Source organism: Hyphomonas beringensis (genome assembly GCF_000682755.1).
In the GTDB taxonomy this organism is placed as follows: domain Bacteria; phylum Pseudomonadota; class Alphaproteobacteria; order Caulobacterales; family Hyphomonadaceae; genus Hyphomonas; species Hyphomonas beringensis.
In genome coordinates, this window is the sequence record NZ_AWFF01000025.1 from 1 (window position 1) to 111,628 (window position 111,628).

114 protein-coding genes and 2 tRNA genes (1 of these 116 cut by a window edge) are annotated in these 111,628 nt (G+C 59.5%); 70 read left to right on the forward strand and 46 right to left on the reverse strand.

The window, feature by feature from the left end; genetic code table 11:
* Positions 1-375 precede the first annotated feature (375 nt).
* Positions 376-969 (forward strand): GNAT family N-acetyltransferase, encoded by a 594-nt coding sequence (locus HY29_RS03105; RefSeq protein WP_051601080.1) that lies wholly within the window; start codon positions 376-378, stop codon positions 967-969.
* Here HY29_RS03105 and HY29_RS03110 read toward each other — a convergent pair.
* The 5 genes from HY29_RS03110 to sdhC all read right to left on the reverse strand — a co-directional run bounded on the left by HY29_RS03110 (position 966) and on the right by sdhC (position 5,086).
* Positions 966-1,595, reverse strand: a complete 630-nt coding sequence (locus tag HY29_RS03110; protein ID WP_034792021.1) for an RDD family protein — start codon at positions 1,593-1,595, stop codon at positions 966-968. The genes HY29_RS03105 and HY29_RS03110 overlap by 4 nt on opposite strands.
* A 72-nt stretch (positions 1,596-1,667) precedes the next feature.
* Positions 1,668-2,450 (reverse strand): succinate dehydrogenase iron-sulfur subunit, encoded by a 783-nt coding sequence (locus tag HY29_RS03115; RefSeq protein ID WP_034792024.1) that lies wholly within the window; start codon positions 2,448-2,450, stop codon positions 1,668-1,670.
* Positions 2,451-2,470: 20 nt separating this feature from the next.
* Positions 2,471-4,258 carry a succinate dehydrogenase flavoprotein subunit gene (gene sdhA / locus HY29_RS03120; protein WP_034792026.1) on the reverse strand — a complete coding sequence of 596 codons (1,788 nt, stop codon included), beginning with the start codon at positions 4,256-4,258 and terminating at the stop codon, positions 2,471-2,473.
* A gap of 21 nt (positions 4,259-4,279) precedes the next feature.
* Positions 4,280-4,675 (reverse strand): succinate dehydrogenase, hydrophobic membrane anchor protein, encoded by a 396-nt coding sequence (gene sdhD, locus HY29_RS03125; protein WP_034792028.1) that lies wholly within the window; start codon positions 4,673-4,675, stop codon positions 4,280-4,282.
* Positions 4,676-4,687: 12 nt separating this feature from the next.
* Positions 4,688-5,086 carry a succinate dehydrogenase, cytochrome b556 subunit gene (gene sdhC, locus HY29_RS03130; protein ID WP_034792030.1) on the reverse strand — a complete coding sequence of 133 codons (399 nt, stop codon included), beginning with the start codon at positions 5,084-5,086 and terminating at the stop codon, positions 4,688-4,690.
* A 92-nt stretch (positions 5,087-5,178) separates the two neighbouring features.
* Between sdhC and HY29_RS03135 the strand changes: the two genes are divergently transcribed.
* Positions 5,179-6,930, forward strand: coding sequence for a DUF885 domain-containing protein (locus HY29_RS03135; RefSeq protein ID WP_051601100.1), 1,752 nt, complete (start codon positions 5,179-5,181; stop codon positions 6,928-6,930).
* Here the strand turns inward: HY29_RS03135 and HY29_RS03140 are convergent, their stop codons facing one another.
* On the reverse strand, positions 6,931-7,785 hold the full coding sequence (locus HY29_RS03140) for an MBL fold metallo-hydrolase (RefSeq protein ID WP_034792031.1): 855 nt from the start codon (positions 7,783-7,785) through the stop codon (positions 6,931-6,933).
* Positions 7,786-7,867: 82 nt separating this feature from the next.
* On the opposite strand from HY29_RS03140, the gene HY29_RS03145 reads away from it, so the two are divergent.
* Genes HY29_RS03145 through HY29_RS03160 form a run of 4 tightly spaced genes read left to right on the forward strand, consistent with a single transcriptional unit; the run spans position 7,868 to position 10,155 of the window.
* On the forward strand, positions 7,868-8,188 hold the full coding sequence (locus HY29_RS03145) for an ArsR/SmtB family transcription factor (RefSeq protein WP_051601082.1): 321 nt from the start codon (positions 7,868-7,870) through the stop codon (positions 8,186-8,188).
* Positions 8,185-8,598, forward strand: coding sequence for a rhodanese-like domain-containing protein (locus HY29_RS03150; RefSeq protein WP_051601083.1), 414 nt, complete (start codon positions 8,185-8,187; stop codon positions 8,596-8,598). Before HY29_RS03145 ends, HY29_RS03150 begins: the two co-directional genes overlap by 4 nt.
* A gap of 3 nt (positions 8,599-8,601) precedes the next feature.
* The gene (locus HY29_RS03155; protein ID WP_162176667.1) at positions 8,602-9,393 is read left to right on the forward strand and encodes a sulfite exporter TauE/SafE family protein; all 792 of its coding nucleotides are present in this window, start codon (positions 8,602-8,604) and stop codon (positions 9,391-9,393) included.
* Between the two features lie 45 nt (positions 9,394-9,438).
* Positions 9,439-10,155, forward strand: a complete 717-nt coding sequence (locus HY29_RS03160; protein ID WP_034792032.1) for a glutamine amidotransferase-related protein — start codon at positions 9,439-9,441, stop codon at positions 10,153-10,155.
* On the opposite strand, the gene HY29_RS03165 is transcribed toward HY29_RS03160, so the two are convergent.
* Entirely contained in the window at positions 10,152-10,925 is a 774-nt protein-coding gene (locus HY29_RS03165; RefSeq protein WP_034792033.1) for an outer membrane beta-barrel protein, read from the reverse strand. The two genes, HY29_RS03160 and HY29_RS03165, sit on opposite strands and share 4 nt — an antisense overlap.
* A gap of 177 nt (positions 10,926-11,102) precedes the next feature.
* On the opposite strand from HY29_RS03165, the gene HY29_RS03170 reads away from it, so the two are divergent.
* On the forward strand, positions 11,103-12,617 hold the full coding sequence (locus HY29_RS03170; RefSeq protein ID WP_034792427.1) for a phosphomannomutase/phosphoglucomutase: 1,515 nt from the start codon (positions 11,103-11,105) through the stop codon (positions 12,615-12,617).
* A 57-nt stretch (positions 12,618-12,674) separates the two neighbouring features.
* Here HY29_RS03170 and HY29_RS03175 read toward each other — a convergent pair whose 3' ends face one another.
* The gene (locus tag HY29_RS03175) at positions 12,675-13,292 is read right to left on the reverse strand and encodes a glutathione S-transferase family protein (protein WP_034792035.1); all 618 of its coding nucleotides are present in this window, start codon (positions 13,290-13,292) and stop codon (positions 12,675-12,677) included.
* Between the two features lie 208 nt (positions 13,293-13,500).
* Here HY29_RS03175 and HY29_RS03180 point away from each other — a divergent pair, with 208 nt between their 5' ends.
* From HY29_RS03180 to HY29_RS03195, 4 genes are all read left to right on the forward strand, one after another.
* Positions 13,501-14,811 carry a UDP-glucose dehydrogenase family protein gene (locus HY29_RS03180; RefSeq protein ID WP_034792037.1) on the forward strand — a complete coding sequence of 437 codons (1,311 nt, stop codon included), beginning with the start codon at positions 13,501-13,503 and terminating at the stop codon, positions 14,809-14,811.
* A gap of 26 nt (positions 14,812-14,837) precedes the next feature.
* Positions 14,838-15,488, forward strand: coding sequence for a fructose-6-phosphate aldolase (gene fsa / locus HY29_RS03185; RefSeq protein WP_034792039.1), 651 nt, complete (start codon positions 14,838-14,840; stop codon positions 15,486-15,488).
* A gap of 4 nt (positions 15,489-15,492) precedes the next feature.
* Positions 15,493-16,308, forward strand: coding sequence for a bifunctional hydroxymethylpyrimidine kinase/phosphomethylpyrimidine kinase (thiD, locus tag HY29_RS03190; protein WP_034792041.1), 816 nt, complete (start codon positions 15,493-15,495; stop codon positions 16,306-16,308).
* 85 nt (positions 16,309-16,393) lie between these two features.
* Entirely contained in the window at positions 16,394-17,212 is an 819-nt protein-coding gene (locus HY29_RS03195; protein ID WP_034792043.1) for a PhzF family phenazine biosynthesis protein, read from the forward strand.
* Here the strand turns inward: HY29_RS03195 and HY29_RS03200 are convergent.
* The 9 genes from HY29_RS03200 to htpX form a co-directional block, all read right to left on the reverse strand.
* Positions 17,202-17,645: a hypothetical protein gene (locus HY29_RS03200; RefSeq protein ID WP_034792045.1), complete on the reverse strand. Its 444-nt coding sequence runs from the start codon at positions 17,643-17,645 to the stop codon at positions 17,202-17,204. The two genes, HY29_RS03195 and HY29_RS03200, sit on opposite strands and share 11 nt — an antisense overlap.
* A 214-nt stretch (positions 17,646-17,859) precedes the next feature.
* Complete coding sequence (locus tag HY29_RS03205; protein ID WP_034792050.1) at positions 17,860-18,156, reverse strand: hypothetical protein; 297 nt, start codon at positions 18,154-18,156, stop codon at positions 17,860-17,862.
* Positions 18,157-18,451: 295 nt separating this feature from the next.
* Positions 18,452-20,056, reverse strand: coding sequence for a bifunctional phosphoribosylaminoimidazolecarboxamide formyltransferase/IMP cyclohydrolase (gene purH, locus HY29_RS03210; protein WP_034792057.1), 1,605 nt, complete (start codon positions 20,054-20,056; stop codon positions 18,452-18,454).
* Positions 20,057-20,119: 63 nt separating this feature from the next.
* Positions 20,120-22,012: a polysaccharide biosynthesis protein gene (locus HY29_RS03215; protein WP_051601084.1), complete on the reverse strand. Its 1,893-nt coding sequence runs from the start codon at positions 22,010-22,012 to the stop codon at positions 20,120-20,122.
* Positions 22,009-23,736, reverse strand: a complete 1,728-nt coding sequence (locus tag HY29_RS03220) for a heparinase II/III family protein (RefSeq protein WP_051601101.1) — start codon at positions 23,734-23,736, stop codon at positions 22,009-22,011. The genes HY29_RS03215 and HY29_RS03220 overlap by 4 nt, the downstream gene beginning before the upstream one ends.
* 24 nt (positions 23,737-23,760) lie before the next feature.
* A complete protein-coding gene (gene rpe / locus HY29_RS03225; RefSeq protein WP_034792060.1) occupies positions 23,761-24,429 on the reverse strand; it encodes a ribulose-phosphate 3-epimerase in 669 nt (222 codons plus the stop codon).
* Positions 24,430-24,500: 71 nt separating this feature from the next.
* Positions 24,501-24,983 (reverse strand): outer membrane lipoprotein, encoded by a 483-nt coding sequence (locus HY29_RS03230; protein WP_051601085.1) that lies wholly within the window; start codon positions 24,981-24,983, stop codon positions 24,501-24,503.
* A 128-nt stretch (positions 24,984-25,111) separates the two neighbouring features.
* Positions 25,112-26,380: an RsmB/NOP family class I SAM-dependent RNA methyltransferase gene (locus HY29_RS03235; RefSeq protein ID WP_034792062.1), complete on the reverse strand. Its 1,269-nt coding sequence runs from the start codon at positions 26,378-26,380 to the stop codon at positions 25,112-25,114.
* A gap of 15 nt (positions 26,381-26,395) precedes the next feature.
* Positions 26,396-27,292, reverse strand: a complete 897-nt coding sequence (htpX, locus tag HY29_RS03240) for a zinc metalloprotease HtpX (protein ID WP_034792092.1) — start codon at positions 27,290-27,292, stop codon at positions 26,396-26,398.
* 521 nt (positions 27,293-27,813) lie between these two features.
* On the opposite strand from htpX, the gene HY29_RS03245 reads away from it, so the two are divergent.
* The gene (locus HY29_RS03245; RefSeq protein ID WP_034792093.1) at positions 27,814-28,020 is read left to right on the forward strand and encodes a DUF1674 domain-containing protein; all 207 of its coding nucleotides are present in this window, start codon (positions 27,814-27,816) and stop codon (positions 28,018-28,020) included.
* 178 nt (positions 28,021-28,198) lie between these two features.
* Here HY29_RS03245 and HY29_RS03250 read toward each other — a convergent pair whose 3' ends face one another.
* From HY29_RS03250 to HY29_RS03265, 4 genes are all read right to left on the reverse strand, one after another.
* Positions 28,199-28,483 (reverse strand): barstar family protein, encoded by a 285-nt coding sequence (locus tag HY29_RS03250; RefSeq protein WP_034792095.1) that lies wholly within the window; start codon positions 28,481-28,483, stop codon positions 28,199-28,201.
* Between the two features lie 115 nt (positions 28,484-28,598).
* Positions 28,599-29,783, reverse strand: a complete 1,185-nt coding sequence (locus HY29_RS03255) for an acyl-CoA dehydrogenase family protein (protein ID WP_034792097.1) — start codon at positions 29,781-29,783, stop codon at positions 28,599-28,601.
* 68 nt (positions 29,784-29,851) lie between these two features.
* A complete protein-coding gene (locus tag HY29_RS03260) occupies positions 29,852-30,850 on the reverse strand; it encodes a glycoside hydrolase family 43 protein (RefSeq protein ID WP_051601086.1) in 999 nt (332 codons plus the stop codon).
* Positions 30,851-30,987: 137 nt separating this feature from the next.
* Entirely contained in the window at positions 30,988-32,868 is a 1,881-nt protein-coding gene (locus HY29_RS03265) for a DUF885 domain-containing protein (RefSeq protein ID WP_034792099.1), read from the reverse strand.
* Positions 32,869-32,972: 104 nt separating this feature from the next.
* On the opposite strand from HY29_RS03265, the gene hemC reads away from it, so the two are divergent.
* The 5 genes from hemC (at position 32,973) to HY29_RS03290 (ending at position 37,613) form a co-directional block, all read left to right on the forward strand.
* On the forward strand, positions 32,973-33,956 hold the full coding sequence (gene hemC / locus HY29_RS03270; RefSeq protein ID WP_051601087.1) for a hydroxymethylbilane synthase: 984 nt from the start codon (positions 32,973-32,975) through the stop codon (positions 33,954-33,956).
* On the forward strand, positions 33,950-34,678 hold the full coding sequence (locus HY29_RS03275; RefSeq protein WP_081811207.1) for a uroporphyrinogen-III synthase: 729 nt from the start codon (positions 33,950-33,952) through the stop codon (positions 34,676-34,678). Before hemC ends, HY29_RS03275 begins: the two co-directional genes overlap by 7 nt.
* Positions 34,679-34,736: 58 nt before the next feature.
* Positions 34,737-36,008, forward strand: coding sequence for a COG4223 family protein (locus tag HY29_RS03280; RefSeq protein WP_034792169.1), 1,272 nt, complete (start codon positions 34,737-34,739; stop codon positions 36,006-36,008).
* Positions 36,009-36,014: 6 nt separating this feature from the next.
* Positions 36,015-37,448, forward strand: a complete 1,434-nt coding sequence (locus tag HY29_RS03285) for a heme biosynthesis protein HemY (protein WP_034792171.1) — start codon at positions 36,015-36,017, stop codon at positions 37,446-37,448.
* An 89-nt stretch (positions 37,449-37,537) separates the two neighbouring features.
* A tRNA-Thr gene (locus HY29_RS03290) sits at positions 37,538-37,613 on the forward strand.
* A gap of 80 nt (positions 37,614-37,693) precedes the next feature.
* Here HY29_RS03290 and HY29_RS03295 read toward each other — a convergent pair.
* From HY29_RS03295 to HY29_RS03305, 3 genes are all read right to left on the reverse strand, one after another.
* Positions 37,694-38,086, reverse strand: coding sequence for a tautomerase family protein (locus tag HY29_RS03295; RefSeq protein ID WP_034792173.1), 393 nt, complete (start codon positions 38,084-38,086; stop codon positions 37,694-37,696).
* A gap of 164 nt (positions 38,087-38,250) precedes the next feature.
* The gene (thpR, locus tag HY29_RS03300) at positions 38,251-38,784 is read right to left on the reverse strand and encodes an RNA 2',3'-cyclic phosphodiesterase (protein ID WP_034792175.1); all 534 of its coding nucleotides are present in this window, start codon (positions 38,782-38,784) and stop codon (positions 38,251-38,253) included.
* 86 nt (positions 38,785-38,870) lie between these two features.
* Complete coding sequence (locus HY29_RS03305; protein ID WP_034792177.1) at positions 38,871-39,203, reverse strand: DUF2853 family protein; 333 nt, start codon at positions 39,201-39,203, stop codon at positions 38,871-38,873.
* Positions 39,204-39,558: 355 nt separating this feature from the next.
* On the opposite strand from HY29_RS03305, the gene HY29_RS03310 reads away from it, so the two are divergent.
* From HY29_RS03310 to HY29_RS03355, 10 genes are all read left to right on the forward strand, one after another.
* Positions 39,559-40,335 carry a Bax inhibitor-1/YccA family protein gene (locus HY29_RS03310; protein WP_034792179.1) on the forward strand — a complete coding sequence of 259 codons (777 nt, stop codon included), beginning with the start codon at positions 39,559-39,561 and terminating at the stop codon, positions 40,333-40,335.
* A 136-nt stretch (positions 40,336-40,471) separates the two neighbouring features.
* Complete coding sequence (gene mdh / locus HY29_RS03315; protein WP_034792181.1) at positions 40,472-41,434, forward strand: malate dehydrogenase; 963 nt, start codon at positions 40,472-40,474, stop codon at positions 41,432-41,434.
* 22 nt (positions 41,435-41,456) lie between these two features.
* Positions 41,457-41,996 carry a GNAT family N-acetyltransferase gene (locus HY29_RS03320; protein ID WP_081811208.1) on the forward strand — a complete coding sequence of 180 codons (540 nt, stop codon included), beginning with the start codon at positions 41,457-41,459 and terminating at the stop codon, positions 41,994-41,996.
* A gap of 114 nt (positions 41,997-42,110) precedes the next feature.
* Positions 42,111-43,544 carry a M28 family peptidase gene (locus tag HY29_RS03325; RefSeq protein WP_155838190.1) on the forward strand — a complete coding sequence of 478 codons (1,434 nt, stop codon included), beginning with the start codon at positions 42,111-42,113 and terminating at the stop codon, positions 43,542-43,544.
* A gap of 77 nt (positions 43,545-43,621) precedes the next feature.
* Positions 43,622-44,077, forward strand: a complete 456-nt coding sequence (locus HY29_RS03330) for a hypothetical protein (protein ID WP_034792185.1) — start codon at positions 43,622-43,624, stop codon at positions 44,075-44,077.
* 34 nt (positions 44,078-44,111) lie between these two features.
* Entirely contained in the window at positions 44,112-45,329 is a 1,218-nt protein-coding gene (locus HY29_RS03335) for a murein hydrolase activator EnvC family protein (protein ID WP_034792187.1), read from the forward strand.
* A 28-nt stretch (positions 45,330-45,357) separates the two neighbouring features.
* On the forward strand, positions 45,358-46,680 hold the full coding sequence (locus HY29_RS03340) for a S41 family peptidase (protein WP_034792446.1): 1,323 nt from the start codon (positions 45,358-45,360) through the stop codon (positions 46,678-46,680).
* Positions 46,681-46,762: 82 nt separating this feature from the next.
* Positions 46,763-48,073 (forward strand): divergent polysaccharide deacetylase family protein, encoded by a 1,311-nt coding sequence (locus tag HY29_RS18225; protein ID WP_051601088.1) that lies wholly within the window; start codon positions 46,763-46,765, stop codon positions 48,071-48,073.
* 2 nt (positions 48,074-48,075) lie between these two features.
* A complete protein-coding gene (locus tag HY29_RS03350; RefSeq protein WP_051601103.1) occupies positions 48,076-48,585 on the forward strand; it encodes an RNA pyrophosphohydrolase in 510 nt (169 codons plus the stop codon).
* Positions 48,586-48,608: 23 nt separating this feature from the next.
* On the forward strand, positions 48,609-49,388 hold the full coding sequence (locus tag HY29_RS03355) for an alpha/beta hydrolase (protein WP_034792191.1): 780 nt from the start codon (positions 48,609-48,611) through the stop codon (positions 49,386-49,388).
* Positions 49,389-49,447: 59 nt separating this feature from the next.
* Here the strand turns inward: HY29_RS03355 and folE are convergent, their stop codons facing one another.
* Positions 49,448-50,065, reverse strand: a complete 618-nt coding sequence (gene folE / locus HY29_RS03360) for a GTP cyclohydrolase I FolE (RefSeq protein ID WP_034792457.1) — start codon at positions 50,063-50,065, stop codon at positions 49,448-49,450.
* A gap of 365 nt (positions 50,066-50,430) precedes the next feature.
* Between folE and cysS the strand changes: the two genes are divergently transcribed.
* The 7 genes from cysS to HY29_RS03395 all read left to right on the forward strand — a co-directional run bounded on the left by cysS (position 50,431) and on the right by HY29_RS03395 (position 57,878).
* A complete protein-coding gene (cysS, locus tag HY29_RS03365; protein WP_034792220.1) occupies positions 50,431-51,816 on the forward strand; it encodes a cysteine--tRNA ligase in 1,386 nt (461 codons plus the stop codon).
* A gap of 193 nt (positions 51,817-52,009) precedes the next feature.
* Complete coding sequence (locus HY29_RS03370) at positions 52,010-52,492, forward strand: iron-sulfur cluster assembly scaffold protein (protein WP_241765123.1); 483 nt, start codon at positions 52,010-52,012, stop codon at positions 52,490-52,492.
* Between the two features lie 24 nt (positions 52,493-52,516).
* The gene (locus tag HY29_RS03375) at positions 52,517-53,152 is read left to right on the forward strand and encodes a tetratricopeptide repeat protein (protein ID WP_034792222.1); all 636 of its coding nucleotides are present in this window, start codon (positions 52,517-52,519) and stop codon (positions 53,150-53,152) included.
* Positions 53,153-53,187: 35 nt separating this feature from the next.
* Positions 53,188-53,511 carry a membrane protein insertion efficiency factor YidD gene (gene yidD, locus HY29_RS03380; RefSeq protein WP_034792224.1) on the forward strand — a complete coding sequence of 108 codons (324 nt, stop codon included), beginning with the start codon at positions 53,188-53,190 and terminating at the stop codon, positions 53,509-53,511.
* A 295-nt stretch (positions 53,512-53,806) separates the two neighbouring features.
* Positions 53,807-55,774, forward strand: a complete 1,968-nt coding sequence (gene thrS / locus HY29_RS03385) for a threonine--tRNA ligase (protein ID WP_034792226.1) — start codon at positions 53,807-53,809, stop codon at positions 55,772-55,774.
* Positions 55,775-55,824: 50 nt separating this feature from the next.
* Positions 55,825-57,069, forward strand: coding sequence for an O-antigen ligase family protein (locus tag HY29_RS03390; protein WP_162176668.1), 1,245 nt, complete (start codon positions 55,825-55,827; stop codon positions 57,067-57,069).
* Between the two features lie 2 nt (positions 57,070-57,071).
* Positions 57,072-57,878 carry a glycosyltransferase family 2 protein gene (locus HY29_RS03395; protein ID WP_051601089.1) on the forward strand — a complete coding sequence of 269 codons (807 nt, stop codon included), beginning with the start codon at positions 57,072-57,074 and terminating at the stop codon, positions 57,876-57,878.
* Here HY29_RS03395 and HY29_RS03400 read toward each other — a convergent pair.
* Positions 57,875-58,321, reverse strand: coding sequence for a cupin domain-containing protein (locus HY29_RS03400; RefSeq protein WP_034792230.1), 447 nt, complete (start codon positions 58,319-58,321; stop codon positions 57,875-57,877). The genes HY29_RS03395 and HY29_RS03400 overlap by 4 nt on opposite strands.
* Positions 58,321-59,094, reverse strand: a complete 774-nt coding sequence (gene gloB, locus HY29_RS03405; RefSeq protein WP_034792232.1) for a hydroxyacylglutathione hydrolase — start codon at positions 59,092-59,094, stop codon at positions 58,321-58,323. Before gloB ends, HY29_RS03400 begins: the two co-directional genes overlap by 1 nt.
* A 38-nt stretch (positions 59,095-59,132) precedes the next feature.
* On the opposite strand from gloB, the gene HY29_RS03410 reads away from it, so the two are divergent.
* Positions 59,133-59,876: a class I SAM-dependent methyltransferase gene (locus HY29_RS03410; protein WP_051601090.1), complete on the forward strand. Its 744-nt coding sequence runs from the start codon at positions 59,133-59,135 to the stop codon at positions 59,874-59,876.
* 59 nt (positions 59,877-59,935) lie between these two features.
* Positions 59,936-60,280, forward strand: a complete 345-nt coding sequence (locus HY29_RS03415; protein ID WP_034792234.1) for a P-II family nitrogen regulator — start codon at positions 59,936-59,938, stop codon at positions 60,278-60,280.
* 13 nt (positions 60,281-60,293) lie between these two features.
* Here the strand turns inward: HY29_RS03415 and HY29_RS03420 are convergent, their stop codons facing one another.
* Complete coding sequence (locus HY29_RS03420) at positions 60,294-60,671, reverse strand: DUF983 domain-containing protein (RefSeq protein ID WP_034792236.1); 378 nt, start codon at positions 60,669-60,671, stop codon at positions 60,294-60,296.
* 292 nt (positions 60,672-60,963) lie between these two features.
* Between HY29_RS03420 and HY29_RS03425 the strand changes: the two genes are divergently transcribed.
* The 3 genes from HY29_RS03425 to msrB all read left to right on the forward strand — a co-directional run bounded on the left by HY29_RS03425 (position 60,964) and on the right by msrB (position 62,741).
* Positions 60,964-61,923 (forward strand): prephenate/arogenate dehydrogenase family protein, encoded by a 960-nt coding sequence (locus HY29_RS03425; protein WP_034792238.1) that lies wholly within the window; start codon positions 60,964-60,966, stop codon positions 61,921-61,923.
* Entirely contained in the window at positions 61,910-62,149 is a 240-nt protein-coding gene (locus HY29_RS03430) for a DUF2164 domain-containing protein (RefSeq protein WP_034792240.1), read from the forward strand. Before HY29_RS03425 ends, HY29_RS03430 begins: the two co-directional genes overlap by 14 nt.
* 67 nt (positions 62,150-62,216) lie before the next feature.
* Positions 62,217-62,741 carry a peptide-methionine (R)-S-oxide reductase MsrB gene (gene msrB / locus HY29_RS03435; RefSeq protein WP_155838192.1) on the forward strand — a complete coding sequence of 175 codons (525 nt, stop codon included), beginning with the start codon at positions 62,217-62,219 and terminating at the stop codon, positions 62,739-62,741.
* A 13-nt stretch (positions 62,742-62,754) separates the two neighbouring features.
* Here the strand turns inward: msrB and HY29_RS19560 are convergent, their stop codons facing one another.
* The 4 genes from HY29_RS19560 to HY29_RS18240 are packed head-to-tail and all read right to left on the reverse strand — an operon-like array spanning position 62,755 to position 67,552.
* Entirely contained in the window at positions 62,755-64,017 is a 1,263-nt protein-coding gene (locus HY29_RS19560; RefSeq protein ID WP_051601091.1) for a M23 family metallopeptidase, read from the reverse strand.
* Positions 64,017-64,667 carry a hypothetical protein gene (locus HY29_RS18235; RefSeq protein ID WP_051601092.1) on the reverse strand — a complete coding sequence of 217 codons (651 nt, stop codon included), beginning with the start codon at positions 64,665-64,667 and terminating at the stop codon, positions 64,017-64,019. Before HY29_RS18235 ends, HY29_RS19560 begins: the two co-directional genes overlap by 1 nt.
* Positions 64,668-64,672: 5 nt before the next feature.
* Positions 64,673-65,284 carry a hypothetical protein gene (locus tag HY29_RS03450; RefSeq protein ID WP_034792244.1) on the reverse strand — a complete coding sequence of 204 codons (612 nt, stop codon included), beginning with the start codon at positions 65,282-65,284 and terminating at the stop codon, positions 64,673-64,675.
* The gene (locus HY29_RS18240) at positions 65,285-67,552 is read right to left on the reverse strand and encodes a S8 family serine peptidase (RefSeq protein WP_051601093.1); all 2,268 of its coding nucleotides are present in this window, start codon (positions 67,550-67,552) and stop codon (positions 65,285-65,287) included.
* A gap of 208 nt (positions 67,553-67,760) precedes the next feature.
* Between HY29_RS18240 and HY29_RS03460 the strand changes: the two genes are divergently transcribed.
* Positions 67,761-69,044, forward strand: a complete 1,284-nt coding sequence (locus HY29_RS03460; protein ID WP_051601094.1) for an MFS transporter — start codon at positions 67,761-67,763, stop codon at positions 69,042-69,044.
* Here the strand turns inward: HY29_RS03460 and HY29_RS03465 are convergent, their stop codons facing one another.
* Positions 69,045-70,391: a lytic murein transglycosylase gene (locus HY29_RS03465; protein ID WP_051601095.1), complete on the reverse strand. Its 1,347-nt coding sequence runs from the start codon at positions 70,389-70,391 to the stop codon at positions 69,045-69,047.
* A gap of 111 nt (positions 70,392-70,502) precedes the next feature.
* Between HY29_RS03465 and ykgO the strand changes: the two genes are divergently transcribed.
* From ykgO to HY29_RS03505, 8 genes are all read left to right on the forward strand, one after another.
* The gene (gene ykgO, locus HY29_RS03470) at positions 70,503-70,628 is read left to right on the forward strand and encodes a type B 50S ribosomal protein L36 (protein ID WP_011648318.1); all 126 of its coding nucleotides are present in this window, start codon (positions 70,503-70,505) and stop codon (positions 70,626-70,628) included.
* A gap of 31 nt (positions 70,629-70,659) precedes the next feature.
* The gene (locus HY29_RS03475) at positions 70,660-71,268 is read left to right on the forward strand and encodes an HAD family hydrolase (RefSeq protein ID WP_034792264.1); all 609 of its coding nucleotides are present in this window, start codon (positions 70,660-70,662) and stop codon (positions 71,266-71,268) included.
* 48 nt (positions 71,269-71,316) lie between these two features.
* Complete coding sequence (locus tag HY29_RS03480; RefSeq protein ID WP_034792290.1) at positions 71,317-71,847, forward strand: tetratricopeptide repeat protein; 531 nt, start codon at positions 71,317-71,319, stop codon at positions 71,845-71,847.
* A gap of 5 nt (positions 71,848-71,852) precedes the next feature.
* On the forward strand, positions 71,853-72,794 hold the full coding sequence (locus tag HY29_RS03485) for an alpha/beta fold hydrolase (protein WP_034792473.1): 942 nt from the start codon (positions 71,853-71,855) through the stop codon (positions 72,792-72,794).
* Between the two features lie 54 nt (positions 72,795-72,848).
* Positions 72,849-73,109: a DUF2312 domain-containing protein gene (locus HY29_RS03490; protein ID WP_034792292.1), complete on the forward strand. Its 261-nt coding sequence runs from the start codon at positions 72,849-72,851 to the stop codon at positions 73,107-73,109.
* A 42-nt stretch (positions 73,110-73,151) separates the two neighbouring features.
* Positions 73,152-73,652 carry a hypothetical protein gene (locus tag HY29_RS19505; RefSeq protein WP_034792294.1) on the forward strand — a complete coding sequence of 167 codons (501 nt, stop codon included), beginning with the start codon at positions 73,152-73,154 and terminating at the stop codon, positions 73,650-73,652.
* Between the two features lie 64 nt (positions 73,653-73,716).
* A complete protein-coding gene (locus HY29_RS03500) occupies positions 73,717-74,565 on the forward strand; it encodes an SDR family oxidoreductase (protein ID WP_034792296.1) in 849 nt (282 codons plus the stop codon).
* Positions 74,566-74,661: 96 nt separating this feature from the next.
* Positions 74,662-75,537: an SDR family NAD(P)-dependent oxidoreductase gene (locus tag HY29_RS03505; protein WP_034792298.1), complete on the forward strand. Its 876-nt coding sequence runs from the start codon at positions 74,662-74,664 to the stop codon at positions 75,535-75,537.
* Positions 75,538-75,547: 10 nt separating this feature from the next.
* Here the strand turns inward: HY29_RS03505 and HY29_RS03510 are convergent, their stop codons facing one another.
* Positions 75,548-75,832 (reverse strand): hypothetical protein, encoded by a 285-nt coding sequence (locus HY29_RS03510; protein ID WP_034792300.1) that lies wholly within the window; start codon positions 75,830-75,832, stop codon positions 75,548-75,550.
* On the opposite strand from HY29_RS03510, the gene HY29_RS03515 reads away from it, so the two are divergent.
* Positions 75,825-76,778: a DMT family transporter gene (locus HY29_RS03515; RefSeq protein WP_155838193.1), complete on the forward strand. Its 954-nt coding sequence runs from the start codon at positions 75,825-75,827 to the stop codon at positions 76,776-76,778. The genes HY29_RS03510 and HY29_RS03515 overlap by 8 nt on opposite strands.
* Here HY29_RS03515 and HY29_RS03520 read toward each other — a convergent pair.
* Together HY29_RS03520 and HY29_RS03525 are read right to left on the reverse strand one after the other, a co-directional pair.
* On the reverse strand, positions 76,766-77,293 hold the full coding sequence (locus HY29_RS03520; RefSeq protein ID WP_034792304.1) for a disulfide bond formation protein B: 528 nt from the start codon (positions 77,291-77,293) through the stop codon (positions 76,766-76,768). The genes HY29_RS03515 and HY29_RS03520 overlap by 13 nt on opposite strands.
* A 66-nt stretch (positions 77,294-77,359) precedes the next feature.
* A complete protein-coding gene (locus HY29_RS03525; RefSeq protein ID WP_241765124.1) occupies positions 77,360-78,013 on the reverse strand; it encodes an exopolysaccharide biosynthesis protein in 654 nt (217 codons plus the stop codon).
* Positions 78,014-78,054: 41 nt separating this feature from the next.
* Between HY29_RS03525 and HY29_RS03530 the strand changes: the two genes are divergently transcribed.
* Together HY29_RS03530 and HY29_RS03535 are read left to right on the forward strand one after the other, a co-directional pair.
* A tRNA-Leu gene (locus HY29_RS03530) sits at positions 78,055-78,139 on the forward strand.
* A 648-nt stretch (positions 78,140-78,787) separates the two neighbouring features.
* Complete coding sequence (locus tag HY29_RS03535) at positions 78,788-81,742, forward strand: autotransporter outer membrane beta-barrel domain-containing protein (RefSeq protein ID WP_162176669.1); 2,955 nt, start codon at positions 78,788-78,790, stop codon at positions 81,740-81,742.
* Positions 81,743-81,852: 110 nt separating this feature from the next.
* Here the strand turns inward: HY29_RS03535 and HY29_RS03540 are convergent, their stop codons facing one another.
* The 4 genes from HY29_RS03540 to HY29_RS03555 are packed head-to-tail and all read right to left on the reverse strand — an operon-like array spanning position 81,853 to position 85,288.
* On the reverse strand, positions 81,853-82,572 hold the full coding sequence (locus HY29_RS03540) for a DUF3299 domain-containing protein (protein WP_034792318.1): 720 nt from the start codon (positions 82,570-82,572) through the stop codon (positions 81,853-81,855).
* 51 nt (positions 82,573-82,623) lie between these two features.
* Positions 82,624-83,892 (reverse strand): ABC transporter permease, encoded by a 1,269-nt coding sequence (locus HY29_RS03545; protein WP_034792320.1) that lies wholly within the window; start codon positions 83,890-83,892, stop codon positions 82,624-82,626.
* Positions 83,889-84,584: an ABC transporter ATP-binding protein gene (locus HY29_RS03550; RefSeq protein ID WP_034792322.1), complete on the reverse strand. Its 696-nt coding sequence runs from the start codon at positions 84,582-84,584 to the stop codon at positions 83,889-83,891. The genes HY29_RS03545 and HY29_RS03550 overlap by 4 nt, the downstream gene beginning before the upstream one ends.
* Entirely contained in the window at positions 84,581-85,288 is a 708-nt protein-coding gene (locus HY29_RS03555; RefSeq protein WP_034792324.1) for a ZrgA family zinc uptake protein, read from the reverse strand. The genes HY29_RS03550 and HY29_RS03555 overlap by 4 nt, the downstream gene beginning before the upstream one ends.
* Positions 85,289-85,466: 178 nt before the next feature.
* On the opposite strand from HY29_RS03555, the gene HY29_RS03560 reads away from it, so the two are divergent.
* Together HY29_RS03560 and HY29_RS03565 are read left to right on the forward strand one after the other, a co-directional pair.
* Positions 85,467-86,258, forward strand: a complete 792-nt coding sequence (locus tag HY29_RS03560; RefSeq protein ID WP_241765125.1) for a ZIP family metal transporter — start codon at positions 85,467-85,469, stop codon at positions 86,256-86,258.
* A gap of 143 nt (positions 86,259-86,401) precedes the next feature.
* Entirely contained in the window at positions 86,402-87,061 is a 660-nt protein-coding gene (locus HY29_RS03565; protein ID WP_034792326.1) for a hypothetical protein, read from the forward strand.
* 16 nt (positions 87,062-87,077) lie between these two features.
* Here HY29_RS03565 and HY29_RS03570 read toward each other — a convergent pair whose 3' ends face one another.
* The gene (locus HY29_RS03570) at positions 87,078-88,379 is read right to left on the reverse strand and encodes a polyhydroxyalkanoate depolymerase (protein WP_034792329.1); all 1,302 of its coding nucleotides are present in this window, start codon (positions 88,377-88,379) and stop codon (positions 87,078-87,080) included.
* An 86-nt stretch (positions 88,380-88,465) separates the two neighbouring features.
* Between HY29_RS03570 and HY29_RS03575 the strand changes: the two genes are divergently transcribed.
* Both HY29_RS03575 and HY29_RS03580 read left to right on the forward strand, forming a co-directional pair.
* A complete protein-coding gene (locus tag HY29_RS03575) occupies positions 88,466-88,603 on the forward strand; it encodes a hypothetical protein (RefSeq protein WP_155838194.1) in 138 nt (45 codons plus the stop codon).
* Between the two features lie 10 nt (positions 88,604-88,613).
* On the forward strand, positions 88,614-88,955 hold the full coding sequence (locus HY29_RS03580; protein ID WP_034792333.1) for a hypothetical protein: 342 nt from the start codon (positions 88,614-88,616) through the stop codon (positions 88,953-88,955).
* A 3-nt stretch (positions 88,956-88,958) separates the two neighbouring features.
* Here the strand turns inward: HY29_RS03580 and HY29_RS03585 are convergent, their stop codons facing one another.
* Both HY29_RS03585 and HY29_RS03590 read right to left on the reverse strand, forming a co-directional pair.
* Entirely contained in the window at positions 88,959-89,381 is a 423-nt protein-coding gene (locus HY29_RS03585) for a hypothetical protein (protein WP_051594913.1), read from the reverse strand.
* A gap of 69 nt (positions 89,382-89,450) precedes the next feature.
* On the reverse strand, positions 89,451-90,584 hold the full coding sequence (locus tag HY29_RS03590) for an iron-containing alcohol dehydrogenase (protein ID WP_034792487.1): 1,134 nt from the start codon (positions 90,582-90,584) through the stop codon (positions 89,451-89,453).
* A gap of 352 nt (positions 90,585-90,936) precedes the next feature.
* Here HY29_RS03590 and HY29_RS03595 point away from each other — a divergent pair, with 352 nt between their 5' ends.
* The 6 genes from HY29_RS03595 to HY29_RS03620 all read left to right on the forward strand — a co-directional run bounded on the left by HY29_RS03595 (position 90,937) and on the right by HY29_RS03620 (position 98,113).
* Complete coding sequence (locus tag HY29_RS03595; RefSeq protein ID WP_034792335.1) at positions 90,937-91,608, forward strand: OmpW/AlkL family protein; 672 nt, start codon at positions 90,937-90,939, stop codon at positions 91,606-91,608.
* 141 nt (positions 91,609-91,749) lie between these two features.
* Complete coding sequence (locus HY29_RS03600) at positions 91,750-93,585, forward strand: ABC transporter ATP-binding protein (RefSeq protein ID WP_034792337.1); 1,836 nt, start codon at positions 91,750-91,752, stop codon at positions 93,583-93,585.
* Positions 93,586-93,642: 57 nt separating this feature from the next.
* A complete protein-coding gene (gene motA, locus HY29_RS03605; protein WP_422119915.1) occupies positions 93,643-94,527 on the forward strand; it encodes a flagellar motor stator protein MotA in 885 nt (294 codons plus the stop codon).
* Positions 94,528-94,581: 54 nt separating this feature from the next.
* The gene (locus HY29_RS03610) at positions 94,582-95,592 is read left to right on the forward strand and encodes an endonuclease/exonuclease/phosphatase family protein (RefSeq protein ID WP_034792341.1); all 1,011 of its coding nucleotides are present in this window, start codon (positions 94,582-94,584) and stop codon (positions 95,590-95,592) included.
* Positions 95,593-95,629: 37 nt separating this feature from the next.
* Positions 95,630-96,154, forward strand: a complete 525-nt coding sequence (locus HY29_RS03615; protein WP_034792343.1) for a hypothetical protein — start codon at positions 95,630-95,632, stop codon at positions 96,152-96,154.
* Between the two features lie 42 nt (positions 96,155-96,196).
* Positions 96,197-98,113 carry a cation:proton antiporter gene (locus tag HY29_RS03620; RefSeq protein ID WP_051601097.1) on the forward strand — a complete coding sequence of 639 codons (1,917 nt, stop codon included), beginning with the start codon at positions 96,197-96,199 and terminating at the stop codon, positions 98,111-98,113.
* Positions 98,114-98,119: 6 nt separating this feature from the next.
* Here HY29_RS03620 and HY29_RS03625 read toward each other — a convergent pair whose 3' ends face one another.
* Entirely contained in the window at positions 98,120-98,839 is a 720-nt protein-coding gene (locus HY29_RS03625) for a M48 family metallopeptidase (protein ID WP_034792345.1), read from the reverse strand.
* Between the two features lie 68 nt (positions 98,840-98,907).
* Here HY29_RS03625 and HY29_RS03630 point away from each other — a divergent pair, with 68 nt between their 5' ends.
* The 4 genes from HY29_RS03630 (at position 98,908) to HY29_RS03645 (ending at position 104,568) form a co-directional block, all read left to right on the forward strand.
* Positions 98,908-100,527: a hypothetical protein gene (locus HY29_RS03630; RefSeq protein WP_034792370.1), complete on the forward strand. Its 1,620-nt coding sequence runs from the start codon at positions 98,908-98,910 to the stop codon at positions 100,525-100,527.
* A gap of 85 nt (positions 100,528-100,612) precedes the next feature.
* Positions 100,613-101,434: a TIGR00282 family metallophosphoesterase gene (locus HY29_RS03635; RefSeq protein WP_034792395.1), complete on the forward strand. Its 822-nt coding sequence runs from the start codon at positions 100,613-100,615 to the stop codon at positions 101,432-101,434.
* Positions 101,435-101,450: 16 nt separating this feature from the next.
* Entirely contained in the window at positions 101,451-102,008 is a 558-nt protein-coding gene (locus HY29_RS03640; RefSeq protein ID WP_034792396.1) for a biliverdin-producing heme oxygenase, read from the forward strand.
* Positions 101,992-104,568, forward strand: coding sequence for an HWE histidine kinase domain-containing protein (locus tag HY29_RS03645; RefSeq protein ID WP_034792397.1), 2,577 nt, complete (start codon positions 101,992-101,994; stop codon positions 104,566-104,568). Before HY29_RS03640 ends, HY29_RS03645 begins: the two co-directional genes overlap by 17 nt.
* A gap of 38 nt (positions 104,569-104,606) precedes the next feature.
* Here HY29_RS03645 and HY29_RS03650 read toward each other — a convergent pair whose 3' ends face one another.
* Entirely contained in the window at positions 104,607-105,668 is a 1,062-nt protein-coding gene (locus HY29_RS03650; protein ID WP_051601098.1) for a DUF6607 family protein, read from the reverse strand.
* A gap of 140 nt (positions 105,669-105,808) precedes the next feature.
* Between HY29_RS03650 and HY29_RS03655 the strand changes: the two genes are divergently transcribed.
* Positions 105,809-107,986, forward strand: coding sequence for a TonB-dependent hemoglobin/transferrin/lactoferrin family receptor (locus HY29_RS03655; protein ID WP_081811211.1), 2,178 nt, complete (start codon positions 105,809-105,811; stop codon positions 107,984-107,986).
* Positions 107,987-108,216: 230 nt separating this feature from the next.
* Here the strand turns inward: HY29_RS03655 and HY29_RS03660 are convergent, their stop codons facing one another.
* Entirely contained in the window at positions 108,217-109,458 is a 1,242-nt protein-coding gene (locus HY29_RS03660; protein ID WP_206741916.1) for a dihydrodipicolinate synthase family protein, read from the reverse strand.
* Positions 109,459-109,608: 150 nt separating this feature from the next.
* On the opposite strand from HY29_RS03660, the gene HY29_RS03665 reads away from it, so the two are divergent.
* From HY29_RS03665 to ruvB, 4 genes are all read left to right on the forward strand, one after another.
* Positions 109,609-110,223 carry a fasciclin domain-containing protein gene (locus tag HY29_RS03665; RefSeq protein WP_051601099.1) on the forward strand — a complete coding sequence of 205 codons (615 nt, stop codon included), beginning with the start codon at positions 109,609-109,611 and terminating at the stop codon, positions 110,221-110,223.
* Between the two features lie 79 nt (positions 110,224-110,302).
* A complete protein-coding gene (gene ruvC / locus HY29_RS03670; protein ID WP_034792399.1) occupies positions 110,303-110,806 on the forward strand; it encodes a crossover junction endodeoxyribonuclease RuvC in 504 nt (167 codons plus the stop codon).
* Complete coding sequence (ruvA, locus tag HY29_RS03675) at positions 110,803-111,426, forward strand: Holliday junction branch migration protein RuvA (RefSeq protein WP_199285816.1); 624 nt, start codon at positions 110,803-110,805, stop codon at positions 111,424-111,426. Before ruvC ends, ruvA begins: the two co-directional genes overlap by 4 nt.
* A protein-coding gene (gene ruvB, locus HY29_RS03680) for a Holliday junction branch migration DNA helicase RuvB (protein WP_034792401.1) crosses the window boundary here: on the forward strand, positions 111,423-111,628 show its 5' end (the start). Its footprint extends 826 nt past the window's final position; only the first 206 of its 1,032 coding nucleotides appear in the window; the start codon lies at positions 111,423-111,425; its stop codon lies beyond the right edge, outside the window. The genes ruvA and ruvB overlap by 4 nt, the downstream gene beginning before the upstream one ends.

Here is a 111,628-nt window from a genome sequence, read left to right on the forward strand (position 1 = left end):
GAGCGATACCCACCACCCGCATGCCCGGACTTGTTACACAGCACACGGAAAACTGGCCCCTCTATCCTCCCGGATAACCTCCCATGGCACTATTCCCGCCCTGACAGACCGCACCGATTTCCTCTCTCAGGCTTACGACACGATCGCCCGCGCCCGTGCTTCGAGCCCTGCGCTTGCGCTCCGGGCCTGCCTCGGGAAATCGCGGTGCGATTTCTGGTCCTCGGCAGCCCGCTGGCCCGGATTCGAATTGTCGCGTAGGTAGAATGGCCCAATCGAAATACAGTCTTGCTGTACCTCAAGGATTGCTGCGGTGCAGCATTTAGGTTTCTAAGAGGCTTAATTCGGTCGGAACAGGCAGGCAGGCGGAGCAACGCAATGCCCATCAAACCGGTAGACATCGTCCTCTCTAACGGGGTGGAACTCATTCTGCGCCCGGCTGACATCCACGATGAGGCGCGATTCGCGCATCTGGTTGGGAACATGTCGGACCAGTCTCGCTATCTGCGCTTCTTTTCAGGCGTGCGTCAGATACCGCAAACCATCATCCATATGCTGGCCGATGCGGACGGGCATCGTCACATTGCCTGGGGCGCGGCGGAAGCAGACGAGCCAGGACATCCCTTCATCGCTGCGGCGCACGTGTTCCGCGACAGGGAAGACCCCACAAAGGGGGAACTGGCGATGGGCGTGCTGGACGCGCACCATTCGCAGGGCCTGTCGCGCATGTTGATCGCTTGCCTGGCATTGTGTTGCCGGGATGAGGGGGTGATCGCGCTGGAGGCCGAAACCCTGTCCGAGAACCGCAAGGCGAACAATCTGTTCCGCGATATTGGAGGTCATGTCGTGCGGACAGGCCCTCCCACCATGCTATGGAAGTTTCATGTGGGCGAGGTGATCAGCCTTTTGCGCGCCATGGAAAGCCCCCGTGGCCTGCGCGAAGTATTCCGCGTGAACGGCGCGGAGCACTAGAGATAGGACAAGGCGGCATCGACGATGCGGAAAAAGGCATAGCCAAGAATGGCGATGGCCCAGCGCCAGGCGGCGACTGGCCCGGTCTGATATTGCAGCCCGTCATATTTGTCCCACAGCACAAAGCCATCCTCACTGAGCGCGCGAGCCTGCATGATATGAGTCAGTAAGCTGATCAGGGGCAGGCAAAGGCCCATGCCCGCCAGCATGGACATGCCGGTACGTTTCAGACTGGTCGAGAAGGGCAGACGCCCGCCAATCGCATTGCGCACCCTTATGCCCATCAGAGCCTTGCCTGGCGTATTCCGGAATTGAGAGATGCAAAACGCCTCCAGCAGCAGGAAGACTAACAGCTGAAGTACGAAATAGCCGATCACAAAGCCCCAGCCTTCGAAGTAGGCATCTTCATAGGGCCAGCCAAACAGACCGACACCGAAGCCGTAAAGCAGGCTGAGAATGTAGAAGACGGCAAAGGTGGGGATCTGGCATAGATAGAAATCCACCCATTTCCCGAGAAAGCGGGCCCAGATGCGCGGCTCTGAATCCGTATAATAGCCGGATGTTCTTGACTTCGCGCCAGGCTCTTCACCGAACACGTCAATGTCCGGCACATTTGTAGATGTCATTAAAAAAGCCCCCATCTGGCTCAACCCCAGATGGAGGCTAAATTTTTCTTCCCGCAAAGGGAAGCGAATATTTTAGGACACCCGCTCAACCATCATGTGCTTGATCTTGGCGATGGCTTTTGCCGGGTTCAGGCCTTTCGGGCAGACCTGTGCACAGTTCATGATCGTGTGGCAGCGATACAGTTTGAACGGATCTTCCAGATCGTCCAGACGCTCGCCCGTGGCTTCGTCGCGGCTGTCGATCAGCCAGCGATAGGCCTGAAGCAGCGCAGCGGGGCCGAGATACTTGTCGCCATTCCACCAATAGGATGGGCACGATGTCGTGCAGGAGGCGCAGAGGATACACTCGTAAAGGCCGTTAAGTTCTTCACGGTCTTCTTCCGATTGCTTCCATTCCTTTTCAGGCTCAGGTGTCACCGTTTTCAGGAAGGGCTGCACATAGGCGTGCTGCGCGTAGAAATTGGTGAGATCCGGGATCAGGTCTTTCACCACCGGTTGCGAGGGCAGGGGGGCGATGGTGATCACGCCGCCCGGCAGCTCGTCAAAGCCCTTGGTGCAGGCGATCGTGTTCTGGCCGTCAATGTTCATGGCGCAGGAGCCGCAAACACCTTCCCGGCAGGACCGGCGGAAGGCCAGTGTCGGGTCAACATTGTTCTTGATGTAGAGCAGGACGTCCAGGATCATCGTGCCGGCGCGGTCCATATCTACCCAATACGTATCCCAGCGGGGATTACCGCCTTCATCCGGGCTGTAGCGATAGATCTTGAACTGACGCAGATTGGTCGCGCCTTGCGGCTTCGGCCATGTCTTGCCTTTTTTCGGGGCGGACCCTTTGGGGAGAGTGAGCTGTACCATGTCGTGTTCGCCTTGATGTCCTAGTAAACCCGTGCCTTGGGCTCGATATAGCTGATCTCGTTGGACAGCGTGTAATCGTGCACAGGGCGGTAATCGAGGGAGACTTTGCCGCTGTTATCGCACCAGGCCAGCGTGTGTTTCATCCAGTTTGCGTCGTCGCGTTCGGAGAAGTCTTCCCGGGCGTGCGCGCCGCGGCTCTCTTCACGGTTGGCTGCGCCGTTCACGGTGACAGCCGCCTGCAGGATGAGGTTGTCGAATTCGAGGGCTTCGACGAGATCCGTATTCCAGACCATGCCGCGATCTTTCACATCGATGCCCGGCAGTTTCTTGAAGACTTCCTCAATGGCGTCGACGCCTTCCTTCAGAACGTCGCCGGTACGGAACACGGCGCAATTGCTCTGCATCGCCTTCTGCATTTCGAGGCGCAGCTTGGCGACCGGCTGGTCACCCGTGGCGTTGCGCATCTTGTCGAGGCGGGCGATGTGGCTGTCGGTTGCGCCTTTCGGCAGTTCCGGCTGCGTTGCACCAGCTTCGGTCGTGGCGCCGCAGCGCTGGCCGGCAGCGCGGCCGAACACGACAAGGTCGATCAGGGAGTTGGAGCCAAGGCGGTTGGCGCCGTGAACCGACACACAGGCCGCTTCGCCCACAGCCATCAGGCCGGGAACGATGGCGTCCGCATTGCCGTCTTTCTTCGTCAGCACTTCGCCGTGATAATTGGTCGGGATGCCGCCCATATTGTAGTGCACCGTCGGCAGAACCGGGATCGGCTCTTTCGTGACATCCACACCGGCGAAGATTTTCGCGGTTTCGGAAATACCCGGCAGGCGCTCGGCCAGCACTTCGGCGCCGAGGTGTTGGAGGTGCAGGTGAATGTGATCCTTTTCCGGGCCGACGCCTCGACCTTCGCGGATCTCCACCGTCATTGCGCGGGAAACCACATCGCGGGAGGCGAGGTCTTTCGCAGACGGCGCATAGCGCTCCATGAAGCGCTCGCCTTCGGAGTTGGTCAGGTATCCGCCTTCCCCGCGGGAGCCCTCGGTGATCAGGCAGCCTGAACCGTAAATGCCGGTCGGGTGGAACTGAACGAATTCCATGTCCTGCAGCGGCAGGCCGGCGCGCAGAACCATCGCGTTGCCGTCGCCTGTGCAGGTGTGGGCAGACGTACAGGAGAAGAAGGCGCGGCCATAGCCGCCGGTTGCCATAATGGTCTTCTGCGCGCGGAAGCGGTGCAGCGTGCCATCATCCAGTTTCCAGGCGGTCACACCGCGGCAGGCGCCGTCTTCATCCATGATCAGGTCAAGCGCCAGATATTCGATGAAGAATTCGGTCTCTTCCTTCACGCACTGGCCGTACAGCGTATGCAGCATGGCGTGGCCGGTCCGGTCCGCAGCGGCGCATGTGCGCTGTACAGGGCCCTCGCCGAAGTCACGCGTCATGCCGCCAAAGGCGCGCTGGTAGATCTTGCCTTCTTCCGTCCGGGAGAAGGGCATGCCCCAGTGCTCAAGCTCGTAAACAGCCTGCGGGGCTTCACGGCAGAGATATTCAATCGCATCCTGGTCGCCCAGCCAGTCAGACCCCTTTACGGTGTCGTACATGTGCCAGCGCCAGTTATCCTCGCCCATATTGCCGAGCGAGGCAGCGATGCCGCCCTGTGCAGCCACAGTGTGGGAGCGGGTCGGGAAGACCTTGGTGATACAAGCCGTTTTCAGGCCCGCCTGAGCGGCGCCAAGGGCTGCGCGGAGGCCGGAACCACCGGCGCCAACAACCACGACATCATAAGTATGGTCGGTCCAGGTATATGTGCTCATCTTGTCAAGTCTCCCGCAGGGCTAAGCGCCTGCGCCAATCCAGAGTTTCAGAACCGACAGCGCGACCGTGACGAACAGCGCGATGCACGCAAAGCTGTTCAGGATCAGCAGGGCCGAACGGGTTCCTGTCTTTTCGATATAGTCTTCAATGACGACCTGCATACCAAGGCGCATGTGAAAGATCGCCGCGCCGGCGGTCAGGATCAGCAGAATGGCATTGAGAGGCTGGCCAGCCCATGCTTGTGCGTCGTCCATGCCTGCACCCATCGCATTGATGATGGAGAACATGAACCATGGAACCAGAAAGATCAGGGCGATCGCGGACACGCGCTGGCGGATATAATGCTCGGTGCCGGATTTGGCAGAGCCGAGGCCGCGGGCATTCTTGGCTGGGGTGGTGAATTTGCCGGATGACATGTCAGCAGCCTCCTAAAGCCAGATCGTGGCAGCCATGATGGCCGCTGCGCCAACAAAGGCGAACACATAGTTGAAGAGGGACACCGCGCTGGCAGTCTTCGGCTCAAAGCCGATGTTCGGCCCATCCCACAGCAGGTGGCGAATGCCGTTCGCGAAGTGATAGAGCACAGCGACGGCCCAGAGATACATGATGATCTGGCCGTACCAGGCCGTCACCAGGCCTTCGATGGTGCTGTAGCACTCTGCGCCTGTGGCGAGGGCGACAATCCATGCCGTGATGAGAAATGTTCCGAAATAGAGCGCCACACCCGTAATACGGTGGGTGATGGACGCAGCCATGGTGAGGTGTGGACGCCAAATCTGAAGATGTGGCGACAGGGGGCGGGTATCGGCCCGTGGAGTGCCTGACATGAGGATTACCTTGCCTGCAATGAAACGCTTGGCTTTGGGTTCTAGGTTTCTCTATGGTCCTGTCAACGCTGCAACGGGTCGGGAGCGACAATATGAAACTTTTTCTCTGCGCTTTAAGTATGGCCATAATGGTGCCTATGGCCGTTGCTGACCCCCTGGATGAGCTGATTCCGGCCTATGAAGCGCATGTGAAATCCGCCAGCCCTGAAGCAGCTGCAGGGGATCTGGACCAAAGCCCGCATCAATGGAGCGATGTCAGCCCGGAGGCGATTGCCCGCCATGCCGATGAAGCCCGCGCCCTTTTGGAAAAAGTGCAAAATGCAGAGACGGATCGGGTGATTGATCAGGCGATCCTGGAAAGGCTGTTGCAGTCTGAACTGATGGACGCCGATTATGATACCGCGCGCATCCCCTTCACGGGGGATTGGGGCTTTCAGGCACAGCCGATCTTCGCCGCCATGCGTGAAACCGTCACCAATGAGCAGGAAGGCCAGGCCTGGATTGACCGGCTGAATGATACGGAACGCTATTTCGAGCAGAATATCGCCAATATGCAAAGAGGTATCCGGACGGGCTGGACCGCCAATGCGGACCCGCTGGGCACGGTAATAGAGCAGATTCGCGAGCAGATCGTGGACGATCCTGCCGAGAGCGGCCTTTATGCGCCCTTCCTGAACCTGCCGGAAGAGATGCCGGAGGCCGACAAAGCGCGCCTGCAGGCCGACGGGCTGGTCGCAGTTGCCAATGCCATCGATGCCTATCGCGGCACGCTGGATTACCTGGAAACGGAGTATGTGCCTGAAGCCCGTGAAGGCGCAGGCATTGCGGGCCTTCCGGGGGGCCGTGAGGCGTATGCCGCCGCGGTGGAGCATTATACAGCCGGGGCCGGCTATGACCCTGAAATGATCCACGCGCTGGGCCAGGCAGAGGTCAAACGCATCCGGGCGGAGATGGAAGAGATCATCGCGGAGATCGGCTATGAAGGCAGCTTTGATGAGTTCCTGACATATCTGCGCACGGACCCGCAATTCTATGCCGACACGCCGGAACAGCTGATGGCGGCGGCGGAAGACGTGTCCGCTCGCCTGCGCGCCATCCTGCCGGACTATTTCGGCCACCTGCCGGAGCTGGGGTTCAATGTGGAACCTGTGCCCGCCTCGATTGCGCCCGGCTATACGACGGGCCGTTATGTGTCCGGAGAACCTAAGGACGGCCGCAAGGGCACCTATCTGGTCAACACTTACGCGCTGGACCAGCGCCCGCTTTACGAGCTGCCCTCCCTGTCTGCGCATGAGGCCGTGCCCGGCCACCATTTGCAGATCACGCTGGCGCAGGAAATGACGGACCAGCCGGACTTCCGGAAGAATTATTATGCCACCGCCTTTGGCGAAGGCTGGGGCCTCTATTCGGAGCGGCTTGCCGGGGAGGCGGGTATCTATCGTACGCCCTATGAGCGCTTTGGGGCGCTGTCCTATGAGATGTGGCGCGCCTGTCGTCTGGTCGCCGATACAGGGCTGCACTGGTATGGCTGGAGCCGGGAAGAGGCCGAAGCCTGTTTCATCGAGAATTCTGCCCTGTCGCCGCTTAACATCAAGACCGAGGTCACGCGTTATATTGGCTGGCCGGGGCAGGCGGTTGCCTACAAGGTGGGCGAGCTGAAAATCCGTGAACTGCGCGCCTATGCCGAAGAAACGCTCGGGCCGAAATTCGACATCCGGGACTTCCACGATGTTGTGCTGGGCGAAGGGGCCGTTCCGCTGGATGTGCTGGACTGGCGCATAAAGACCTGGGTGGACAGCCAGATGGCCGCTGAAGAAACCGTTTCGGAGGCCCCGCAGGACTGATCAGCCCGCCGTCACCGGCAGCTTCAGATATATTCTGCCGTCATCCTCCTCCGGGGGCAGGGCCCCGGCGCGGATATTCACCTGAAGGGATGGCAGGATCAGGCGCGGAGCCGACAGCGTCTTGTCGCGCTTTGTCCGCATGGAGACGAAATCTTCTTCGGCCACGCCGTCATGTGCATGAATATTGCGGGCGCGCTCGTCCGCGACGCTGGTTTCCCATTCATAAGTGTCCCGGCCGTCAGGCAGATAGTCGTGGCCCACAAAGATGCGGGTCTCCGGCGGAAGGGACAGGATCTTGCGAATGGACCGGTAAAGCGTCGCTGCGTCGCCGCCCGGAAAGTCTGCGCGGGCGGTGCCATAGTCTGGCATGAACAGCGTGTCACCGACAAAGGCCGCGTCACCGATCAGATAGGTGAGGCAGGCTGGCGTATGGCCAGGCGTATGGATGACGCGCGCCTCAAGATTGCCGATCCGGAATGTATCACCGTCCTGGAACAAATGGTCGAAGACATGACCATCCGGGATCAGATCATCGGCGTTGAACATGGGTTTGAACTGGCGTTGAACATCCACTATATGCGCGCCGATGCCATACACCGCGCCGGTCTGTTTGCGGATATAGTCAGCGGCAGACAAATGGTCTGCATGGGCATGCGTGTCCAGCACCCATTGAATGGCAAGACCGGCCGCAGCCGCATCCTCCAGAACCTTGTCAGCCGAAACGCTGCAAAGCTTGCCGCTGTTCGGTTCGAAATCCAGAACAGGATCAATGATCGCAGCCTGCTTCGTCTCCGGATCAGAGACCAGATAGGTCACTGTCGAGGTGGCGGGGTCAAAATAGGCCTGGATGTCCATGTCGGGCTCCTTGTCTGTGTCTCGTTTCACATTCAAATATATTAGCACTTGCTAAATAAGCAACACCTAATATATTTAAGGCATGGAAAAGACACAGATCAGTCCGGATATCATGGCGCGGAATGCGGGCGCCGCTGCAGACATGTTGCGTGCTTTGGCGAATGAGCACCGCCTGATGGTTCTTTGCCAGCTTGCGGCGGGCGAGCGGAATGTCACGCAGCTGTGCGAGGTGTGTCCGGTTTCCCAATCGGCCTTGTCACAGCATCTGGCAAAATTGCGGGCGCAAGGCCTCGTCAAGACGCGACGGGAAGGGCAGACGATCTGGTATGCGATTGCCGATCCTGCCGCGGCCAAAATCATCCACACCCTGGCTGAAATCTTCTGTCCGGAGGCTCTGATATGAACATTCTGAAACCCCTGACCCCCAGCGATGTTTCGCGCCGTTTGGCCAAGGGAAAAATCACCTTGGTTGATGTCCGTGAGAGCAGGGAATATGCGAGCGAGCACATTGCCGGGGCCCTCTCCGTGCCGCTTTCGGATTTGCGGTCTGGGCGCAAGCAAATTCCGGATCAGCAGCCCGTCGTCTTTCACTGCAGGTCCGGCATTAGGACACAGATGCACTGCGATGATCTGGCCAAGAAGGTGACCGGCCCGGCTTATGTTCTGGAAGGTGGCCTGGTGGGCTGGAAGCAGGCAGGTCTGGCGGTGGAATATGGTCATGTGGCGGGCCTCGGGCTGCGACCTCTCATGTTCGTGGGCGGCGCAGCTATAGCGGCTTTGGGGCTGATTACCCTGGTGATGCAGGGGGGGTGAGCCATGTTCGGGCTGGATCCGGCAACGCTCGCGCTGGCGCTGGCCAGTGGCGCTTTGGTGGGATTGTTCCTGTCAGCCTTTGGTGGCGGGGGCTCAGTCCTCGCGGCGCCTTTGCTGGTCTATGTCGTCGGCGTTCAGGATCCGCATGTGGCGATTGGGACATCGGCCGCCTCTGTCGCGGCGACGGCGTTGATCAGCCTGATCGGCCATGCCCGCGCGCATAATGTGAAATGGCCATGTGCGTCTGTTTTCGCGCTGTCAGGCCTTGCCGGCTCGCTGGCCGGGTCATCGGTCGCAAAGCTGGTCAACGGGCAGGCCCTGCTGCTGGCCTTTGCCTTTGCGATGGCGGCGATTGCGCTCTCCATGTTCCGCCAGAGGGAGTTTGCGGGCAACCCGGATGTGCACCTGACGCGGGCCTTCATGATCCGTCTTGTCCCACTCGGCCTTTTGGTCGGGTTTGCGGCAGGCTTTTTCGGAATTGGCGGCGGCTTCCTGATCGTGCCGGGTCTGCTCTATGCGACCGGCATGACAATCGGTGCGGCGATGGCATCGTCGCTTGTCTCTGTGACAATCTTTGGCGCGGCGACGTCGGCCAATTATGCCCTTAGCGGCTATGTCGATCTGCGGTTGGCAGCCATTCTTGTGGCGGGCGGCTTCCTTGGCGGACTGATCGGGCATCAGCTTGCGAAATACCTTGCCAGCCGCGCTTTGCTCGCGCGGCGTGTATTTGCGGCTTTCATTCTGGTCGTGGCGGCCTATGTGGCGATACAGGCCGGGTTGGCGCTTGCCGCCTGACCTGACAGCGGCCTGGATGAGGCCGGTACGGCACTGAGAGGCGGCATGAAACTCACCATTATCGAAACGGGCCTCGTGCCTGAAGCTATCCGGCAAGACTTTGAAGACTATCCGGCCATGTTCCGCCAGCTCATCAGCGCGGCAGACCCGGACCTGCAATATGAGACTGTCTCCGTCATCAAGGGGCAGGCGTTGCCGGACGCGGCCACGCTGGACGCCGTTTTGATCACGGGCTCTCCGGCAGGCGTCTATGACAGCGATCCATGGATTGCGCCTCTGATGCAGTTCATCCGCGACGCTGCCGAGGCGGGCGTGCCGCAGGTCGGCATCTGTTTCGGGCATCAGGTGATGGCCGAGGCGCTCGGCGGCAAAGTGATCAAATCTCCGAAAGGGTGGGGCATTGGCCGCCACACCTATGAGATGAAGGCCTGTCCGGACTGGATCGGAGAGGCCTGTCCCAAAAGCATTTCCGTGCCGGTCAGCCACCAGGACCAGGTTGTGGCGTTGCCGCCCGGCGCCAGCGTGCTGGCCGCGTCAGAGTTCACGCCCTATGCGGCGATTGATTATGGCGCCGTGCCGGCGATGTCCTTCCAGTGCCATCCGGAATTCAATGCAGACTATTCTGCCGCGCTCTACACGGCACGGAAGGGGAGGCCCCTTACGGAAGATGCGGTGAAAACGGCGATCGACAGTCTTGAAGAGCCCCTGGACAATCAGCGTCTGGGTAACTGGATCGCCGCTTTCGTCAGAAATCAGACTTAGCCGAAGCGATAGCGCGCGCCGAGCGAGAAGATGTTCTGCTTGTTCTCGATCTCGAGCGTGCCGGGGAAGAGGTCATTGTCGACTTCAATGTCTTCGGTGGCCCGATAGGCATATTCGCCGAACACGTCCCAATTCGGGTTAAGGGCCCAGGTCACGCCTGCTTTGAGCTGATAGGCGAATTTGGTTTCGCCATCATCCACCACGCCGATTCCGGACGGGCTGTACTTCACCTCTACATCCGACACGCCAAGACCCGCACCGATATAGGGCTGGATCATGCCTGCCGTGTTGAAGTCGTAATAGACATTGCCGAACAGGGACGTGCTGGAAATGTCGCCGCGGCCGTCTGCCACCACGTCTGCAACCGTCACGCCCAGCGGCGTCGGGCTGCCTGCAATCGCTGCGGCGTCTACAGCATCAATGCTGCCACCGCCCAGAGAGACGCCCGTGTGGGTATCAACGTCTGCCTTTGAATAGGCGATCTCAACACCGCCTCTCAAGCCGCCCGAATAGCGCTTGCCAAGCTCAACGGCAAAGCCGGAGCCGCTATCAAATTCCGTGTTCCACCCATATGGCGTGCCGGCAGCGACATCCAGCGTGCTGCCATCCCCTAAATTGCCGGTTGTGAAGGCACCGGTGGATCCTGAATTGTCACTGTCGGCTTGATCAATGTAGTTGTACGAACCGCTTACATACCATTCCTGGGCAAGTCCTGGGAGCGCCAGACAGCTTGCTGCGCACAGAACAGCGCTAATTTTTATTATATTCATTATAAGTGTCCTTCTGTGTGAGGTGAGTATTAACCATCTGTACGAAGCTGATTTACCCTTGGATCATTAACTCTGATCCATCTTCACGGTAGGATTGGATTTAAATTGATAGCTTATCGCTATATTGACACATCCGTGCTGTAGGGACGCACATAGCTTGGAGACGCACGACTCATGATGCCTAAACCGCTCGCAAATATTGCCCCGAACACATTGGAGTTCGAGATCCTTCCATTGGTGAAGCCGACCGGCTTCCGCGAATATGATGCCCGTTGGTGGTTCAACGGAATCGGCAAGGAAAAAGCCCCCGAACTCAACCTGACCGGCGTGCAGGCGCTGGGCCTGGGCATGGCGACCCTGTTCCACGAGCTGGGTGTGGAGCCGAAAGTCGTGACCGGTCATGACTATCGCTCGATCAGTCAGCCGATCAAGAACGCGCTGATCCTGGGCCTGACGCAAGGCGGCTGCGAAGTGCTGGATGTTGGCCTCGCTTTGTCGCCCATGGTCTATTGGAGCCAGTTCGAGCTGGACGTGCCATGCTGCGCCATGGTGACGGCGAGCCATAACGAGAATGGCTGGACCGGTGTGAAGATGGGCGCGAACCGTCCGCTGACTTTCGGGCCTGACGAAATGGGCCGTCTGAAAGAGATTGTCATGGGCGGCGATTTCCAGCCCCGCGCAGGTGGCGCGCATCATCGCGTGGATGGCCTGCGTGAGAAATATATCGCGGCCGTTGTGGGCGATACAAAACTCAGCCGTCCACTGAAAGTCGTTGCCGCTTGTGGCAATGGTACGGCAGGGGCCTTCGCCCCGGACGCTCTGCGCGCGATGGGCGCGGACGTGATCGAGATGGATTGCAATCTCGACATGACCTTCCCGAAATACAATCCGAACCCGGAAGACTCTGAAATGCTTCACGCCATGGCGGCCATGGTGAAGGAGACCGGCGCTGACGTGGCTCTTGGCTTTGATGGCGATGGCGACCGTTGCGGCGTTGTGGACAATACAGGCGAGGAGATCTTTGCAGACAAGATCGGCCTGATGCTGGCGCGCGATCTGTCAAAGCTGCATCCGAACGCGACTTTCGTGGTCGATGTGAAATCCACCGGCCTCTACAAGACCGACCCTGTGCTGAAGGAAAATGGCGCGACGGTTGATTACTACAAGACGGGTCACTCCTACATCAAGCGCCGCACGACGGAGCTTGGCGCTCTGGCGGGCTTTGAAAAGTCCGGCCACTTCTTCTTCCGTGAGCCGATTGGGCTTGGCTATGATGATGGCCTGGTCGCGGCAAAGGCCGTGCTGGAAATGCTCGACCGCAATCCGGACAAGACCATGGCCGATATCAAGTCTGAACTCGGCGTGGCCTACACCTCTCTCACCATGTCTCCGCATTGTGATGACGAGACGAAATACGGTATTGTTGACAAGATGGTCGCGGAATATGAGGGCCTGAACGGCACGGAAATCCTGGGCCGGAAAGTTGTGGATGTGAACACGGTCAATGGTGCCCGCGTGACATTGGAAGATGGCAGCTGGGTTCTGATCCGCGCATCTTCTAACAAGCCGGAACTCGTCGTCGTGGTCGAATCCATGTCCAGCGAAGACGATATGCGCGACCTCTTCCACAAGGAAATCAAGCCGCGCCTCGGCAAGCACCCTGAAGTCGGCGCCTACAATCAGGAAATCTGATTACGGCCTGACGGGCTTTTGACCTGTCCCGCTGCCTGAGGGCAGTGGGTCGGGTCTTCAGGCCATATCAGCGGCGGCCGCGTCATCTATCTCTGTGGCGCGGACCCAGGCCTCACGAGGGGCCAGCCGCTCCCAATAGGCCTTCAGCACATCATGTTCGGGCAGGGTGCCGAATTGCAGACCCCAGCCGACCTGTGCGCCGACATAGACATCGGCTGCCGTAAACTTGTCGCCGCAGACATAGTCGGTAGCAGACAGCGCGCGGATCAGGGTGTGATACGCGTCGTCAAAGTCGCCATATCCGGCCATGCGCTTTTGCTCGGGCGTGACCTGAAAGCCGAGCGAACGGTTGATGATCGCACTCTCCAGCGGGCCAGCCGCAAAGAACATCCAGCGATAATAATCCGCGCGTTGATCCAGAGGCGGCGCAAGGCCAGCCTCCGGAAAGGCATCGGCCATATAGGCGCAGATGGCGGCGCATTCGGTGACCGTTTTGCCCTTGTGCACAATGGCCGGGACCTTGCCCATCGGGTTGATGGCCAGGTAGTCTGCATCTTTCATTGTGCCATCATAGGTCAAAAGCACCGTATCATATTCGGTACCCACCTCTTCCAGCATCCAGCGGATGATGCGTCCGCGCGATTGCGGGTTGGTGTAAAATGTAAGATCTGCCATGCGTCCCTCCCTTGTTCACGTTTTGATCTAGTCGCGACAAGGTCGTGCGTCAAGCCTGGATCCGCCAATCTATAAGGGGTTTTCAGGGCATTGCAGGAAGGTAATGTGTTTCTCATTCTGCCAGCACATCCTGCCTCTTGACCTGTTGGCACAAAAATCGCACCCCTCGCCGCAACCCCTGTTTTTTTGTTTGTGGTGAGGGATTTCCATGCGCGTCGCAATGATTGGTACCGGCTATGTTGGCCTGGTGAGCGGAGCCTGTTTTGCTGATTTCGGACACGTTGTGACGTGTGTCGATAAGGATGCAACAAAGATCGAGAAGCTGAAGGCTGGCATCATGCCGATCTACGAGCCCGGGCTGGACAGTCTGGTCGCGAAGAATGTCGAGGAAGAGCGCCTGTTCTTCACGACCGACGCGAAAGACGCGATCAAGGATGCCGATGCGGTGTTCATCGCCGTCGGCACGCCGTCCCGCCGCGGTGACGGGCATGCTGACCTCTCTTATGTCTATGCCGCTGCAGAAGAAATTGCCCAGCTGATGGACGGCTTTACCGTCGTCGTCACCAAGTCCACCGTACCGGTCGGGACGGGGGATGAAGTGGAAGAGATCATCCGCAAGGCCCGCCCGGATGGTGACTTTGCCGTTGTCTCAAACCCGGAATTCCTCCGCGAAGGCGCGGCGATCAAGGACTTCAAGATCCCGGACCGCGTTGTCGTCGGCACAGAAGACGAGCGCGCCCGCAATGTGATGAAGGAACTCTACCGTCCGCTGTTCCTGAATGAGACACCCATCCTGTTCACGGCGCGGCGGACTTCGGAACTGATCAAATATGCCGCCAACGCATTCCTTGCTGTGAAGATCACCTTCATCAACGAGATGGCGGATCTGTGCGAGAAGGTCGGCGCGAACGTGCAGGAAGTTTCCCGTGGCATCGGGCTGGACGGCCGGATCGGCAAGAAATTCCTGAATGCTGGCCCGGGCTATGGCGGTTCCTGCTTCCCGAAAGACACGCTCGCCCTGACCAAGACGGCAAATGACTACAATTCGCCCGTCCGCATCGTCGACACGGTGGTGGAGGTGAATGCAGCCCGCAAGAAGGCGATGGCTGGCAAGATCATCGATGCCATGGGCGGCGATGTCGCCGGCAAGAAAATCGGCGTGCTGGGCCTCGCGTTCAAGCAGAACACCGATGACATGCGTGATGCGCCGAGCCTGGACATCATCCCCGCGCTGCAGGCCGCGGGTGCCACGGTGCAGGCCTATGATCCGGAAGCCATGGACGAAGCCTCTCACCTGCTCAGCGATGTGACCTTCACAAAGAGCGCCTATGAAGCCGTTCAGGACGCAGACGCCATGGTCATCATTACCGAGTGGGACCAGTTCCGCGCGCTGGATCTGGACCGGATCAAGGGCGCCCTCAACTCTAATATTGTGGTAGACCTCCGGAACATCTATGCAGCAGACGACATGGCGGCTCGTGGGTTCCACTATTTCTCCATCGGCCGTCCCAGCGTCTGACACTAAAAGAGAACAGGACAGGACAGATGAAATTTTTCGTAGATACCGCCGACACCAAGGATATCGCTGATCTGGCTGAAAGCGGCATGATCGACGGTGTGACCACGAACCCGTCCCTCATCGCGAAAGCCGGACGCCCGTTTGCTGACGTCATTCAGGAAATCTGCGAGATCGTGCCGGGCCCGGTCAGCGCCGAAGTTGTCGCGACTGACTATGAGGGCATGATCACCGAAGGCCGTAAATTGGCGAAGATCGCTGACAACGTTGCCGTCAAGCTGCCGCTGACCTGGGACGGGCTGAAAGCCTGCCGCACGCTGTCGGGTGACGGAACGCAGGTGAATGTGACGCTTTGCTTCTCTGCAAATCAGGCGCTTCTGGCTGCCAAGGCCGGCGCGACCTTCATTTCCCCCTTCATCGGCCGTCTCGACGACATCAATATTGATGGCATGGAGCTGATCGCGGACATTCGCCAGATCTATGACAACTACCTGTTCGACACGGAAATCCTGGCCGCGTCCATCCGCTCTGCGAACCATGTGAAGCTGTCTGCTCTGGCGGGCGCAGATGTGGCGACGATGCCTCCGGGCGTGATCAAATCCCTGGCCAACCACCCGCTGACCGACAAGGGCCTGGAAACCTTCCTGGCCGACGCACAGAAGGCCGGTATCAAGGTCTGATCCCATGGCACAGCCAGAGGGTCCGCAGGGCCGCGTCCTGATTATTGCCGGGTCTGATTCCGGCGGCGGCGCAGGCATCCAGGCGGATATCAAGGCCATCACGATGCTGGGCGGTTATGCGATGACCGCCATCACAGCCATCACGGCGCAGGACACACACGGCGTTCAGGGTGTGTGGCCTGTGCCGCTGGATGGCGTGGTCAAGCAGATTGACATGACACTGAAGGATATTGGCGCAGACGCGATCAAGACCGGCATGTTGGGCAGTGCCCAGCTGGTCGAGGCGATTGCCGAGCGCCTGTCCGATCTGGCGATCCTGGTGCCGCGCGTGATTGACCCTGTCATGATCTCAACCTCGGGCCACCGCCTGGTGGACGAGAAGGCCGTCGGCGCCATCCGGGCCGAACTTGTGCCCGGCGCGCGTCTGGTAACGCCGAATGCACCAGAGGCCGAAGTGCTGACCGGCAAGGCCGTTGAGACCGTGGACGGACAACGCCGCGCCGCTGAAGCGCTGCTGGAGCTTGGCGCGAATGGCGTGCTGGTCAAGGGCGGCCATATTGGCGGCAGCATCATCCATGATGTGTTGCAGACGACGACCGGAGAATGGATCTTCGAAAGCCCGCGCATCGAGACGACATCGACCCATGGCACAGGCTGTACTTTGGCCTCGGCCATTGCCGCCTTGCTGGGGCAGGGGGCGAGCGTGCCGGAATCGGTTGAGCGCGCGCGCGAGTATCTGCTGGAGGCCATCCGTACCGCGAAGGGTTTCGGCCATGGCCACGGTCCGGTCAATCATGGCTGGATGCTGGACGAGGAATAGAGCGTCTCAACGGATATTGAGAAAACATCGTTTCTCCGGTGTCAGGTCGTGTGGCATGAAGCCAGACCGATTGGAGATTTGAGCGATGACGAAAATTCCCTTCTACCAGGTCGATGCCTTTGCCTCGAAGCCGTTCGAGGGGAACCAAGCCTGCATCATGCCGCTGGAGGAGTTTCTTCCAGACGAGACATTACAGGCGATTGCCGCAGAGAACAATGTGGCCGAGACGGCCTATATTGTGCCGACCGGTGAGGGCGTCTGGAATCTGCGCTGGTTCACGCCGGCCGTGGAAGTGCCGCTCTGCGGTCATGCGACGCTCGCCAGCGCGCACGTTCTGTTCAATGAGCTGGGCTTTGAGGGTGAGGCGATCCACTTCGATACGGTCAAGTCCGGCAGGCTGGTCGTGCGCAAGCTGAGCAGTGGCGCGCTGGAGATGGATTTCCCGTCCGCCCCGATCAAGGAAATTCCGGTAACGGATGAGGTGGCCAGAGCATTGGGCGCGCGGCCGGTTCAGGCCTGGGGCGGGATGTTCTATGCGGCCCGGTTCGAAACACCGGAAGAGGTGAAGGCGCTGACGCCAGACCTGAAGGCCCTGAAAGATCTGGGTGCGCCAGGCGAAGGCTGGGACCGCGGAAACTTCGGCTGCTTCGCGGCGGGCGGGGCAGAGGTGGATGTCACCAGCCGGTTCTTTGCGCCGGGCAGCGGAATTGATGAAGACCCGGCCACGGGCAGCTGGCACACCATGCTGGCCCGTGTGATGAGCGAGCGCTTCGAACAGAATGATCTGAAATGTTTTCAGGCCTATCCGGGGCGCGGCGCGTTCATCGATACGCGGCTGGAAGGCGACCGGGTCAAGCTGATCGGCACGTCGGTAACGGTGATCGAAGGTCAGTTCACGCTGTAACCAGCACGTGCGGCCGGCGCGGCGGTGGCCGTCCGGTGATCGGGATGCTTTTCATGCTAACCCCGTTTGCGGGGGATAGCCGCGCTGGCGGGGCTCGCGTGCGGATGCTGTATGTTCCGGAATAGATAATCCGCTCCCGGCAAGGATTGCCTGCGGATAGGGGCATGCAAAATGGCTCAGCCTCCGGCAGGGGATTGCCGGGCGCGAGGCGTTCCCATGCGCGCACTTTCGGGGGCTGATATGTGTAGGGCCTGTCGGCACCTGCGATATCACCCACATACTGAATGTAGACATTGCCGAGCTTGTCGACGACGACAAACACATTCCGCCCCGTCCGGCGGCGCCATTCGGTCAACCGCACCAGATTCCACCACAGCCACGGCCAGCAGAATGGCCAGACATGTTTGAAGAAGAGGCGGTAGTGCGGATCCATGCGCGCAAGTCTGGCGCGGGATGGATACCGGTTGGATTGGGATATGCCTTTCGTGAGATCCGGTCCAGGCCTTTTGGCCTGCTTCTGCTGATCTAATTGGCGATCAGCAGAAGCAGGTTGTCTCAGGGCAGGCATCTTACAGGGGGTATACCCACAAGTTACTCCCCCATGAGGCTTTGACTCTCAGGCCTGTTTTCACGTGGCCCGAAGGAGGTCAGCCTTCCAGTCCGCATTCTTTCTCTTCGGCCGCCTCGCGGGCGCCTTTGATGTAGGAGCGCGCATAGGGAATGTTCGCCGGGTTCATCATAGAGCGCTTGGCGCCGGCGATTTCCTGTTCCAGCTCTTCACAGCTCTGGCGCGAAAACCGTGCCTTGTTCCCGCCGCTTGCCAGAGCGCCACTTGCGGCGGAGCCGGCAATCGCTGATCCAGCGGCTCCGGCGACCGTTCCGCATGCGGAAAGGGAGGTAAACAGGCCGAGCATGGCCGTTGCGACAATCAGGTTCTTTTTCATCTTGGGCCGTCCTTTGACGATGGATGTGTCTGACCCTTATCTGCGCTCGCAATTCTTCTTTCGTGCCCCCCAGGAGGGGTGCGAAGCATTTTTCTTTCAATTTGAGCAAGATATTTGAGGTGGTAGGCGCCGCTGCGGACCGGGAGCGTGGCTTTTTCCGCTCTCCGCGTCATGATCTGCCATGGCGAAAATCGTTTTCGTTGCCGCCGCCTTCCGTATGCGCCGGACTTTGCGTGATGCCTCACCCCGAACCCCTCTCCCAAGGGGAGAGGGGGATTGGGCCGGTGTTTTTCGCTTAGTGGCGGAAGTGGCGCATGCCGGTGAAGACCATGGCGAGGCCGGCTTCGTCGGCGGCGGCGATGACTTCATCATCGCGGATCGAGCCGCCCGGCTGGATCACGGCGCTGGCGCCGGCAGATGCGGCTTGCAGCAGGCCGTCCGGGAAAGGGAAGAAGGCGTCGGACGCAGCAACGCAGCCCTTGGTCTTCGGCTCTGCCCAGCCGGCCACTTCTGCGGCGTCTTCGGCCTTGCGCGCGGCGATGCGAGCGCTATCGATGCGGCTCATCTGACCTGCACCGATGCCGACCGTTGCGCCGTCTTTCGCATAGATGATCGTGTTGGATTTGACGTGCTTGGCGACGCGCCAGGCGAACAGCATGTCTTCCAGCTCCTGCTCAGTCGGCGCTTTCTTGGTGACGACTTTCAGGTCTGCCTTCGTGATTCGACCAAAGTCCCGGTCCTGCATCAGGAAGCCGCCTGCGACGGTTTTCACGAACCGTCCGGCAGAGGCCGGATCGGGAAGGCCTTCGGTGATCAGGAGGCGGAGGTTCTTTTTCTTGGCGAAGATCGCTTCGGCCGCGGCGTCGGCGCCCGGCGCGATGACGACTTCGGTGAAGATCTGGGAGATCTCTTTTGCGGTCTCTTCGTCGAGGGCACGGTTCAGGGCAACGATGCCGCCGAAGGCAGAGGTCGAGTCGCAGGAGAGCGCCGCGCGGTAGGCTTCGATGATGCTGGCGCCTTGCGCGACACCGCAGGGATTGGCGTGCTTGATGATGGCGACGGCAGGCGTCTCTGCGCCAAGCTCACCGATCAGTTCATAGGCCGCGTCAGTATCGTTGATATTGTTGTAGGAGAGTTCCTTGCCCTGCAGCTGTTTCGCCGTGGCGACGCCGGGGCGCTGCTCCCCGGTGACATAGAAGGCAGCTTTCTGGTGCGGGTTTTCGCCATAGCGCAGGCTCTGCTGCAGCTTGCCGCCGAGGGCCGCCCAGTCCGGCGCCGTCTCGTCCAGCTGAGCAGCATACCAGCTGGAGATGGCAGCGTCGTAGGCGGCGGTGCGGGCATAGGTTTTCGCGGCCAGCTTGCGGCAGAGGGCAACCGAGACGTCGCCGTCATTCGCGTCCATCTCTTCCAGCACCTTGTCGACATCGCCGCCATCGGTACAGACGGCCACGAAGGCGCCGTTCTTGGCCGCCGCGCGCAGCATGGCCGGGCCGCCAATGTCGATATTCTCGATGCAGGTTTCGAAGTCCGCGCCGGAGGCAACGGTCGCTTCGAACGGGTAGAGATTGACGTAGATCAGATCGATCGCGCCGATGCCGTGGGTCTCGGCGTCTTTCACGTGGGAGGGATTGTCGCGCAGATAGAGCAGGCCGCCATGTACGGCCGGGTGCAGCGTCTTCACGCGGCCATCCATCATTTCCGGGAAGCCGGTGAGGTCTGCGACGTCTTTCACCTCAAGGCCGGCTTCCTTGAGGAGTTTCGATGTGCCGCCGGTGGAGACGAGCTCGACACCCTTTTCGGCCAGCTTTCGGGCCTGGTCTACAAGGCCGGTCTTGTCGGAAACGGACAGGAGGGCGCGGCGAATGCGAACGGGGGCTCCGCTCGTGGCGGCATCAGTCATGGGAAAGTCCTCTGGCGCAGGCTGGATAGCAATGCGCGGGGCGTAGCATGAAAGGGCCGTGCGTCAAGCGCTCCAGCGCCGCGCCTTTTCAGCGCGATCGGCGGCATATTCCGGCACCAGCACGCCCAGAAGGCGCAGGGCCTCGGACCGTTCACGGCGGGAGGCGGCCTCGATGATTTCCTTCAGGCGCTTTTCGAAGAGTTCCGACGGCACGGTGCAATTGTCGACGCGGTTGACGCCATCGACCGGTGTCGTGCTGACATGCTCATGCTTATAGGTCAGCACTTCATGCATTTTCTCGCCATCGCGCAGGCCGGTCGTGGTGATCTTGATGTCCACGCCAGGCACCAGGCCCTTCAGGCGGATCATGGTCTCGGCCAGCTGCAGGATCTGCATGGGCTCCCCCATATCCAGCACGAACAGGCCGGTATGGGCCGGCGTGTCCTGCAGCGTTGCGGCTTGCAGAACGAGGGAGGAGGCCTCTTCCACGGTCATGAAATAGCGCGTGACATTCGGATCGGTCAGCGTCACAGGCCCGCCCGCGGCGATCTGCTTTTCGAACAACGGCACAACAGAGCCGGAGGAGCCGAGCACATTGCCGAAACGGACAATGGAGGCGGCGATGCCGGATTCGGCAGCGATCTGGGTGATCGCCATCTCGGCCAGACGCTTGGTGGCACCCATGACATTGTCCGGGTCTACTGCCTTGTCGGTGGAGATGAAGACGAAGCGTTTGGCGCCGACAGCGGCGGCGGCCTGCACGGAATGGATCGCGCCAGCCACATTGGTGAGGATGGCTTCGCAGATATTGCGCTCCATCAGCGGCACATGTTTGAGCGCAGCGGCATGGATCACGACGTCGGGCTGTGCGCGGCTGAACGCATCGCGCACGCGATTGACGTCTCGGACATCGCCGAGGCGCGCCGTATGGCAGCCCTTTGGCAGGATGCCGGCCAGTTCCATATCGATGGAATAGAGATTGTACTCAGAGGCGTCGAATACGGTGAGGGAGGCGGGGGAGAGGCGCGCGATCTGGCGGGTCAGCTCTGAGCCGATTGTGCCGCCTCCACCGGTGACGAGGACATTGGCGTTTTCAACAAGGTTGCGGACCGGCTCAATGGACAGGTGACGTTCCGGGCGAGACAGCAGGTCTGCCGGGCGGACAGGCTCCAGTACCTGCGCCGCTTCATCCCGGTTCAGCGCCATGATCTCGGCGCCATGGTCAGATGCGGTCTCCAGAACTTTCAGCATCGTATCGCGGTTGCGGGCCGCGCCTGTAACGGCAATCCAGGGAACCTGTTTGTAGCGAACGGCGATCACTTCGATGATTCCGCCAAGCTCTTCCAGTGAGCCCATGATCGGGATCCCGCGAATCGCCCGGCCGGGCTCTGTCGCCTGTGTCTCGACCAGGCCCAGCAGGCGGACTTTGCTGCTCTGTGGCGAAGACTGGATGCGCCGGATGACGTGAAAGCAGCTTTGTGAATCCCCGACAAGTAGGACTGGCTGACCATTCTTGGCAATCGGACTGAAGATCTGGAACGGCTCGTGCGTAGACCGCGACAAGGCATACATGCGGCCGGCGAACAGGCCGATCGTCCAAAGCACCAGCGCCACCATCAGGCTGGCGAGCGGTGTTGCCAGCAGGCCGTTGAGAAGCAGCATGCCCGGCAGGTAGATAAGGGCGGACAGGCAGATGGCCTGGAAAATGCGCACGGCATCCGGCCAGCCCAGATGGCGCCAGACCTGCTTCTGGATGCCCATGATGACAAAGGACACGGCTACAGAGACGCCGAAGGAAAGCGTACTCAGGGCCAGAGAGAGCGCGGGGAAGGAGCCCCGCTGCCCTTCAGAGGACCAGACAAGCACAACAGCAGAAGACATTGCCGCCAGAGCCATCAGGATGTCGAATCCCAGGGTCAGCATCATGGCGCGACGCGCTGCATGTTTCGGGGTCATGATGCTTCTTCCTTCAGAAAGGCCCACCGGATACAATTCGGCGGCTGTTGTCCATCTCCATTAGGATCGGCATAACCAGCCATAACGATTTGCTCCGGTCTTTCAACCACACCGCGACCTAAATAAACGGTTCGTTCCAGACGTGCACCCTCATGACTCGTCTTGAAACGCCAGACGGTCCCGTCATCGCAGACCAGGCGAATCGCATCGCGCCCCATCATGGCTGTAACGGTCGGGTGTAAGTGAAAGCGTATCTCGAAGCCAATGAACATGCGGTCATCGGACGGGGGCTGGGAGATCGGACGAACCAGAGAATCCTCACCAGCAAGGCGCTTTCCGTCACCCGACATGAACAGGCGGCGGCGATGCAAAAGACCACAGGGAGACTTGTAGCCGCCATGCTGCGCATCAAGCCAGATTTCGTCCGCTTCTTCCAGGCGCTTGGCTGAAATGCCGTCCGGACCACTTGCGGCCAGCAGGCGTGATTCTTCATTCAGGGCAAAATGCGACGAATCACGTCCTGCCAGAACAAGGGTTGAATGGGCGCCGGTACGGCGAACGGCGGCCTGCCAGTCCACATTCACTTCCGCGCTGTAGGCGCAGGATGTCACCAGACGGGCCGGGCCATCGGACAGCTCAAAGCCAAGCGCGCCGGCATGGGCGAAATCCCCGAATGGCCGGGCAGGGGCCTCGCCGCAATCCAGCACAAGGCGCAGGCCGTTCTTTTCCAGCTTCTGGAAGCCGGATTTTGGCGCAAAGGTGAAACGGCGGGGCGGCGCTGGCAGCAGGGCCAGGGCCGCCTCAACGACTTCCGGTCGGCCTTCATCGCCATCATTGAACGGGTTCAGGGCACCATCGCCAGCCCGGAAGAAGGCGACCATGGCCCCGACGCGCGGGATCCATTTGTCGAAAAAGTCCGGTTCCGGATATCCGGCGCGGCGAAACAGGTCCTGCAAGGTCAACAAGTGCACCAGCACGTGCAGCGCGCGCGAGGGACTGCGGCTGACATGGCCGCCATCGGGAAGGATCTGCGCCGTGCATTCGGCGTCCAGCCGGGCCAGCGCGCTGTCCATGCTCATGGCGCGATCAATGCAGAGCGCACCGGCCACAATGGTGACAGAGCTGTTCCAGCGGGCCTTGGGGTCTGTTGCCGCGTCGACCTGATCGGAAAGGTAACGCAGCTGGCGGACGAGACATTCAAGGCGCGCCTGGCGGATTTCCTGTGTTCCGGTCTCGAACAGTTCCGGCGCGCATAGCATCCAGTTCCAGCAGCGCACGCTGGTCGGGCCAAGTCGCCAGGAGAAACCATTGAAGCCGCCATGGCCTTCAATCCAGTCATCCACGAAACGCAGGGCGCGGCCTGCGCCCAGCTCGCCTTGTGCAAAAAGATCAGGCAGCCAGGAAAAACGATGCAGCCGGTCGGCAAAATGCTTGGATGGAAGCGGGACAGACCAAGGCGGCTGGCCGGGCGCAAGGGTGAGCCGCTCCATGCCGATTCGCCAGGTATCGCGCATCAGGGCGTCTGTGCGGCGATCATCGGCCGGGACAAGGCGTTTCAGATGGTGGGAAAACCGTTCCGGAATCGGCCCGGACAGTTTCAATCTCTGCAGCACGCCAACCTTGGCGTCATCGCCGGCAACGCCCCGGAAACGGCGCCACAAGGCAGCGTCATCAGCGCCTGATCTGGTACGATCAGCCAGAATTTCGCTGTCTGCGCCTCCCACGTCCACCGTCCATTCTGTTGTAAACTATACTTTTACGCCGGGTTTAAGTGCCCGAATATTGTTAGCATATGCTGATGCGCCGCCCTTGAAAACGGCAGAGCCCGCTACAATTGCATTAACCCCGGCAGCGATGGCTTTTGGGGCAGTCTCCGCATTCAGGCCGCCATCGATCTCAAGAATGATGTTCCGCCCGGTCTGGTCGATCATCGCCCGCAATTGCTGCACTTTGCGCAGCTGGCTGTCGATAAAGGCCTGCCCGCCAAAGCCCGGGTTCACGGACATGACAAGGATGAGGTCGATATCATCCAGCACGGGTTCCACAATACTCGCCGGGGTCGCCGGGTTCAGTGCAACGCCCGGACGCATGCCAGCGGCGCGAATCGCCTGGATCGTGCGATGCAGGTGCGGACCGGCTTCAGGGTGTACCGTCAGGATGTTCGCGCCAGCCTTGGCAAAGGCCGTGATGAAAGGATCCACCGGGGCAATCATCAGGTGCACGTCGAACGGTTTGTCCGTGCAGGGCCGCAATTTTTCAATGACGGGCGGGCCGAATGTCAGATTCGGGACAAAGTGTCCGTCCATGACATCGATATGAATCATGTCGGCACCGGCCTGATCAATGGCGGCAATTTCCTCGCCCAGACGGGCGAAGTCAGCGGAGAGAATCGAGGGGGAAATAAGCACGTTTTGCATAGTGCCTCCCTATGCTGGAACAGCCGACCGCACAAGGCGACCGGCTGTCCGTTTTTAGCGTTTGCAGGGCTTTAGTAGCCTGCGGGTACCAGCTTCCATCCATCGGCACCGGCAATGATGTCCACCGGGGTGCCGGGCGCGATGTAAACATCTGCGCCCTGGATGATTTCCTTCACTTCGCCATTGGAGAAGCGAACAATGTAGGCATAGCCCTGCTTCTTGCCGACGGCTTTACCGGCTTCGTTACCGGCGAGGCCACCGAGAACCGCGCCACCAATGGCACCTGCGGTCTGGGCCTTGTCGCCGCCGCCAAGCTCGGAGCCAGCCAGGCCGCCAAGCACGGCGCCTGTTGCGGTACCGATCAGCGAGCGATCAGACTGAATGGTGATCTGGCGAACGGATGTCACTGTGCCGTGATAGACACTGGATGCCTGGCCGACGGCAGCCGGGCTTGCCGAACTGGTGCCGTAATTGTTGGCACAGCCTGCAAGGGCGAGGGTCAGCGCGGCAAAGGTGCCTGCGGCAATCTTGCTGGGGGAAAAGGTCTTGGTCATATTGAAGTGCTCCCTGCACATTTGATGCAGGTTATTTGCACGATTTTGCCTGAATAGCAGATGAATTCTTGGAGACCTTTTGATGGCGAAGCTGTTCATCCCGCAGTAACCAAAGGAAAATTTGGGCCTCAGAGGCGTTTCAGGCGCGCAATGTAGAACGCGTCGTGACCAGCATTCGGGCTCGGGAGGGTTAGAAGGTCTCCCTCTGGCGTGAGACTAGCCTCAAAGCCGGGAATTTCCGCTTCCGTGATGGTAATCCGCTCATACAGGCCGTCGGAAATCGCCTGTGCGACAATATCCGATCCTTCGGCTTTGAGAGGTGTGCACACACAATAGATGACCATGCCACCGGGCGAGACCATGTCCGCTGCTGACGCCAGCAGGCGGGCCTGCGCCGTGGGGAAGCGGTCAATCTCGGCCTCGCGTTTGATCCAGGCCCCTTCCGGGTGACGGCGCAGCGTCCCAAGAGCAGAGCAGGGCGCGTCGAGCAGAAGTTTCGAGGCCGGAGCTTGTGGACGCCACTCATCCGCATTCGCCGCAATGATGTCTGCGGTGAGGCCCGTGCGCTCCAGATTTTCGCGCAGGCGCTCAAGGCGGGGCTTGGACCGGTCGACTGCCGTGACGTTCGCGCCGGTTGCGGCAAGCTGCAGTGTCTTGCCGCCGGGCGCGGCGCAGAGGTCGATCACCGTTTCGCCGGATTGAACATCGAGCAGCCGGGCGGGCAGGGCCGCGGCGGCGTCCTGGACCCACCAATCGCCGTCTTCATACCCGGGCAGCGTTTCAATCATGGCGCTCTCAAGCCGGACGGAGCCGCTGTGTGTGATCTCGCCCCCCGTTGCCGTGGCCACGTCTTCAGCGGATGTCTTCGCGGAGAGGAAAATCGGCGGCTCTTCCAATTGGTGGGTCGCAAAGGCGCTGGCTGCGTCTGCGCCAAGATCTGCTTCGAACCGCGCGGCGAGCCAGTCTGGCCAGATGTCTGTGGCGGGCAGATCATCCAGCGGGCAGGGCATCTCTGCAGCGCGGCGAAGGACGGCGTTCAGGAACCCGCCGCCAGAGCGGGCGTCCGGCCAGTCCTTGGCAGCTTCCACCGTTTCGGACACGGCGGCATGCGCATGTGTTTCCAGACGCCAGAGCTGTACGGCCCCGACGCGCAGCAGGGCGCGGATAGCGGGGCTGGTCGCCTCCAGTGGCCGGGAGAGCAGGGGCGCCAGGGCCGCATCAATGCGGCCAAGTTCGCGCAGGGCTGCACTGGCCATGACGCGGGCAAAGCCCCGGTCAGACCCTTCCAGCATATTGAAGCTGTCCGAGCGGACCATGGCTTCATCCAGCGTGCGCCGGCTGTCCAAAGTCAGCATAAGGAGTTCGGCGGCCGCGCGCCGGGAGAGGGCTCCACTCATAAAATCAGGTACCTGTTAGCCCCACGGGCCGGCCTGATGGCGCGGCGCGTCAGCGGTTTCGGAAGATACGCCCATCTCTGCCGCCATGCGGCGCAGGGCTTCAATCCGGTTGGCGGTGGCCGGGTGGGTCGAGAACAAACCGTCCGCGCCGCGGCCGCTTAGCGGATTGGCGATATACATGTGCGCCATGGCGGGGTTGCGCTCGGCATTCACATTGATGGAGGCGCGGGCGCCGCGTTCGATCTTCTGCAGGGCAGAGGCGAGCCAGAGCGGGTTGCCGCAGATCTCGGCGCCGCGCTTGTCTGCTTCATATTCGCGCGAGCGGCTGATTGCCATCTGCACGAGGCCGGCGGCCAGTGGCGCAAAGATCATGATGGCCAGCGAGCCGATCAGCCCGGCGCGCTCACGGCCAAAGAACAGCGCAAAGTTAGCCAGCATGCCGATGGCGCCGGCAATTGTGGCGGTGACCGTCATGGTCAGCGTGTCGCGGTTTTGCACATGCGCCAGTTCGTGCGCCATGACGCCGGCGACTTCTTCACGCGACAGGCTGCCGAGCAGGCCGGTGGTTGCGGCCACGGCGGCATTGTCCGGGTTGCGGCCCGTGGCAAAGGCGTTCGGCTGCGGCGTCTCAATGACATAGACACGCGGGGCAGGTAGGCCGGCGCGTTCAGCCAGGTGCGCGACATCGTTCGCAAAGGTGCGCATCATGGGCGAGGCGTGATCCGGCGTGACCTCTTTGGCGCCCTGCATGCGCAGCACGATCTTGTCAGCATTCCACCATGAGAAGATGTTCATGCCTGCGGCAACGACAAAGGCAATCGCCATGCCCATAACGCCGCCGATCAAATAGCCGACAACCATGAACACTGCGGTCAGCGCCGCCAATAGAGTAAACGTTTTCAGTGTGCCCATTGGGCCTTAACTCCGTCTGTATATTTATAGGCCTAGCTTTCATAGGCTTATGCTTGCCGTGCTTTCTTCGTTCCGGATTTCCACAAATTAAATGGCGAGCGTTAACGAAATGCCGTTGGCAGTTTCTTGCTTACGCATTGCTTGCTTAAATGACATGCGGACTATGAGCTGATGCAAACAGAATATTATATGGGGTGGTCTGATTTTATATCCAGTGTGGCATCTTGCTAAAGACACTGTTTTGTTCAGGTCTGTGCAAGGCTTGGATATGGTATCAGTAGACACATTACATTTCAGGACACTGTGAGCGATTTCCAGCGATCAAGTTCGGATTTGAAGCGTGGCCATGCCGAAGCTGTGTTCCCTTTAAAGTTCAAAGCGGCCATAAATATTGGACAATTCATCAAGAGTTCCGGGGTTTGCTATTTGGCTGATTTCAACCTCAAGCGTTCCGGATCAATTTCTCAAGTCTGTCCCAAAGCGTTAGACATAAGCGCCCGCCACAGGGTATAGAGGAAGTCATGACCGACCTTACCCCGGAAGAGATTGAGCGCCGCAAGGCTTTGCCAGAAGCCGCGCGCCGCGCGCTGGAAGAGGCCGACGCCCGCAAAGAAAAAGAAGCCGCAGACGCTGCCGCACTGCCGGAAGACGAGCTTGGCGGCCCCCGCAACATCGAACCCACGCGCTATGGTGACTGGGAACGCAAGGGCATCGCCTACGACTTTTGAGCCCGCGCCCGTGCTTAGACTTCGCTCATCATGAGCGCTACGGAAATACGGACTCATTCTGAGCGAAGTCGAAGGATGAAGCGGGCGGCATGAATGCTCCTTCTATGTCATCTCGGAAAACCCGCAGGGTGTATCCGGGACCCCGAACGATATGGCGGGTCAGCGTTAGGCCCAGGGATTATTCGATAATTTCAAACTCGAACTTCCGTTCAGAGGAAGTTGTATCCTCAACACCCTGCTGCATCACCCAAACAAGCTTATTGAAGTCCTCCCCCAAGTTCGCGCGTGAAACTGCTGCATTTCTCCAGACTATTTTGAACGGGCGCTCAATAAAGCCATTCAGGACGTCATTCAGTGCAGCAAAGTTTCGGCCATAGAAATGAGGCATGCCTGGGGCAGCCATCAATCTGTCGTGAAAATCGCTAACCGCTTTGATCTCACGTCCATCAATTTCAAGGATCACTTCTAGACACCTCCTGAAAACGGTTGAAAGGTCTCATAGTGATCGGTTGCAACATAAGCAAGGCCGTCAACGGAAGGTGAGTTCAGCGCGCGGCCTTTGCGCATTCCTCGGGTCGTTAAATGCCCAGCACCTTCTTCGCGATGATGTTGCGCTGGATTTCATTTGTCCCGCCATAAATGGATTGCGCCCGCCCGCCGAAATAGGCCGCGACATCCGGGGCAGCATAGGGCGGGATATCTGAGGGTAATGCGCTGGCCTTGCCGAAGGCCTGGGCGTGAAAGGCTGTCATTTCCAGCATCAGCTCCGTAATCTGCTGATGCGTGGTCGTGGCCAGGATCTTTACCGTCGAGGCCGCATCGCCCGGTGATCCGCCTGCAGACAGGGCGGAGAGGATACGGAACACCGTCATCTCAAGGCCATCCACGGCCATCTCGGCCTCAGTGACTTTGCGCGCAAAGCCTGGCTCATCGATCAGTCGATGATTGCCACCATCCGGCGCGGCCCGCGCGATATCGCGAATGTGGCGCAGCATGGCGCGTTTGCCGCCGATGCGGGCATATGAGGTTCGCTCAAAGCCCAGCAGGTATTGCGAATAGGTCCAGCCCTTGCCTTCTTCGCCAATGCGGTGGCCTTCCGGCACTTCGACATCTTCAAACAGAACTTCATTCAGCACATGCTTGCCATCAATCGTAATGATGGGGCGCACCGTCACGCCGGGGGCATCCAGAGGGCAGCAGATAAAGCTGATGCCTTGTTGCTTTTTCTCTCCGCGCGAGGTGCGGGCCAGCAGAAAAATCCAGTCCGCATGCTGCGCAGCAGAGGTCCAGATCTTGTGACCGTTCAGGATATAGGTGCCGTCTTTCAGCTCCGCGCTGAACTGAAGCGAGGCGAGGTCTGAGCCCGCGCCCGGCTCTGAATAGCCCTGCGCCCAGCCGACCGACCCGTCGCGGATGCCGGGCAGCCATTTTTGCTTCTGCGCCTCGGAGGCGAAGGTGTAGATCACCGGGCCGACATAGACGACGCCCATGGGTGTGACCGTCGGTACGCCCGCACGCTCCAGCTCTTCGTCGAAGACATATTGTTCCTCGATGGACCAGCCGGGCCCGCCATATTCCGCTGGCCAGGCAGAGGCGAGCCAGCCTTTGGAGCCAAGCGCCATTTCTGATCGGCGCACTTCCTCCGTAGTCAGAGCCTCTCCCGCACGGTTTTTCGCAATGATGTCTTTCGGGAACTCGGTTTCGAAAAACTCTCTGACCCTCAGGCGAAAGGCTTCCGTTTCCGGACTGAAATCAAGATTCATGGCGTTTTCTCCCTGCCCAAAAGCCTAGGGCAGGGAGGGCCTGTGACAAGCCCTGACCTAACGTCGCTTCATTCCCGTCGGGGAATTGTCAGACCTTCCGCTGTGGGGGTGACGGGCTGGATCGTACCGTCTTCATTGAAGTAGAGATGTTCTGCGCGCACCGAGCGGCGGCCAATGGCGCCGTCTTCCTCGCCAATGCTGAGCGCCGCATTATGATAGAAGAGATACCAGTCGCCCTGGAATTCCACGATGCCGGGATGGATCGTGAAGCTGTTCTCGCCAGGGCCCATGATCTTGCCGCTATAGGTCCACGGGCCGGTGACGGTGGGGGCGGTGGAGTAATAGAGCTGTTCGTTCTCATTTTCCGCTTCATCGATCCCGGCATAGGCCATGTAGTAGAGGTCGCCGCGTTTGAAGAGCCATGGGCCTTCCTCAAAATTCGTGAGGTCCACCTTCTGAATTGGGGCTGCGAAACTGATCATGTCCGGCGCCAGGGGCGCGTAATAGAGATTGGCATTGCCCCAATAGAGCCAGAAGGTGCCGTCATCATCCTCAAAGACCGTGGGATCGATATCATCCCAGACGTGAGGGCCGTCAGTATCCGAATTGGCAACGAGCGCGTGGCCGAGCGCATCGGTGAAGGGGCCGGTCGGGCTGTCTGAAACGGCGACGCCGATGGATTTGCCGACATCTGTCTCGTCATGCTCGACGGCTGTGTAGAGCCAGAACTTGCCGTCCCGCTCGATGGGCTCGGATGCCCAGGCGTCGCGGATGGCCCATTTGAAGTCCGTCGGCTTCATGATGGCGCCGTGATCGGTCCAGTGCGCCATGTCGTCGGTCGAGTAGACGCGCCATTCGGTGATGTTGAACATCTGGTCGCCGTGCGCCTCGTCATGGCCGACATAGAGATACAGCCGCCCATCATGCACGATGGGCGCAGGGTCTGCGGTGAAGATGTTCGTGATTATGGGATTGGTTGCTTGTGTGGACGAGGCTGGCTGCGGTGCAGGTGTCCCAGCGCAGGCGGTCAGGGCCAATATGCCCAAAGTGATAGCTGTGGATTTCAATAGTCCCTCCCATTTTTTGCCAACTGTCCGGGCGGGGGGTAAGTAAGTCAAGATAGCGCTAACAAAATAGACTTGCCGCACAAAAAAGCCCTCCCCGCAGAAGGGGAGGGCCAATCTGTTCGTGTTCGAGTTCTGCCTTAAGAGGCCTTCTGTTCCTCGATCCACTGATCGACGCGGCGTTCCAGAACCTTCAACGGCAACGCGCCGCCACCCAGAACGGTGTCGTGGAAGGCGCGGATGTCGAACTTGTCGCCCAGTTCGCCTTCTGCCTTGCTGCGCAGATCCTGGATCTTCATCATGCCGATCTTGTAGCTGGTCGCCTGACCCGGCATTACGATGTAACGCTGGATTTCAGAGCGGGCCTGAGCTTCAGTGATGGCGGCATTGTCCAGGAAGTATTGAACTGCTTCTTCCTCGGTCCAGCCTTTGGAGTGGATGCCGGTATCGACCACAAGTCGGATCGCGCGCCAGATTTCCGAGCCAAGGCGGCCGAAGTCGGAGTACGGATCCGTATAGGTGTCCGGAAATTCCTGGGCCAGCCATTCGGAGTAAAGCGCCCAGCCCTCGACATAGGCCGTGAAGCCGGCCTGCGTACGGAATTGCGGCACGCCGGTCAGCTCCTGTGCGATCGAGATCTGCATGTGGTGGCCTGGAATGCCCTCATGATAGGCGATCACTTCGAGTTCGCGCTTAGGCATGGCGGTCATGTCGGAGAGGTGAGCGTAGTAGATGCCTGGGCGCGAGCCGTCCGGTGTGCCCGGATAATAGTGCTGCGCAGCGCCGTCCTGTTCGCGGAAGGGCTCAACGCGCTTCACGACCAGGTCTGCTTTCGGCAGGATGCCGAAGAATTCCGGCAGGTGCACCTTGATGTTATCGATGACGGTCGTGGCATCATCGATATAGGCCTGACGACCCTCATCCGTATTCGGATAGTAGAAGCGCTCGTCATCCTTGGAGTCGCGCAGCATTTTGAAGAAGTCCTGCAGCGAACCTTCAAAGCCGACCTGGTCCTTGATGTCTTCCATCTCGGCATGGATGCGGTCCACTTCTTCCAGGCCGAGCTCATGGATTTGCTCTGCCGTCATATCGGTCGTGGTCTGCGTGCTGAGCAGATAGTTGTAATAAGCTTGGCCATTGGGCTGAGTTTCCGCGCCGACCGGGCTGTCCGGATCGGGAGAATTCGCCATATCTTCTTCGGCAAAGGCGATGATGTTGTCATAGGCGGGCTTGAAATGGTCCAGCAGGGCGGTTTCCACATCCTCCAGCATGGCATCGCCATCTGCTTCAGAGACTTTGCCGGTCTCGACCAGCGCGGCAATCTTACCTTTCGCGTCAGCATAGATGGCGCTGTCTTCCCCCTCGGTGAAAGGAGCCCCCGTGATGACTTTCTGGGACTGATCAATCACGCCTTCATAGGCAAATTTCGGCGCGTGGACGCCGCGGCGTGCGGATTCCTTTGCAATGCCGACGGCCTGGTCCAGGGCGCGGCCCATTTCCTTGAGACGCGAGATATAGGCCTGCATGTCTTCCGCAGAATCGACGCGGTGGAAGTTGATCATGAAGGTTGGCGCAAAGCTCTGCAGCCCGTTCATCTGATCAAAGACATAGCCATTATAGATGAATTCCTGGCCGGCGACGGCCTGGTCTGTCTGATACTTCCAGATATCATAGGAAATCTGGTCGGCCGGAGAGAGGGCGTCGTAGTCGAACGTCTCTTCCATCTCTTTCGTGGCCGCAACGCGCCAATCGAGCTGTTCCTTCATGCATTCGATGGTGAAGCAGTCGATCTCGTCATACTTGTCCTTGCGGCCGAGCATGGTGAGACCCACCGGGCTGAACTGCAGGGATTCTTCATACTTCTCATCGAACCATGCGTTCAGGCGCGCACTGGTTTCAGCCATCTGCTCCGCATTTGCGGTGGCTTGCTCAGTCTCTGTAGGGGCCGGGGCCTGATTGCTCTGGCCACAGGCGGTCAGGACGAACGCGAGCGCGATCGCTGAGGCGGTGTGTTTGATCATGGGGATCTCCGGAGGATATTTCTCGAATAACGATAAGTGACGCTATCTCTTGGCGCGGCGCTCTGTCAATTGGCAAAGGCCGTTTCGAGCGCTAGGGGAGGGGGATGACTGATCCACGTATATCTTCTGACGATACCCGCCCTCAGGACCAGCACAGCTTGCGCATCGGGACACGGGGGTCGCCCCTTGCTCTGGTGCAGGCACGGCAGGTCGCGGCCGCTCTCGAAATCCATTCCGGCGGCGCGCTGCGGGGAGAGATTGTGACGTTCACGACCTCCGGAGACCAGCTGACGACAGAGCGTCTGATAAATTCTGGCGGAAAAGGGCTTTTTACCCGTGAGCTGGATGCTGCGCTCAGCCGGGGCGAAGTCGATGTCACGGTGCACAGCCTTAAGGATGTGCCCTCAGTGTTGCCAGAGGGGCAGCGCTTTGTCGCTTTTCCGGAACGCGAGGATGCGCGTGAGGGCTTCCTGTCTTCCAAATATACTTCTCTGGCAGAGCTGCCGGAAGGCGCGAAAGTCGGTACCGCATCGCTGCGGCGCGAAGCGCAGACGCTGGCGCGCCGACCGGATCTTGAGATCGTCACCTTCCGGGGCAATGTCGCGACCCGTATGCGAAAGCTGGAAGAGGGGCTGGCGGATGCAACCTATCTGGCCATGGCGGGCCTCACACGACTCGGCATGTCGCATGTGGCACATCCCATTCCGCTGGAAGAGATGCTGCCCGCTGCCGCGCAGGGTATTGTCGGCGTCGTGGCGCGCGATGATCTGCCGGAAGATGCGGCCGAAGCGTTTGACAAGATGAATTACAAGCAGAGTGAAGCGGCGGCCTATATGGAGCGTGCTTTCCTCGCAGCGCTGGATGGCAGCTGTCGCACGCCGATTGCTGCGCACACCTTTGACCGGGGCGAAGAGTGGTTCCTGTCCGGAGAAGTGCTGGCACTTGATGGAAAAGAGAAATGGTCTGCCAGCGGATCATGCCCGAAATCTGCCACGCATGAGCAGATGGCTGCGTTGGGCGCTGGGCTTGCGGCGCAGATCCGCGAGTCTGCGGGCGGCCGCCTGCCAGCTTTCGGAGAGACATGGTAGCGCCTCCCGTCATCGTGACCCGGGCTGAGCCCGGGGCGAGCGAGACCGCAGAGCGGTTGGCCCGGCTTGGCTTTAGGGCAATTTCCTCTCCCATGCTGGTGCTCAAGGAGCTGGACGATGTTGCTCCGGATCTCTCTGATGTCAGCAATCTGATCTTTACCAGCGCCAATGGCGTGCGGTTTTTCATGCAGGCCATGGGCGGCATGACGGCGCAGCTTGCCGGGTTGACCGCCTGGGGCGTCGGCCCCGCCACAAATGCTGCCATTCAGGAGGCAGGGTTCGGCCTGCATGTCGAAGGGGACGGCAATGCCGAAGACCTGGCGGCGATGATCCTGAAATCTGATCCTGATAGCGGCGGCTTCCTTCATGTAGCAAATTCGGCTGCTGCCGGTGACCTTGTCCGCCGCCTGAGGGAAGGGGGGCGCATGGCCCGGTTTCAGGCCCTGTATGAAACGGTGCCAGCGGCGCACCTGGCAGCGAAAGCGCAGCAGGCCATCCAAGCCCCCGATGATTGCATCGTGTTGATCCATTCAGCGAAGGGCGCGGCAGCGTTTCTGTCGGCTGTGGACAAAATTTCACTCGAAACCAGCATTCTGATCGCCATCTCTGAAGCTGCCGCTGCGCCTTTGTCCGATGCGGGAGCAAAGCGTCTGCTGCATGCCGAACGGCCAAATGAGGATGCCTTGATGGCTGCGCTGGACAAGGCTCGCCAAGAGCTTTGATTGGCATACAACTATGTGTCACTGTGGTAAAAATCCCGCCTGTGGGGAAAGTTGATTCATGACTGACGACATGTCGCCGGAAGAACCTGTCAGCTCCGTCGAGCCGATTGATGCCGACTTTGAGCCGGCTCCGGAAGAAGACAGCAAGGCAAGCCGCGCGCGTGGCGGTGGGCCCGGCTGGCTGGGCGCCATTGTGCTCAGCCTGTTCGCAGCAGGCCTGGGCGGTCTGATCGGCATTGCCGGTGTGCGCTATCTGCCGCCGCACTGGGACGCAGCCAATGACATGACCGGACGTCTCAATACGCTGGAGCGTCAGCAGGGTGACAACAGCGTGGAGCTGTCCAAGCTGAGCCGGGACCAGGCCCGCATGGCGACCGATCTTAAGAATGAGATGAAAGCGCTTGGCGCAGGCGGTACCCCAAGCGGACAGGTCAAAAAGCTCGAACAAGATCTCGACGTCCTGTCAGAGCGCCTGGATGAGGTCGGAGCCTCTGGCGCCGGTGAAGCGGTTCGGGCGCTGGAGAAGCGCATTGCCGCGCTGGAACAGGTCGACACGTCCGGGGCTGTCAGCCCGCAGGATCTCACACGTGCCGTCGCGGGTCTGGAAACGCGGCTCGATGAAATGGAACGGGGTCTCGAAACTCTGAAGCAGCGCCCGGAGGGGATTGATCCTGAACGGCTTGCTGCGGTTGAGGGGGATATGAATGCCCTCCGGTCAGTTCTGGAAGCGGCAAAGCTGGCAGGCAATCAGGATGTCGAAAAGCTGACCAGCCTGGTCGAGGATATGCGACGCGGCGAGCAGAATGCGCGCAGCGAGGCCGAAGCTGCCAGCGAGTCCGCCCGGATCGCCCGCGCCCTGTCTGCCATAGAGGCGGCGTCGCGCCGGGGCGGCGCATTCGAATCTGAATATCGCGCCTTGCTTGGCCTGATGCCATCTGACCCGGCCGTGCGCCAATTGGGAGAGATCGCGTCCACTGGCGCCCCCACCGTCTCTGCTCTGCAGGACAGTTTTGAACCTGCCCGTGCTGCCGCGCTCAAGGCCATTCCTGACGAGACCGGCGACCGCCTGTCCTGGCTGAACCGCGCATTCGGGGATGCGGTCAAAGTGCGCAAGCTGAACGGTGATGACAGCGACCCGGCCGCCATTTTGGACACTGCCAATACGGCCGTGGAGGCGGGTGATATCGACCAGGCCGCGATGCTGGTCGCCGGACTTAAAGGCCCCGCAGCAGACGCGATGGCTGACTGGACCGAACAGGCAAACCGTCGCATCACTTTGGAAGCCGCGCTTGAGGCCTTGCAGAGGCGCCTCATTGAAGGGGATAAGTAAGAACCCATGAACCGGATTGTCCTGTTTATCCTGATCCTGCTGCTGTTTACAGCATCGGCTGCCTTTGTCTGGTGGGCGCTGACCCTGCCGGGGGCTGTCACCGTTCCGTTTGGCGAGCGGGAGATTTCCATCCAGTCCGGGCTGGCGGCCTTCCTGATGCTGCTGTTTGGCGGGGTGATTGCCTTTGTCTGGTGGCTGATCAGTGGCCTGTTCATCTTGCCGGGCAAGATTGGCAAGTCACGCCATGCCTCACGCACTCGCAAGGCCAATTCTGCCCTGACCGAAGGTCTGCTTGCTGCTGAAGCAGGCGATTCCAATGCGGCGCTGAAGCTTGCCAAAAAAGCTGCCAAACATGCCGAGGACGAGCGGCTGAAACTGCTACTGGAAGCGCGCGCAGCAGAAGCCAATGATGACTGGGCTGGTGCAGAGCGCGCCTGGGGACAGCTGAGCCGCCTGCCAGGCGGGCAATTGGCTGGCCTGCGTGGCAGCGCCGCCGCCGCCGCCGAGCGAGGCGATCAATTGACCGCAGAGGCCCGCGCCCGGGAAGCGCTGGGCATCAAGTCCGCCGCCGACTGGCCTTTCAACAATCTGTTTGATCTGCAGGTTTCGAAAGGGGAGTGGACCAAGGCACTTGAAACGCTCTCCATTGGTGAGAAGCGCGGGCTCGTCACAGGCGACAGCCTGCGCCGCCGCCGGGCGGTTCTGCATACGGCGCGGGCCGTGGGCCTGCCACATGAGAGCAAGCTGGAAGCGCAAAAGGAATTGGCCGAGGCCCTCCGCTCCGCGCCGGCTTTCCCGCCCGCTGCCTGGCATGGCGCGCGCCAACTGATGACGGACGATAAGGCAAGGGCCGCCCAGGGCGTGCTGGAGCTTGGCTGGAAGGCCCGGCCACACCCGGCACTGGCCCAGCTCGCCCGCCGTCTTGTGCCACAGGATACGTCCGCCAACATAGCGGCGCGCCTCAAGAGCCTGATCGACATGAACCCCACCCACCGCGAGAGCCGGATTCTCTCGGCGGAGTTGTCCATGGACAAGGCGGATTGGACCGATGCCATCAAGACGCTGGCTCTTCTGGTGGAAGAGAACCCGACCGCCCGGCTCTGCCTGCTGATGGAACGCGCCCTGAAAGGCTATGGTGACAAAAAGGAAGCCGAGCGTTGGGGCCGGATGGCAGTCTCTGCCTCGCGGGAGCCCGACTGGTCTGACATAGATCCCAAAGGCATTGCGTTCGACTATTCGACACGAGACTGGAGCCGCATGGTCTATGCGTTCGGCGATGTCGGGGATCTGGTGCACCCGCGTTATGAATCTTTCGGGCGCGAACTGGAGGCCGGGCGTGTGATGGCCCTGCCGGCACCGGACGACGACAAGGTCACGCCGCCCAAGGCACCGGATGGTCCTGTGGTGCCGCCACTCGATTATGTGGCCGACGAGGATTGAGCCTGCTGCAATGCGCAGCCGCAAAGCGACAAAAGCGTCTTGCGAAACATGGTCTCTGCCGGTATTAGGCGGGGCTCTGAAATGGATATGCCGCTATAGCTCAGCTGGTAGAGCATCGCATTCGTAATGCGGGGGTCAGGTGTTCAAGTCACCTTAGCGGCACCATTTCACGCTCTCCCGGAAAAGCCGGTCTCAGCCCTGTTTGACGAACCCGCCGCAGCGGCTCCCCGCTGCGAGAGGCCCTCTTATGGCAGCTTTCCGGTTACATATTGAGCCTCGCCCTGGGCGAAGCTCCAGTCCTCTTCGCGATTGGTAAAGACCGAGATCAGGAGGTCGTTCGGATTGAGACCGCACACCTTCTCGAGGCGGTCCGAGAGAAGGCGGTAGACTTTCATCTTCTCAACATGCGTTCGGGGACTGGTGAAGAACTGGATCGAAACCACCTGGCTGCTGCGCGTGAAGCCCAAGCCGGTATCAAGAAATACCATGCGGCCTGGTTTGTGCTCATGAACGATCTGATAGCGGTCGGACTCAGGGACGCCAAAGGCGCCGACGACGCAGCTCTGGATGGTATCCAGAAGGCTCTGAATCTGCTCTTCCGAGCGGCCTTCGATCATGTCAATTCGCAGGAGTGGCATGTAAGTCTCTTTTTTTATGAATAGGTTCACGCGCTAATTTTGATCCCCCAACGATCGTCGCGTCGGCTTGGTTCCCTGTCTCTTTTCGGGGCCGTGCAGACCATGACGAGCTTGCGCTCCACTTAGTCCGGCGCGGTATGTTCCACGAGCCGTGGTCTGATCACTTATTCCAGAACATAGTCTGCCTCGGCCACGTAGCGGCTGGGGCCCTTACCGGTATGGCTTGAATAGAGGTGGAAGCCTTCCGCCCAGAAGGCGCCGCTGCGATAGGCGTGGTGGGTTTCGACCCAGCGCCGTGCGTCTTCCAGCGGTGTACCGTGCAGATAGGCGAGCGTGACATGCGGCGTGAATGGCCTACGGTCTGGCTGCAGGCCCATCCGCCGGGCAATGCGCTCGCATTGGGCGGACAGGGCACGCAATTCGTCGCTTTCGCGAACACGGGCCCAGACGGAGCTTGGCTCTCGCCGACCGAACCAGCCGACGCCCTCAAGGGATATCTCGAACGGTTTGCAGCGAATGGTCGCCAGCAGGTCATCAAGATCCCGCGCGGTTGTGTGCGTCACCTCACCGAAGAAGCGTAGCGTGATATGGAAGTTTTCCTCGGGCCGCCAACTCGCCCCGTCCAAACCGTCCTGAAGGTCTGTCAGGCCATCATGCAGTTCCTGCGGAATGGGAAGGGCGGCGAATAATCTGTACATGCTGATCGCGGGTTTGGGGGGGGGCGGAAAAGAAGAAACCCGGCACCAGGGCCGGGTTTCAGGACTTTCATGAATGCCGGGTTGGATCAACCAGCCAGCGCTTCAAGTTTGCCGAAATGTTCAGCCAGAAGGTAGTAGAAGGTGACACGGGATTTCGTGCCCCCTTCCGCGCTCATCTTGTCGCAAACAGCCTTCATGGCTGCATCGAGTTCGGATTGCGTGTGTGCGAGGCCCAGCTTTCCCCGGCACCATTTTTCCCGAATCCGGTCCAACTCACCGGAATCGGAGCAGGCCACGAGAGAGCTGTCGCGATTGCGCAGGGCGATCCCCAGATGTCCTACGATTTTCTCTGCTGCGGCCTGATTGTAACCGTTTGCATATTTTTTGATATTATCCGCATATTCTGATGCGTCTGCCATTGTCATCCCCTTCATTGTTTGGTGCGCCCACTGTTGGAAGTTCACCAGATTTCAAAAATTAACCCCGGGTAGGTCCGAGTCAATCCTAAACTCCAGCCCCGCTAACCACCTTAAGTAGTATATCGGCGGAAAATTCACCTTATTTCCTGCTTAGGCGGGGAAGTTTATTGCGCACAGGCGATCTTATCCACAGCCTGATCACGCTCAGGGTGTTCGCTTCTCACGCGATTGGTGCAGTTGGTGCGTCAAGATGAAGTCCGGTTTTTCTTGCGGATGGCGCCTGAAATGACCATATTCCAAGTCAATGTGGCAGACCAAGAAAAGCTGCCTTCAAGACAGAAAGGGTTCTGAACCTATGAACGACTTTAATCGTGCCTATTCGCAGCCTGTTGGTGCCGGCGCAATGGACACATCCGTCAATGCCGGCCTGCGGGCCTTTATGTTGGGCGTTTACCAGAAACTCGCCCTTGGCATTGCGCTGGCCGGGGCGCTCGCTTTCGTGGTGGGGACCAATATGGTGCCTGCCCTGACGCAGCTGGTGCTGGCGTCTCCCTTCTTTTATGTCGTCCAGTTCGGTCCAATCGCCCTGATCTTCATCTCGGCGTTTGCGATGCGCAATCCGTCTCCGCTGGGAACGGCTATCCTGTACTGGACGATCGTGACCCTGCTGGGCCTTAGCCTGTCGGTCTGGTTCTATATGGCCTCCGGCAGCATTGAGGGCGCAACCCGCGCAGGGGCCAGCATGAGCCCGACCTTCGTCACCATCGCCAAGGCCTTCTTCCTGACAGCGTCTGCTTTTGGGGCCCTGTCGCTCTATGGCTATACGACTAAGCGTGACCTGCGTCCGATCGGCGTGATTGCCGTGTTCGCGCTGTGGGGCATTGTGGGTGTCTCCCTGCTCAGCTTCCTGTTCCCGCCATCCGGCTTCATGGAAATTGCCATCACTGTCGGTGTCCTGGCGATCTCCGGCGTGCTGGTGGCCTATGACACGCAGAACCTGAAGCGGTCCTACTTTGCGATGGAAGGGGATGCCCGCGGTCTTGCCGTGATGACGAATTGGGGCGCCCTCAACTTCTTCATCCTGTTCTACAATATCTTCACGACACTCCTGTCGCTGCTGTCCCGAGACTAGCAGTTCACCGGATCTGAAGGACAAAGCCCCGCCCTTGTGGCGGGGCTTTACTTTTTGGCGCATTGCACAAAACCCTGCGCTCGGCTAACCCTCCGCCCAGTTTCTGGATCTCACCCAAAGCAAGGAGTTTAGACGGATGGCCCGCAAGAAAATTGCCCTGATCGGTTCCGGTATGATTGGTGGCACACTCGCCCATGTTGCAGCACGTGAAGAGCTGGGCGATGTCGTCCTGTTCGATATTGCCGAAGGCCTGCCGCAGGGCAAGGCGCTTGACCTCGCAGAGTCGACCCCGGTCTATAATTCCTCGGTCAGCCTGAAGGGCGCAAACGCCTATGAAGATATCGCAGGCGCAGATGTCTGCATCGTTACCGCAGGTGTGCCGCGCAAGCCGGGCATGAGCCGCGATGACCTTCTGGGCATCAACCTCAAAGTCATGAAAGCCGTTGGCGAAGGCATCAAGGCCCACGCCCCGAACGCATTCGTGATCTGTATCACAAACCCGCTCGACGCCATGGTCTGGGCGCTTCAGCAATTCTCCGGCCTGCCGGCGAACAAGGTGGTCGGCATGGCTGGCGTGCTGGACAGCTCCCGCTTTGCCTACTTCCTGTCCGAGAAGACCGGCGTGTCCGTTGCCGACATTCACGCCTGGACGCTGGCTGGCCATGGCGATTCCATGGTGCCGATGGTGCGTCACTCCACGGTTGGCGGCCTGCCGCTGCCGCAGCTGGTCAAGCAAGGCTGGATGACTCAGGAAGAACTGGACGCCATCGTCGACCGTACCCGCAAAGGCGGCGGGGAGATCGTGGCTCTGCTGAAAACCGGCTCTGCTTATTACGCGCCGGCGGAGTCCGCCATCGCCATGGCAAAATCCTACCTGAAAGACCAGAAGCGCGTGCTCCCTGCCGCAGCCTTCTGTCAGGGTGAATATGGCGTGGACGGCCTGTATGTAGGCGTGCCTACCCTGATCGGGGCAGAGGGTGCAGAGAAAATCGTCGAGTTCGATTTCAATGACGCCGAACAAGAGATGTTCAACACGTCTGTTGAAGCCGTTGGCGGCCTGGTCGATGCTTGTAAGGACATCGACTCCTCCCTGAAATAGGCCTGAAATAGGAGAGGCCGTTTTGGCTATCGGTCCGACACTTGAGACGGAACGTCTGATCCTCCGCCCACCCAGGGCGGAGGATTTTGACTCATGGGTGGCATTTCATGCCGATGAAGAGGTGATGAAACACCTCGGTGGCACGCAAGGCCCTGAGCTGACGTGGCGCTCCATATGTACCATGACGGGTGCATGGTCGATTGGTGGGTTTTCAATGTTCTCCGTCATTGAGAAAGCATCCGGCCAGTGGATCGGTCGGCTTGGGCCATGGTGCCCACATGGCTGGCCCGGCACGGAAGTTGGCTGGGGCCTTGTTCGCAGTGCCTGGGGCAAGGGCTATGCGACAGAAGGTGCGTCTGCGGCGATGGATTATGCCGTCGACATTCTGGGGTGGAACGAAATCATTCACACCATCCTTCCGGAAAACGAGGCCTCCATGCGCGTGGCAAAGCGTCTTGGCAGCCAGTTTATGCAGAAGATGGACACGCCCCCGCCCTTTGAAGGGATGACCTGGGATGTCTATGGGCAGAGCGCCGATGAGTGGCGTGCGCGGCGCGGCTGATTGGGCGGGTTTGTTGGCTGCCCTGGGGCTGACTGCAGAACTTCCGCCTCCGGGCCTGTTCATCCGGGGCAAGTGCTGATTATCTGCCGCCATATTGGCTGAAGGAGATACGGCATGAGACGCAACGGATTGAGACTGGGTAGTCTGGTAGCGCTGGCGGCCATGATGACGGCGCCTGCGCTCGCTGAGACAGGCAGCGCGCTGCCGCAGGATGTTTCCGAGACAGCTGAAGCCCTGATGGACGCTGCCGCGTCTGATACGGTGGGCCTCCAATTCGTTGAAGACCTGACGACCGAGATTGGCCCGCGTCTGGCCGGCTCCCCTGCAGAGGCCCGGGCTCGCACTTGGGCCGTGAATGAGCTGAAGCAGCTTGGCTTCCAGAATGTCCACGTCGAGGATTTCTCCATTCCTTACTGGACGCGCACGCATGAGATTGCGGAGGTCGTCGGCCCGAATGCCCAGCCCCTGGTGATCACGGCGCTTGGCGGCAGCAAGGCAACACCGCAAGGTGGCCTTGAGGCAGAGATCGTACGCTTTGAGTCCCTTAGCGACCTGCAAGCCGCACCTGCGGGCAGCCTGAATGGCAAGATCGCCTATATCGACGAGCTCATGTACAAGACGCAGGATGGCAGCGGTTATGGCCTGGCTGTGCGCAAACGTAGCGGCTGTGCCAAGGCCGCAGCCGAGAAGGGGGCTGTCGCCTGCCTGATCCGGTCTGTCGGCACGCAATCCCACCGCATTCCGCATACTGGGATCATGTCGCGCGACGGGGCCCTTGGTGCCTTGCCTGCCGCCGCGCTGTCTGCGCCGGACGCCGACCAGTTAAGCCGTCTATTGGAGCGCGGCGATGTTCGCGTGAAGCTGGACATTGGCGTGCAGTCTGCTGAAGCAGCGCCGTCGGGCAATGTGATCGGCGAGATCGAGGGGACGGACCTGAAGGATGAGATTGTGCTTATCGGATGCCACCTCGACAGCTGGGATCTGGGCACGGGCGCGATCGATGATGGCGCAGGCTGCGGTATCGTGGTTGGCGCGGCCAAGCTGATTGATGCGCTGCCGGCGAAACCGCGCCGTACGATCCGTGTCGTTCTGTACGGTTCTGAGGAAGTCGGCCTTTTCGGCGGCGATGCCTATGCCCGCCAGCATGGCGATGACCTGGATAAGCACGTTCTGGCCGCTGAGAGCGATTTCGGGGCAGGCCGGGTCTGGCAATTTCAGACGCGCTTTGGCGAAGGCGCCAAGCCCTATGGCGATGCGATCAAGGCCATGCTGACCAAGGTCGGTGTTGCGGAAGGCAATAATGAAGCAGGGGGTGGCCCTGATGTCGGCGTTCTGCGCCGGGCTGGTGTACCCGTCGTGACGCCCAGCCAGGATGGCCGCGACTATTTCGATTATCACCACACGCCCGATGACACGTTCGACAAGATCAATCCGGAAGAATTCCGCCAGAATATCGCGGTGTACGCAGCGTTCAGTTATATCGCAGCCGAGACGGGCTGGGATTTCCGCAAAGCTGCAGATGCTGAAAGCACGCAAGGGGCTGACTGACCCTGTCGGCGCAGGACAGGATACGTCCCGCCCTCCTGACAAGTCTGGAAGGGCTCAAGCTGGCACGCCGTGAGGCGATGTTTGCGGGCGAAGATCCTGAACGCTGGCGCTGGATTGCTGTCGGGCTGGTGACCGCGCTGAAGGCGTCGGCCATCTCGGCGCTTTCAGCCTATGAAACGGCCGCGCAGGAAGATGTGCTGGACCCTGCCAATCCGGGCAGGGTGGCGCCTTTGGCCATGTTGCTGCGCCGGACAAGGTCCGAGCAATATCTTGCGCCACCAGAGCGTCTTGATGTGCCGCTGTCACATTTGGAAGCAGCCCGGAGGCTGGCTGCCTATCGTAATGAGGTTGTCCATGGAGCGGATGCGCGCCGTCCGGCAACGCTCTGTGTCGACAGCCTTACCTCTCTCGGCATGATTGCGCATTTCCTTGTAAAGGCTCCCGCCTTTCAGGTGGCAGAGCACGGTGTGATTTGCGCCCTTGCAAGAGATGAAATTGCAGCGCTCCAGCAGCAGCTTGAGGCGCTTGGTTAATCTTGAGGTCATGACCGCTTGGCATAAGAGCGGAATGCCTTGGAAGTATCGGTCCCTTTTCGTGTCTGTTGTGGCGCTCGCCCTGACTGCGGCGGCGCCGGACACCTTTTCGCGGGAAGAGTTGGATGCGCTGGAAGCAGAGCGCCGCGCTGCCGAGCAGAAACTCGCTGCGTTACAGGCAGCCGGCGAAGAAACCCGCGTGGATCTCAAGAATATCGATTCCCAGCTGATTTCTGCCGCGATGGAATCCCAGCGCCGGGAAGAGCAGGCCTCAGAGGCGGAAAAGCAGCTCATTGATCTTGGCACGCGCCGCGTTGCTGCACAGATGAGCCTGCTGGAGGATCGCCAGGCCCTGGAAGACCTGCTGGGCGCGCTTACAGCGTCCAACAGGCGAAAGCCCCCGGCACTGATTGTATCCCCGGGCAAGGCAAATACGGCGATCCGACGGGCCATCCTGATGAGCGAGACAACGCCGCGGTTGGCTGCGCGGACGGAAACCCTGTCAGCAGAGATTGATCGGCTGAATGATCTGGAGCGACGTATCCGGGGCGAGAAAGCCAAGCTGGAAGCAGCCGAGGCTACGCTGGCGCTGAAGCAGGTCGAGATCGAGAAGCTGGCCGCCGCAAAGCGGGGGAATTTTGAGGATCTGTCCGGCGACATTGCCAGTCTCAAGGCGCGAACTGCCGAACTTGGCGCTGAGGCCCGTACCCTGCGGGAGCTGCTGGCCGCGCTGGAATCCAATGCCCCCTCCGCGCCGGGCACAAAGCCGGCGACGCGCCCGCGCCAGGTGGCGGCCTCGCCCAAGACAAAGCCCTCAGCAAAGCCGGCTGTGGCCCAGACCTCTTCCGCGCGGCCGCTCGGCAAAGCCGTGCTAGGCGCGTTGAAACCGCCCGTTGCAGGCAAATTGCTGCGATCCTTTGGTGAAAAACTTCCAACAGGCGGCAAGGCGGAATGGGTGACCTTCACAACGCGTGGAAACGCGCAGGTGACGGCGCCTGTCGGCGGGACGGTCGAGTATGCCCGACCCTTCCGGACGTATGGATCAATGTTAATTTTGCGGACGAGTGACGGCTACCATGTTATTCTTACTGGAATGAGCCGGATCTATGTCACTGAAGGCCAAAGCGTTTCTCCGGGAGAACCCGTTGGCCGAATGCCGGATCGCGCGGCTCCCGAGCCTGAATTAAATATGGAATTAAGGCTTGGCGACAAGGTGATGAATCCGGCAGACTGGTTGCCGGGCCGTAGTTAAGGCCGTGAGCATGACGGAGGATTGGAATATGCGTTCACTTCTGACGGGGGCTGCCCTCGGAATTGTTTTGGGTGGCGCAGCAGTCGGGGTGTCGGCCTTTGCCGCGCCGGACGAGAAGCCTGAAGATCCGCGTATGGTCACGTATCAGCAGCTTGATTTGTTTGCTGAAATTCTTGCTCGCGCACGTCAGGACTATGTCACCGAGATTGACGAAAAGTCCGCAATGAAGGCGGCCATCAATGGCATGCTGACCTCCCTGGACCCGCATTCCGGCTATCTCGATCCCGATGATTTCCGCTCCATGCAGGTGCAGACCAGCGGCGAATATGGCGGCCTTGGCATTGAAGTGACGATGGAAGATGGCTTTGTGAAAGTCATATCGCCAATGGATGAAACCCCTGCCAGCCGTGCCGGAATTGAGCCTGGCGACCTGATCACTGCGATTAATGGCAAGCCCATCATTGGCTTGACCCTGAATGAAGCCGTCAAGGAAATGCGCGGTGAAAAGGGCAGTGACATCAACATCACCATCCTGCGGGAAGGGGAGGACCCCTTCGATGTCACGCTGACCCGCGAGGTCATTCAACAGAAATCTGTAACCTGGAAGATGGAAGAAGACGATATCGGCTATATCCGTATCTCCACCTTTAATGACCGCACGACTCTTCTGCTGGAAGAGGCTGTTGAGGGTATTGCCAAGGCGACGGGCTCGCGTCCGCGCGGTCTGATTATCGATCTGCGCAATAATGGTGGTGGACTTCTGGATCAGGCAGTCTCTGTCTCCGACATGTTCCTGTCAGGCGGCGAAGTCGTCTCCACACAAGGGCGCCGCATCTCCGACATGGAGCGCTACAATGCGCGCTCGGGCGAAGTGTTCAAAGGCGTGCCAATGGTTGTTTTGATCAATGGCGGGTCTGCCTCGGCATCCGAGATTGTCGCTGGCGCCCTGCAGGATCGTCACCGCGCGACGCTGATCGGCACGACCAGCTTCGGCAAAGGGTCTGTCCAGACGGTCATTCCGCTGGGCGCAGATCGCGGCGCTGTCCGGCTGACGACGGCGCGCTACTACACCCCGGCTGGGCGCTCCATTCAGGCACTGGGTATCGAGCCAGATATCGAGATCACCAATGCCCGTCTGACGGAAGAGGAACTGGCCAAGATCAAGCGCTGGTCTGAAGCTGACCTTCCCCATGCGCTGGCCAATGAAGACGGCGAAAAGCGTCACGAGATGACCATGCCTGATGAGCAGCCGCCGGAAGATTGGGATGGCGAAGACTATCAGTTGAAACGGGCTATCGACATGCTCGAGGAAGGCACTGTCACGGCAAGTGCAATGAGGCGTGCGGGTTAACGGTTTCTTTGCTCCCTGTTAACCATTTGGATGCAATTCTGATCGTTCAGAATTCTTCAATTTGCCTGAATGAGGTCAATCAATGGCTTACCGGAGGGATGCCGATCCGTCTCCCTTGCGCACGGGAATCGCGCATGCAGGCCTGAGCCTGCTTGTCTTCGGGGTTCTGGCAGCAAGCCTGGGAGTAGGGATTCATTTTTCCGGAAATCCGGCAGAGGCTGGCCCGCGTCAGAATCTGGCCCTGTTCGAAACAGGCCCAGAGGAAACACCAGCTCTGAAGGCTCGCCTGAAAGGCGAAGCCCCGGCCGCTGTGACGGCTGGGACAATTGTCGTGGCAGATGCGGGTGAGAATGCCAGCGGGGATGACCCGAGCCTCGGCGTCGAATATGCTGACCTGTCCGCGCCGGCCGCAGACACAGGCTCCTCTGCGCCAGCTGCTGCCCAGTCTGATAAGGGGGGTGTGCGGATCAATGGCACAATGGTGCGCCCGGGCGAGTCCTATGGGGAAGTGTCCAAAGTGGTTTCCCTGGATACAGCACCTGTCAAAGGCATGACCGAGCGGGTGAACGGCCTGAACCTTCCCCGCATTTCAGAGAGCGGCAAAGCGCCGTCTGATGTTTATGCGCGTCCCTTCAACAATCCGGAAAACAAGCCGGTCATCGCCCTCGTCGTTGGCGGACTGGGCATCAATGCGACGCACACGCGGTCTGCGATAGAGGAGCTGCCGCCTGAGGTGACGCTCTCTTTCGCTCCGGATGCGAACAATATCCAGTACTGGATCAACAAGGCGCGCGACAGCGGTCACGAAGTTCTGATCGAGCTTCCGATGGAAGCTTATGATTATGGCCGCATGAAAATGCACCCGCAGACTTTGTTGGCAGGCGATACGGGCGCGCGTAATTTGCCGCGTATTGAACGGCTTCTGGCCAAGGGACGCGGTTATTTCGGCGTAATCAATTATCAGGGCGCCAAGTTCGCGGATGATCCAGGGGCTGTTGGCCCGATGATGAAAGTCATCCGTGACCGGGGCCTGGCCCTGGTGGAAGACGCAAGCTTTCAGGAAAGCGAGTTCGACAAGGTCGCCGCGCGCAATCAGATGAAATATGTTCGCGCCAATTCCACCATCGACGCCAAATTGACCGCCGCTGAAATTGGTGCGGAACTGATGGCGCTGGAGACCCAGTCCAAGGAACATGGCGCAGCCATGGGCGCGGGCTATGCCTTCCCGGTGACAATCCAGACCGTCAAGGAATGGGCGGAAGACCTCAACAGCCGCGGCATTGTCCTGGCGCCGGTCTCTGCGCTTACCTCTGTAATTCCTGCAGAAATGAGCGAAGGAAAGCGTCTGCAGACTGGAAGCCTGAACCAGGCTGCGGTAAACCCTGAAGGGTGACGATCAACACCCCGGACCCCGAGCTTTATCGCCCTAATGTCGGTCTCGCCCTTTTTTCGAAGGCGGGGCACGTCTTTATTGGCCGACGCATCAATGGCCGCGGGGCCTTCCAGTGGCAGATGCCGCAAGGCGGTATCGACAAGGGGGAAACTCCGCTGGTCGGTGGCTTGCGGGAGCTGGAAGAAGAAGTTGGCGTGCCTGAAAAGCTGGTCGATGTTCTCGAAGAGACGTCTGATTGGCTCTATTATGATTTTCCACCAGACCTGAAGAAGCGTATGGGCGGGCCCTATATCGGCCAGCGCCAGAAATGGTTTGCCTTCCGCTTCAAGGGCTCAGACAGTGATGTCAGGCTGGACCGTCACACACCGGAATTCGATGCCTGGCGCTGGGCCCGGCTGGAAGAAGTTCCTGCTCTGGTCGTGCCATTCAAACGTATGGTCTATTCTGAAGTGGTACAGAGATTTCAGCCATGGACCGAACCCGTCAGCGGCTACAAGGCCGCGCAGGGATAAGGTCTGGGTACGGGGGAACTGGCATGACAAAATCGCTCCTGATGATCCACGGCATTGGCTGTACCGGAGATGTCTGGGACAGAATGCGTTCCGGGATTGAAGCCGCTGGCTGGCAGTGCGAGGCGCCGACCCTGTTTCCGGACAAGCGCCTTAAAGAGTCTCCGCCAGCCGACCTACCGGAATTGGGTCTGGACGATTACATCTCCGCCATGGCCAAAGAGGCTGAGCGCATGACCGACGAAACCGGCAGTGCGCCTGCTGTCATCGGCCACTCCATGGGCGGTTTGATCGCTCAGTGCCTGGCAGAGAAGGGACTGGTCAGCCAGGCCGTGTTCCTGACGCCGGCCCAGCCCAAGGATTGCGCGGCCGTGACCCTGCCTGTGGCCTATACATTCCTGAATATCCTGCTCGGGCGCGACCGGAGCAAGGCCTACAAGGTATGGCGTTCAGGCTTTCGCTTTGGCGTGCTGAACAAGGTGCCCCGCCGCAGGCATGAAGAGATCTATGCGGAGGCAGTCTACGATTCCGGCAAGGTCTATGGTGACATCACCGACGGGATCGAGATTGATGAAGCCCGCATCAAGATTCCGACCCTCACCATTGCGGCCACAGCAGACCGCGCTACGCCGGCAAAAGCAGTGCGGAAGGTTGGCGCGAAATATGCGAAGAGTCCGGTTGCGGGAGACTTCCTGGAATACAAGGACAACGCCCATTGGATTGTGGACGAGCCCGGCACGGACAAGGTTTTAGCCGACATACTCAGCTGGCTGGAACGCAACCGACCAGCGGACACGGCAGACTAGGCACTAAAAAACCCCGGCCGTCAGGACCGGGGTTTTTTGTAAATCAGAACGCGCGCCGATTAGCCGTGGTTAGCCATACGCAGGAAGCGGTTGCGCAGATCCGCATCAGATTTGAACACGCCTGTGAACTGCGTTGTGATCGTGCTGACATCCTTGTGGTGAACGCCGCGTGTGGACATGCACTCATGGACGGCATCGATCAGAACAGCTGTGCCCATCGGCGCCAGGCTTTCGGTGATGGCATCACAGATCTGGGCGGTCATGGTCTCCTGCGTCTGCAGGCGCTTGGAGAAAATCTCCACGACACGTGCAAGTTTGGAGATGCCCACAACGGCTTCCGACGGCATATAGGCGACATAGGCCTTGCCGAGGAACGGGGCCATGTGATGCTCACAATGGCTCTCAACCTCGATATTGCGAAGCATGACGATGTCGTCATAGCCCTGCACATCTTCAAAGGTACGGGAAAGATACTTTACCGGATCTTCCTCGTAACCGGAGAACCATTCCTTGTAGGCATTCACGACACGCTTGGGCGTATCGAGCAGGCCTTCGCGGCGCGGATCGTCACCGGCCCATGCAATAAGGGTCCGTACGGCCTCTTCGGCCTCTTCAACAGACGGACGTTTAACAGGGTCAGTGCGCGGCATGTCTTTTTTGGGAGTGATGGCGTCCATGGCCATAATAGAAGTTTCCTTCGACTGAGGGACGGGGGTCGAGCCGAGGCTTGGTCTGGGAAAGCATATGCTCCCCTGCCCGGACTTAACGCCCGCCCGGAGTTGATACCCTCAGGGCGATGAGTGGAACATAATGACCGAAAAGCCCTGTTTCCAGCGATTTCTACGGTGACCCAGCGTGAATGGATCCCAATGAACTTGGCGTAATGACTGCAGAATGCTATCGGAACGCCATGTTTGATGTGCGTTTTGCCCTCTGTCCTGCCTGTTGCTGTTGCCGTTAAGGCCTCAACCCGCCATTAGGGCTGGCTATATACATGTGCAGCCAGCGATAGCGCAGATTACAAAAACCGAGCGATCATCAGATGACAATCCGCCTTTATGACACCGCCGCGCGCGAAAAGCGCGTCTTTGAGCCGCAGGATCCCAAGCGGGTCACGATGTATGTCTGCGGCCCTACGGTCTACAATTATGCCCATATCGGCAATGCACGCCCGCCGATTACCTTTGATGTGCTGCGCCGCGTCTTATCCCATGCCTATGGCAAGGATGCGGTCGTTTACGCGCGTAACATCACCGACATTGAGGACAAGATCATCAAGGCGAGCCAGGAGAGCGGCGAGCCGATCTCTGTCATCACCAAAAAGTTTGCTGACATCTATAATGCGGATGTGGCGGCCTTGAATGTGTTGGCGCCGAGTATTGAACCCTGGGCGACAGGCCATGTGGGCGAAATGATTGAGATCATCGAGAAGCTGGTCCGCAAGGGCTATGCCTATGTCGGCAAGGAAGGCGTCTGGTTCGCGGTGAAACAGATGCCGGATTACGGCAAGCTGTCCGGCCGTAAATTGGAAGACAATGAAGCCGGTGCCCGTGTTGCTGTCGATGAAGACAAGCGTGACCCGGCAGACTTTGCGCTTTGGAAATTCGCCAAGTCAGGTGAGCCGGAAGATGCGATCTGGAACAGCCCCTGGGGCAGGGGACGTCCCGGCTGGCACATCGAATGCTCGGCCATGGCGGCAAAGCATCTTGGCAAGACGATCGATATTCATGGCGGCGGCATCGACCTGCAATTCCCGCATCATGAGAACGAGATCGCGCAATCGGAATGCGCCCATGGCCAGCAGATGGCCCGCTATTGGATGCATAATGGCTTCCTCGATATGGGCGGGGAGAAGATGTCGAAATCGCTCGGCAATGTCGTGCTGGTGCATGAGTTGCTCGAAGCCTGGCCCGGCGAAGTGCTGCGCTTCGCCATGCTGAGCGGGCATTACCGCGCGCCGTTGGACTGGACAGAGGACCTTCTGAAACAGGCCAAGACAACTCTGGACCGCATCTATGGCGCCTTGCGTCGGGTATGGGACGCGGAAGGCGGCAAGGCCCGTGACAAGGGCGTGCTACGCGCCCTGCAGGATGATCTCAACACGCCGGTCGCTCTGGCGGAGCTGTCCCGTCTGGCGGGTGAGGCGAACACGGCGGCCGACCAGAAGGATGACGCCGCAATGGCCGAGGCCCGCGCGGACCTGCTGGCTGCTGGCGAACTGCTCGGCCTGTTGACGCTGACGCCGAAAGCCTGGGAGCAGGGCGGCGATGATGACGGCAATGCGCGAATCGATGCGCTGGTTCAGGCCCGGATTGATGCGCGGGCTGCAAAAAACTGGGCAGAAGCAGACCGGATTCGCGACCAGTTGGCCGCAGAAGGCATTGAAATCATGGATGGTGCAGGCGGGTCGACCTGGCGGCGTGTGTAATTGCACTGCACTTGGGCGATGACGAAAACTTCAATTGACCTTAACAGGCCGCTCCTGTGTGTTTGGGCCAAGGCCTGAGCGCCCCGATTTCAATGCATGACAAACCTTCAGCCGCTTGCTCCGCGAGCCCCGTGGAACAAGCGGCTTTTTTTGTCGCTCTCCTGCAGTCTTGCGCGCGGGCGGGCCTGACGCCATGTTTCCGGCGATGAGCGAATTGTATCACAACCGTATTCTTGAGCTTGCCGCCGGGATTCCGAATATTGGAGACCTCGCTGATGCCGAAGGCTCTGTGCTGAAGGTTTCGCGTGTGTGCGGGTCCATCGTGAAGGTAGACCTGACGCTCGATGAGGCAGGCGAAACGATTACGGCCATCGCGGTTGATCCGAAGGCCTGCGCGCTGGGGCAGGCGGCTACCTCCATCTTGGCTGAGAATGCCGTCGGCGCGACTGTGGAAGAGGTGATCGCTGCGCGGGACGCTCTGAAAGCTATGCTCAAAGACGGCGGCCCGCCGCCCGAAGGCCGCTTCTGGGAATTGCGGCATCTGGAGCCCGTGGCCGATTATCCCCCGCGCCACACCTCCACCTTGCTTGCCTTCGAAGCCGCCGTCGCCGCTATAGAGGAAGCGCTGCAGAAGCGTACATCATCTGGCCAAATCGCGCTGCCTGTAAGAGAATAATGGCAAGTCTTGGGGTTGAGATTTATGAAGTCAGTATTTTTGATGTTCGGCGCGATATTTTGGAGCGCATTTGCTTTTGCCGATTTGACTTCTGTACCGAGTACCCCCTCGCAGGAGCGGATGGACAGGTATGATAAGCAACCAATCTCGGAAACGAAACGAGATTGTAGGAATGATGACTTCGCCGCTTGTTTTTACTTGGGCTTTTATTATGCCGGCGACTTTCAGAATTACGATATCAACGCAAAGCAGGCCGCGAAATTCTTTGGCAAAGCTTGCGACGGGGGGCTCATGCTGAGCTGCCACAATCTGGGCGGCTTATACTTTACTGGCAGAATTGCACCCATAGACTATGCGAAAGCGGCCCTTGCCTATGAATCGGCTTGTTTGGGCGGAATTGCCGAAAGTTGTAATTTCGCGGGAGCGTCCCACTGGGCGCTGGACCGAGCAACTCAAGCGGAAACCGCGAAGGGCTTCTTTGATAAAGGGTGTGACTTGGGCGATGCTGAATCGTGCTATAATTTGGCTACAACAATTGCCTCCGATGCCCAATCTTCTGGGGATTTTGAACTTGCAGCTGGTCACATGGCTCGCGCTTGTGAGTTGGGGGATATAGATGCCTGTTCATTCCTTCAGAGATTGGGGCAAACACCAAAATAATGCTCGTACGCTATGACTGAATTTTGGTTGATCTGATGCCGATGCGCCGCCGCTTCGCTTATGTTCTGCTCTGGATCTATAAACACGGGCCCAGCCAGATTTTCTATGCTTTCGGGGCGCGGTGCCAGCATACGCCAACCTGTAGTGAATATGGCGCGGAATGCGTCGCGCGGCATGGCTGGTGGCCGGGCTTCTGGATGACGCTGGCACGGTTCATACGCTGCCGTCCGGGCGGCAGTCATGGGCGTGATCCAGCGCCGGAAGCGCTGCCGGATGTGCCCTTCTGGCAGCCCTGGCGATATGGCGACTGGTCCGCCCGCAAGGTGATGGCCCGAATTGATCAAACCGGAAAGTCGTGACATAAGCCCGCGCATGAACGCTTTTCGTTGTCTTCCGGGGCCGGCTGGGCTGACCACACGAACTCGCCGGGGTGCCTGAGGCGCCGTCTGGCTGCGCTTTCGCGCACCCGCTTCAAGCACCCATAAACAGCTCCAAAAACGTCCCAAAACAGCTCCGAACGGCTCCAACTGCGCCCATAATGCATATGGGGTGGGAAATCTGGTGAAGTCGCGTTAAGCAAACGCCGGAATAAGGGCCTGACCGGATCCGATATTGCCGCGCCCGAGGGCGCACCCTGCACGAAAAGATTAGACCATGATCAAAGTATCCCTGCCTGATGGCTCCGTCCGAGAATATGAAGAGGGCGCATCCCCCTTCGATGTCGCGAAATCCATTTCCAACTCTCTCGCCAAGAAGGCGCTTGCCGCCCGCGTGGATGGTGAGCTGAGAGATCTGATGCGTCCGCTGGAAGGCGATGCGAAGATTGAGATCGTCACGGCAAATGATTCTGACGGCCTTGAGCTGATCCGCCACGACGCCGCGCACGTGCTGGCGCAGGCCGTCCAGGAGCTCTACCCGGACACGCAGGTCACAATCGGCCCGGTGATCGATGACGGTTTCTATTACGACTTTGCGCGTGAGGAGCCTTTCTCTACGGAAGACTTCGAAAAGATCGAAAAGAAGATGTCGCAGATCATCGACGCCGATTACCCGATCGTGCGCGAAGTCTGGGACAAGGACGAAGCGATCGCGACGTTCAAGAAGATCGGCGAAGACTACAAGGCCCAGATCATCGACGACATCATCCCGCCGGGCGAAGCCATCACTGTTTACAAGCAAGGCGACTGGTTCGATCTGTGCCGCGGGCCGCACCTGCCATCGACGGGCAAGCTGCCGAAAGCGTTCAAGCTGATGAAGCTGGCCGGCGCATATTGGCGTGGCGACTCCAACAATGAGATGCTGCAGCGCATGTACGGCACGGCCTGGGCTAACGAGAAGGATTTGAAGGCCCATCTCCACCGCCTGGAAGAAGCCGAGAAGCGCGACCACCGAAAGCTTGGCCAGAAGCTGGACCTGTTCCACCTGCAGCCTGAAGCGCAGGGCTCTGTCTTCTGGCACCCGAAAGGCTTCATGATCTGGCGCCAGCTGGAAGCCTATATCCGCCGTGCGCAGGACGAAGACGGCTATGTCGAGGTGAAGACGCCGCAACTGCTCGACTCTGTGTTCTGGGAAAAATCCGGCCACTGGGACAAGTTCCGCGAGAACATGTTCGTGGTGCCTGACTTCATTCCGAACACAGATGAGGCCGAGGTGAAGATCCCGGCCGAGACAAGCCTGATGGCGCTGAAGCCGATGAACTGCCCGGCGCACGTCCAGATATTCAAGAACGCCCAGCGCTCCTACCGGGACCTGCCGATCCGCATGGCGGAGTTTGGTTGCTGTCACCGGAACGAAGCTCACGGCGCGCTGCATGGTCTGATGCGCGTGCGCCAGATGACGCAGGATGATGCGCACATTTTCTGCCGTGAAGACCAGATCGGCGAGGAAACGCTGCGGTTCCTGAACCTGTTTTCCCGCGTCTACAATGATTTCGGCCTGACGGAGATTTCCTACAAGCTGGCGACACGCCCGGACGTGCGCGGCGGCACGGACGAGAACTGGGACCGCGCTGAAAAGGCGCTCGCCGAGGCCCTGACAGAAGCCGGTCTTGAATTCGAGATCGCCGAAGGGGAGGGCGCTTTCTATGGCCCGAAACTGGAATTCCACCTGACGGATGCCATTGGGCGGACATGGCAGTGCGGTACGTTCCAGCTGGACTATGTTCTGCCGGAACGTCTGGACGCAGAATATACAGGCTCTGACGGCGCCAAGCACCGCCCGGTCATGCTGCACCGCGCCGTATTCGGTACGTTCGAACGCTTCATGGGCATCCTGATCGAGAACTATGCCGGATCCTTCCCGATTTGGCTGTCACCGGTTCAGGTCGTCGTGGCCGCGATTACGGACGCCGCCAATGACTATGCCGAGGAAGCCGCTGCGGCGCTCCGCAAGGCGGGCCTGCGCGTGGAAACGGATCTTCGCAATGAGAAGATCAATTACAAAGTCCGTGAGCATTCCGTGCAGAAAGTTCCGATCATTGCGGTTGTCGGTGGCCGTGAAGCGGAAGAGCGCACGCTGGCCCTGCGTCGTCTGGGCAGCAATGCGCAGCAGATGATTTCCCTGGATGATGCCTGCGCGGAGCTTGGGCAGGAAGCGCTCGCACCAGACCTGAAGCGCGACTGACACGAGATCAACAGGTGACAGAGGCCGCAGAATACCGAAAGATGCGTGACATGAGTTACGCACCTTTCCTTGCTGCGGCCTATCTGCTCTGGCCGATCATGGGACTGTTGGGGGGGCAGGGCTATGCGCCTCTGCTCGTGCTGGCGGCCATACCCGCCATCTTTGTGGCTCGGCCGGGCGCGAAGCCGGCCTGGTACCTGTTGTCCGCAATGGCATTCGTGGTTTGGGCGATCCTCAGCGAGTACTGGTCACCTGCCTCTCGCGGGATCGCTACCGGCAATCTTCTGGAAGGGGATTTTGCCGTCAGGTCTGCTGGTTTGCGAATGGCGCTGACTCTTGCCTTTGGCACCATCCTGATTGCCGGAGCGCTGAGAATAGCAAATGGCCGCGCGCAACTTTCTGCACGGCTGACCCTTGGCGCCTTTGCTCTGCAGGGATTTCTGGTGATTTTGAGCGTCATCCTGGGGGGGCAGGTTCTGCCGCTGATTTACGGGGATGACCCTCAGCGTATCGGCGAAGGGATTCAGAATATCGGACGCAATGCGAATGCGTTTGCCCTGGTTCTGCCTGTGCTGGTTGCCTATCTGATGGTCCGCCCGGCTATGGCCTGGAAAGGGCTGGCATGTCTTGTCACGCTGGTCAGTGTGGTTGCGTTTGCACGTATTGATGCCTCTGCAGCGATGATTGGGGCGGTGTTGATGTTGGCAGCATTTGCGATTGTCCGGCTGTATCCGCGCAATGGCCTGCGCGCGCTGTTTCTGGCCGTTTCGGGATATGTGGCCCTCGCACCCTTGCTGATTGGCGGCCTTATCTTCGGGCTGGCGAAGGCGGGGATATCCTTGCCGGGGTCGTTCCAGTCCCGTGCCTGGTCCTGGGAGGTGGTGATCGGCAAGATCCAGCAGGCACCGGTCTTCGGCCATGGGATTGAAGCCTCAAAGACATGGCGTGAGACCTATGCCGACCACCCGGACTGGCTGGCCCAATTGCCGGATTTCTGGGCGCAGTATCCGGTCGTGCCGGGGCACCCCCATAATATGGCGCTGCAGATATGGGGCGAGACAGGGGCTGTGGGCGCTGCCTTTGCCGCTCTGACCATTGGCCTCATCGGCTGGCGTCTGCCACCCGCCACAGAGCTGCGCGGGGACATAGGCTATGCGATTGCAGGCATGCTGGCCGTTGCAACATGCCTGTTCAGTTTTTCCTACAGCGTGTGGAATGAAGCCTTCTGGGCAAGCCTTGTGCTGGCCGTGGGCAGCATCATTCTGCTCTCCCGCCGAGAGAGGGCATCCTTGTGATCATGGTGCCGACGGTTACGGCAATTGTGGTGAGCTATCATACGGGCCCGCGCCTGCATGAGTGTCTCTATGCCCTGAAGTCTGATCCATCCGTTGCAGAAGTGATTATCGTTGATAACGGAAATCCGCCCGAGGATGAGGCTTGGCTCGACACGTTTGCCCGCAATGTGGACAAGGTTCACATCATCCGTGATGGAACGAATCCGGGGTTTGGGGCAGCCGTAAACAAGGGTGCGGCCGGCGCGCTGGGCGAATTGCTGCTGGTCATCAATCCGGATGCCGTGCTGCGTCGCGGTTCTCTGCCCATTATGTATGAAGCCATGAAGGATCGTCCGCAGCCTGTTCTGGTGGGCGGCAAGATCTTTGACATTCATGGGCAGGAAGAGCGGGGCGGCCGCCGCAAGACGCTGACCTTGATGCGTGCCATGGGGCTCGGCAAGTGGACATTGGAAAATGATCCGCCACCGGAAGAGGCCATAGAGGTTGGCGCGGTGTCGGGCGCCTTCTTCATGATGGACCGGAAAGCCTTCCGCGGCATGGGCGGTTTTGACGAAGAGTATTTCCTTCATGTTGAAGATGTCGATCTGTGTCGCCGTGTGATTCAGCAGGGTGGCTCTGTTGTTTACGAGCCCCGCGCGGGTGTGCTGCACTATGGCTCCACATCCGATGTGCCTTCCGAGACGGTGCTGGCCCACAAGGCTGACAGTCTGACGCGTTACTTCCGGAAGTTCGCTTCGGGCCCATTGGAGAAGGCACTCGTTGCCATTATTTCCCCGTTCTTTCTCCGGTTACTGAAAGCCCGTGCCTAGACGTCGGGTCGCCAATCTGGCGGGGCCATTTCAAAACCGCTGAACTCAAAGCCGGGTGCCACAATGCAGCTGACCAGCGTCCACGCGCCAAGTGTTTCCGCCGTCTGCCAGTGATATGCGGGGGCGACGCCTTGCAAAGATTGGCCCGCGCGCAAATCCGGCCCAAGGGTCATGGCGGCCGCACCCTTACCGTCAGGCATACTCAGCGTCAGCGACAAGGGGCCACCCGCCTGCCATAGCCAGATCTCATCCGCATCGACGCGGTGCCAGGCAGATAACTCGTCTGCTTGCAGCAAATAGTAGATCAGCGTTGCGGCTGCGCGCGCATCAGGCTCTGCCTGGCTGCGAAAGGTCTCGGAATAGTGGCCGCCTTCGGGATGGGGCGTCAGGTTCAGGAGACGAATGATTTCATTGGCGCCAAGATCCCCTGAAATCGCAGGCATCAGAAACTGTCCTTCCGACTACGGATTTCGGCGAAGGTGGCGACGGCATCCCCCGGATGGCCCATGGCGGACTGAAGCTCCGGATTGTCCGCGCGCAGGAAGGGATTGGTGGCGAGTTCTTTCTCCAGCCGGGTCGGCACCGTCGGCTGGCCCTTGGCGCGGCGCGCGTCAATATCCTTGATATAGGCGGCCAGGTCGGCATTGCCGGTCTCGATGGTCTCGGCGAAGCGGGCATTGGCCTGTGTGTATTCGTGCGCACAGTAGAGAGTTGTTTCCGGCGGCAGGGCTTTCAGCTTGGAGAGGCTGTTCCACATCATCTCCATCGTGCCTTCGAACACGCGACCGCAGCCAAGCGCAAAGAGGGCGTCGCCGACAAAGGCTGTGTTCTGCTCAGCGAAATGATAGGCGATGTGGCCCAGCGTGTGGCCTGGCACATCCAGCACGCGGGCGGTGGCGCGGCCGAACTCTACCGTGTCGCCCCCGGACAGGTGCACATCGATGCCGGGGATCTTCTCTGCCTCGCCCGCCGGGCCGTAGATGATGCAATCAGTCGCTTCCTTGATCTTGAGATTGCCACCCGCATGATCCGGATGCCAATGCGTATTGAGAATGTGAGTGATGTGCCAGCCCATCCGCTTTGCCTCGGCGAGGTATTTCTCGGCATCTGGCGTGTCGATGGCGGCGGTCTCACCCGAAAAGTGCTCGTGAACCAAAAAGCCGTAATTATCGTTCAGGCAGGGAAATCGGTGTATGTCGAGGGTAATGTTCGTCATCTGGGTCTCCTTGAGACCGAATTAGCATAGAGAGGGCCATGCGTCAGGATGCCGTCACCTTGCAGCGTTTTTATTCTGCTCCGCTGGGGCAGGCGGCGGCGCGCATCCTGTCCGGCAAGCTGACAGATCTGTGGGGCGATGCGAGGGGTTTGTCGCTTCTGGGCCTTGGCTATGCCGTGCCCGTGCTGGAGGCCTTCGGGACAGCGCCTGCGCGCACTGTGGCGGCAGTGCCTTATGAGCATGGTCAGGTCAGCTGGGACCCCGCCGGCAGAGGGAACGCCGCTGTTTCAGTTGGCGATGTGCGCCTGCCGTTTCCGGATGGCCTGTTTGACCGCGTCATCGTGATGCACGGTTTGGAAGAGACGGGCGATCCGCGTGCCTATCTGCGCGAGATCTGGCGCATCACCGCGCCGGAGGGGCGGATCGTGCTGGCGGCGTCGAACCGGTCCGGCCTGTGGTCACGTGCCACGCGCACGCCTTTCGGGCAGGGCAGGCCGTGGACGCGTTCGCAATTGATGAACCTCTTGTCGATCGGCCTGTTCCAGGTGACGGCTTCTGCGAGCGCGCTTTACATGCCGCCTGTGGGCAATCCTGTCGTTACGTCAGCCGCCGAAGGCTGGGAGGTAATGGGGCGATTCCTGGCACCCGGCCTCGGCGGAGTGGTGCTTGTTGAGGCAGTTAAGCGACTTTATGCCTCTCCTGGAGGCGGTGCCCCGGCGCCTGTGACTGAAAAGGTACGCATTGCGCGTCCTGTAACGACCAATGGGCGTGAAAGTCATTGACGCCCTGTACCGTCTGATTACTTTTGTAGTTCTAATTAAAGATCAAAGGATTATGCGCCATGAAACTCGTGACCGCCATTTTCAAGCCGAGCCGTCTGGACGCGGTCATTGATGCGCTGTCCGAAGCGGGCGCCACCGGCCTGACCGTTTCAGAAGTCCGCGGCTATGGCCGCCAGCTGGGCAAGACGGAAGTCTATCGCGGGGCCGAATATGAGGTCCGCCTCCTGCCGAAGGTGAAGGTTGAGGTTGCCTGTCCGGGCGCGTCCGCTGAACGCTATGCCGAGGCGATCAGCCAGGCTGCCAATACCGGCACGATTGGCGACGGCAAGATCTTCATCTACGACCTCGACACCATTATCCGTATCCGCACGGGTGAGCGCGACGAGCAAGCCGTCTCAGGCTAGGAAGCCGGTCGGCTCAGGAGTCGCCGTTTTTCTCAAAATTTGCTTCTTCCGCATCATGGTGCAGCTGAAGGTTCAGCAGCACACCCTTTGCCACAGGCAGCAGCCAGAGCGACAGGCCGATGACCGCGCCGCACAGCGCCACAAAAGCCAGGATTTTTGGCAGAAGGGGCAGCGGGCTCATTGGCAACAGGAACAGGAAGGGCGCGAGCAACAGCAAAACGCCAAAGCCGACAAAGAATGCCGGGCCATCGGCCGTATCGGCCTTGGACATGTCGCGTCCGCAAACCGGGCAGGACTCGTTCAGTTTCAGGTATGAGCTGAACAGCTTGCCTTCGCCGCAATTGCCGCACCTCTGGCGAATACCGTTCAGGATGGGGGAAGCGTTGCTCATTTTTAGTCCCTTTCTGTCCAGACTTGTGTGATTGAGACCCACGCTTCAGTGGGGCCAGGGCAATCGCATGTCCGGAATGTGCCAGTTGTGTCCTGTCATATGCTGACATGGTGGCCGTTTATCTTTCACCAAGACTATATGTTCAGTGGCCTGTGTCAGCTGCGGTAGATGGTTGCAGGTAGGTTGCAGTCGCAGAATGCTGGACGCCAGACCCCGGGATTTCGCCCGCGGGCTCTTGACCTTCGCGCCTGCTTTGCCCACCAGAGCGGGCGGTATTTACAGCAGGACCATCATGACCGAACCAGTCTTCAAACAGATCGCCATCATTGGCGCGGGCCTAATCGGCGCCTCCATTGCGCGGGCCGCCATGGAGTATGGTGTCGCAGAATCTGTCAGCCTGTATGATGCCGATGCGGATGTGCGTCGCCGGGCTGAGGCAATCGGTTTGGGGGATGTAGCTGATACGCTTGCGGCGGCTGCCCGGACGGCGGATTGTGTCTTCCTGTGTGTGCCGGTTGGGGCGCTGTCTGATGTGGCGGCGGAGACTGTGCCTGCCATGAAAGCCGGTGCAATCCTGACGGATGTCGGCTCCGTGAAGGGGCAGGCCTCCAGCGCGCTCGCAGCTGCGGATGACGGGCGTGTGCACATCATCCCCGGCCACCCGATTGCGGGGACGGAGCAGTCCGGTCCGGAAGCTGGCTTTGCCTCTCTCTTCCGCAATGCGTGGCATATTCTGACCCCGCGGGAAGGGGGCGATGAGGCCTATGCCGAGGCTGTATCCCAGCTTGAAGCCTTCTGGCGCGGCCTTGGTGCAAAGGTGGAGACGATGGATGCCGCGCGGCATGACCGGGTTCTGGCCATTACGTCCCACCTGCCGCACCTGATCGCCTTCAACATCGTTTCCACCGCATTTGACATGGAAACCGTGGAGCAGGGGGAAGTGGTGAAGTATTCCGCAGGTGGTTTTCGGGATTTCACCCGGATTGCCGCATCTGACCCCGTCATGTGGCGCGATGTGTTCCTCACCAACAAGGATGCCGTGCTGGAATGTCTGGGGCGTTTTTCGGAAGACCTGGCAGCCCTTCAGCGGGCCATCCGCTGGGGCGATGGCGACACCCTGTTCAAGGAATTCAGCCGCGCGCGTTCCATCCGCAAGGCCATCATTGATGCCGGCCAGGATTCCGGCGCCGTGAACTTCGGCCGGAACCAGGCGGCCGATGCGCCCGAAGGAGATGGAGATGAAACCGATTGAGCTGTCGGAGGAACGCCGCGAAGCGCTCAGGAGCCATCTGCAAACCCTGTTTGCGACCGAATTTGACGAAACGCTGAGCGAGTTTCGTGCTGACGAGATCGTGGCCTTAATGCTGAAGACACTCGGACCGACAGTTTACAATCAGGCGGTCGCGGATGTGCGGGCACATCTGCAGACAAAGCTGGATGACCTGGACGGGGAAGTCTGGGCTGAGGAAGATCGATAAGGCCTGCTCACGTGCTTGTGTGTAGCGTGCGAGAGAACCAACGCGCTATGTTTTGCGTATGACTGGTATGAGACATTTTCTTTCAAGACGCGCGCTTCTTCTCTCCGGCGGAGCCGCTTTGGGCCTCGCAGCCTGTTCCGGCAACACGGCCTCCAGTGCCGCCGAGACCGATAATGCGGGCAATGCAGACAAATATGCCGACAGCAAATGGCGCAAGCTGACAGAGGCCGAATGGCGCGAACGGCTCAGCGAGCCTGCCTTCAATGTATTGCGCCGGGAAGATACCGAGCGCGCCTTCACCTCTCCTCTGAACAAGGAGACGGCGAAAGGCACCTACCATTGCGCAGGTTGTGACCTGCCGCTCTTCTCATCCGACACGAAATTTGATTCCGGGACAGGCTGGCCGAGCTTCTGGGACGCGTTACCGGGCGCGCTCGGCACGCGTCCGGACCGCAAGCTGATCTATGTGCGTACGGAATATCACTGCGCCCGCTGCTTGGGGCATCAGGGGCATGTGTTCGAAGATGGCCCGGCGCCCACAGGGCTACGCTATTGCAACAATGGTGTGGCACTGACGTTTAAACCGGCCTGAGCTGAGCCGCCGATTATTCGATGATTTCCATGCCTTCCGGGATAACGAAGGCAGCACTGGCGACGCCGACGCTTGGCGCTTCAATAGCCTCGCCAGGCCCGTCCTCGCGTCGCTCATAGGCTTTAACGAGAGACAGATAGGGCGGAACGTGGACCCATTGGCCATTGCCGCCATTCTGCGTGATCTCGAAATGCAGATGGAAGGTGGTTGGTGTGCCGCCGAAATCGTTTGAGACATAGCCGATATGGTCTCCGGCTTTCACACTGTCTCCGGCTTTGACCTGCAGCTTGTTCATGTTCATGTGCATGTACTTGTAGATACGGCCCCCGGCGCGCAAATTCACGCTATAGGTGCCGACATGCGAAATGATGCCGTCTTCCACGGCAACCACTTTCTGGAAAGCCCGGTCAGCGGCTGGGGTTCTGCGTATTGTGTTGCAGCTTTCGGCAGAGCCGACACGAATGTCCTGACCCTGATGAACCTTGTTCTGCGGGCAATAGGGAGAGTTGCGATTGGCGCTTCTGACTTCGCAGAAATTGTCACGCCAAGGATAGGTATAGTTCCGCGCGTCGCACTGGTCTCCGCCAGCGACGCCGCCCCCAAAGCTGAAGACTTGTGATTGCAGATAGGCGGGCGCCTCTGCGATCGGGAAGACCATGTCCGGGGCATAGACGATCTGGTCGGGTGCGCCCTGACCAGAGCCTGGCAGGAGCGCGCCAGCTTCATAATAGCTGAAAGTAGGCTCTAACGTATCCGTATCAGACACCGGGTCCGGCTGGGTGGGTGTTTCCGTGCCGGGCTCAGCGTCGCTGGTATCTTCAGGTTCAGCGCCCGGATCTTCGCTTGCGGGAGTCTCTGATGAATCCTCAGGCGTATCATCCGTTTCAGTGTCTGGAGCCTCTGGCGTCTCTGTATCTTCGGGATCATCCGTCTCTGGTGAGGTGTCATCGACAGGGTCTGCGTCAAGATCTGATGCAGGGTCCTCTGCGGTGTCTTCCCCTGTCTCATCGGAAACAGGATCTTGCGTGTCTGTATCTTCCGATGGGGCAGCAGGCAGGTCGGTGTCATCCGGTGTTTCGGCCTGATCGCCAGAGCCATAGGGGTCTTCCACAGGCGCGGTCGGTGGCGGTGGACCGGGGGCGCCGGGGGGTATGGCCGGGCCGGGTTCGGGTGTCTCTGGTGGGGGCCCACCATCGCCTGGAAACCGGATGAAGTCACAGGCTGACAGGGCGAGCAGGGCTGCGCCCGATACGATCAACAGTCTGGCAGATATCATTAGCGCGTCCCCGCAATGACGAGTTTCCGGGTGACGTTCAAAGCCTCGTCCTCCGAAATGCAATCGGCTTCACCGACTTCGATGGATTTGCACTCGAACTCGACCAGATAGTCAGCGCCATAGCGCGAGAAGGAGACCTGCGCACCCGTCATGGTCGGTGTGTAGGTGAGGGCAGTGTCCTCGGCAGGGGCGCTATCTCCCGGAACCTCCAGCACCTCATTTGTTCCGTTCACGATGATATCGTAGTCGATACCGGGATAGGCGGCGAAATATCCGTCGGACATGGGCTGAAAGCGCACGCCGGACTCCGCGCCCTGCGGCACCACAATGCCGGTGGGCAGAAGCACCGGCACAGGTGGCGCGCTGCCCTGGGCTTCAACCTGGAAGCCGGTTGTCTCCCGGCTGCTGCTGGGCGTTGAGGCCATGTCGCGGCGGGCGGCTTCCCAGTCGATGCTTGCCGTGCTGGCAACGGCCACAGGCGCATCGTCTGCATCCGGGTCTGTGGCTGCGACATCGTCTGTGGGCGGCGTGACGGCTTCGATTTTGGCTTTCTCCTCGGCCTCGTCCGACTTGCGGGCAACCAGGAAATCACAGGCGCCTAGCGCCAGGCAGCAGACACTTGCCAAAACAAGGGTTCGGGGGGCGGTCATGAATGTCAGTCCTCTCCGGGATGGGCCACATAGTCTGGATCAGCATAGGCAACGCCCTCGATTGCCATGATCTTGTCCTTGATCTTGTTGATCGCGCCGCGGGTCGGCTCCACGCCTGGCGCCAGTCTGTAGGCCAGCTGGAGCTCACCTGAATAGCTGGCGCCCACCAGTCGGAATTCCTTGAGACCGGGCAGGCGCTCCGACAGCTCGGCATAGGCCTTTTCGGCAGTCTCGCGGTCGCGCTTGTAATTGCGGGAAATCGTGTCGATTTCCTTTTGGCCCTTGATGCGGACAATGAATGTGACCTCCGCGCCGGTGACGGATGCAGGCACAGTTACGGGGCCGGCAGGCGCAGCAGCAGGGCGCGCCACAGGGTCGTAAGCTGCGTCAGGATCAGAGTCTGGACGCACAGGCTGCTCCCGCACATCCGGGCGGCTGGTGCCCACTCCGGCCTGATCTGGTCCGGCTGTCGCCACGCTGTCCCCTGTCTCGACAGCGGGGCGTTCGCGGTCATCGCTTGCAACGACGACAAGACCAGCAGCCCCGGCCAGCATGGTGAGGCCAGCTAGCCCCAGCGGGCCCCCAACATGAAAGGGAAGAGAGCGGCGTCCTGCCATTTATTGTCCGCCGCCAGCGGTTGCACGTTCTGGCACCTTGGCCAGATTGAGCAGGCCCTGACCACAGGGGCGAAGGCACATTTCCGGGCTGCCTTCAATCGGCGTTGTGCCGGGATAGAGCGCGCAGGATCCGGCGCATTGCTGGGGCTCACGTGGATCGACAGCGGCGAGCAGGGTCGCGACCAGCTCATCGGAATCCGCGTCCGGGTCCCGCGCCTTCAGCAGGGCCAGGGCTGCAGAGACATGCGGCGCCGCCATGGAGGTGCCTTGCTCATAGGCGTAGAAGCAATTTTCGACACCTTCGCCAGTGACCGGATCATAGCAATTGGTGGAGGCCTTGGTGGACAGCACGCCATCCGGCCGACCATCGCCATTATCGTCGCGTGTCAGGTCTCCGCCAGGTGCGAGGATGTCGACCTCCGGGCCAAAGTTCGAATACGGCGCAATCTGTCCGCGCGCATCACCTGCCGCGACGCTGATCACATTGGCGCAGCCGCCAGGCGCATAGAATTGCGTGGCGACCCGGGCATTGCCCGCAGCGGAGACGACGATTACGCCGCGCTCCGTGACGGAATCGATCGCGTCCTGCAGGGAAGCCGGGCAGTACTCGAACAGGCCGATGGACAGGTTGATGATGTCCGCCGGGTTGTCATTCCAGACCTCATTGCCTTCCTCGTCCTCAGCCGGGATTAGGCCGCCAGCCCAGCGGATAGCGTCATTGATGTCAGACAGGCGTCCACCGCATTTTCCGAGGGCACGCACTGGAACAATTTTCACATTCCAGGCGCCACCCGCAACGCCTGCACCATTGTTTGTGGCGGCCGCGCCAATCGTGCCGGCAACATGGGTGCCGTGGAACGTATCTGCGGCATAGGGAACGGAGGGGTCGCACAGATCACCGGGATCGTTCGCGTCACTGTCTCGGCCATCGCCATCATTGCCCATGCGCGGGTCTGAGACCATGTCCCAGCCGGAAGCGATGTTCGGAGAGTTCTTGATGTCCGGATGGTTCATTTGCAGGCCGGTATCGACCACAGCTACCACAATATCCGGGGAGCCTTCCGTTCCCTGACGGGTCCAGAAATCCTGAAAGCCTGCGCCGCCAGTGGATTCGCCTTCGCCGGTGCCATTGTTCTGGAAGTGCCATTGCAGGGCCCATAGCGGATCATTTGGGGTGATCTCTGTTTCAGTGATCGTGCCATTCGTAACGTCCGGGCTGGCACCAGGCGTGTCCGGGCGGGGTTTGCGGGCAAACTGGTTTTCGAAAATATAGTCTTTCTCGACATATTCGAACTGGCCGGAGGCGCGCAGATCCTTGACGATACATTCTGTTGCCATGACCGGATTGGACTGAACCGTCATCATGTCCGGATCTTCGGGGCATTCAATCTTGTGATCGATAGCCAGGAAACTCTGAAATGCGCTTTTCGGGCCGCTTTGAGCATCGAAGCGCGTTGGGCTACCGCCATCATCACCAATCTGGATCACCATCTGGCCTTCACGCGACATCGCAACTTCGCCGCCCACGCCGTATTTCGAGAGCGTGTCCAGCATGACGGAATTGGCATCGCGCTGGGCGCGGATCGCGTCCTTGCTGATGACCGAACGGCGGGCGAGTTTGCGGGCGGCTTCCTTTTCCTGAACCGGAGCAGCTTCAAGGGAGCGCGGAGACAGGGAGCGTGTCTGCTGCGGGGCCGCAGGTTCCGACTCGGCAGCGCGTTCAAGTTCTTCCGTAGCCTTGTCGATTTCGTTCAGGCTTTTGCTGCGCGCATTGGGGTCCAGCTTGACCTTGGGCATGACCCGGGCCGGCTCCACAAGGGTCAGGCTGCGGCTGGTGCTGGGTGCAGGGGCGACCACAGCCGGGGCGTCTGCGCCTTCTTCCGCGGTTTCAGCCAGCGCCTCTGGATCGGCCAGGAAGACATCATCTTCTGTCTCAAGCGCCATAGGCTCTGCCGGGGGAATGTCTTTCGGCTTGGCGATGATCGAGCCAATGGCAAACATTGGCTGCTCGCTCGCAGTTTCGAAATTCATGTCATTGCGCAGCGTGCCGGCAATCGCGCGATCCATCACGTCTGCTGATTCCAGGGCCGGTGTCCCGTCCTGTTCCACAATCGTGCGACCGCTGAGCTGGTCCAGAGTTGCATCTGCCAGGTCGCGTGCCCGTTCAAGGCGTGTATCCTGCTGATCACAGGCCGATAGAGCCAGCAAGCTGGCCATCGCCGTCCCCACAACCAGCCGGGCTGGTTTCGATGTCAGTTTCCGCAGCATGTGAGATATCCCCGTATTTCTGCCAACGTACTCCCAGCTCCTTAGGTTAACCCTTTAGCAAGATTATGACGAGGGTTAGGCCATTGTCCAACGTAAAGCGATTTCCTGATGCGCGCTTGTGGGCTGCATACTGCCTTTTGGGCAAGGCCGTCGGTAACGGAAATCTTCTTGCTGGACATTTTGCCGGGCTCAGTTGAAGACATTTCCCATGAACTCGGGAGGGGCCACACCGCCAGACATGTCGCGTCCGGATCGCCGGGGCGCATTCTTTCTGCTGTTCTTCTCTCTGATGGCCATCGGCGCGGGCAACACAATGCTGATTGCTGCCGTGCTGCCGCCGCTGACGCGCGAGATCGGCCTGCCGGACTGGATGGCCGGGGCCATCTTCGGCCTCTCTGCTCTCTGTTGGTCTCTGACCTCACCTTTCTGGGGGGGCCGCTCGAATCGCTGGGGCCGCCGGCCTGTTGCGGCGCTCGGGCTCGCTGGCTTCGGGACCTCGATGCTGCTGCTCTTTGCCATGGGGTGGCTCAGCCTGAACCGGGTGATGACCGGGACAATTCTTGTCTTCGCCTGTCTGGCGCTCTCCCGGTGTATATTCGGCCTGATCGGATCGGGAACGAACCCCGCTGCGCAAGCCTATGTGGCTGACCGGACAAGCCAGGCCGAGCGGCAGTCGCAAATCGCCTTCATTACATCCGGCTTCAGCGTCGGCACGGTGATTGGTCCTGCTTTCGCCGCGGCGCTTGTGGCGACGCTGGGCTTGCTCAGCCCGCTGCTGTTGACGGCGGGGATTGCCTACACGATGGCGGCCATGATCTGGTTCCGTCTTCCGGAGGAACGCGAGCCGGTTACTGACGCAAAAGTGATCGAGGAAATTCCCGGCGCGCGGGGATTATGGCGCTCAGGAAGCGTCCTGCCCTTCCTGATCTTTGCGGTCTCCCTCTCTCTGACGACCGGCGTGCTGACCCAGGTCTTCGTCTTCTCTGTGATGGACAAGCTGAATGTCGCCGGGAAGGAAGCTGCCCAGTTTACCGGGCCAGCCTTCACTGTCGGGGCCCTCGCTGTGTTGCTGGCACAGCTCGTGTTGATCCCCCGCATGAAGCTGAAGAACAAGACGCTGATGTGGGGCGGATGCCTGCCCTTGCTTGCGGGCGCATTGCTGATGGTGTTCGCGGCGGACTATGCGACGCTGATTCTGGCGCAATTTTGTATCGGTATAGGGCAGGGGCTTGCGCGGCCGGGTTTTTCAAGCGGCGCGTCGCTTGCTGTCTCCCCTCAATTGCAGGGCAATGTGGCGGGGCTGGTCATTTCGGCAAACGGGATGGGCTTTATCATCACGCCCTTCTTCGGGTTGTTCATATATGAATACGTGAACCCGCATCTGCCTTTCATCTTCTGCTCAGGCCTGTTGGTGTGCATGGCCCTGTTCGCCCGGTTCGTGCTCAAGGATGGCCTTGGCGAACCGGACGAAGATGAAGCGGATCTGATCTGATCAGTTTGTGCCGGGGCTGACCGCAACGCCAACAGACCCGTTCCCAGTCACCATGGCCAGTGCTTCGCGGGTCGGGTAGCCATCCGCGACCAGCCCTATGGACTTCTGGAAGGCCTGCAGAGCGCCTTTGGTCTTCCGGCCGGGAATGCCGTCGACCACACCGGCGTCAAAGCCCTTGGCATTGAGGGCCGCTTGCAGCGTCTTGATCTCACTGACGGTCAGCGGATGCAGATGCGTTGGCCAGGCTGCGACCGGGCCCATATGCCCGCCCATCGCGTCACCGGACAGGCCGACGGCGAAGGCGTAGGAGTCAGCATTGTTGTAGGTCTTGAAAACCTTGAAATTGTTGAACAGCAAATATTTCGGGCCTTCCGCGCCCGCAGGCAGCCATAGTTCGGCATAATTGGCACCATTGGTGTTGAAGGCACCGCCTGTGGCAGGCACCAGGCCTGCCTGCACCCAGCTTTCCATCCGGCGCTCATTGCCATCCGCCAGACTGTAATCGAAGCCCGTGGGTGCCAGCACTTCAATGCCCCATGGCTGGTTGAGGGCGTAGCCAGAGCTGGACAGATAATTGGCTGCAGAGGCGAGCGCGTCGGCTTCGCTGTTCCAGATATCTTTCAGGCCATCGCCGTCAAAATCCTGCGCGAAGGCAATATAGGTGGAGGGCATGAACTGGGTGTGGCCCATGGCGCCAGCCCAGCCGGCTTTCAGATCGTCACGCTGAGCATCCCCCTTCTCAAGAATTTTCATGAGGGAGAGAAGCTCGCTTTCGGCGAGGCCTTTCCGGCGGCCTTCCACGGCCATGTTGGCTAGCACGTTCGGGCCGTCATAATTGCCCTTGATGGCGCCAAAGCTGGTTTCCATGCCCCAGATCGCGACAATGGCTTCCCGGTCGACATTGTAGGCGGCCTCCAGCGCATCAAACAGTGCAGGGTTTTCCGCCAGACGGGCATGACCCGTCGAGATGCGGCTATTGCTCATCGGAACGCGGAGATAATCCCAGATCGGTTTTGCAAACTCGGCCTGGTCTTCAATACCTGTCTGGGCAGGCTGGAATGTACTGCCCAGCCATAATTCCAGGGGAGAAATGCCTGTCAGCACAGATTTCACGACGGCACGGTCATGTCCGGCGGCCAGCGCACGTGCGGAGAAATCCTTCCGCCAGGCATCCATGTCGGCATGACCTGAGGATTCATAAGAGATCGGCCCTGTTTCCGGGGTGGGCGATGTTACAGGAGGCTGAGACGGAGCAGGTGGCTGCGGGCTGTGGGCACATGAAGCCAAAAGGGCTGTCAGGCTGGCCGCAGCAATGATATGAGACCGCCGTAGCGCGAACTGTGCCATATTTTCTGCTCCTGAAACTGTACGCTCATAACAGCGTGCAACCTTGACTCTCTTCACCGGATTCATTACGCGCTCCGCTTTCCATTTCCTTATTATTCACAGGCTAGGCCCATGAAAGTCCGCTCGTCTCTCAAATCCCTCAAGTCGCGTCACCGCGATTGCAAGATCGTGCGCCGCAAGGGCCGCGTTTACGTCATCAACAAGACTGACCCTCGCTTCAAAGCAAAACAGGGCTGACGTGAACATGAACAGGCAATGAGGCGGCACTATGGCTGTCCGAATTGTCCTGTTCGACCTTGGCCGTGTGGTCCTCGATTGGGATCCCGCGCGATTGTATTCGAAGATATTCGAAACGCCGCAGGAACGCGACATGTTCCTTGCGGACGTCTGTACTATGGCCTGGCATACCAGGCATGATGCCGGCGAAAGCTTTGCGGGTAATGCAAAGCCTTTGATTGCTGAACACCCACATTATGAAGACCATATCCTCGCCTGGGGCCAGCGCTGGTTCGAGATGTTCGATGGATATGTGGACGGCACGCCGGATCTGATTGCCCGGCTGCAGGCACGCGATGTGCCGCTCTATGCGCTCTCCAACATGCCCGCAGACCCTTGGGAAGAAATGCTGGATGTCTTCCCTGTATTGCGCGTTTTTCGGCATGTCGTGGTGTCAGGCGAGATTGGCATGGTGAAGCCGGACCCTGCCATCTATCACTACGCTCTGGCAAAAATGAACAATCCTGATCCAGCCGAAGTGCTGTTTATTGACGACAGTCTGAATAACATTCAGGCCGCAGATGCGCTCGGTTTCCAGACGCATCACTTCAGGACAGCGGATGGCCTGGAAGCCACGCTCCGCTCCGAAGGTCTCATCTGACGGTAAGATAAGGTTGCCGCAGACCTCTTGCGCCGTAATATCCAGACAATGATACGTTCTCTCCTGCTCGCATGCCTCTTTCTGGTGGGGGTGGCCCATGCCGAACCCTCTGACGAGATGTTCGAGAAGCTGCGCAATGCCCCCAGCGATAGCGAGGCGCATGATGTGGCGCTGGATATCTGGGCGTCCTGGATGGAGTCCGGCTCAGCGACTGTGGATGTCATCATGGAGCGCGCGGTGGACGCGCAAACCGCGGGAGATATCGAAACGGCCCGCGCGCTGTATGACCGTGCGATCCTGATCAAACCAGATTACTCAGAGGCATGGAATCGCCGGGCCTCAATCTTCCTGATGGAAGAGAACTATCCCGAAGCCTTGCGAGACTTGAACGAGGTGCTGCGCCTTGAGCCGCGTCATTTCGGTGCCTGGGCCGGGCTCGGCATGATGTTCGAGGGCATGGAGGCGCCGCATCAGGCGCTGGAGGCCTATCGTGAGGCGCTCGTGATCTATCCCCGCATGCAGCAGGCTCTGGCGGCTGAGAAGCGCCTTGCCAAGCTGACTGAGGGGCAGGGCCTTTGAAGCGCATGCTGACCGCCGCCGCCCTTGGAGTTTCCGTGATCGGCACCGGCGCGTGCGTGTCCAGTGCCGCCTACACCGCCCGCGTGGAGGCCGCCAATCCGCCCATCGGCGACATGGTTGAGGTCAATGGCAGCAAGGTGCACGTGATCCAGCAGGGCGAGACAGGCACACCTGTTCTGATGATCCATGGCGCCAGCGCCAATGCGCGGGAGTTCACCTGGACGCTCGGGCCGCGTCTTGAAGATGACTATCGCCTCCTGATGGCAGACCGGCCGGGGCATGGCTATTCCCAGCGCCCGGACGATGCGAGTGAACTGGGCGTACAGGCTGCGCAGATGGCGGGTGTTTTGGACGCGTTAGCGCCGGGCGAGAAAGCCGTGCTGGTTGGCCATTCTTTTGGCGGCGCCGTTGCCTTGCGCGTTGCGCTGGATCGCCCTGATCTTGTGAAAGGGCTCGTCCTGCTCGCGCCTGTGACGCATGACTGGGGCGGCGGTGGACAGGCCTGGTATAACAGTTTCGCTGCGCCGCCGGTGATCGGCCCTGTCTTCAGCCAGCTGGTGCCGATTGTCGGGCCGCAACAGGTCGCCAGTGGCATTGATGGTGTGTTTGACCCAGCACCTGTTCCTGAAAATTATTTTGAGAAATCGGCGATCGGGCTTTTGTTCCGTCCACCCAATTTCCGTGCCAATGCGCGGGACGTCCAGGCGCTCGAAGAAGAGCTGGCCAAACAGTCCAAACGCTATGGCGAACTCACTGTCCCCATTGTGGTTTTTTCCGGCAGTGGCGACACGGTAATCACGCCCAAGGTGCATGTCGGCCGCCTGAAGAAACAGGTGCCGGTGGATCTGGTTATTCTGCCAGCGGAAGGTCACATGCCGCATCATGCGGAAGGCGAAGCTGTAGCGGATGCCATACGCCGTCTGGCCAGCAGCGAAATCTCCGGCTAAGACGCGCGCTCGATTTCGATTCCCCCCACGATTCTTTCAGATATGGAGCCTCTCATGGACGACGCATCGATCCAGCATCTCACCGAAGCGACCCGCGAGAAACTCCGCCAGACCGTCTCCAAAATAGAGCGCCTGGAAGAGGAGAAGAAAGAGGTCGCTGAGCAGATCAAGGAAATCTACGCCGAAGCCAAGGCATTCGGATTTGACACCAAGGCACTGCGCCAGGTGGTCAAGCTCCGCAAGCAGGACCGCGCAGAGCGCGAAGAGGCGGAAATGGTGCTGGAAACCTATCTGATTGCCCTGGGTGAAGCCTAAGCGCGGTTTGCCTCTGGCGCCGGATGCGCCATAATATTTCCCATGGGCAGGGATGTCGACGAACGCAAGAAACGGGCAGCGCTACGCAAATTGCGTAAAGCAGCACAGCTGGCCGAGCAGGGGCTTGGGCCGCCCCTGTCTGACTGGGAGCGCCAGTTTCTGGAAGAGGTCGAAGAGCGTATCGAGACCTATGGCTCTGCCTTCGCTGATCCGCTGAAAGGCGATGAGGGAGAACCGCTCTCCGCACTGCAGCAGGTCAAACTCAAGGAAATCGACAAGAAGGCGCGCGGCAAGGCGCGCAAGGGCTTTGGCCAGAAGAAGGGCGGCTTCAAGAAGCGTCCCGTTCCGCGTGTGCGCCAGCTGGATGAAGACATCGAGCTTGACGAGAATACGCCGCAGGCGCCGCCGTCCATGCCCCGCGACTTGCCGAAACTGGTCCGCGCTGCGGACCTCAAGCCAGCTGACACAGAAGAGCAGCCCGAACGTCCAGCGACGTCCGCCCGGCCGGTCTTTCGCGTCATTGATGGCGGAAAGACAGATTAGGGAGACCCGATCAGGGGTCTCGCGCGTATAATAAGCAGATCATCCTGAGGATAAGGATCACCGCATGAAGACCGTACTTGTAACCGGAGCCTCAACGGGAATTGGCGCCGCCGCCGCGCGGCATTTGGCAAAGCAGGGATGGTGCGTCTATGCCGGTGTTCGCAAGCAAAGTGACGCCGATGCCTTGCACGCCAGTACGCCTGGAGACCTTCATCCGATCATCCTGGACGTGACCAAGCCGGACCAGATTGACTCAGCCGTCGCGACGATCTCAGAAGGCCTCAAAGGCGCGAGGCTCAGCGGCCTCGTGAATAATGCCGGCATCGCAAATATGGGGCCGCTGGCCTTGCAGCCCATGGACACATTCGAAGCGCACTTCCAGGTCAATGTGATTGGCCTGATGCGTGTGTCACAAGCCTTCATCCCTTTGCTGGGGGCGGATGAGGCCCGCACCGGCGATCCTGGACGCATCGTCAACATTACCAGCGTGGGCGGACGGCTCTCTGCGCCCTTCCTGGGTGCCTATGCAGCCACCAAGCACGCCGTTGAGGGACTGACAGATGCGCTTCGCCGCGAACTGGTCATCTATGGCATTGATGCTATCGCGATTGGTCCGGGGTCTGTGAAGACGCCGATCTGGGACAAGGCGGAAGAGGCCAATAGTGATGGCCCCTATGCCTCCAGCGACTGGGCGAAGTCTCTGGAGACATTTGAGCAGGTGATGCTGAAAGGTGGTCGCACAGGCCTCCCACCAGAGAAGGTTGCCGAAGTGATCGAAACGGCACTCGACGATCCGACGCCCAAGGCGCGATATGCTCCGGTCCCGGACAAGCTGACGAATTGGTACATCCCGACGCACCTTCCCAAGCGGATGCTGGACAAGATTTTCTGGAAACGCTTCGGCCTGAAATAGGCGCGTGGGATCGCAGGCGTTATCTTTTCTGCGGCCACTTGACGAACCACGCGGAAAGCAGGCGCATTCTTTCCTGAACAAGGGAGGAATACATCCATGGCAGATCTGTCAGGTAAGGTTGCAATCATCACCGGCGCGGCAAGCGGTATTGGTCTGGCGGGGGTCGAGACATTTGTTGCGGCTGGCGCAAGAGTCGTCGCGGGTGATATTCAGGATGAGAAGGGTCATGCCCTGCAGCAACGCTTCGGGGATGACAAAGTCCTGTTTGTACATTGCGATGTGACGCAGATGGACCAGCTGGAGGCACTGATGAACCAGGCCGTCGGTCATTTCGGGCAGTTGGATATTCTGTGGAACAATGCGGGCCATGGCGGTACGCCGGACAGTTTGGAAGAGCTGGATCTGGATGCCTATGATCAGACCATGGCGCTGTTGCTGAAGCAGGTATTCGCTGCCACCAAATTCGCCATTCCGCATATGAAAGAGAAGGGTGGCTCCGTCATCAACACGTCATCGATCAGCGCCATCACGGCCGGGTATGCGCCGCTGACCTATTCTGTCGCAAAGAAGGGCGTGGCGCACTTTTCGAAAATGGCGGCGGCGGAGCTGGCGAAATACAAGATCCGCGTGAATGCCGTTCTGCCGGGCTTCATTGCGACCTCTATCTTCGGTGCCTCGCTTGGTCTTCCGCGCGAACAAGCCGACCAGATGGCGGCAATGCTGGTGGAGGCGGGCGCTTCCATGCAACCCATTGGCCGCACAGGCAAAAGCGAGGACATCGCAGAGATGGCGGCATTCCTTGCCTCGGATGCGGCGGGCTTCATCACCGGCGGAGAGTTCGTCGTCGATGGGGGCATGACGGTTGGTCCACGCCATTCATGGGACGAAACGGCAGGCGGGCCGCTGCTGGATGCGCTGGGCATTACGCCTGAGCAGGCAGAGCAGATGCGTGACCAGATGCAGGCTGGCTAGGCCGCAGCGCCTAATCCTGAGACAGCGCTTCAAGGCCGGGGATCAGTTCCACCTTCTTTAGAAGCGCTTTCAGGCTTTTGGCGTTAACAACAGGTCTGCCCAATTCGTCGGCTATGCTATAGCCTGTCTCTGTCTTGCTGAGGGGGAAACGGCGCCAGTGTGCTCGCGTCCGGAAAATCCAGACATGTTCCGGCTCTCGACCGGAGGCCGCCCATCCCGTCCACATATGATCTGCCGGCAGCTCACGCCAGAGACGGTCGATTTCGTCAATTTCGGAAGGCGTAAAATTGCCCATTCATACAAATCCTGATCATGCGGAAAGTACAGACCTACTGACCCCGGAGGCCCCGCGCAACATTGAAGGCGCGATATGGATGATCGCTTCCGGGGCTGTTTTTACGGTATTTCTGACGCTGTCAAAGGTCCAGTCGGCCACATTCGACCCCGGGTTCTTAGCATTCTGGCGCTCGGCTGTGGCAATGATCGTGACCTTGCCGATCATTTTCCAGCAGGGTGTGAGCATTCTGAAAATACATCAGCCCGGCATGATTTTCCTGAGAAGTGCCTTTGGTACGCTGGGCTTCATTCTGGGCTTCTATGCCGTGTCTGATGCAGTGGGCCTACCCTTGTCGGAATTCAATTCCATCAGCTTTTCCCGCGCCATGTTCATTACCGTGCTTGCGGCCTTTGTTCTCAGGGAAAAAGTGGGCCTCCATCGTTGGGGCGCGACTTTTGTCGGGTTTCTGGGTGTCATGATCATGCTGCAGCCTCAGATGGGGATCAGCCTGGGCATGGTGCTGGCGCTGGCGGCGGCGTTTTGCATGGCCGGGGCAATTACGCTGGTAAAGTCCCTGACGCGCCTGCACAGGCCGATGACACTGCTGATCTGGGCCAATTTCCTGTCATCGGTGCTGTTGCTGCCGCTTGCGATCTGGAAGTGGCCTGAGGTTGCGCCCTCTCTCATGGATTGGGGGCTGATCGTTTTGATGGGCCTATGCGGCGTGATGGGGCAATATTTCTATATTCGGGGCATGAGTATCGGCGATGTCTCTTTCCTGTCGCCGATGGACTATCTGCGACTACCGATGGCGGCGCTGGTGGATTGGAGCTTGTTCCATATCCTGCCGGACTTATGGACCTGGGTTGGCACCGCCATCATCATCGTCGCGACACTCTACATCACCTTGCGCGAACAGCGCCTGAAGAGGCGGCGCCTGGCAATGCTTGATCAGCCTGGCTGATCCGAAGCAGCCCCGCGGAATGTCGCGCCGGCAGCCACAAAGCTGATGATTGCCATGAAGGCAGAAATCACCCCATTCCAGCCCGCCATGGACAGGCCCATGATATAGAAGGGGGCGTCCGTGCAGGACGGTACATGCATGGGCTCGTTGAAGTCCCGGAACGCCATCGGGTCGATCGGGCCCTCGCCCGAACAGCCTGTCGGAGGCGGAAAGATGCCCCATTCCACGCCGGAATGATAAAAGGCCACAACCACGCCCACGCCGAACACCAGGCCGATCATCACATTCAGGGCAACCAGAAAACGACGTTTGGGAACAATCTTCCAGAGGGCCAGCCCTGTCAGCGTCATGGCGATAAGCGCCCAGTAGACCTCCCTCTGTCGCAGGCACAATGGACAGGGGGCAAGGTTACCAAAGGTCTCAAAAGCGTGGGCCGCCGCCAGCATGAAGACAGACAGGCCGACCGCGATACAGGGCCACTTCCAGTCTTTCAGCAGGGATATGAAAAATGCCATGTCGCAGCTAAAGCCGGGACATGGCCGCTTCACAATGCGGCGCGTAGTCACTTTGCCGTTATTGGCTTACCCAAGAAGGGTTACGGCGCCCAGCATGACGGCGCCGATCAGGCCGCTGACCCAGGCCGTGCCAATCAGCAATCCTGCAATCACCATAAGGCCATCCTTCTGCATCAGCCCGAAAGAGGCGATAGCAACGGCAAAGCCCGGCACGGTATTGGTCATGGGCAGCGGCACCAGGATTGAGGCGCAGAAAATGCACAGAAAGGCGCCAATCACCCGTTCGGATCGCTTTCCGGTAATCATGGTCAGGCGCGGGCGAACAATGGCTTCGATCCAGCCGAGCCATTTCCGGCCCCCCTTGGACATCTGGGTCAGGCCCTTCCGGTCAATCTTCCGGGCGGCCATCTTGTCTGGCATCCAGGGCTGTTCGCGCCCAATCACCATCTGAAAGGCCAGCGCCATCATCGGCAGGGAAACGACCTGGGGCACGCCATAAAGAAAAGGGATGCAGCAGGGCAAAGCGAGCAGGAACAGGCCGGCTCCGAACGCGCTCTCATCCAACTGATCAAAGATTTCGCGCAGGGAATAGCCTTCCTCTGGCGCACGCGCAGCCATGGCTTCCAGCGTCTGGAGGAGGGTTTTTTCTTTGGTGGAGGAGATCTCTTGCATAGAGGACGTGTTAGACAGCTTTTTCTGCGGCGTCGAGAAGATTGACATGTGCCCCAGCTATGCGGCAGGAGAAGCGCTCCCGATCATGGGCCTCTGTGGCGGAATTGGTAGACGCGACGGATTCAAAATCCGTTTTCTTCGGAAGTGCCGGTTCGAGTCCGGCCAGAGGTACCACATATCTTAAGGAGCGCGGTCGAACGCCGAACGTTCCTGCCTTCAGCGCTTCGTCGCACACATTGCTTCCCTGAAAAGTCTGCCAGATCAAGCAAGCTCTGCCTGCAAAGGTCGCATTGGCTAAAACCAATACGCAGGCATGCGATTATGCATGCTCCTGGCTGTCCTGGCGTCGTTCTTTCCACACGGGTCCGATTATTGTTCCCCTTTAAGTTTAAGTTCGGTTTTGGTGCAAAACTAATCTGAAAGTGGAGCATCATCCCTGCCAGCCGCCAATGCCGTGCGATCCGCCGACACTGGCGGACTCCTGAGTGGTATCAAGAAAACTGCAGCAGGCAAAAAAGACTATTCAAATTGGATGAATCGTAATCTGTAGCAAAATATACAGATAGAAAACTTGTTGTTAACAGACACGCCATGAATGGAGTTAGTAAATCTAATTTTAAAACGTGTTAAAGATCCCCGTGGTTTTGGTAATTCTTGGGGCTGCCATTTGTCAGAATTGTAACTTCCGATTCACTAGCGTTCGCTACCTAAAGGTCTACAGCGGTGAACTAGAGGCAAGAAAGCCTCTTTAAGTTGAGTGATATTGGAGGTCACAAAATGAAGAAACATCAGACACCCGGACGCCTTTCCATGCATAAAGGAATGAGTCGGCGCGTATGGGCATCTGCGTCCATGGCGGCTATGGCAGCATCGCTTATGTATGCAGGCGCAGCGCATGCCGACCCGGCCGTGTACTTCAACGAGGATGCAACCATCGGTATCCAGAAGTTCAAAGACACAGTTGATTCAGCTGATGCGGCCTATAATGCAGCCAACCCAGGCTCGACGCGTTCGTCGCTGATTTACGAGTATGATATTCTCAGCACCAGCGGCAGCAGCTTCATGGTCATTGGACCGAATGCCGGGGATCCATCCGTTGTTGTCGAAACCAGTCGCGGTGGCAGTGCAGCCAGCAATAATGGAACTGGCAACGAAGGTAGCGATGGCTTCACAAATTGGGGTAACAGCTACAGCAAGAACGCAGGCTTCTCCGCCGCAGAAGCCATGGGCTATACCTATAAATTCTATGAAGCGGATGGCACAACACCGTTTGAAATGAACGCCATCGGGACCATGGTGAATGACTGGGGGACCTGTTGCGCCGTGGATAATGCGACCCCGGATGGTGGCACGGCAGATGCCTCTCAGGTATATCTACGCTTTGGCAGCTCCAACCCTTTGCTGCTTGGTGGCATTTCGTCGACCATCGGCCCCCAAGAACACTTTATCGGTGCGATCAATGACACCAACTTCTTCAATGAAGTCACGGTCATCGCCAATGGTAATGGGGAGTACTTTGGCGTTGGCGGATATCTCGTCTTCTCGACGGTCGCTCTTAACAGTGTTCCCGCGGGGTCTTCCGATGTCGATGATTCGCTGAGCGGTGGCGGAAGCATCCCGGATATCGATATGGCGGCCACCTATTATACCGCCAGGAAACTGGCCGACGGTGCGGTAAACCCGAACTTTGTCGGTGGTACACTGATGTTTGGCATGAACACCAGCGTGAACACCAGCTTCACAGTCCAAAACCAGGGCGGCACCATCGATACCGAGAACAACATCGTTGTTGCCCATGGCAGCTTCAGCGGCAGCGGCGCGATGAACAAGACCGGTTCCGGCTTGCTCGTTCTGTCTGGCACCAACACGCAAGCTGGTGGCTTCTCAGTTTCCCAGGGTACGCTTCAGGCATCTTCCGACTCGAACCTGGGCGGCGGACCACTGACAATCGGCAACGCCACATTCCAGGCCGGGGGCACATTCAGCTCGTCCCGTCAGATGATCGTTCAGCATGAGAACGCCACGTTTGATGTGCTAGACCATTCGGTTCTGTGGAATGGGGCCATCACAGGCGCTGGCGGTTTCCACAAGCGAGGCAGAGGCATGCTGATGCTGACGGGCAACAGCCAGATGACAGGCAACAGCTATGTCGATGAAGGCACGCTCAGCGTGAATGGCATGTTCGGCTCTAACCTGCTGACGGTCAATGATGGTGCAACTCTCAAGGGCACTGGCAACGTGAACAGTGACGTCATGGTTCTGTCCGGCGGTGAGCTGTCACCGGGTAACTCTCCGGGTGCGCTCTATGTGTCAGGTGACGTGACCCTGAACCAGGGTTCAATCTTCCGGACCGAGATTGACGGCAATGTGTACTCTGCTGCCGGTGGAGCTGGAAGCTATGACCGCCTGGTCCTGACCGGAGAAGGCGCAACCTTCACCGCTGCAGGTTCCATTAACCCTATCCTGCGCGGTATTTCAGGCAACGCCAACAACAACTACACACCGGTCATGGGTGACATCTTCACAGTCGTGACCGCAGACAATGTTGTGGGCACGTTTAATGACGTGGTTCAGCCAGCCTCTGGTCTTGCCGCGAATACGCGTCTGAAAGTCATCTACAATGATGACTCCGTCCAACTTGCCCTCGTGGCCAATAGCCTTGGCCTGGCGAGCATGACTGGCGGCATGCGCGGCAATGCAGTGACAACAGGCCTGACCCTCGATTACGCAACGGCCAATGGCCAGAATGCAACGGGCGAATTGTCGGACCTTCTGGATCGTTTCGATGGTCTGAACGAAACTCAAGTGGCCAACGCCGTGCGGTCCCTGTCGGGTGATATGCATGCACATATCATCGAGAGCACGGAATCTGTCCTGATCGGCTCTGACGACATGATCATCTCCGCTGCGCGCGGTGAGGGAGGTGTCGGTGGCCTCTCCAAGGAATTGGATAATGGCATTCGTCTCTGGACACGTGCAGAAGCCCGCGGGGCAAGCTACGACCCCGATGGCTACACATGGGGCTTCGACGAGGATGTCTATGGCATGACGGTCGGCGCCACACTGCTGAACAAGGATGGCATGAAAGCCGGCATCGCAGGCAGCTACAAGACTGTGGACCTCTACAATGACACAGCCGATGGTGCCACGACGCACATGTTGTCTCTGTACGGTTATGGTAGCCGCGCCGTGACGACGCGCCTGACCCTGTCTGGTCTGGTGGGCTATACCCATGCCTCCGCCAAGGTCAGCCGGACGTCGGAGCTGGGCACGATTGCAAGCCACTCCCGTGCCAAGCAGGACATCGGTATCCTGCACGCACAGGCTGAGGCCCGCTACAAGGTGCTTGAGCGTGGGGCTACCAGTGCTTTCGCCATCGCCGGTGTTCGTACGGCCGTGTCCAACATCGATGCCTATGATGAGCGGGGCGACCTGGAATTCACCCAGCTGTCCCTGGGCGGAGAATCCCGCAACACGCTGCAATCCAAACTGGGTGCAGAAATTGCACACACAGTTGCCAAGACGGATCTGGCTCTCTTCGGCAACTGGACCCGTGATATCGGTGCCGACCCGAAAGTCGAGCGCGAAGTCAGCCTCGGGAATGCAATCTGGCAGACGGCCTCTGTGCGACGTGGCCTGGATACTTACAATTATGGTGTCCGCGCCAGCCGCGATGTGACGGACCGGATCGGTGTCGAGATTGAGTATACCGGCCGCTACAACAGCCCGAACTATGATGCTCAACAGCTCATGATCGGTGTGAACTTCGCCTGGTAAAACGGGGCTCACCTTACAAAACAAAGCCGGCTGCAGAGGTGCAGCCGGCTTTTTTATGTCCTGGCGATCAGAACTGGCCGAAAGGCCGTGCGATGCCGTTGGGGCAAAGCCTAGTATTCGTATTTTTCGATATGAGTCATTTCCAGCGTATAGGCTGCGTCCGCAAGATCACTTTCCTGGGTCTGCGCGTGCAGAATGCCTTCTACCCAGACTGCCTGCGCCAGATCCTTCAGTTGGATCGGGTCTTCTGTGGAGACGAATACGGTCTGGTTTGGCGGGGGAGGGGGAGAGTGAATGCAGGCGCCAAAGTAAGGTACCAGCAGGAATTGGGTGATTTGCGCCTTGGAGCCGTATTCGAACGGAACCGTATAACCGGGAATGCGGACTTTCTTGCCGTCGAGAGCTTTCACCGTATTGAACGTGCCGATCTGCACCATCGTGTCGGCCGCAGAGCCTTCTGCGATCCCGCCGCCGCCGTACAGCATGGCCATCTGGCTTTGATACATCTTGGCAAGACGTTCCTCTTCGCCTTCAGGCATCAGGTCTTCCCAGCCAATCTCCGTGACACCGCGTGCCTTGATTTCTTCCTGCTTGCGCGCCTGCTCCGCTGCCTTGGCTGCGATAGAGGCCTCCTTGGCGGCCTGACGCTCTGCGTCGCTCTGGCCAATCTTGTCGCCAACTTGCGGCCCGTCAGACTTGCTGGTTTCGGCTTTCGAGGCTTCCGGCGCAGGCGTTTCTGCACTGGCTTCCGGCGCGGTGGTGGATTGGCCGCAGGCTGTGATCAGGGCGGCCACGGCGGCTGCGGAGAGAAGGGAAGATATCTGTTTCATGATGACCAGTCTAAAGTCTGAAAGCCTATCGTGCCAGAGGGATTAAGCGGTTTACAATCGGACGGACAAACCATCCGCAAGAGAGCGCTGGAAAGCCATCCAGGCGGGGATTGCCCCGGCCAGCAAGGCAGCGAGGGTTACAGCCAGTAGGGTGTAAATATCCGTCGCCCCCAGGCCTGTGCCGATGAGGGAGATTCCATATTTGGCCGTAATGATGGGCCCGGCAATGAGCAGGATCAAATGGATCAGGGCTATGCCTATCAGCGCGCCCAGAAAGCCAACGAGGCCGGCTTCCAGCACCAGCAAGGCAAAGATGTGCCCGGGCCGCGCGCCAACGGCGCGCAGGATTGACATCTCCCGCCGCCTTTCATTCAGGCTGCTCAGAATGGAAGTGAGGATGGAAACGATGCCGACGGCGATGACAAAGATGGAGACTGCCAGCAGGGCGCGTTCGGCCACATCGGTCACGCTCCAGAGTTCCGCGAGTGCCTGAGAGGGCATGATGGCCATCAAGGGTTCGCCGGGATTGGTATTGATCTCGCGCCGCGTGGTCAGAATCGTGCCCTTGCGCTTCAGGCCGAGGAAAATGGCTGTCACGGTTTTGGGCGTCAGGTCGAAACTTCGGATCATTTCTTCCGAGATCGTATCGGCCAGCGGGTTTTTCGCCCCGGTTTCCCAGCCGACATGGATGGCGGTGATTGCTTCCAGGGAGACATGAACTGTGCGGTCAACCGGGGTGCCTGTGGGCGCCAGAATACCGACGACGCGGAAGGGGCGGTTGTCGTGGCCTGACCCCAGACTGGCCTTACCGAGCCCATGCGACAGGATCAGGGGGGTGCCGATATCGTAGCCGAGTTCCTTGGCAACATCGGCGCCAATTACCGCGTCGAACAGATCGTCAAAGCGTTTGCCTTTCGCAATGACCAGATCCTTGCTGCGGCCATACTTGTAATGGTCGAAATAGTCCGTAGTCGTTCCCATGACACGGAAGCCGCGATGGCTGTCGCCCAGGGAGATCGGAACAGCCCAGGCAACATCATCGCGATGGGCGATCTTCTGATAGGTGGGCCACGAGATTTCCGCCGTGGCATTCCCCATGCGGAAGACTGAATAGAGCAGAAGATTCACGCTGCCGGTAGGCGCGCCAACGATCAGCTCTGTGCCGGAAATCGTATTGTCAAAGCCTTCGCGCGCACCCGTACGGGCTTTATCAACCCCGAGAAACAGCGCAACGGACAACGCCACGGCAAGAAGGGTCAGGATGACAGACCCCTTGCGGTTCATCAGGCTTTTCCAGGCGAGGGAAAGGATGCTGTTCATGCCGTGGCCCCCGCTTTGTTGATCTCTCTCAAATCCACGGCCCGGTCGAACAAACGCGCCAGGCTGGCATCATGGCTGACGAACAGGAGGGCTGCGCCGGTGCGGGCGGCTTCCTCGCTCAGCAATTCGATGAAGCGGTCACGCGCATCCGCGTCCAGCGCAGAGGTCGGCTCGTCTGCAATCACGATCTCCGGCCCGCCGATCAGGGCGCGCGCGGCGGCAACCCTTTGCTGCTGTCCGACAGAGAGGTCAGAGACGCGGCGATCCAGCAAGGCTGTATCTGTCAGGCCAAGCCTGGCGAGCAGGCGCCGGGCTTCCTCATCTGCGTCTCCCGCAATGGCCTTGCGACGTAGCGGAGAGAATTTCAGGGGGAGGGTGACATTTCCGACAACGGACAGATAGGGCACGAGATTGAACATCTGGAAGATGACGCCCAGATGATCGGCCCGAATGCGGTCTCGTCTGGCGGGGGCCAGCTTCGCCAGATCGTGGCCGAGAACATTCACATGTCCTGCGCTGGGTTCCAGTACGCCGGCGATCAGCCCCAGAAGGGTAGACTTACCGGACCCGGAGGGCCCGCGTAAGAACAGGCGTTCTCCCGCGTTCAGGTCAAAGCGCTCAATATCCAGCACCTCTCCGCCGGATGGCCAGGAGAAGCGCAGCTCTTCAATGTATATGACGGGATCAGTCACTGGGAAAAAGGCAGGAACGGGCTGGCAGAGGTGAGGGTCGCGGCGATCTGTTTGCCGTCTCCGAGATAGACGGACGAAACTTTCTCGAAGCCGGGATAAAGATCAAAGCCGGTGAACATCAGGCCGTCCAGGCGGCTCGGGCGGCGGCAGTCCCAGACAATCGACAGGGTCATGGCGGCATGGTCACCATTGCGGCGGATGGCGGCCGACCGCTCGACCAGGTCACATTTTGCGTCACCGAGCAGCTCTGTCAGACCCTCGGCGTATTGCTCGAAGTCTGCGTCTTTCTTCTTTGTTGCTTCCGACAGGCCGAAATTCGCCAGGGGCGCATCGACACTTATGGTAATGAAATTGTCTTCCTGTGTGACGGCCAATTCAGCGGCGCCGTGGACATGGGCCTCTCCACCGGCATGCTCATGATGCGCCTCGCCCTCATGATGCTCTTCTTCCGCTTCCGAATGCTCTTCTTCAGTGTCAGCGGTGTAGGCTTCCTGCATGTCTGCGATATCTGCCGCATCGGCATCCGCGTCTTCTGTGAGAGGGGCCGGTTCGCTGCGCGCTGGCGGCATTTCCGCCGTCATCGGCGCCATTTCTGAAGTCGAAGTCTCAGAAGGTTGTTCGGAAGAGGGGCCGCATGCAGCCAGAAGGCCAATCAGCCCGCCCATGCAAAGCAGACCGACAAGTCGGCCAGATGTCTTGTTCATTCAAACGCTCCAGTCGTCCTGTCCGTTGAACTGCGTAAAGCAAAAAAATCTGCTCGCAAGCCCACTAATGATACCATATAACATTTTCCGCAAGGCCGCAGGATGCGGTTAACGACCGCACGCCCCCGATTTTGCCTATTTGACTGACTCATACATGCTCACTTCCATGCAAGCCCCCATGTTTTTCGGCTTGATCGCGGCCTTTGTGACCACGATCGGGTTGATTGCCGTGTCGACACGTGGGGATTGGAGTGCGCGCTTTTCTGCCGTCATGGGCCTGGCTGCGGCTGGCATGCTGATCACGCTCAGCCTGTTGCACATTGCCCCGGAGGCGTTTGAGCTGAGCCGGAATGCGCCGACCTACATGCTTGCCGGGTTTCTCGGCGGGCTGGTGCTGCACTTTTCCCTGCACACATTCTTCCCGGAGCGCGCTGACTCGGCACGGTCTGCTGCCATCACGCCAATCCTGGCCATCGCCATCCACTCGCTGCTCGATGGCGTGATCTATTCTGTCACCTTTGCGGGCAGCTTTTCTTCCGGTGTTTATGCGGCGGTTTCGCTGATCCTGCATGAGTTTCCGGAAGGCGTGATCGCCTTTGCCATTCTGCGCCGGCACTCTTTCAGCAACCGCCAGTCATTTCTCTTTGCCTTCCTTGCGGCGTCCGCAACGACGCCTCTGGGCGTGCTGATCTCTTCTCCCTTCATGTATCTGATGGGACCGGATGTGGTCGGATCGCTGTTTGCGGCTTCGGCTGGGCTGCTGCTCTATGTGGCGACCGGCCCGCTGATGGAGCCCCTAAAGGGCGAGCCGCCCTTGCGTAGCCTGATTGCACTGACCGCAGGGGTTCTGACCGCTGTGGTGATATCGCTCTTGCCTGTCCATGATCATGAGCACGCTGGCGCGCATGACCACGATCACTCCCACGAAAACATGCAGGCACCGCATGCCTTGCCGGAAAGGTTCCGATAGGCGCCTCCAGGCATCAAGCCAGGTCCCGGCACGGCGTTTGCACACTTTCCTACTTCAGGGCAGCCTGAGGTTTACCGGTGGGTGAAGGAATTTCCTAACCGCTTCGTGCCTACACTGTCCTGATAAATAAGGGATGGTGTGCCATGTGGCAGCTAAAAAGACTGACATATCTGGGCTGTTCGGCCCTCGCTCTCGGGCTGATCGGATTTCAGGGACAGGGCAATCTTGCGTCGGCGAGCCTGCTGCAGAGCGATCATGTCCAGATTTTGCCGGGCAGCGCTGTCCAGATTCCGCATCCGCTTCCAGCCATGGAAACGCCGGCTGCACGGCAAGTATATCTTGATGTCGCGGCGGGACGCGGCGCAGCGGCCAAGCAGGCCCGCAATGCGGCGATCTCCAGTTGGCTGGGCGGCTTGCATGATGCCGGTCTGGCCGATTTCTCTGTCCACCATATGGACAAGGGTGTGATCTACGAAGTGCGCCTGCGTCACCCGATCGAGACCGCAAAAGTGTCTGCCTTGTGGGTGGCTGTGCCGGATGGGTTGGACCTGCCGTCTTCTGTGCTTTTGCATCAGGCCAAGGCAGGGGGTGACTCCACGCTGGAGCTTCAATCCTGCACATCAAAGGAAACCCTCGCCAAATCGGAGGCTGAGATCACGCTGGACAGTGCCAAGGAGAAGGCAGTCTCACGTCTGAATGATTATCTTGATGCACCGGACCCGATGCGGATCAATGTTGTGGGTGGTCCTCAATCAGAGTGCCGCGAATTGGCAAATATGTTGCCCCGCCTGACAGAGCGCTAGGCGCCCTGCCTGTTGATCAAGCCTTTACGGCCAGTCTTTCAGCGGCGGCTTCGTCTGCATCGCGCATCGTGAAGCGACGGGTAAACTGCGTCACACGCGGGGCGATTTCCGTGCGGAAACGGTTGCCATTGAACACGCCATAATGGCCGACGCCGGGCTGGATATAGTCCGCCTTCATATCGTCTGGCAGCTTGCTGCACAGGTCATGCGCCGCCTGCGTCTGGCCGATCCCGGAAATGTCATCCTTCTCACCTTCCACCGTCATCAGCGCGACATCGCGCACCTTGGAAGGTTTCACCAGGCGTGTGCTGCGGTAGCGGAAATTTCCGCGCGCCAGATGATGTTCCTGGAACACGCGCACGATGGTTTGCAGATAGAATTCTTCCGTCAGGTCCAGAACGGAGAGGTATTCATCATAGAATTCGCGGTGCTTGCCGGCATTGTCGCCGTCGCCACCGACCAGATGGTTGAAGAACTTCCACTGCGCATCGACATGGCGCGACCAGTTCATGTTCATGAATGAGGCCAGCTGCACAAAGCCGGGATACACGCGGCGGAAGATGCCGGGGTAGGGCGCGGGCACAGTGTGGATCATGTTCTCTTCGAACCAGGAAAGCGGGCGTTCTTCCGCCAGTTGGTTCGGTATGGTCGGGCTCTGGCGGCAATCGATGGGAGAGCCCATGAAGGTCATCGTGGCTGGGCGGGCCGGATCATCATCCTCGGCCATCATGGAAATCGCGGCCAGAACCGGCGGACCCGGCTGGCATACGCCCAGCACATGCGCGCCGGGGCCGACATAGGTCAGCATGCTGCGAATATGGTCAATATAATCATCAAGATCGAAGCGGCCGAGCCAGACGGGGCTCATGCGGGCATCCTGCCAGTCCGTGATGTAGACATCATGCGTCGGCAGGAAGGCCTCGACGGTGCCGCGCAGCAGCGTGGCATAGTGGCCGGATAGCGGCGCCGCAATGATCATGCGGGGCTGCGGACCAAGGCGCTTGGCGTCTCGCGCGGCGGCCAGGGCATCAGGGTCTTTGCGGAAATGCACCAGATTGCACCAAGGCGAGTGCCAGGCAACGGTCGGCGTGACGGGAACCGGCACGCTGTTGATCTTCACGCTATCGATGCGCCATTCCGGCTTGCCATAATAGCGAGTGGCGCTTTCAAACACGTCTGCCATGGCAGACAGAGACTTGCCATAATCTGTATTGCTGATGGGGTTGAGAGGCGAACTCAGCGCGGCGCGGCTGGCGCGTGCGGCAAGGCGAACAGGCGCCATGGCGGCACGATTCATTTCAACGAGCGAGTAAAGCATCAGATTACAAGCCTTCCATGTTGCATTGCAGCATAAGTGTCAAAATCCGGCAGAGCAAATGGATTCACCAGACAGGCGCAAGTTTCATGGCTAAGAAAGCCTTGGAGAAACGCGTGCAAATGGCCCTGTTCCGACAGCACCCGATTAAAGCTGCGCTGGTAAATTTCATCTCTGTAATGGAGCTGACAGGCCATGTTTCTCAAATGCCAACCCAATCCCCATAAAGGTGGCCGCATGACGCGGGCGCTGGTTTATGAGCAATCCCCGGGCCAGCTTTTCGCGATTGATGCCGAAACGCTGCATAAACAGCCGGAATTGTTGAGTGATTTTGGCCGTTACATGTATGCGCGGTTCCGCATTCTGGATGCCATGGCCTACTTGATCTGCTTGCTCGGTGTCCTGGCCTCGATTGCCTATGTCTGGTGGATGTTCATCCCTGGATTGGCCATTTGTGCGCTCATGCTGTCGGTTAATCGCAAGACGGCGGGCGCCATAGCCCGCAGCGCCGCCCGCAAATCTGCGGACAATTTCCGCAAATTGCACGAAATGGGCTGCCTCTGGCTGGTCTATCTCTAGCGGTCAGATGCCGACCATGGCGAGGATCGCCGCGATAATGGCGATCAGTGTGAACATCAGTGACAGGCTGACGGAGACTGCGCGCTGACCTTTGCGGCTGGTGCGCACGCCTTTGGGATTCTTCCCGGTCTTGGGTGCGAGCATCCATCTGTTCGAAAAGAAGCCGAACGCGGCGAGCAGCGCCGTAACCCCTGCCGCCCAGCTGCTGGACAATAGGAATAATGCCCCGGAAGCCAGCATCATGCCGGCAATCGGTGTGGAGGTCATGTGCAACAATTCGCGCACATGGCGGTCGGCCCTGCTGCCATCCAGCTTGTCATAGCTGCAATTGGGCGAGGCGATCGCGGCCACCCAAGAGGCGCCGATCGCCATGGCGCAGCAGATCAGGCCCAGATGTGTAGAAGTCGCGGCGAATCCCTGAAGCATGATGCAAGTATGCGCAGGATTCGCCCCTTCGCCTAGCGAAAGAGTGTGACCCGCCGCGCCTTCAGGGGCTTAGCCCAGCGCGATTTCGTACACTTTGGCGTAATCGTCCGCGCTCATTGGTTTCGGATTGCCGAAATGCGCAAGATCCTTCAGGGCATTGTCGACGATGCCCGGGCCGTCTTCTGCTGTCAGTCCGATAGCAGAAAGAGTGGCCGGAATGCCGATATCCGCATTCAGCTCTTCAATTGCTTCGGCCAGGTCTGCGCCCGGCTTCAGGCCCATGGCCTGACGCAGGCGGGCATATTTCGCGTCCGCCGCCCCTTCATGGAAGCGCAGGATGTGCGGCAGGAAAATTGCGTTCAGCGTCCCGTGATGCAGTTTTTTCTCATGCAGGCGGCCGGCGGCGTGAGACAGCGCATGCACCCCGCCAAGGCCTTTGACGAAGGCCAGCGCGCCTTCATAGCTCGCCATCATCATGTGCCAGCGCGCATCTGCATCCGAGCCATCCTTTACCGCCTTGCGCAGCCAGCCATCGCCGATGGCGCGGTAAATGCCTTCATAGCCGATGCCTTCGGCAGGCGGGTTCACGCTTGGTGCCAGCACGGCTTCGATACAGTGTGTGACCGCGTCCATGCCGGTCGCCGCCGTCAGATGCGGGGGCAGGCCGAGCGTCAGGTCCGGGTCGCAAATGGCGGTGGCGGGGATCAGGTTTGGCGAGACAAAGGTTTCCTTGCGGCCATTATTCATGGTCACGATCATGCCAACGGAGACTTCAGAGCCCGTGCCGGACGTCGTTGGAATGGCGATCAGTGGCGCCACCTTGCCGATCTTCTTCGCGCCGCCCGTGATCGCGGCATAGGATTCCAGCGGCTCATCATGGCTTGCCAGCAGGCAGACTGCCTTGGCCAAATCCATTGAAGATCCGCCGCCCAGGGCAATCACGCCGTCTGCGCCGCATTCCTTGTAGCGCGCGGTCGCTTCGTCCACCTGCTTCTCGGTCGGGTTTGAGACCGTTTCGTCAAACACACCCGCCGGGGCAACGCCAAGCGCATCTTCCACCTTGCCCAGAATGCCGGCGGCCTTGATGCCCTGGTCTGTCACAATGAAAGGACGGCTCATGCCGAGTCTCTTTGCGGTGCCGGCCAGCTGTTTCAGAGCGCCAGAGTCAAAGATGCAGGTGGTCAGATAGGTAATGACGGGCATGTGCGTGTTCCTCGTTGGAGCTTTTTCCTCAACGCCCATCTGCCCCAGCGGCAGGGCAAAGTTCAAGCCTGACCGTGGGAAAACCCTTCTGCCATAGGCGGATGAGCGGCTTGCGAGCGGCGTTTGGGGGAGGGGCAATCGGGCGGACCTTCTGGGGGCCGTTTCCCGTCGCACGAAGACCAAGATGACGGCGGTCTGCCGAGTCAGCAATTGGGGGGAATACCTAGTCGGGCGGCTGTGTCGCGCGACATGCGCCCGCGCGTCAAACTGCACGCTTATCTTCATCAAAACAGGGGTCTAGGTGGGGCTCATCGGGCGCAGCCGTTTGCGCCAAATGTTGGAGTGAAATGATATGAAACAGCTTCTCCTTGCCACCATGGTTGCCGGGGCGACTTGGCTCGGATCAGCACCTGTCGCATCTGCGGATGAAAATCCGTGGATGGTGCGGGGACGGGTCATTGGTGTGCTGCCGGATGAGTCCGGTGACCTTTCCGTCGCAGGGGCGCCTCTGGGCGGCGACGTCGAGATCAGCAACCAATATGTTCCTGAACTGGACATCACCTACTTCTTCACGAAGAACATCGCTGCCGAACTGATCCTCGGTGTCACACCGCATGATGTGAAAGCCACGAATGTTGCCGCTGTTAACGGCGCAAATGTGGACTTGGGCGATGTCACCCTGCTGCCGCCGACCCTGACGCTGCAGTACCACTTCGTGAATGACAGTCAGTGGAAGCCCTATGTGGGCGCTGGTGTGAACGCCACCTTCTTCTTCAATGAAGATGAAGGCCCTGTCGCTGACGGCATCGATTATGACCCGAGCTATGGGTTCGCCTTGCAGGCCGGTGTTGATTACGACCTGGACGGCGAGCCAGGCGGCTGGGCGATCAATGCAGACATCAAGAAAATCTGGATCAATACAGACGTAACGGTTGATTTCACCACAGCGCTTAGCGCGACAGTGGATGCAGACGTGGACATCAATCCACTCGTGGTGGGTCTGGGGCTCGGATACAAGTTCTGAGTCCGATCTGAGGGCCGGGGCACCCCCTTTCTGTTTCGGTCCTGAACTCCAAGGCCGCGTTTTCCCAAGGAACGCGGCCTTTTTTCTGCTTTCTGCACTCGATCATTGCGCAATGGCCCCGCGCGTATAGAGATTACGGGTATGGCTATTCTCTCTGTCAAAGATCTGCGGGTGACCTTCGATACGCCGGATGGCGCGGTCGAGGCGGTCAAGGGTATCAGTTTCGACGTGTCCAAAGGCGAATGTCTGGGCATTGTCGGCGAAAGCGGTTCGGGCAAAAGCCAGACTGCTCTCTCGGCGCTTGGCTTGCTGGCCGGCAATGGTGCGGCGACAGGCCGGATCGAGTTTGACGGTATCAACATGCTGGATGCGCCGGTTGCGAAGCTGCGGGAGATCCGCGGTGCGCGCATGTCGATGATCTTCCAGGACCCGCTGACCAGCCTGACGCCCCATATGACGGTCGGCGCGCAGATGCGCGAAGTCCTGGCCCTGCACAAGGGTTTGAAAGGGGAAGCGGCCGACAAGATCTGCGTTGAATGGCTGGAGAATGTTCGCATTCCCGAAGCCGTGCGCCGCATGAACCAGTTTCCGCATGAACTATCCGGCGGCATGCGCCAGCGCGTGATGATTGCCGTGGCCATGTTGTGCAATCCGGAATTGCTGCTGGCGGACGAGCCGACCACGGCGCTTGACGTGACCGTTCAGGCGCAGGTGCTGGAACTGATGGATGAGTTGAAGCGCGAAACCGGCACCGGCATTGCGCTGATTACGCATAATATGGGCGTTGTTGCCCGTATGTGTGACCGCGTCATCGTGATGCGTCATGGTGAGATTGTCGAGCGCGGCAATGTGGATGACATCTTCTACAATCCGCATGCCGACTACACGAAGATGCTGCTGTCTGCCGTTCCGCGCATTGACGAGCCGGACCGTCCCGGACGTCCGGTGCTGACCCCGCCGCCGGCCGCGGATATTGCGCCCGTGTTGCAGGTGGATGACATGAAGGTTCACTTCCCGATCAGTGTGAAGGGCGGTCTCTTCGGCAAGACCAAGCCGCTGAAAGCCGTTGATGGCGTATCGTTTGATTTGAAGCCTGGCGAGACGCTGGGCGTGGTGGGCGAGTCCGGATGTGGCAAGTCCACCCTGGCGCGCGGCGTTCTGAAGCTTATTCCGCCGACGGATGGCACCGTCGCCTGGCTGGGCAAGGATATTGCCAAGGCCGGCCGCAAGGAAATGGACGGCTTGCGCGATGATCTTCAGATCGTCTTCCAGGACCCGCTGGCCAGCCTTGACCCGCGCATGAGTATCGGCGCGTCGATTGCCGAACCGCTGCAGGTTCACCAGCCGAACCTCTCCCGTAAGGAGCGGGACCAGAAAGTCCGCGAGATCATGCCGCGCGTCGGGCTCGATCCGGCTATGATCAACCGCTATCCGCATGAGCTGTCCGGCGGGCAGAACCAGCGCGTCGGGATTGCCCGCGCCATGATCCTGCAGCCCAAACTGGTCATCTGTGACGAGGCCGTCTCTGCCCTCGATGTGTCGGTTCAGGCCCAAGTGGTCGACCTTCTGATCGAGCTGCAGAAGGAATTCGGCCTGGCGATGATCTTCATCAGCCATGACCTGGCCGTTGTTCGCCAGATCAGCCACCGCGTCATGGTGCTCTATCTCGGCCGTGTGGTGGAGCTGGCCGGGCGGAACACAATCTATACCGATGCGCGCCATCCTTACACCAAGGCCCTGATTGCCGCTGTGCCGAATGCGGACCCGAAAAGCGAAAAGTCGCGCGAGCGTCTGAAGCTGACGGGCGATTTGCCCAGCCCGCTTGATACGCGCGCGTCGCTCCGCTTCCTCAAATCTAAACTCGTCGATGACGGGGATGTGGATCAGTATCGCCCCAAACTGGTTGAAGTCGCGCCAGGCCATCTGGTGGCTGAGCATGACCCGGTTCTGGGCACAGAGGGCCTGCTGGTCAGCTAGCGTTCGCTAAGCTTGGCTTAAGATGAATGTGCCACTGTGCCGGTTGGTAAACCGGGAGTGCACCTCTTGCCGCAATTGATTGGCCTTGTGCTGGTGGTCGTCCTTGTCATGGGCGGTCTCGTCCTGACGGGCGGGAAGGGGGCCATGGAGGCATTGCCCTTCGAACTGGCCCTTATTGGCGGCGCAGCCATCGGCACGGTTCTGATCGGCAATTCCCCTCAAGTGGCGCGCCAGGCCCTTGGCGGGTTTGTGCGCTCCTTCCGTGGCAGCCGCTGGCAGCGCGCCCAGCATCAGGAGTTGCTCGTCCTTCTCTCCACCATGATGCGCAAGGTGCGCCAGGGCGGTTTTGTGGCCATTGAGGCCGATATTGAAGATCCGGAAAGCTCGGCCCTCTTCGCCACCGCGCCCGCCGTTCAGCAAGACCCTGCCGTGCGGGACATGATCTGTGATGCCTTCCGTCTTATGGCGCTGGACCTGTCGGACCCGGCCCGCGCCGATGCGCATATGGAGCAATCCGTCGCGCTGCATCTCGGCCAGCGCATGAAGGCTGTCGGCGCCCTGAATACGCTGGCCGATGCCTTGCCGGCGCTTGGTATTGTTGCGGCCGTTCTGGGTATCATCCGCACCATGGGCTCGATTGACCAGGCGCCCGCCGTGCTTGGCTCCATGATCGGTTCTGCTCTGCTCGGCACATTTCTCGGCGTGTTTCTGGCCTATGGGCTGGTCGGTCCGGTTGCCGCACGGTTTGGCCAGATCGTGGAAGACGAGGCCCAGCCGCTGGACGTCGTGCGCACCGTTCTGTCGGCCTTTGGCAGCGGTGTTCAGCCGGGTATTGCCGTAGAACTTGGCCGCACCAGCATCCCTGCAGAACAGCGGCCAGGCGCCGAGGATGTTGAGCAGGCCCAGACCGCCCGTCGCTTTGCAGAGCGCGCCGCCGCCTGATCCGGGCAGTCTTTCGCGATTGACCCCGTCCGCTCCAGCCCGCATCAGGTTTTGATGCCTGAACTCCGCCTCGCCACGTTCAATTGTGAAAACCTGATGATGCGGTGTGATTTCGCGCGCTCAGGCCTTCCCAATGCGCGCGACCGGCTGACGGAAGTGGATGACGCGCTGGTCGCCGAACAGGTTGACGCTGTTTTCGACGTTCTCTCCGAAGATGACCGCACGCTGACCGCGCAGGCGCTTGCCGCCACAGGTGCGGAGGTCTGCGCGCTGCAGGAGGTCGAGAACCTCGTCACGCTGACGGCGTTCGACAATCGTTATATTGCGCCCTGGGCTGGCCAACCCTTTGGCGAACGCGTGCTGCACGAAGGCAATGATACGCGCGGCATTGATGTCGGCCTGTTGTCCAGACTGCCGGTCATCTTCCAGCGCAGCCATGCTCGCGCCACCTATGGACTGCTGGATATTGCGCCGCCGCCGGGGGCTTCGGTGAATGATTATGCGTTCCGCCGCGATTGCCTGGAGGTGGACATCCAGAAGGATGGCCGCGCGCTGACGCTTTTCGTCTGTCACTTCAAGTCCATGCATGGCGGGCGCAAACGCACAGCGCCCATTCGTGAGGCAGAGGCCCGCGCGGTGCGCCGCATCATTGAGCAACGCTTTGATCGGCCTGCAGATGAGGAATGGGTCATTCTTGGTGATTTCAATGACTATTGGGAAGTCGATGGCCAGTCAGTTTCCCCGCATGGGCTGGGGCCTCTGCTGGACGATGATTTCGCCGTGGACCTCGCCAGCCGGTCAATTCCCGATCCGTTTGAGCGCTGGACCCACCATTATAATGGCGACGGGACGTATGGCGCGCTGGATCATATGTTCCTGTCGCCGCGCCTGGCTGCGCTGAATCCTGCGCCGGAAGTGAAGATCATTCGGTCCGGTGTGCCCTACATTGCGGATCGCTATCAGGGCTTCCGTTTTCCCGGCATTGGCTGGAAGATCCCGAAAGCCTCTGATCATTGTCCGATGGCTGCGACCTTAAGGTTTGAAGGCCGGGACGTATCGCTCTAGTGTCCTTCACTGTAATAATCATGGGAGCCGCAAGGCTGTGTCACGCTTCGACAAACTGATCGAGACCGTCGAGACCTATCAGGCGCTCGCGGCCGAGAATTATGACCGTATTCGCCTGCTCGCCGGAGAGGTGCGCAGTGGCTTCTGCGATTATCTGGGCTCCGGCGATGGAGTCTGCGTGCATCTTGTCCCGCCGACCGGACAATTCGAGCCCAAGGAGTATGGCGACAAGGCGTTTTCCCTGCCGCCACGGGGCTTTCGCCTTCTGGGGCCGATTTCTTTTGGCCTGGCTGTGCGGGTGTCGCGGGAGCAGGACTGGCTGCGTCTGACCATGGAATGCCGCAAGATTGGCGAGACTTTCATTGTCCAGATCGAGGACGGTTCGGAATATGAATTCAGGCTGCCCCTCACAGATGCTGACCCCCAACCTTTTTATGACCATCTCTATAACCATATACTTCTCTGGTTTGCCGGGCGCATAGAGCGCTACAAGGATGGGGATTATGGCACCCGGGAGATCGGTTTCGACTTTGCTGATGACATCAACGTCCGGCAAGCCTAGGTTTCGGGCTGGCGGGACAGGTGCACCATTGATGGGGCGTATATGAACGAACTTGAATTCGCACTGGCAGCCGCCGGATCGAGCGAGCTGATCTTTGCCTGCGCCCTTATCGGTGCGCTGGGCATCGGTGCGCAATGGGTGGCCTGGCGCATCCAGGCACCGGCCATCGTTCTGATGGCTCTGGCAGGTCTGGCCGTAGGGCCGCTCTGGTCTGTTATCTTTGGCGAACCTCTGATGAACCCGGAAAAGGTCTTCAATGGCGGCGGAAATGAGCTGTTGAGACCGATTGTGTCTCTGGCGGTTGCCGTCATCCTGTTTGAGGGTGGCCTGGTCCTCAAATTCGAGAATTTACGCGATGCTGGCGCCGCCGTTCGGCGCATGGTGTTCCTCGGCGGGCCTATGGCATGGGGGCTTGGCACATTGGCTGCCCGTTATGCCGCCGGGCTCGACTGGGGCAGCGCCGTAGTGTTTGCGGGCGTTCTGGTGGTGACAGGCCCGACCGTGATCATGCCACTGTTGCGCCAGTCCAAGCTTGGTGGGCGTACCGGCCAGTTCCTGAAATGGGAAGGCATTGTGAACGACCCTGTCGGTGCGCTGTTCGCGGTAGCCGCGTTTGAGATCATCCGCGTTGCCGCAACCGGCGAATCCATTCTGGGCAAAGGCGCGATGATTGTCGTGGCGGCTGCAATTGGTGTTGGCCTTGGCTTTGCCTTCGGCTGGGGCATCGTGCGCGCCTTCCGCCAAGGCTGGACCCCGGAATATCTGAAGGCTCCAATCATCTTTGCCTCGATCATCCTGTGCTATGCGCTGGCGGAAATGGTCGAGAAGGAAATCGGCCTCGTGGCTGTTACGGCCTATGGCATGACGCTGGCCAATTCGCGCCTCGCTGGCCTCGCAGAACTGCGAAAGTTCAAGGAAGATATTGCCGTTTTGCTGGTGTCGGGCGTGTTCGTCATCCTGACGGCCAATCTGACGCCGGATGTCATCCGGCGCGCACTGACCTGGAACACGCTGGCCTTCCTTTTGTGCATGTTGTTCATCGTACGCCCGCTGTCGGTCTGGGTCGCAACTTTTGGCACATTGAAGCGCAATGAAGCGCTGCTGCTTGGCTGGATCGCGCCGCGCGGGATTGTGGCTGTCGCTGTGTCCAGCCTGTTTGCAACCCTGTTGGAAGATCTTGGGCGGCGTGGGGATTCCCGCTTCTATTTCTCTGGTGCCGAGCAGATCACACCGCTCGCCTTTGCGATGGTGTTCGTCACCGTTGTGCTACATGGGTTCACCATTGGGCCGCTTGCCCGGCGATTGGGGCTTGCCCGCAAGGAACGCCCCGGCGTGCTGATGGTCGGCGTCAATCCGTGGAGTATCGACCTTGCCAAGACGCTCAAGGATATCGGGATTGAGCCGATCATGGCGGACAATAACTGGCGCCGCCTGCGCCCTGCGCGGGAGGCAGGCCTGAACACCTTCTTCGGGGAAGTGCTTTCAGAAGATGCTGAAGTGAGGCTCGACCATGCCGCCTTTGACCAGGTTGTCGGCCTGTCCGCAAACGAACCTTACAATGCACTGGTATCAGGCCATTTCGCCCCAGAACTCGGGCGCCACAAGGTGTACCAGCTCTCCGCGCAGGATACCGAGGATGAAGACCCCAGGGCCATCGGCATGGGCACGCGCGGCCGCACGCTGATCCGTCGGGGCAGGGGGTATGACAGCCTGATCCGGGATCATTATCGCGGCTGGACCTTCGGCAAGACGAAGCTGACCGATGAATACGGTATTGCGGATTTCCGGGAGGATCGCCCGAAGGCGGATCTGATCGCGGAAATGCGTCCGGATGGCGCTCTGATCTTCCTGGGGCCGAACCGTGAAGCGCGCGGCGGCGAGGGCGTGACGCTGATCAGCTTTGGCCCGGCGCGTGAGGTCGAAACACCTGTTGAACAGGCCGAAGTCGTCGCTGATTAAGGGGCATCAAGTCCCCGCAGCCTGCAATTCCATGCCATGCGTGCGTAGCCAGGCGCGTAGCCGCTTCCAGTCCGGGCAACAGGTGGCGACATGCGCCCAGAAACGGGGCGAATGGTTCATTTCCAGCAGGTGTGCACATTCATGGGCTGCCACATAGTCCAACACGTCTGCAGGGGCCATGATCAGCCGCCAGGAAAAGGATAGCTGTCCGTCAGCCGTGCAGGAGCCCCAGCGCGACCGTGTGTCCTTCACCGATATACCTTTATATTCCACTCCCAGCGTTGCCGCGTGCCGCTTGACGGCGCGGGTAATGTCGGCGCGGGCCTGTTTTTTCAGGTAGCGTAACGCGCGCTGATCCAGCGTTTCCGGGTCTCCAGGGGCACAAAGTGTCGGGATATCTCCCGGAATCATGCGCGCCAGGCGACCGTCACCTTCGGCGGTCAGGCGGCAGGGCTTTCCGCGATAGGAAATGATGCTGCCTTCCTCGAAACTGACGATTTCAGGCAGGTGCTGCAGCCGGCTTGAGATCCAATCGACGCGTTCTGCAGCAAACGCAGCAGCATCCTTGATCTGGCGACGTGTGGGTGCGATGGCCACCGCCTCGCGTCGGCGTTCGTCGAGACGCAGAATCAGCCGCCGCGCCTTGGAATTGACCTCCAGACGCACCTTGATTTTGTGTCCGCCTGGCCCATTGAGTGTCATGGTCTGGCCATTGTTGTATGCCATGTTAATAATCTCATATTAGGTGACGGGCGCGAAACACACGCTGGGACCAACGATTAAAGGGACTAAACATGAAATATCTGCTCACAGGCGTTGCCGCCATCGCCATGCTTACGGCTTGCGGGGACAAAGACAAGCCGGTTAAGGGCGCAGGCGCTGAGTATGCCAGCAGCGCCGGGACTGATGTTAAACTTCGCAAGGGCGACCCTGCCACAGCAGCGCAAGTTTTGTCCGTCCTCTCACTCGATTCCTCTGAATCAGGGCGTATCGCATTCGGCAGCAGCAAGCTGGACGGTGCCAAGGCAGTCTTTACGGATGTGACGCTGACAGCCCCCGACTCCGAGGATGACGAAGACGATCAGGACGGCACGAATGTCACGGCTGGCAAGCTGGAGTTTGAAGGCCTCGGCATGATCGACGGCAAGGCAAACTTCTCCCGCATGGTGATGTCTGACATCGTTATGACGGCTATTGACCCTGAAGAGAGCGAAGATGGCAGCGGCGCGATCAAGTCGATCGAACTGGTAAACCCGTCTCCGGAAGTGGCCGCCTGGGTCGCCAGCCTGTTTGGCGAAGGCGAACCGATGGATATGCCGGAAGGTGACGCACTGTCCTTTGACCTCTGGTCCATGAATGGGCTGGATTTCAAGGTTGATGACGATGATGGCAGCAATGGCAACTTCCTGATCGACAAGGTCTCTGTCTCCGGTCTGAAAGACCAGAAGGCCGCACAGATGCTGCTGAAAGACATGAAGTTCGATCTGTACGACCCGTCCGAAGACATGGACATGAAGGCCACTATCGGAAACATCGACATTCGCGGCTTCGATTGGGGCATGTTCATGCCGGAAGAAGGCGAGAAGCTGGAAGACAGCTTCGAGTCCGGCTTCATGGCAGGTCTGAACGCGAATGACCCTGCCAATCCGGGCTATGATTCCATCAACATCAAGGATTTCGACGTTGATGCCTCTGGCGTGACCTTCGACATGCCGAAAATGGTTTCCAAAGTGTCCAAGGACAAGCAAGGCCGCGCCGTTAAGGTCACCACCGAGCCGGTGAAGATGACGCTGACGGCAGGCGAGGGCAAACTGGGTGAGCAACTTGGCGCTCAGCTGGCCACGCTTGGCTATGAAAAGCTCGAACTGACCATGGCTGGCGAACAGACCTATGATCCGGACGCCGACATCGTCACCATTGCCAAAGGCAAGAACTATTGGGAGCTGAAAGACGGCTTCCGCCTCGACTTCGGTGCGAAGTATGGCGGCGCCGCTGCCATGGCCGAAAGCCAGGCCGCCGAGATGGAGGCGGACCCGCAGGACCCGTCTGCCATGTTCGATGCGATGATGGAAAAGCTGACTGTTCATTCCTTCGAGCTGGCTCTGGATGATGACGGTATCGTCAACCGCGCCTTCAATGCCTATGCGGCCCAGAGCGGTGAAGACCCGCAGCAGGTCCGCAATCAGATGGCCGGTATGATGGCCATGCTGCCAATGATGGCATCTGGCTCCGGCATCGACATGGAACTGGCAACAGAAGCCTCCACGGCCCTGTCCAGCTTCATAACCGATCCGAAGACGCTGACCATTACGATCAAGCCGAAGACACCACTGAAAATGTCCACGCTGGCCGAGATGGAAGACCCGTCTGCTCTGACCAAGGAGTCGCTTGGCTTCTCCGCCACGAACAAATAGTCAGATCGACCCTACGGATTGGCGCGCGTGTCCATGTGGATGCGCGCGCTTTTCTTTGTGCGCAGGGCAGGGCATAGGTTTTTAGATGAAGCTCGCTTTTTTTGGAGACGTGGTCGGAAAGCCTGGCCGGCAGGCGGTTCTGGACCACCTGCCAGGCCTGAAGGCCCAACTGCGTCTCGACTTTGCCGTTGTGAATGCCGAGAACTCTGCAGGCGGTTTTGGCCTGACGAGCGCCATTGCCGAGGAGTTCTTCGCGGCAGGCGCGGACTGTCTCACCCTGGGTGATCATGCCTGGGATCAGCGCGAAGCGCTTACCTATATCGAGCGTGAGCCCCGCCTGCTGCGTCCGGCCAACTATCCCCCCGCTGCGCAGGCACCGGGCAGGGGCGCGCATCTCTTCTCCCTGCCAGACGGGCGCCGCGTTGGCGTGGTTCAGGTACAGGGCAATGTGTTCATGCGCCAGGCCATGCCCTGTCCCTTTGCTGCCGTTGATGAGGCGCTGGACTCCATGCCGCTCGGTTCAGTCGCGGATGCGATTATCGTGGATATGCATTGCGAAGCGACCAGCGAGAAGATGGCCATGGGGCATCATTGCGATGGCCGCGCCAGCCTCGTTGTCGGCACGCACACACATGTCCCCACTGCAGATACGATGATCCTGGAGGCCGGTACGGCCTATCAGACAGATGCGGGCATGTGCGGCGACTATGACAGTGTGATCGGCATGCAGAAGCAGATTTCCCTGCACCGCTTCATCACCCAGCTGCCCGGCGAGCGCTATCAGCCTGCGCTTGGCGAAGGCACGCTTTGCGGCACCTATATCGAGACGGATGACCGCACAGGTCTGGCCACACGCATTGAGCCGATCCGTTTCGGAGGCCGCCTGAGTGAAATAGTCCCGGAATAGGCGGGCGTCGGGTATCATGCAGACATTACGCGCGCGCCTGAAAGCGGAAACAGCCGAGGACCATGCCCGGCTGGATGCCATGATGAGCCAGCATGACCTGACCACACCGGAAGGTCTGGCGGTCTATTTGCAGATAAACTATCTGGCGCTGACCTGTCTGGAACCCGTTATCACGGGGCATCAGGATCTACCGCCGCCGCGCTTACTGCTCTCGGAAATCAGGCAGGATCTGTCTGAACTGGGCGCGCCATTGCCGCGATGGGAAGACCAGCCAGACCCTGGCCAGCCTCACCCACTTGGCTTGATCTATGTTATAGCTGGCAGCAGTCTGGGCGCTAGATTTCTATATCTACAATGGCAAAAGGCTGAAAATCCTGCAGTTCAGAACGCAGGCAGATATCTTTCGTCGCTTAAAGCGGAATCTGATTGGAACCTTTTTCTTGGTCACGCGTCAGAAATCGATGCAGACGAAGCCGAAATTCTACAGATTGTGCGATCTGCAAGGGTGGGTTTCAAAATATTTTCTTCTGCGTGCGCGCAGTTGAACAGGGGGTTACTTGGACAATCAGAATAGTCAGGGTTTCAGCCCTCAGGACACCCCAGTAGACTTAACGAACTGCGATCGCGAGCCCATTCACATCCCGGGGCGTATTCAGTCTTTCGGAGCTTTGATTTCCGTCTCGGCAGACTGGATGGTCAATCATGTATCTTTGAACATCTCTGCCTTCATCAAGGCGGATCCGCAGGACATGATTGGCGCGCCACTCAACAAATATGTGGAGGAGGACGCCTTAAAGCTGATCCGGTCGCGCTTGCCGTTGCTGGCCGGTGTGGACGCCGTAGAGCGTCTGTTCGGTGTGACGCTGAGTGAAGGTGTCGAACCGTTTGATATTGCTGTGCATATGTCCGGCCGCTCCATCATTATCGAGATCGAGCGCCATGTTCAGGGCAAGCGTGCCGACTACACGTCCTATGTCCGCCCGATGATTGAACGGATCGGCAAGGCCGAAACGTCAGAAGAGCTGTGCGAGGATGCGGCCCGGCAATTGCGCCACCTGATCGGCTTTGACCGTGTGATGGTCTATCAGTTCGCCCACGATGATTCCGGCGAGGTGATTGCCGAATCCCGCCGCGCCGGCATGGACAGCTTCAAGGGGCTTCATTACCCGGCTTCGGACATACCGAAACAGGCGCGCAAGCTTTATACGCGTAACCTCCTGCGTATTATCGCTGATGTATCCGACGACGGAATAGAAATCATCCCGACGCTCAGCCCGGAAGGGGAGCCGCTGGATCTGTCGCTGAGCACCACGCGCGCCGTCTCTCCCATTCACCTGGAATACCTCAAGAATATGGGCATCGAGGCATCGCTCTCGATCTCAATTATGCGTCGTGGCAAATTGTGGGGACTGTTCGCCTGCCATCATGAGGAGCCGAAGACGGTTTCGTATGATGTGCGGTCGGCCGCAGAGCTTTTCGCTCAACTATTTGCCTTTGTGCTGGAGCAGAAACATAATGACGAGGCACGGCTGGAGGCGGCTGGCGCGCAATTGCTTCATGACCGGCTGATGTCCCAGCTGGCCGAGCACTCCTCGATCATTGAAAATTTCCGCCTGATCGTTGATGCGATCCAACATGTCATCGACTATGACGGGGCCATAGGCTGGGTGGAAGGGGAGTTCCAATCCCTTGGCTATACGCCGACCCAGGAAGAGTTCATGGGGCTGGTGAAGTTCCTGAACACGACGGCGGCCAGCCGGATCTACAACACCAACAATGTGGCGAGCGTGTATCCGCCTGCGGAGGAATTCGCGGATCGGGCTGCTGGAATGCTGGTTTTGCCCGTTTCGCGCACGCCGAGAGACTATGTCGTTCTGTTTCGGCGCGAAATGGTGAACTCCGTCACCTGGGCGGGCAATCCTCAAAAGGCCGTCACTTATGGTCCAAATGGCGCACGCCTGACACCGCGCAAAAGCTTTGAGGCCTGGAAGGAAGTTGTGCGCAATACCAGCGCGCCATGGACCGAGGCAGAGGTGCGCGCTGCGAATTCCCTTCGTCTTACTCTGCTTGAGGTCATTTTGCGGATGGCTGATGCCGCCGTTAATGAGCGGAAGAAGGCTCAGGAGCGCCAAGAGCTTCTGATTGCAGAGCTTAACCACCGTGTTCGGAACATTCTGAATCTCATCAAGGGTCTGGTGAACCAAAGCCACGCCGAGGCGCGCAGTGTTGCAGAGTTCACCCAGGTGATCGGAGGCCGCATCCATGCCCTTGCTCGCGCACATGATCAGATTACAGACAAGAAGTGGACGCCGACATCTGTTCGGGAGCTGATCGAGACAGAGGCTGAAGCCTATCTCGGCCTGAAAGCGACCCGCGTGCGGATCGAGGGTGATAATGCCCTGGTCTCGCCGCAGGCCTTCACGACGCTCTCCCTCGTCATCCACGAATTGATGACGAACTCTGCCAAATATGGCGCCCTGTGCGACACGAGTGGCAGCTTGCGTATCGGGCTCAGCCTGGAGCCGGATGGCAGCCTCGTTATCGACTGGAGAGAGATTGGCGGCCCGCCTATCACGTCCCAGCCCACACGGACTGGCTTCGGAACCACGATTATCGAGCGTTCCATTCCATACGAACTCGGTGGCAAGGCCAGCCTACGCTACGAGATGTCAGGTGTAGAGGCGCGGTTTGTTATTCCAGAAGAATATGTGACCCTGCCAAGTGGCGCAGAATCCACCAAGCCGAAAGCTCCGGTTCCGGAAGAGGTCTCTCAGGAAAAGAGCGGACTGTCTGGATGTGTGCTTGTGCTGGAGGACAATATCATCATCGCAATGGATGCAGAGCAGATGCTGACGCAGATGGGCGCTGCAGATGTGGCGCTGGCGGCAGATGTGTCCGAAGCGTTGGCGCATATCGATAAGTCGGACATTACTTTTGCGCTTCTGGATGTAAATCTCGGCGATGAAACGAGTGAGCCGGTTGCAGAAAAATTGCGGGAGAAGAACATCCCGTTCGTCTTTGCAACGGGTTATGGCGATGCCATCAGTATGCTGGATCGTTTCCCTGACGCGCCTGTCGTGAAAAAGCCCTACAGCAGTGCCGCTATAGAGCGCGCAGTCGGAAAGGTGATGTAAGGGGCGGCGCCGCTGCCCCTTACCAGATATGTTGTCTCTTAATTGGCGGCTTTGACCGGGCTGCCGCTTGTCGGACGCAGCCGTGAGTCGAGTGTGCCAATGTCAGACGTGACGAAGGTCCGGATCAGCGCGCGGGCCTCTGCCGTTGCCTCGTCCAGGGGTTTCTCCCCATCGCCAACACTCTCTGCCAGCTCAAGCAGGGGAATGTAGAGGTCTTCGGTCTCTCCCTTGATCGTGATGGCGAAGTGCTGGTTTTTGTCTTCAATCCGGTTCCATTCATCCCGTACAGCGGCCCAGAAGTCTTCCGTGGACGCCCAATAATCTGTGGCGATGGACGCGTCAAAGTCGCTATTGTGACGATAGGTGTTCACCCCCACTTCGCGCACCAGGACATGCGGCTCACCTGCCAGAACCAGCTTGCTGTTATCCTGCTCATGCACCCAGCCCCAGGGCGTGATGGCATGGCGGTTAATGGCGTCGACGGCATTATAGTCATCGCGCGTGGTCATGTCCCGGCGGGGCAGGGGGCGCCATTCGCGCGGCGGTGTCCATTCCGCAATGCCGTCATCATAGTCCCATGATCCGACAGCGCCATAACGCGGCGCATCATCCACCTGATAAACGGTCTGGGACCAGGTGCCCGCCCGTTCGGCATCCGGCACGTCCTGCCACTCCCAGGCATTGCCGCCAATAAAGACCAGCACGCGCTGAGGCTCATATTGCCAGTCCTGGCGCCAATGTTTGATGGCGAGCTTTTCGTCTCCGCCGACCACAAGAATATGCTGCAGACTGATGAAGTCTCCGCGATCTTCAATGACGCGCACCACTTCATACCCGCCCGAAATCTTTTCCGGCTTCAGCTCATAATTCTCTGCGAAGGGCACAGTTTCGATAAAGTCGAATTTGACCTTGTAGTCGCCGGCCATGGCGAGGATAGCACTGCGATCTTTCTGGAACGTCGCCTCTGATACGGGAGTGCTGCTGGTGGCTGCAGAGGTCGCGTCCGCGCCGTGTCCACCTGTCTGCGCAGCGCTGGTCGCGCAAGCTGCCAGCGATGCAGCCGCCAGTACGGCCAGCGATGTCGCCATATGTTTCATCATTGTCTTTCTTTCCCCTGTTGAGTCTGGCTGCCACTCCGCAGCAGACCCCTGCCTAACATTCATGAGAATGACTTGCAATCTCAAATCAGGACTGCTAGCAGCCGAACTGAGAATGACTCTCATATACAGAAAGGGGTAGCATGCGAGTTTCACAGAATCCACCGAGATCCTTCAAAGCCTGGGGAATAGGGTCCGCGGCGTCGGTCCTGGTGCTGATCGGCCATGCCGGGCTGGCGAGTGCCGATGAGGCCGCGCCGGATGAGGAGCGCCGTGAAGAGGCGGTTACGGTTTACGGCACATCCAACCCGATCCCGGTGTTTGATTATCCCGGCCAGGTCAGCGTTATCACGCGCGACGATATTGATCTTTACGCCCCAAGTACCCCCTCAGACATGCTGCGGGATGTGCCGGGCGTGGAATTCTCCGGCGGTCCGCGCCGTACCGGAGAAACGCCCAGCATTCGCGGCCTTAGCGGACAGAATGTTCTGGTCCTGCTGGATGGCGCGCGCCAATCCTTCATCTCCGCGCATGATGGCCGCTTCTTCCTTGACCCGGAAATCATCGGCACAGCGGAAGTTGTCCGGGGGCCGGCGTCGGCGCTTTATGGTTCTGGCGCGGTCGGCGGTGTCATGGCGTTTGAAACCGTGGATGCGGACGATCTTCTCCGGGAAGGGGAGAGCTGGGGCGCGCGTATGCGGATCGGCTATCAAAGCGTCAATGAAGAAAGCTATGGCACGTTGACCGGCTTTACCCATCAGGGCAAGTTTGACGGCCTGGCCAGTTTCGGCCTGCGCCAGTCCGGGGATATCGAGCTTGGCAATGGCGCCAGCCTGCCATCCGATGATGATATCGATATGGGCCTGGTGAAGCTCGGCTATGAATTTTCGGATGCCCTGTCGGCGGATGTATCCTGGCAGCGCTTTTCCAATTCCGCATTTGAGCCGAACAATGGACAAGGCACGCTGGGCACAGGCGATGACGTGCTGGACCGGAATGTGAATAAAGACATCACGACCGAAACCTGGCGCCTCGGCCTCACCTTCAATCCGGCATCGGATCTCATCAATGCCAGCATGACATTGTATGATACTGATTCCTCTGTGGACGAATTTGACGCCACGGTTCCCCGTACAATCGGGCGGGATATTGAAACCACCGGCATCAGCTTGCGCAATGCATCGGAGTTCATGCTTGGCGCTTCCCGCAGCGTCTTTACGATCGGCGGAGACTGGTATGAAGACAGCCAGGATGGGGAGGATTCGGTAACGAGTGATGGCGTGCGCAGCGGCGTACCGAACGGGTCGTCCGAATTCAGCGGTATCTTCGCGCAGCTGGAAACGGAAATTGAGCGACCTTTGGGGCTGCCGGGAAACCTGATCATCATTCCGGGCATCCGCTATGACGAGTTCAAGAGCAATTCCGATCTGTCACAGGAGGATAGTTCGGATGATCATGTGTCTCCGCGTCTCGCGGCAAGCTATGGCCCGGTGAACTGGTTCCGTGTCTTTGCCAGCTATTCGGAAGCCTTCCGTGCCCCCTCAATCAACGAGCTTTATCTCGATGGGGTCCATTTCTCTGTGCCGCACCCGATTCTGTTCAATCCGGGCATGGGGCAGATGGTGTTTGTCAGCAACAGCTTTGTCCCGAACCCGGATCTGAAACCGGAAACCAGCGAAACGGTCGAGATCGGCTTCGGTCTGGATTTTTCGGATACCTTTCAGAAAGGGGACCGCCTGCAGGGCAAGGTTTCCTATTTTGAAAGCGATGTGGACGATTTGATCAATCTGAGCGTGAACTTCAATTATGATCCGACATGCTTTGCGCCGCCAGCCTTTTTCCCGTGTACGGCGGGAACGACGAATTCTGCCAATGTGGCGAGCGCTGAACTGGAAGGCGTTGAGGGGGAGATATTCTATGATGCCGAGCGCCTCTATGCCCGCGCCAGTTTCTCTTCCATCGACGGGACAGATACCGAAACGGGCTCTGACCTTGGTACGTTGACCCCCGACCGGATGGCCCTGGATCTGGGGCTCAAAGTCCCGGAATGGAAAGCGCGCTTCGGAACCCGGGTTCAGATCGCCAGCGATTTTACACGGCGTGAGGATGATGGCACCGGCACGCTGGTCGTGTCTGAAGACCGCGATGGCTATACCGTCCTTGATCTGTATGCCTCCTGGAGGCCGGAATTCCTGCGCGGCGCGCGTCTTGATGCCGGTATCGAGAATGTCTTCGAAGAAGATTATGAGCGGGTCTATTCCGGCGTCTCGGAACCAGGCCGGAATTACAAGATCGCGCTATCCTACCAGTTCGGAGGGTAGGGCTCTGTCTCGCGCATCCATCCGGATTTCTTCTCTCGTCCGGATGACATCTCTGCGGCCCATATCACCATCCCATCCCGACAGTTCCCCCGGGATGGGCAGAGATGGTCTCCCGTCTTCTTCTCCGAAGACGGGAGGGATGCGTTCCTGGCACTTCCAAAGGGCGGGAAGGCTCATCTTGAGCGAAGTCGAAGGATGATGCCGGACATACGCGCAGGAGACATCAGGCCCTACGTCTCATAGCTCGGAATGGTGCGCATGTCGGTAGGGCGGGCGCCGCGGTTCCAGGCGGCGCGGCCGACGATGAATTGCTCTTCCGGTGAATCCGTCGGTGTCAGGCCGGAGGCGGTGAATGCAGCGCGCATGGCCGCCCGGTCCGCGGCCGTTAGTGCGGGCACGGAGCCTTCCGGCGCATGCTCATCCATTGGCATCAGGCCGCCATTGCCGCCGCCCAGCCAGCCATAATATTTGTTATGCTGCCAGGGGTGCGCGCCGCCCCGGATGATTTCCGACTGCAGAGTGTAGAAATGGCTGTGCGCTGGCTGTATCTGTCGCGCCACCTTGTCCGCAGTCTCCAGATCGCCCGCCGCTGTCGCCGCCAACAGCTGGTTGCCCAGCTGTACATCCGGCGTTTGCACGGCCTCTCCATTCCACTGGCCGGACCATTGCATATGATAATGCCGCGCCAGCATCGGCACGAAATCCAGATTCACCGGGGCAACCAGCAAGCGGTCCGCTACCGTATCGCACAGCTGCATCGTCGTTATCAGCGTCACCGGCTGGGAGATCTTCAGGGCCACGACGTTTGGCAGGTCGGCCAGGCGGTCATACACGTCCAGCGGCTGTCCCGCCGGTCCCAGATGCGGAAAGGCGCGTCCCTCATTCAGCGCGGCATAGAGCAGGACAGGCAAATCCGTCGCCTCGATCCGCCGGCGCATTGCGTCATAGAGGTCATCGGCGGAAATGTCCGGCGCGTGTTTCGATGCAATCAGGAAGGCGTCGACACCCAGTCTCTCCTGTGCCTTCATCAGCTTGATGTCGGTGTCCACATGGCTCGTAAAAGTCATGCCGTGTACGGGCAGTTTGCCGTCCGCTTCGTCGATGACGGTCTGGTAGAAGAGCTCCCATTGCGGATCGCCAGGCAGGGTCCAGTTGATCATCGGCATTGTGCCGCAAAAGCCCTGAGCCTTTGCCGCGCGGACATCATGGCGTAGGGCCGCCTCATCCAGCGTTTTCATGTCTGGCAGAAAGCTCGGCAGGAACAGATTGGCCAGGCCGCGCAGGTTCTGGGCTGCCCATTTGCGCTGTGGGCTGGATGTGTCTGGTTCGGTTGCCAGGGCAGGGCCCTCTGCCTGCGCGGTCCCGCTGCTGCCTGCCGCCAGCAGGCCCGCCGTTGCGCTGATGCCGGCCAGCTGCATGATGGTGCGGCGGCTCACTTTCGGTGTGGCAATGTGGCTGGCGCTGTCCTGCATGTCGGGCTCCCTTGTTTCTTATTTGTGCGATTGTCATTCGATCAGCTGGCGGGGCTTTGATCAACTCTTTCTTTTGGGCGGACTGGCCCGTGTGAACCAAATCGGCGCTTCGGCGTTTCTGAAGGAAGACCCAATGGAGGAGTCGACCCCATGAAACCCATTCTGATGACCGCCACGGCTGCTGCTGCCATTGCACTTGTGGCCTGCTCGCCTTCCGCACCAGAGGCCAGCCAGGACCCTGTGCAGCCCTATGAAGAAGATATCGTGATCGATGAGACCAGCGGCGAAGCCCAGGCAGAGGATGCATCCGCCGAAATGCCGGATGAAGCCACCGCAAACAGCCTGACCGGTATCATTGCGGAAAACCCGGATCTCTCCACATTCACCTTGGCGCTGGATGCCGCGGGCGTGGCCGAAAAGCTGGAGGAGGGCGGGCCCTATACCGTGTTCGCGCCCACCAATGAGGCCTTCGCAAATATGCCGCCGGAACAGCTGGAAATGCTGCTCGCACCGGAGAACAAGGACAAACTGATCCGCGTAATCGAATATCATATCGTGCCGGGCAAGATCATGGCCGCTGACATTCCCCCGGAGTCGGAAAATGTCATGACCTCCAGCCTCAACAATCTGGATATGGCTGCACGCACGACAGAAGACGGCAAGGTGAGGGTGAACACTGCGACGGTCACATCGGCAGACATCGAGGCCAGCAATGGCGTCGTACATATCGTCGATACGGTGATTGTGCCCCGCATGTCGGAATAGGCTGCGCGGCCCAGGGCATGTGAACAAATAGCGAAAATGCAAGGTGCCATTAACCCTTCCCCCTGATAGGGTAAGGCGAATGAGCACGACGATTCGTATCCTCGGAATTGACCCTGGCCTGCGCCATACAGGCTGGGGTGTGATTGAGCAGACCGGCGCGCGGCTGGTGCATGTCGCGCATGGTGTCATCTCTGTCGATCCCGGTTTTCCCATGGCGGATCGGCTGGGCGGTATCTTCGAAGCGGTGGGTGAGCTTGCTCGGCATTACGGGCCCCACGCGGCCGGTGTAGAAGAAACGCTGGTCAATGCGAACCCGCGCTCGGCGCTGAAACTCGGCCAGGCAAGGGGCGCGGCGATGGCGGCGCTCTCCATGGCCGGCATCAGCGTCGCGGAATTTGCCCCCCGCAAGATCAAGCTGGCGATTGTCGGCACCGGCACGGCGGACAAGGACCAGGTCGCCTTCATGGTGAAGCGCCTGCTGCCAAAGGCCGGTGAGATGAAATCTGATTCAGCGGATGCCCTTGCCTGCGCCATCTGTACCGCCCACCATCTTCCGGTGGAGCTGAAGCGAGGCGCGGCATGATCATTGGCAGGTTGACCGGCACCGTGGCCGCCCTCAGCGCGGACCATGTTCTGATAGATGTAAACGGCGTCGGCTATGTCTGCATGGCCGGGTCGCGCCTCTTGTCCAAAGTGCATGCGGGCGATGAGGCGGTCATCCATGTCGAGACGCGGGTGACGGAAAACTCGATCACGCTGTTCGGCTTTGGCTCGGATGAAGAGCGCGCCTGGTTTGTCCGCCTGCAGGATGTGCACGGCGTGGCTGGCAAGGCGGCGATGGCCATTCTGGATGCGATCACGCCAGCCGAATTGATGGACGCGATTGCGCTTGGCGATGCCTCCGTGCTGACGCGCGCAAAGGGGGTCGGCAAGAAACTGGCCGAGCGCATCACCGGAGAGCTGGCTGGCAAGCCGCCCCCGCTTGGGCGCTTTGGCAAGTTCGAAGCCGCGAACGTGGCCGGCATGGCCAGCGCGCCGGTTGCCGCCAGCACAGGCGCGCGCAGCGAAGCGATCTCCGCACTGGTCAATCTCGGCTACACCCAATCCGATGCGTCCCGCGCCGTCGCCACAGTCGCCAAGCAGGCCGGTGATGAGGATGTGAGTGTGCTGATCAAGACCGCCCTCAAGGAGCTGGCGAAATGAGCCGCGAGGGGGAGCTTTCTGATCCCAACGCACAGGGCGGTGACGCGCTGGACCGTGCGCTGCGGCCGCAGGCCTTTGATGACTATATCGGCCAGCGAAAGGCGAAAGCCAATCTGCGCGTCTATGTCGAGGCGGCGAGAAAACGCGAAGAAGCGCTGGATCATGTGTTGCTGTTCGGCCCGCCGGGGCTGGGCAAGACGAC

Coding starts and splice junctions, on each gene's coding strand:
- HY29_RS03150 (WP_051601083.1), top strand. CDS start 8,185: ATGAACATTCTGAAACCCCTGACCCCCAGCGATGTTTCGCGCCGTTTG.
- HY29_RS03475 (WP_034792264.1), top strand. CDS start 70,660: ATGGCTGTCCGAATTGTCCTGTTCGACCTTGGCCGTGTGGTCCTCGAT.
- HY29_RS03110 (WP_034792021.1), bottom strand. CDS start 1,595: ATGACATCTACAAATGTGCCGGACATTGACGTGTTCGGTGAAGAGCCT.
- HY29_RS18240 (WP_051601093.1), bottom strand. CDS start 67,552: ATGCTGCGGAAACTGACATCGAAACCAGCCCGGCTGGTTGTGGGGACG.
- HY29_RS03180 (WP_034792037.1), top strand. CDS start 13,501: ATGCGCGTCGCAATGATTGGTACCGGCTATGTTGGCCTGGTGAGCGGA.
- HY29_RS03325 (WP_155838190.1), top strand. CDS start 42,111: ATGAGACGCAACGGATTGAGACTGGGTAGTCTGGTAGCGCTGGCGGCC.
- rpe (WP_034792060.1), bottom strand. CDS start 24,429: ATGCAAAACGTGCTTATTTCCCCCTCGATTCTCTCCGCTGACTTCGCC.
- HY29_RS03575 (WP_155838194.1), top strand. CDS start 88,466: ATGGCTAAGAAAGCCTTGGAGAAACGCGTGCAAATGGCCCTGTTCCGA.
- HY29_RS03535 (WP_162176669.1), top strand. CDS start 78,788: ATGAGTCGGCGCGTATGGGCATCTGCGTCCATGGCGGCTATGGCAGCA.
- HY29_RS03580 (WP_034792333.1), top strand. CDS start 88,614: ATGACGCGGGCGCTGGTTTATGAGCAATCCCCGGGCCAGCTTTTCGCG.
- fsa (WP_034792039.1), top strand. CDS start 14,838: ATGAAATTTTTCGTAGATACCGCCGACACCAAGGATATCGCTGATCTG.
- htpX (WP_034792092.1), bottom strand. CDS start 27,292: ATGGGCACACTGAAAACGTTTACTCTATTGGCGGCGCTGACCGCAGTG.
- HY29_RS03245 (WP_034792093.1), top strand. CDS start 27,814: ATGACCGACCTTACCCCGGAAGAGATTGAGCGCCGCAAGGCTTTGCCA.
- HY29_RS03635 (WP_034792395.1), top strand. CDS start 100,613: ATGAAGCTCGCTTTTTTTGGAGACGTGGTCGGAAAGCCTGGCCGGCAG.
- ruvA (WP_199285816.1), top strand. CDS start 110,803: ATGATCATTGGCAGGTTGACCGGCACCGTGGCCGCCCTCAGCGCGGAC.
- HY29_RS03525 (WP_241765124.1), bottom strand. CDS start 78,013: ATGTCAATCTTCTCGACGCCGCAGAAAAAGCTGTCTAACACGTCCTCT.
- HY29_RS03565 (WP_034792326.1), top strand. CDS start 86,402: ATGTGGCAGCTAAAAAGACTGACATATCTGGGCTGTTCGGCCCTCGCT.
- HY29_RS03275 (WP_081811207.1), top strand. CDS start 33,950: ATGGTAGCGCCTCCCGTCATCGTGACCCGGGCTGAGCCCGGGGCGAGC.
- HY29_RS03400 (WP_034792230.1), bottom strand. CDS start 58,321: ATGCCTGCGATTTCAGGGGATCTTGGCGCCAATGAAATCATTCGTCTC.
- ruvC (WP_034792399.1), top strand. CDS start 110,303: ATGAGCACGACGATTCGTATCCTCGGAATTGACCCTGGCCTGCGCCAT.
- HY29_RS03235 (WP_034792062.1), bottom strand. CDS start 26,380: ATGAGTGGAGCCCTCTCCCGGCGCGCGGCCGCCGAACTCCTTATGCTG.
- HY29_RS03630 (WP_034792370.1), top strand. CDS start 98,908: ATGAAATATCTGCTCACAGGCGTTGCCGCCATCGCCATGCTTACGGCT.
- HY29_RS03170 (WP_034792427.1), top strand. CDS start 11,103: ATGCCTAAACCGCTCGCAAATATTGCCCCGAACACATTGGAGTTCGAG.
- HY29_RS03585 (WP_051594913.1), bottom strand. CDS start 89,381: ATGCTTCAGGGATTCGCCGCGACTTCTACACATCTGGGCCTGATCTGC.
- HY29_RS18235 (WP_051601092.1), bottom strand. CDS start 64,667: ATGACCGCCCCCCGAACCCTTGTTTTGGCAAGTGTCTGCTGCCTGGCG.
- HY29_RS03640 (WP_034792396.1), top strand. CDS start 101,451: ATGCAGACATTACGCGCGCGCCTGAAAGCGGAAACAGCCGAGGACCAT.
- HY29_RS03305 (WP_034792177.1), bottom strand. CDS start 39,203: ATGGCAGACGCATCAGAATATGCGGATAATATCAAAAAATATGCAAAC.
- HY29_RS03490 (WP_034792292.1), top strand. CDS start 72,849: ATGGACGACGCATCGATCCAGCATCTCACCGAAGCGACCCGCGAGAAA.
- HY29_RS03610 (WP_034792341.1), top strand. CDS start 94,582: ATGCCTGAACTCCGCCTCGCCACGTTCAATTGTGAAAACCTGATGATG.
- HY29_RS03140 (WP_034792031.1), bottom strand. CDS start 7,785: ATGGACATCCAGGCCTATTTTGACCCCGCCACCTCGACAGTGACCTAT.
- HY29_RS03620 (WP_051601097.1), top strand. CDS start 96,197: ATGAACGAACTTGAATTCGCACTGGCAGCCGCCGGATCGAGCGAGCTG.
- thpR (WP_034792175.1), bottom strand. CDS start 38,784: ATGTACAGATTATTCGCCGCCCTTCCCATTCCGCAGGAACTGCATGAT.
- HY29_RS03650 (WP_051601098.1), bottom strand. CDS start 105,668: ATGATGAAACATATGGCGACATCGCTGGCCGTACTGGCGGCTGCATCG.
- HY29_RS03500 (WP_034792296.1), top strand. CDS start 73,717: ATGAAGACCGTACTTGTAACCGGAGCCTCAACGGGAATTGGCGCCGCC.
- HY29_RS03255 (WP_034792097.1), bottom strand. CDS start 29,783: ATGAATCTTGATTTCAGTCCGGAAACGGAAGCCTTTCGCCTGAGGGTC.
- HY29_RS03415 (WP_034792234.1), top strand. CDS start 59,936: ATGAAACTCGTGACCGCCATTTTCAAGCCGAGCCGTCTGGACGCGGTC.
- HY29_RS03425 (WP_034792238.1), top strand. CDS start 60,964: ATGACCGAACCAGTCTTCAAACAGATCGCCATCATTGGCGCGGGCCTA.
- mdh (WP_034792181.1), top strand. CDS start 40,472: ATGGCCCGCAAGAAAATTGCCCTGATCGGTTCCGGTATGATTGGTGGC.
- ykgO (WP_011648318.1), top strand. CDS start 70,503: ATGAAAGTCCGCTCGTCTCTCAAATCCCTCAAGTCGCGTCACCGCGAT.
- purH (WP_034792057.1), bottom strand. CDS start 20,056: ATGACTGATGCCGCCACGAGCGGAGCCCCCGTTCGCATTCGCCGCGCC.
- HY29_RS03370 (WP_241765123.1), top strand. CDS start 52,010: ATGTTTCCGGCGATGAGCGAATTGTATCACAACCGTATTCTTGAGCTT.
- HY29_RS03485 (WP_034792473.1), top strand. CDS start 71,853: ATGCTGACCGCCGCCGCCCTTGGAGTTTCCGTGATCGGCACCGGCGCG.
- HY29_RS03330 (WP_034792185.1), top strand. CDS start 43,622: ATGTTTGCGGGCGAAGATCCTGAACGCTGGCGCTGGATTGCTGTCGGG.
- HY29_RS03135 (WP_051601100.1), top strand. CDS start 5,179: ATGAAACTTTTTCTCTGCGCTTTAAGTATGGCCATAATGGTGCCTATG.
- HY29_RS03430 (WP_034792240.1), top strand. CDS start 61,910: ATGAAACCGATTGAGCTGTCGGAGGAACGCCGCGAAGCGCTCAGGAGC.
- HY29_RS03510 (WP_034792300.1), bottom strand. CDS start 75,832: ATGGGCAATTTTACGCCTTCCGAAATTGACGAAATCGACCGTCTCTGG.
- HY29_RS18225 (WP_051601088.1), top strand. CDS start 46,763: ATGGCTTACCGGAGGGATGCCGATCCGTCTCCCTTGCGCACGGGAATC.
- HY29_RS19505 (WP_034792294.1), top strand. CDS start 73,152: ATGGGCAGGGATGTCGACGAACGCAAGAAACGGGCAGCGCTACGCAAA.
- HY29_RS03335 (WP_034792187.1), top strand. CDS start 44,112: ATGCCTTGGAAGTATCGGTCCCTTTTCGTGTCTGTTGTGGCGCTCGCC.
- HY29_RS03420 (WP_034792236.1), bottom strand. CDS start 60,671: ATGAGCAACGCTTCCCCCATCCTGAACGGTATTCGCCAGAGGTGCGGC.
- HY29_RS03460 (WP_051601094.1), top strand. CDS start 67,761: ATGAACTCGGGAGGGGCCACACCGCCAGACATGTCGCGTCCGGATCGC.
- HY29_RS03540 (WP_034792318.1), bottom strand. CDS start 82,572: ATGAAACAGATATCTTCCCTTCTCTCCGCAGCCGCCGTGGCCGCCCTG.
- HY29_RS03505 (WP_034792298.1), top strand. CDS start 74,662: ATGGCAGATCTGTCAGGTAAGGTTGCAATCATCACCGGCGCGGCAAGC.
- HY29_RS03230 (WP_051601085.1), bottom strand. CDS start 24,983: ATGACCAAGACCTTTTCCCCCAGCAAGATTGCCGCAGGCACCTTTGCC.
- HY29_RS03145 (WP_051601082.1), top strand. CDS start 7,868: ATGGAAAAGACACAGATCAGTCCGGATATCATGGCGCGGAATGCGGGC.
- HY29_RS03410 (WP_051601090.1), top strand. CDS start 59,133: ATGCGTCAGGATGCCGTCACCTTGCAGCGTTTTTATTCTGCTCCGCTG.
- HY29_RS03295 (WP_034792173.1), bottom strand. CDS start 38,086: ATGCCACTCCTGCGAATTGACATGATCGAAGGCCGCTCGGAAGAGCAG.
- msrB (WP_155838192.1), top strand. CDS start 62,217: ATGAGACATTTTCTTTCAAGACGCGCGCTTCTTCTCTCCGGCGGAGCC.
- HY29_RS03520 (WP_034792304.1), bottom strand. CDS start 77,293: ATGGCATTTTTCATATCCCTGCTGAAAGACTGGAAGTGGCCCTGTATC.
- HY29_RS03555 (WP_034792324.1), bottom strand. CDS start 85,288: ATGAACAAGACATCTGGCCGACTTGTCGGTCTGCTTTGCATGGGCGGG.
- HY29_RS03175 (WP_034792035.1), bottom strand. CDS start 13,292: ATGGCAGATCTTACATTTTACACCAACCCGCAATCGCGCGGACGCATC.
- HY29_RS03340 (WP_034792446.1), top strand. CDS start 45,358: ATGCGTTCACTTCTGACGGGGGCTGCCCTCGGAATTGTTTTGGGTGGC.
- HY29_RS03450 (WP_034792244.1), bottom strand. CDS start 65,284: ATGGCAGGACGCCGCTCTCTTCCCTTTCATGTTGGGGGCCCGCTGGGG.
- HY29_RS03595 (WP_034792335.1), top strand. CDS start 90,937: ATGAAACAGCTTCTCCTTGCCACCATGGTTGCCGGGGCGACTTGGCTC.
- HY29_RS03200 (WP_034792045.1), bottom strand. CDS start 17,645: ATGGATCCGCACTACCGCCTCTTCTTCAAACATGTCTGGCCATTCTGC.
- HY29_RS03390 (WP_162176668.1), top strand. CDS start 55,825: ATGAGTTACGCACCTTTCCTTGCTGCGGCCTATCTGCTCTGGCCGATC.
- HY29_RS19560 (WP_051601091.1), bottom strand. CDS start 64,017: ATGATATCTGCCAGACTGTTGATCGTATCGGGCGCAGCCCTGCTCGCC.
- HY29_RS03105 (WP_051601080.1), top strand. CDS start 376: ATGCCCATCAAACCGGTAGACATCGTCCTCTCTAACGGGGTGGAACTC.
- thiD (WP_034792041.1), top strand. CDS start 15,493: ATGGCACAGCCAGAGGGTCCGCAGGGCCGCGTCCTGATTATTGCCGGG.
- HY29_RS03480 (WP_034792290.1), top strand. CDS start 71,317: ATGATACGTTCTCTCCTGCTCGCATGCCTCTTTCTGGTGGGGGTGGCC.
- HY29_RS03285 (WP_034792171.1), top strand. CDS start 36,015: ATGAACCGGATTGTCCTGTTTATCCTGATCCTGCTGCTGTTTACAGCA.
- HY29_RS03665 (WP_051601099.1), top strand. CDS start 109,609: ATGAAACCCATTCTGATGACCGCCACGGCTGCTGCTGCCATTGCACTT.
- HY29_RS03660 (WP_206741916.1), bottom strand. CDS start 109,458: ATGCAGGACAGCGCCAGCCACATTGCCACACCGAAAGTGAGCCGCCGC.
- HY29_RS03545 (WP_034792320.1), bottom strand. CDS start 83,892: ATGAACAGCATCCTTTCCCTCGCCTGGAAAAGCCTGATGAACCGCAAG.
- HY29_RS03395 (WP_051601089.1), top strand. CDS start 57,072: ATGGTGCCGACGGTTACGGCAATTGTGGTGAGCTATCATACGGGCCCG.
- HY29_RS03375 (WP_034792222.1), top strand. CDS start 52,517: ATGAAGTCAGTATTTTTGATGTTCGGCGCGATATTTTGGAGCGCATTT.
- HY29_RS03465 (WP_051601095.1), bottom strand. CDS start 70,391: ATGGCACAGTTCGCGCTACGGCGGTCTCATATCATTGCTGCGGCCAGC.
- HY29_RS03570 (WP_034792329.1), bottom strand. CDS start 88,379: ATGCTTTACTCGCTCGTTGAAATGAATCGTGCCGCCATGGCGCCTGTT.
- HY29_RS03155 (WP_162176667.1), top strand. CDS start 8,602: ATGTTCGGGCTGGATCCGGCAACGCTCGCGCTGGCGCTGGCCAGTGGC.
- HY29_RS03115 (WP_034792024.1), bottom strand. CDS start 2,450: ATGGTACAGCTCACTCTCCCCAAAGGGTCCGCCCCGAAAAAAGGCAAG.
- HY29_RS03195 (WP_034792043.1), top strand. CDS start 16,394: ATGACGAAAATTCCCTTCTACCAGGTCGATGCCTTTGCCTCGAAGCCG.
- gloB (WP_034792232.1), bottom strand. CDS start 59,094: ATGACGAACATTACCCTCGACATACACCGATTTCCCTGCCTGAACGAT.
- HY29_RS03355 (WP_034792191.1), top strand. CDS start 48,609: ATGACAAAATCGCTCCTGATGATCCACGGCATTGGCTGTACCGGAGAT.
- HY29_RS03160 (WP_034792032.1), top strand. CDS start 9,439: ATGAAACTCACCATTATCGAAACGGGCCTCGTGCCTGAAGCTATCCGG.
- HY29_RS03560 (WP_241765125.1), top strand. CDS start 85,467: ATGTTTTTCGGCTTGATCGCGGCCTTTGTGACCACGATCGGGTTGATT.
- HY29_RS03205 (WP_034792050.1), bottom strand. CDS start 18,156: ATGAAAAAGAACCTGATTGTCGCAACGGCCATGCTCGGCCTGTTTACC.
- HY29_RS03165 (WP_034792033.1), bottom strand. CDS start 10,925: ATGAATATAATAAAAATTAGCGCTGTTCTGTGCGCAGCAAGCTGTCTG.
- sdhC (WP_034792030.1), bottom strand. CDS start 5,086: ATGTCAGGCACTCCACGGGCCGATACCCGCCCCCTGTCGCCACATCTT.
- HY29_RS03655 (WP_081811211.1), top strand. CDS start 105,809: ATGCGAGTTTCACAGAATCCACCGAGATCCTTCAAAGCCTGGGGAATA.
- hemC (WP_051601087.1), top strand. CDS start 32,973: ATGACTGATCCACGTATATCTTCTGACGATACCCGCCCTCAGGACCAG.
- sdhD (WP_034792028.1), bottom strand. CDS start 4,675: ATGTCATCCGGCAAATTCACCACCCCAGCCAAGAATGCCCGCGGCCTC.
- cysS (WP_034792220.1), top strand. CDS start 50,431: ATGACAATCCGCCTTTATGACACCGCCGCGCGCGAAAAGCGCGTCTTT.
- HY29_RS03590 (WP_034792487.1), bottom strand. CDS start 90,584: ATGCCCGTCATTACCTATCTGACCACCTGCATCTTTGACTCTGGCGCT.
- HY29_RS03265 (WP_034792099.1), bottom strand. CDS start 32,868: ATGATCAAACACACCGCCTCAGCGATCGCGCTCGCGTTCGTCCTGACC.
- thrS (WP_034792226.1), top strand. CDS start 53,807: ATGATCAAAGTATCCCTGCCTGATGGCTCCGTCCGAGAATATGAAGAG.
- HY29_RS03215 (WP_051601084.1), bottom strand. CDS start 22,012: ATGACCCCGAAACATGCAGCGCGTCGCGCCATGATGCTGACCCTGGGA.
- HY29_RS03280 (WP_034792169.1), top strand. CDS start 34,737: ATGACTGACGACATGTCGCCGGAAGAACCTGTCAGCTCCGTCGAGCCG.
- folE (WP_034792457.1), bottom strand. CDS start 50,065: ATGGACGCCATCACTCCCAAAAAAGACATGCCGCGCACTGACCCTGTT.
- HY29_RS03310 (WP_034792179.1), top strand. CDS start 39,559: ATGAACGACTTTAATCGTGCCTATTCGCAGCCTGTTGGTGCCGGCGCA.
- sdhA (WP_034792026.1), bottom strand. CDS start 4,258: ATGAGCACATATACCTGGACCGACCATACTTATGATGTCGTGGTTGTT.
- HY29_RS03600 (WP_034792337.1), top strand. CDS start 91,750: ATGGCTATTCTCTCTGTCAAAGATCTGCGGGTGACCTTCGATACGCCG.
- HY29_RS03625 (WP_034792345.1), bottom strand. CDS start 98,839: ATGGCATACAACAATGGCCAGACCATGACACTCAATGGGCCAGGCGGA.
- yidD (WP_034792224.1), top strand. CDS start 53,188: ATGCCGATGCGCCGCCGCTTCGCTTATGTTCTGCTCTGGATCTATAAA.